The sequence below is a fragment of the Sphingobium sp. LMA1-1-1.1 genome, assembly GCF_040676365.1.
GTDB lineage: Bacteria > Pseudomonadota > Alphaproteobacteria > Sphingomonadales > Sphingomonadaceae > Sphingobium.
This window is the reverse complement of record NZ_JBEGHS010000056.1, coordinates 109801-191481: the sequence shown is the minus strand read 5'-3', so window position 1 is coordinate 191481 and position 81681 is coordinate 109801. Positions and strand designations below refer to the sequence as shown.

The following is an 81681-nucleotide window of genomic DNA, read 5'->3' as shown; positions in this document are numbered from 1 at the left end:
ATCTCAAGTCCGGCAGGCTCATCGCGCTCGACTGCGTCAATGCGGTCAAGGATTATGTCCAGGGCCGAGCCCATGTCATTTCCGGCGCACTGCTCGACCAGGCACAGCTCGCCGACCCCGGCGTCCCGCTCAAAGAAGTGGGTCTCGCCTGACGGAAGCGAAGGTCAGCCGCGAAAGTTGGCCTTCGCTGCCAATTCCCACGGTCCTCCGCGGTAATGCCAGGCCGCAAGCCCGGCGATGGCGAGCGGCCTGGGACGAAAGGATCGTCCCAGTTCGTCCGCCAGCGCTTGCGCTTGCGCCCGATCGACCTTGTTCTGCACGGTGATGTGGAAACGCGGCCGGCCCTGGTCCTGCGGCACCAGCAGTCCGGCAAAGGCGTCCGCCAGTTCGTCGCGCATCGCCATCAATTCCGGGCTTTCCACCCGATAGGCGACACCCCGCCCCAACAACATCACCTCAGCCAGCCTCGCCACTGGCGCCCGCCCCGCGCAAAGGGCCTTCAACCGGCGCGCCACCTCATCCATGGCGGAGGGCGGCAGATGATGGAACAGCGTGATGTGCGCCGGAACCCGATTGCGTTCGGGCGGGAAATGCGCGCGGCGCAGCCCTTCAGCCCAGCCGAAATCCGCCGCGCCCATCAGCGCCGTCACGACGATCGGTGCGATCGGTGCCGTCGAAACCTCATGCGCCAATGCCCTGCCCCTTCATTCGCCAACGCATGACGCAGCGCTCTATGCCGCCGACAACAGTCGCCCCACCGCGTCAAGATCGAACGGCACGGTCTGGTACATTTCATCGATCCAGTTGCCGAACAGCAGGTGCGCATGACTCCGCCAGTGATTTTGCGGCGCCTTCGCCGGATCATCGTCAGGGAAATAATGCGACGGCAACTGCCTCGCCCCATCGCGCGCATATTCCTCGGCCAGGGTCAGCGTGTCATATTCCAGATGGTTGAACATATGCAGGAAACCGAACCCTGGATCACCGATCAGGCATAGGCCCGATTCAGCGCTATCAGTCAATATCTGCAAGCCCCGCCCGTCCGGAATATCCTCCCGCCGCACCTCCGACCAGCGGGACACAGGCACGCTGAAATAATCTGAAAAGCCCCGCATCCAGGGCGATGAAGGCACATGGACCTGATGGCGGAACAGGCCGAAAGCCTTGCGGTCCAGCACATGTTTCCCGACGCCATGGAAATGATGCAGCGCCGCCTGCGCCGCCCAGCAAATGCTGAGCGAGCGATGCACATGGGTTTGCGTCCAATCGAATATCGCGCGCAGTTCGTCCCAATAGCTCACCGCTTCGAAGGGAAGCTGTTCGACCGGCGCTCCGGTGATGATGAAACCATCGAAACGCTGGTCCCGGACATCGCTCCACGGACGATAGAAGGACGCCATATGATCAGCGGATGTGTTGCGGGAAATATGGTCGCTGATCCGCACCAGCGTCAGTTCGACCTGCAAGGGCGTTGCCCCGAGCAGCCGGGCAAGCTGCGTCTCCGTGTTGATCTTGTTGGGCATGAGGTTGAGCAACGCGATGCGGAGCGGGCGGATATCCTGCCGCACGGCATCGGCTTCGCGCATGACGACGACGCCTTCGGCTTCCAATGTCCGGCGGGCGGGCAGCTCGTCAGCTATCTTGATCGGCACGTCACGTCATTCCCTGCTACCGGGCGACGCTTAACGATGTGGCTTGGGTCCGCTTGGTTGCCGGATCGGCCACATCCTCCTTGGGGGAGTGCCACCTTGCCCGGATCGGCAGGTTGGCGTTGGGCGTCGTCCCAACTCTTGATGCTGTGCGCTCAATAGGCCGCTGGCAGGCCTTTGGCAATTGCTGCTTTCACAACGGAAAGGAAAACTTCGAGAGCTATCCCATCAGACCATCCGCGTCCTGTGCGGGAGCATGGGCCAGCGGGGGCTCAGCGTCGCTGAATGCGCCCCTTGCTCCCTCAGGCCGCCAATCGCAGGAACGGCACAGGCTCTGTCGAACGCAGCACGATGGGCTTGCCCTCCGACGCCTCGAACAGTTCGCCGTCCAATATGACGCTGCTATGGTCGCCCTCGATGCGGATGACGTCGCCCTGCTCCAGATGAATGCCCTGCATCTGCGATTTGCCGACCCGCCTGGTGACGCTCGCCCAGAAGAGGCGCAGCAGGGCCGACAGGCTCTGGTCCACCGCCATCAGCTTCATATTGCCGCGCCGGCTGTCCCCCGGCTGCACGCCGAGCAACAATCGTTCCAATGTCGTCACAATCAGCACCGCGAAGCGCCCGGCCAATTGTCCGTCGCGGATCAGCGAAATGCGCACCGGACGGCTGGATTGCGGCAGGAATCGGGCACGAATGCCGAAGACCAGCGACACCAGCACCGCTATCACCGTCAGGAAATGGCTGAGGCCGTTGGACAGGCCCAGCGGATAGATCTGGTTCCGACAATAGAGCATGTAATCGGCCAGCCCCGCTCCGCCCAGGAACATGCCCAGCACCGGCCGGCTTTCCGCCTGCCCGTCCGACAACGCGATCAGCTCGCGCGCCACGACATGGTCGTCGACGCCCGCTTTCGCGATCTGGACGATCCGTTCCAGCGCCTTGATCGGATCCCCGTGGATGCCAAGGTCCAGCGCGATCAGGTTGGTCTTGCCATTGGGCAAAACCGCGATGGGCGGCACGCGGCCCTTGAAATGCTCGCCCTGGTACAGTTCCGTCAGCGCCGCCTGCACCGTGCCGTCCCCGCCGTTGATGACGATGACGGCGGGATCCACGCGGGCAATGGTCTGAAGCGCCCGGCCGATCTGGTCGACATGCTCCACCTCATAATGGAAGATGTCGGGGTTGCTGGCGCAATAGCTGCGCACGCGCGGAAGCGTCTGCCGGTTGCCCGTGGACTTGGGATTGGACAGAAGGGCGACGCGAACCATGTCGGGGGATCACATATATTTGAGGTTGATGGTGATCTTCGTCACGCCCGGACCCGCATAGAAAGCGGCCTTTTCGACGCCCGGCTTGCCCAGGTTGAAGATGTTGATCGACGGATTGTTGGAAAATCCGCCGCCGTCGCGCGAAAAGTCCGTCTTGCCGTTGCCGTCGCGGTCGTGGCGAACGGCAATGCCGTATCGGCCGGCCTGCGGTACGGGCATGCAGAAGCGCATTTGGCCACTCACGGCCTTCACCGGAACGTCGATACGGCCAAGCCATTCGCCCTTGGCCAACCAGGCCGCCCTGGTCGCCGGATAGGACTGCACCCGCACCTTCCCGGTCGAGGCGGCAAAGCCACGCACGTCGACCAGGACCGCCGGCCCCTTGGCATCGGCGGAGCAGCGTTCCAGGTCGTTGCCGATCTCCATACCATGGGCGATCGCCGGGGCGGCGGCGAACAAAGCCCCCACCGACATCAGACCCATTGCAACTTTGAACATGACCATCCAACTCCGTGAAGCTATAGCCGCCCAGTGACACTGGCCAGTGTCACTGGATGGCGAGCCCCTGTTCGCCCCGCAACCTACCTGAATCGCATATGGGCGGGGTTTGCGGCCAAATCATGGTGATGGGACGACCACATAGAGAATGCTGACGGCCACAGACAGATATCTCGCTCGGCTGATCGCCCTGCCCATGTTGAGCACGCTGGTGATCTCGGCCATGCTGCTGGTGCTCGACAAGATGCTGAGCCTGTTCGACTTCGTCGCGGCGGAAGGCGGACCGGTCAGCGTCGTGTGGCGCATGCTGGCGAACATGATGCCCGAATATCTGTCGCTGGGCATTCCGATCGGCCTGATGCTGGGCATATTGCTGGCCTTCCGCAAGCTGGCCCTGTCGTCGGAGCTGGACGTGATGCGGGCGGTCGGCCTGTCCTACGGGCGGCTGCTGCGCGTGCCCTATATGTACGCCGTTGCGCTGGCACTGTTGAATTTCGGCATTGTCGGCTTCGTCCAGCCACTGTCGCGCCATGCCTATGAGGCGCTACGCTTCGAGCTGCGGTCGGGGGCGCTGGGCGCATCGATCAAGGTGGGCGAATTCACCAATCTGAGCAAGCGGATGACGCTAAGGATCGAGCGCAGCCTGGACGAAGGCCGTAACCTTCAGGGCATTTTCGTGCGCGCCACGGGCAAGGACGGCCAGACCGTGGCGGTGACGGCCGCCCAAGGCGAATTTCTGGCGACCGACGATCCCGACACCATCATCTTCCGCCTTCGCGACGGCGTGCTGGTGAACGACGCGCCCAAATATAAATCGCCGCGGATCCTGTCCTTTTCCAGCCACGACCTGCCGATCGACCTGCCGCAGATCGAGAAATTCCGCGGTCGCGACGTAGACCGGGAGAAGACCATTCCCGAACTGGTGATGATCGGCCACGATCCCGGCACGCCCGACAAGTTGCGCAACGAGATACGCGCCAATTTCCATTTCCGCATGGTGGAGGTGGCGATGATGCTGCTGCTGCCGCTGGCCGCACTTGCCTTCGCCATTCCGCCCAAGCGGTCGACTTCGGCGCTGGGCGTATTCCTGTCGATCGTGTTCATCGTGACCTATCACAAGGTCAATGAATATGGACAGGGCGTGGGTTCGCTGGGCAGGATCGATCCGATCATCGCGCTCTGGGGCCCCTTCCTGCTGTTCGCAGGGCTGATCCTCTGGATGTATCATGTGATCGCGCATCGACCCGGAGGCCAGCCGATCGCCGCGCTGGAATTTGCCTTCGCGAAGATCGCCAAGCAGGTCTTCCGCCTGCTGGGCGTCCTCCGGCGGCGGCCAAGGGCGACAACCATGGCGGAAGGAGCCGCCTGACCCATGCATCAATTCAACTTCTTCCCGTCGCGCCAGCTTGGCTGGTACATGGCGCGGCTGTTCCTGACGCGGACCTTCGCAGTGCTGGCGATGCTGGTGGCGGTGCTCCAGACGCTCGACCTGCTGGGCGAATCGGGGGACATCCTGGCTTATGCCGGCAATGGCGACGCGCAGCTGTGGCATTATGTGGCGCTGCGCGCGCCGCAGATCGTGGCCCGGTTCCTGCCCTTTTCGGTGCTGCTCGGCACGCTGATCATGCTCGCCAGCCTCAACCAGAACAGCGAGATCATCTCGATGAAGGCAGCGGGGCTGTCGGCGCACCAGATATTGGCGCCGCTGCTGGCCGCGGCGCTGGGCGTGGCGCTGATCAGCTATGCCTTCAACGAACGGATCGTGGCACGGTCGACAGCCCGCCTTTCCGCCTGGCAAGCCGTGGATTACGGCCCTCTGCCGCCTGACAGAGGAATCAAGGCCAGCCCGTGGGTCCGCGACGGCAACAACCTGGTAACGGCCGCGATCGTCGCCGGACGGGGAAAGGCGGTTCAACTCCGTAAGGTCGAAATCTTCAACCGGATCAACAACACGCTGACGACCATCGTGCAGGCCCCCAGAGGTCATTATGACCCTTCAACCAAAAGCTGGGTGCTGGAAGACGCGCGGCAGTTCGACGTGGCGAGGGGTACGGAGCGCCGTGTCGGGACCGTTCGCTTCGGCCATGACATACGGCCCGATCAGTTCACCCTGGCAAAGGTCGATCCCGACGCCCTCACCTTCAGCCAGTTGCAGGCCGCGATCAGCGACCTCCACGATGCGGGACGTCCCACGGCCGAACTGGAAGGGAGCCTGTGGCACAAGCTGTCCGGCCCGCTTTCCGCGCTGCTGATGCCGATCCTGGGCTCCGTGGCCGCATTCGGGCTGGCGCGCTCGGGGCAGTTGTTCGTGCGCGCGGTGATGGGGATGGCGCTGGGCTTCGCCTATTTCGTTGCGGACAATTTCTCGCTCGCCATGGGAAATCTGGGCGCCTATCCGCCTTTTCTGGCGGCCTGGGCACCCTTCCTGCTGTTCCTGCTGGTGGGCGAGACGGTCCTGTTCCGGACGGAGGAATAGCGGTCGACGCCCCCTCCTCCAAAGGACGCCTCAGCCCCTCGCCATCGTCGACCGCGCGATCTTGCCGACGAGCGGCCACATGCCGGGATAATTCCCCCGATGATAGGGCGAATCGCTCTCCAGCGTCGCCACGAGCCGCTTATGCGCCTCGCCCAGCGCATGATAGGGAACGCTCGGCAGCAGATGGTGCAATGCGTGGTAGCGCAGGCCCACCGGCGCCCAGATCGCCGCAAGAGGCGATGGCGGCGGCACATTCACCGAGTCCAGATATTGCGCGGTAACGGTCATCGCCTCGCCCTCATTTTCCCAGAGATGCGCGACCAGCGTGCGGAGCTGGTTGATGACCGTCATGGCTGAATGCACCGCCATATAGGTCAGCAGCGGCTTCCATCCGAAGGCCAGGACGCTGCCGACCAATGCCAGCGCGAAGAGGCTCGCGCCAGCTTCCTGCCAGGCCCATTGACGAGCGAACTCCCCCTCCGGCGCGCGGCGCCGATAGGCAGGGTTGATGGAAAGCGCGGAAAATTCCGCCACCACCTTGCGCCGCAAGGGCGGGATGATCAGGCTGAGCGGCGTCAGCACGGCGAAACGCAGGATCAGGCCCACCGGCGCCAGCACCGCCACGATGATGAACAGCGGCAGCGACCAGGGCTTCATCAGCGCCAGCGGAAGATATTCCGGATCGTTCGCTGTGCCGTAACGTGTGCGGGCGTGATGCTGCGTATGCACATCTTCATACAGGAATGATGGAATCATCAGCGGAATGCCGACGATGAGGTTCCAGCCAAGGCGGAAGCCGGGCAACGCACCCTTGCGGATATGGGTGAGCTCATGGATGAAGCTTGCCGCGCGATAAAGCGCCAGCACCGCCACCAGACCGAATGCCAGCATGAACGCGCCATTGCCGCTGATGATCGCTCCCGCCAGGGCGGCATAGCCGATGAAAGCCGAAGCCAGCAGATCGGGCCAATAGATGCCAGGCCGCGCCGTCGACAGTTCGCGGGTCAGATCGGCCGCCGCGCGCAGCATCGCCGCATCGTCCGGGATCGCGCTTTTCGTCCGCGAGGCGGCTGCAATAAGGGGATCGTGCACAGTCATGCGGTGGTTCCTAAAGGGTAAATGCGCTGCAATTGGGGCAGCAACATGACGATTTGATCATCATGGGCACATCCGCTCATGTCCCGATTGACATTCCCGGAACAAGCGTCGAACTGCTTTGCCCAAACCTCTCCAGCGAAAGCGTCCTGCGCCGTGGCCCATCAAGAACTGGTGATTTCCCCCGTAACTTCCAAGGCCGATCGCAAGGCTTTCGTCGATCTGCCCTGGCGGCTCTATGCCGATGATCCGAACTGGGTGCCACCACTGAAGGATGAAGTGTACAGCCTGATCACGCCGGGCAAGAACCCCTTTTTCGGGCATGCCGAGGCGCAATATTTCCTGGCGCGCCGGGGAAGCCGGGTGGTGGGGCGCGTGTCCGCACATCTCGATCATCTGGCTCTGACCCAGCCGGCCGAGCAAGGCATGGGGCCGGGCACCGGCAATTTCGGCCTGTTCGAGGCAGAGGATGCCGAAACCGGCGCAGCGTTGATCGCAACGGCGGAGGAGTGGCTGCGAGGCAAGGGCATGACCCGTGCGCTGGGGCCGATCTCGCTGTCGATCTGGGAGGAACCGGGGCTGCTGGTCGAAGGCTTCGACCATCGGCCGACCGTAATGATGGGCCATGCCAAGCCGGAATATCGGGCAATGGTCGAAGGTGCCGGGTATCAGGCGGTCAAGCAGCTCAAGACCTATGAACTGGACATCACGCAGCAATTTCCGCCGCTGATCCAGCGCATTGTCCAGTCAGGCGAGAAGAATGAACGCATCCGCATCCGCAAGGTCGACAAGTCCAGATTCGACAGCGAGGCGGCAATCATCCTCAACATCCTGAACGACGCCTGGGGCAATAATTGGGGGTTCGTGCCGATCACCGACGAGGAGGTCACGCATTTCGGCAAGCAATTGAAGCCCATCGTGTTCAACGACCTCATCATGATCGCGGAGCTGGAGGGAGAACCCGTTGCTTTCATGATGACGCTTCCCGACCTCAACGAGGCGATAGCACCCCTCAACGGTTCGCTTTTTCCCTTCGGCTGGGCGAAGCTGCTCTGGTGGCTGAGAAAGCCCAAGGTCCGCACCATGCGCGTGCCGCTGATGGGTGTGGTCCAGCGGTTGCAATCTTCGCGCATGGCCAGCCAGCTTGCCTTCATGATGATCGAATATATCCGCCGCAGCGCCACTACCAATTATGGCGCGACGCGGGGGGAAATCGGCTGGGTGCTGGACGACAACCAGGGCATGAACGCGATCGCCGATGCCATAGAAAGCCGAGTGAACAAGGTCTATCAGATCTACGAAAAGACGCTCTGAACAGCTGCCCGCAGGTGCAGGGAGGACGGTCAGGGAACCGCCACCTCCACCGCGCCCGCCGCGACCTGAACCGTGACCGGCGTGCTGGCCAGCACTTCGCCGTCGATGGAGATGCGCTGCGGCGGCCGGGTTTCGATCCGGAATGCCTTGCCCCGAAACTCCTCCGTCTGCGCATCGCGATCGCGCAGCTTGAAGAATTTGGCGTACCAGTCCCAGGCAAGCCGGGCATGGCTGCGCCCGACGACCGCCTGTATGACGATGTCCCCGGTGTCCACATCCGCCTGGTCGGACAGTTCCACCCCGCCATGATAGGGGCCGTTGAGGATGCGCACCTCCGTCGCCCACATATTGCGCCGCTTCACGCCGTCGTCCAGCGTCAACCGGAAGGCGCGAAAGCCTATGGAACATTTGATCGCCCATAGAAGATAGCCGACCCGGCCCAGATAGCGCTTCAGCTTGTGCGGCACCGTCTCCCCAATGCGAGGCGACAGGCCGAGCGAGGCTGCATTCACGAAATAGTCGCGGTCGATCATGCCCAGGTCGATGCGCCGCCGCCGGCCGCCGGATATCACCGCCACGGCACCCTCCAGATCGAGCGGAATGCCCAGGGTCCGCGCAAAACTGTTCGCGGTGCCCAGCGGCAACACGCCAAAGACGCAATCCTTGCTCACCAGTTCGTCCACCGTTCCGGAAAGCGACCCATCGCCTCCACCCACGATCACCATAGGCGCACCATCCGCTACGGCGCCGCGTACCGTTTCCTGCAATCGCTCCGGCTCCTTCACCGCATGTGCCGCTATCAGGCGCAGCCCTGCTTCTTCCAGCATGGCCTTGGCGTCCTTGAACAACGCCTCTCCCCGGCGGGAATGCACATTGACGATCAGAACCGCTTCACGCGGCAAATTCCTGGCGGGTGGGGATATCGTTTCCATGCCTCAACAACACGCAACCGCGCCCGGAGGTCCGAAACCATGAAAGGCCTTGCCCGTTGATGAGCAATGGCTCGCATCGCTCATCTGTCGGACATTCATTTCGGCGCGCATGATCCCCGGATCGTGACCGCCGCCGAAGCCTGGCTGCAACAGCAGCAACCGGATCTGGTGGTCATCAGCGGCGATTTTACCCAGCGCGCGCGGCGCGAACAGTTTCGTGAAGCGGCAACCTGGCTCAACCGGCTGCGGGCGGCGGGCATGAAGCTACTGGTTGTCCCGGGCAATCACGACGTTCCGCTCTATGATCTTGCCCGCCGCTTCGGCGCGCCGCTGCGCCGATACAAGCGCTACATCAGCAATGATCCATGCCCTTTCTACCAGGATGAGGCGGTCGCGATACTGGGCCTCAACACCGCGCGATCGCTGACCATCAAGGATGGGCGGATCAACCATGAGCAGATGAACATGCTTCGCGAGAAATTCGCGTCCGTGGCGTCGGACAAGACGCGCATTCTCGTCACCCATCATCCCCTCTTCGCCATGCCGATCGGCAAGGGCGGGGAATTGAGCGAAGCCGTCGGCCGCCATGAGGATGCCGTGCAGGCGGCGACGGAGGCGGGCATTCACATCGCGCTGGCCGGCCATTTCCACCAAACCTATGCAGAGGCGGCGGAGAAGATGGTGGCGCATGCCGGCGGCGCGCTGGTGATCCAGGCGGGAACCGCGACCTCCACCCGCCTTCGCAATGCCGAACCGCAAAGCTTCAACTGGCTGCACGTCCACCGCCATGACGAGATCGAGTTGCAGGTGGTGGCATGGGACGGCGCCAGCTTCCAGCGCGGCCAGCATATCGGCTATTTCAAACAAGGCGGCGCATGGATCAAACGGGATATGTCCGCGCCCTAGGACGGATCGACATTCAGATGATGACGAGCCGAAAATGGTGGTTTTTCGTGACCCGGCGCGCAGCGTACTTCCGGTACGTGAGCACCGGAAGCACGAAAGGCCGACATTTGCAGGCCGTCAGGGCTGAATGTCGATCCGGCCTAGCCGAATGCTGCCTCGGCCAGGGCCGCGCCATGATCCCGGATGGCGTGAGGCCAGTCGGCGGAGGCGCTTTCGAACCCGGCCCTATCCTTCGCATAAAGCGCGCGGATGGCCTCTTCATAGCCGGCCCGGTCGCCCGCCATCACGGTCAGGAAATGATAGGCCGCGTCCATTGCCGCGCGGGGCGAAGGCTTTGCCCCGGCATCCTTGCGCGCCGCCTCGACCAATCGCCGCAGCGTTACGGAAGCGCCGCCGGGTTGCGCCGCCAGCCAATCCCAATGCCGGGGGAGCAGCGTCACTTCACGCGCCTGGACGCCGAGCCGGGGACGCCCGCGGCCACGGGGAAGCTGCGGCGCGGAACCGCGCAGGTCGATATCCACCTGCCGGCCCGTGCTGTCATCGAACAGCAGCAGAGACTGCGCCTCCGTCCCCATGGCATGGAGCGTCGCGCGCACCTCTTCCTCATCGCCCGTCGCAATCCAGAGGTCGCCCGCAAAGGCCGTCAAAGTACGTGTCATGCCGAAATCTCCTTCGGCACGCGATTTATTATCCGGATAAAATAAAGTCAAATAAATTCCGGGTAAAATTATTCCGTCAGTTCTACCCAGGTCGGGGCATGGTCGCTCGCCTTTTCCCGCCCGCGAAAATCCTTGTCGACCTGCGCGTCGATCAGCCGGTCGGCGGCGGCCGGGCTCAGCAACAGATGATCGATCCGGAACCCCGCGTCACGCGGCCACGCGTTCATCTGGTAATCCCAATAGGTCCACACCCCGCCCGCCGGATGCCGGGAAGCGATGGCGTCGGTCCAGCCATCGCCCAGCAGGCGGCGATAGGCAGCGCGGCTTTCAGGCTGCATCAGTGCGTCGTCGGCCATGGCCTTGACCGAATAAACGTCCCTGTCGCGGGGAATGACATTGTAATCGCCCGCCAGGACCGCCGGCACTTCCTCTGCCCAGATCTCCGCGGCGCGGAGGCGCAGACGCTTCATCCAGCGCAGCTTATAGTCGAATTTCGGTCCCGGTTGGGGATTGCCATTGGGCAGATAGATGCTGGCGACGCGCAGCCCCTTCACATCGGCTTCGAGATAGCGGCTATGTTCGTCTTCGACCTCACCCTCCAGCCCGCGCCGCACCTCGACCGGCGTCTCTCCACGGGCCAGTATCGCGACTCCGTTGAACCCCTTTTGCCCGTGCCAGATCGCGCCATAGCCGACATCCTCGATATCCTTCACCGGAAAGGTCTCGTCGGACGTCTTGATTTCCTGAAGGCAGGCGATGTCGGGCCGCGTCTCGTCGAGCCATTCCAGCAGGCGCGGCAGGCGCGCCTTGATCCCGTTGATGTTGAAGGTGGCGATGCGCATGGCCCAAATCTCCTTGCGCGCATCCCTAAAGACTTCATCCGCCCCTCTACAAGAGCGGTGCGGCGATTAAATCGAAAAGCTTGTGCCGCAGCCGCAACCAGCGGTGGCGTTGGGGTTCGTCACCTTGAACGCCTTTCCGCCAAGGTCGGACACGAAATCCACCGCCGATCCGCGAACGAGGTCGATGCTGACATCGTCGACCACCAGCGTGACGCCGTCCCGTTCGACCGCGATATCGTCTGCCTCCACCGCATCGGCCAGGCCGAAGCGATATTGGAAACCCGAACAGCCCCCGCCTTCCACCGCCAGGCGCAGGATCGCGGGCTTGCCCTGCTTGGCCGCGATGGCGGCGACACGGGCAGCGGCCGAGGATGTAAGGTCAATGTCGATCATGGCGCCTAGATAGGATCAAGCAAAAGGCCCGACAAGCTCTCGCCTGCCGGGCCTTGGGAAAGAAAGATTGGCGGGGCTTCAGTCGGCCGCCTTTTCCTGGGCCCTGGTCGGGCCGCCCATGGCGACCGGCGGCTTGGTGTTCATCGCCACCAGATAGTCGGGTCCAGCCACGAAGGGTATGGGATTGATCGCCTGACCATCGACACGCACCTCATAATGCAGGTGGCTGCCGGTGGAACGGCCGGTCGAACCCATGAGGCCGATCAACTGGCCGCGATGGACATAGCTGTTCGCGGCAACCAGCAGCTTCGACATATGGCCGTAGCGCGTTTCCATGCCGCCGCCATGCGAAATCTGCACCAGATTGCCATAACCGCTGGCCCAGCCGGCGCGGCTGACGATGCCGTCGGCTGTCGCGTAGATCTTGGTGCCCAACGGGCCAGGGATGTCGATGCCCTTGTGCATGCGGGCGCCGCCGTTGAAGGGGTCGGAGCGGACACCGAAATTGGAGGTCAGGGAGAGTTTCTCGACCGGACGTCCCGAGGGGATGTAGTTGGCCGACTTGGTCTGGCCGTCCAGCCGCTGGAGGCTGGAGAAGAGATTGGAGAAACCGACATCGGCAGGGCCAAGCGCGCTGGTGTTGATTTCCGACGCATCGCCATAGGGATCGTCTTCGTCGGCCTTGGCCTGGGCCGGTACGGCGGCGCATAGCGCTCCTGCCATACCCATTGCTCCAACCATCTTGAGCGCAGAACGGAACCATCGCGCAGCGCGCGCATTTTCAATCTGAAGAACCAACATGCCGACCCCGACTATCAACCGGAGGCTTGTGCCTCTCGGCTATCCCCACGTTAACCAAAATGCGACTGATGCCGCCACCCGCTGGAGCGAAGAGGACATGTCCCGGCTCATTGTGCAAGCGGAGTGTAAAATTCCCGCGTTAAACCGGCTTGTCGACGCGCCGAGTCGTTGAACGGCGGCTTCAACGCGCCCCGAAAGTGGCGTTTCACAAGGATTTGGTAATGATTTGCGGGGTTCACGCCCAGCCGCTTCGTCGCATGGTCGAACCATTTCGTCCCGGCAAAGACATGGCGAATCTCATCCGTCATGATCCTCTGCAAAATGCGCGCCGACATTTCATCCCCCGCTCCCTGGAAGCGAAGGATGGTGGCGGGGGTGATGTCGAGCGCCCGCGCCTCCAGCACCATCGGAACGATGGCAAGGCGGGCGAGCGCATCATGCGCCGTCTCGCTGGCCGCCTGCCACAGCCCGTCATGCGCCGCCAGAGCGCCATAATGGCTGCCAAGTTGCCGCAACCGCCGGTCTAGCAGCGCGAAATGCATGGCTTCGTCGGCGCCCACGCGCATCCAGTCATCGGTGAAGTCGCGCGGGAATTCCGCCCCGAACCGTCCGATCAGGTCAAAGGCAAGATCGATGGCCACGAATTCGATATGGGCGAGCGCATGAAGCATCGCGATCCGCGCCCGATCCGAACCGATCTTGCCGCGCTTGGGCATCTGGTTGGGCGGCAGCAGTTCGGGCTGGTCCGGGCGCGCCGGACGATCGGGCATGTCCGTTTCGAAGCGATGCGCCAGCCGCCCCATCCGCCAGCCGCGCGCAACCGCTCGCGCCGCCATCAGCTTGGCCAGCGGATCAGGGGTCAGCAGCACATGCGCGCAGGCCGCGCCCACGCTGTCGATGGCGATAGGGAGCGTCAAAGGCCCTTCGCTGCCTCCAGCACTTCGGCGGCGTGGCCCTTGACCTTCACCTTCGGCCAGATGCGCTGGATCTTCCCGTCAGCGCCAACCAGAAAGCTTGCCCGCTCGATCCCCATATATTTGCGGCCATAGAGCGATTTTTCCACCCAGGTGCCGAAAGCCTCGCACATCTCGCCCGGCTCGTCGGAGGCAAGCGTGACGGTCAGCCCATATTTCTCCGCAAATTTCTTGAGCCTGGCCGGCTTGTCCCTGGATATCCCGACCACCGGCATGCCCAATGCAGCGAAATCAGCGGCCAGCGCCGTGAAATCCTTCGCTTCGCTGGTACAGCCGGGCGTGTCCGCCTTGGGATAGAAATAGACGACCAGCGGCTTGCCCCTGTAGCGCGCCAGCGTGAAATCCGCGCCGTCGGCATCCTTCAGCGTCACTTCCGGCACGGCATCGCCCACGTCCAACATCGTCATTCCTCCTTGAAGGGCGCGGCCAGCGCCGCCCACGCGTCAGCCACCCTTTGCCGGGCCTGTGCGTAGCTTTCAAGCAGTGCGTCCCAGCTTTCGACGCCGCAGGCCCGCGCCACCAGAGGACGGGTGGCTTGCGGAGGTTCGGTCGATCGGGGCGAAACCAGGCGGGAAACGATCAGGAAACGGGTGATGAGGTCATGCGCCCCGACCAGTTCGGCCGGCAGGTGGCCGGCCGCGACAAGCTGCTCCAGCGCGGCGCGCAAATCGGGGTCGAACGCCATATTGTGACGGAACTGGGTGATATGGATCAGGAATTCCAGGTCGACCAGCCCGCCCGGCACCAGCTTCACGTCCAGGTCGCCCGCAGGCGGCTTATGCCTGGCGATGTCGCCGCGCATCTTCACCGCCTGACGCGCCAGCTCCTCGAAGTCACGCGGCCGCTCCAGCGTTTCGGTGAGGATCGCCCCCAGCGCCGCCCGCGCCGCACCGGAACCGAAGACCGGGCGGGCACGGGTGAGCGCCAGATGCTCCCAGGTCCAGGCCTCCTCGCGCTGGTAGCGGGCGAAGCTGTCGAGGCTCACCGCCAGCAGGCCCTGCGCGCCGGAGGGGCGAAGCCGGGTGTCGACCTCATAGAGCGGCCCCGCCGCCGTTTGCACCGACAGGGCATTGGTGATGCGCTGGCCCAGGCGATTGAAATATTGCGTTGCGCCCAGCGGCTTCGCGCCATCGGATTCGGTTTCAAAGCTGCCCGTGAAGAGATAGACGAGGTCGAGGTCGGAGGCATGGGTCAGCACCCCGCCGCCCAGCCGCCCGAGCGCCAATATCACCATCTCGCCGCCGGGCACTTTCCCATGGGCGCGCTCGAACTCAGCGACCGTGGCCGCGCTCAGCGCCTCGATGGCAGCTTCGGCAACGCGGGAATAGCCCCGTCCTGCTTCCAGCGGATCGCCGCCACGGATGATCTGCGCGCCCAACGCGAAGCGCCGGTCGTTCACCCGCTGGCGCACCCGGTCAAGCAGCGCCTGATAATCCTCCCCCTCCTCCAGCCGGGCAAACTGGTCAGCCAATATCCCCACGGCGGGCGGCGGGTCGAAGGCGGATGTGTCGATCAGCCCGTCCAGCAGTTCCGCCCGCCGCCCCAGCGCATCGGCCAGCGTCGGCGCATGACTCAGCAGTTCGGCCAGCAGTTCGACAAGGCCGGGCCGGGCCGCCAGCAGCTTGAAGAAGTTGATCGCGCTCGGCAAACGGCCGATCAGGTCGTCCAACCGGTTGAGCGCCCTCGCCGGATCGGGCGCCGTCGCCAGCGTCCGCATCAATCCCGGCAGCAACTCCTCCAGCGCGTCTCGCGACGCGCCGCTGCGCAGCGCGCGGACTGTGCCCGAACGCCAGCGCGCGATCCGTGCCAGCGGTGTTTCCGGATCGTCAAAGCCCAGGTCGACAAGCTGCGCCTTCAGCCGGTCCTCGTCCACCGACAGCGATTCGCTGGGCGCCGCAGGGGTCAGCCGGTCGTAATTGCTGCCCACCCACTGCACATGCGGACGCAGCAGATCAAGCAGCGCGCCGCCATCCTCCAGCCCGTGCAGCCGCGCGACATTGTCCATCGCCTCGGCCGATTTGGGCAATTCATGGGTCTGGCGGTCCTCCACCATCTGCAATCGGTGCTCGACGGTGCGGAAAAGAACATAGGCTTCGTCCAGCTTGGCGGCCACATCGCCCTCGAACACGCCGGCACCCGCCAGAGCGCGCAGCGCCTCCCGCGTATTGCCCGATCGCAGGGACGGATCGCGGCCCCCATGAATGAGCTGGTGCACCTGGGCGAAGAATTCGACCTCCCTTATGCCGCCACGCCCGCGCTTCAGGTCATAGCCGGGCCCGAAGGCCTGCCCCTGCGAATAATGGTCCCGGATCCGGCGCGAAATGTCCGTGATCGCATCGATAGCGCCGAAATCCAGACTGCGGCGCCAGACGAAGGGACGGATCGCCTGCATGAAATAATCGCCGAGCGCGATGTCGCCCGCCGCCGGCCGCGCCCGGATGAACGCCGCCTGCTCCCAGCCGAGCGCGGTCGATTCATAATAGCCGATCGCCGCCTCCACCGGCAGGGCGATCGGCGTTGCCTCCGGGGAAGGTCGCAGGCGCAGGTCGACGCGGAACACATAGCCGTCGCCGTCGCGGGCATTCAGCAGTTCGCTGACCCGCCGGCCGATGCGCACGGCCGCATCCGCCGGGTCTTCCCGCTCGCCATGGGGCAACGTCCTGGGATCGTAGAGCAGGATCGGGTCGATATCGGAGGAATAGTTGAGTTCCCGGCTGCCATGCTTGCCGAGCGCCAGCACCACGAAACCCCGCTTTTCCGCATCCGGATAGCGCTCAGCCATGGCGGCGGCTAGGGCCTCCTCCAGTGCCTGGTCGGCAAAATCCGACAGGGTACGCGTCACCCGGTCCAGTCCCCAGGCGCCCGCCAGATCCGCAGCGGCGGTCACCAGGGCCACCGCCCCGCGCCTGCGCCTCAACGACCGGGCGATACCATCCTCCGGCGCCACCACCTGCTGCGCGGCCGCCCAGGCGCCGTCGAAATTCCCGCGCTCCACCAGATCGGCAATATCCGGAAAACGATCCCATTGCCGAGCGAGGAAGGGCGAATGCGCCCTGATCCTCGTCGCGACCGCCAAACGGTCCGTCACCATAAATCTCCCATAATGGAGCCGATATTGCTTGCCGCTGCGACGAACGCCAGAAACTTTTGCACGACTTGGCAGTTATTTGATCATGGAAATGCAACGTAAACCCTTCGGCCGGTCAGCCCGGATTCAGGAAGGCGCGATCCGCCGCGTCCTGAACGTCGGCGTGCCGCAGCCCTATGAGGGGGTGGGCAATGCGTTGCGATCGACCTTCCGCGCCAGCAGTGGGACGGTGCCGGACGACATGCTCGACCTGCTGGCGAAGCTGGACCAGCATTAGGGTCTCGATCTGATTGATTCAGATCGCTGCTCTGGATTCCTTGTTTCCCGCGATTTCTTGACCAGCGATCGGTTCCGGTCGCCTGGAAATCGCTCTAGCATTTTATTTACTTCGGCGGTTTACGGTAGCGCGCACAATGCAGGACGCGCGCTCATGATCTACAAGGCCTTTGCCGCGGTGACGCTGATCGCCGCCCCGATCGTCGTGCTGACGGTGCAGAGCATCGTGCCGTCAGCCCCGCAGACAGCAGTTCCGTCACCCATGGCGCCAACCCCGGCTCCGGTGATGATGCCGACGCCGGCTCCAGTCGTGACGCCGGCCGCAGCCATGCCGTCTCCGCCGCCACCGCCCGCGCCGGACGCAGGAAATCTCTCCTTCGGCCAGCCCATGCCAGAAGCGGGTAGGCCCCTTCTCGCCCCCGGAGCCGGACTGCCGGCCGCACCCGCATCAAACTCCGCGCCGATCCAAAGCGTTCAGTTGTCGGGCGAGGCGCCGAAATAGCCGAAATAAGGACGGGACTCAGATCTCCGGACCTCAGGCGCCTTTGAATGTGTCGCACTGCGCGGGGTCACCGCTATCCAATCCCTTGCGGAGCCAGGTCATCCGCTGCTCGCTGGTCCCATGGGTGAAGCTCTCCGGAACGGGACGGCGGCCAGCCGCCTTTTGCAGCGTATCGTCGCCGATCGCCTGGGCCGCCTTCATCCCTTCTTCCAGATCGCCCGGTTCCATCAGGCCAGTGCGCTTGGCCCACACGCCCGCATAGCAGTCGGCCTGCAATTCGACCCGCACCTGCAGCGCGTTGCCCTGTGCCTCGCTGACGGCGCGCTGCTTCTGATTCACCTCGCCCAGCGTTCCTTCCAGATCCTGCACATGATGACCCACCTCATGCGCGATCACATAGGCCTGGGCGAAATCGCCGGGCGCGCCGAAGCGCTGCCGCAATTCGGTGAAGAAGTCGGTGTCGAGATACACTTTCCGGTCATTGGGGCAGTAGAAGGGGCCCATGGCGCTCTGCGCCGCGCCGCATCCCGACGAACCGTTCTGGGAATAGAAGGAAAGGACCGTGGGCTGATATTGCTGACCCGCCTGCTGGAACAGCGATCCCCAAACGCGCTCCGTCGATCCCAGCACCTTGAGGGACCAGTGCTGCACGTCGCTGAGCCTGGAGGAATCACGAGAGACCTCGCCACCCTGCGGCATCTGGCCGCCGCCCCCCATCAGGCTCAGGGGATTGACGCCCATGACCGCCATTATGATCAGCACCACGACGATTCCGCCGCAGCCGAACCGGCTGCCGATCAGCGGCAGCAGCAGCCCCAGGCCGCCGCCCAGCCCACCGCCCAGGCCGCCACGCCCGTCCTGGATCTCGAAATTGGTGCTTTCCCGTTCGTCGTCGAGCCGCATCTCGTCCCTCTCTTTCCCTCGCCTGCCTATTCCATTCCGTCACGCGTGGGAACGCCCCCGATGCGGCGCGGGTTGCGCGGGCCATGACGCCCCATGAAGAGATTGTAACGAGACATTCAGTTGGAATGCCGAGCGACTATTCTATATTGCGCTGCGACATGGCCGATACCGAATCCCAGCCGCGCCGGCGCGCCAACACGCCCCTGCCCCTTCCCCGCGAAGTCGCCCTTCTGTTGCAGGGCGGCGGAGCGCTCGGATCCTTCCAGGCCGGGGTTTATCAGCGGCTGGACGAGCTGGGCATCGACATCAGCTGGGTTGCGGGTATTTCGATCGGCGCCGTCAACGCCGCCATCATCGCCGGCAATCCGCCGCATAAACGCCTTGGTCGACTCAAGAAATTCTGGCTGACCGTCTCGGGCGGGATGCCCAATGTCGTCCTGCCGGAGATCGACCATATCCGGGAGGCCGCCCATCTGATGGCGGCCGGGTCGGTCGCGACCTTCGGCGTGCCGGGCATGTTCCGCCCGCGCCTGTGGCCCGCGCCGCTGATGCCGGAGGGTACGCCCGGCGCGATCAGCTTCTACGACAGCGCGCCGCTGAAGGACACGCTGGACGCGTGCGTCGACTGGGACCTGCTGAACGACGGGCCGGTCAGGCTGTCGGTGGGCGCGGTGGACGTGGAAAGCGGCAATTTCGCCTATTGGGACACGCGCGGCCGGGGGGGCAACACCCGCATCGACGCGCGCCACATCATGGCGTCGGGCGCGCTGCCCCCCGGCCTGCCGCCGATCGAGATCGACGGCCGCTGGTATTGGGACGGCGGCATCGTGTCCAACACCCCGCTTGCCCATGTGCTGGACCACCAGAGCGAGGACATGCTGGTGTTCCAGGTCGATCTCTTCCCTGCCGAAGGGCCGATGCCGCGCCAGATGACCGACGTCTATTCCCGCACCAAGGACATTCAATATTCCAGCCGTACCCGTCAGGTGACCGACCAGTATCTGCGGTTGCGCAAGGAGCATAAGGCGATCCGCGCGCTGCTCGAAAAGCTGCCGCCCGAATTGCAGGACGATGCCGATGCCCAACGGTTGCGGCAGTTGCTGGACACCGGATCGGTCAACATCGTCCATCTCATCTATCGCAGTCGCGCCTGGGAAAGCGGCGCGCGCGACTTCGAATTTTCCCGCGCCACCATGCTCGATCACTGGTCCCAGGGCCGCGACGCGGTGGAGGAAGTGATGCACAAGGGTGACCTCATCGCCCGCAACATCGTCAATGGGAAGAGCTCCAGCTTCGACCTCGACGCACCCGACCATCTCAAGGAGAAGCAGGCATGAGCAATTCCCAATCCGGCCAGTTCCTGTCGGGCAAGACTGCCCTCATCACCGGGTCGACCTCCGGCATCGGTCTCGCTTATGCCAAGCTGCTTGCCGGCCAAGGCGCGAATGTCGTCATCAACGGTTTCGGAGACGCGGACGCCATCGAGAAGGAACGCGTCGGGCTGGAGGCGTTGAGCGGAGCAAAGGCGCTCTACAGCGGCCATGACCTCACCGACACCGGGCAGATCGAGGCGATGATGAAGGAAGCCGCCGACACTTTCGGCGGCGTCGATATCCTCATCAACAATGCCGGGATGCAGCATGTCGCGCCGGTCGAGGATTTCCCGGTCGACAAATGGAACCTCATCATCGCGCTCAATCTCAACAGCGCATTCCACACCTCCCGCCTCGCCATTCCCTATATGAAGGAAAAGAAGTGGGGGCGGATCATCCAGACGGCCTCGGCGCATTCGCTTACCGCCTCCCCCTTCAAGAGCGCCTATGTGACGGCGAAGCACGGATTGGCGGGCTTCACCAAGACGCTGGCCCTGGAACTGGCGACCTTCGGCATCACGGCGAACTGCATTTCGCCCGGCTATGTATGGACGCCGCTGGTGGAGAACCAGATTCCCGACACGATGAAGGCGCGCAACATGACGCGGGAGCAGGTGATGAACGACGTGCTGCTGGCGGGGCAGCCGACGAAGCAGTTCGTCACGGTCGATCAGGTGGCATCCATGGCGCTCTATCTGTGCAGCGATGCCGCCGCGAACATCACTGGCGCCAATATGAGCATCGACGGCGGCTGGACCGCGCAGTAGGGCCTAGAGCATCGTGCGCAAAAGTGGGAACCGGTTTTGCGCTTGAAACGATGCGAAAACAAAAAACTGGAGCATGCGTCCTGCATCCGATTTAACGCAGCGTGCTCTACGCGAAAGGAAGGGGCGTCATGCTGTTGCTGTCCATCGCGTTGACGGCATCCACCATCGTGACGCCCGCATCGGCCATGCTGGGCGCCTTCCGCGAATTCTGCCCTGCCGATATTCCCCCTCAGGCCACACTTTCCAGAGCGGATGCGCAAGGCTGGCACAGGATCGCATCGGTCAGGGAAGACGAGCGGCAGCTCGAAGGACCAGCCCCCATGACGCTGCACTCCAGCGACGATGAAAGGGCTGGGGAAAATTGGCGCAGTTGTGGCATCAAGAGCGATGGCAATTCTGGCGATCTGGCAGCGCTTGCCGGGAACGTCAAAGACTGGCTGGGCTTCCCTCCTGCGGTCGATCTGAAAACAACCGTGACCTATTTCCTGCTATGGGATGGCGCGTAATGGCGGGACGGCGCGCATCTCCCAACGGCGGAATTCCAGAAGGCAAAGGCGGCGGGCCACTTCTATTCACTCACGGCGATGAGCGCTGAGGGCGGCTCCAGTCTTTTCTGGCTGCAGAGTCGACCGACGAGATAATCGCTCTTAAAACACCGACAAATTGCCCCTATGGTCCCCCCACCATCAGGGAGACCCATCAATGCGTCATGCGTTGACGGCCATCATGGCCGCCGCCAGCCTTATTTCCATTGCCCATGCCCAGCCTCCCGGCGCACCCGCCGAGGTGGCAACGCCGCCCAATGTCATCGCCGCGACCATCGCGAAGGACATGGACGGGCTGATGACGCTCTATCGTGACCTGCACGCCAATCCCGAACTGTCGGAACAGGAAAGCGCCACCGCCGCCAAGCTCGCCCGGCGGCTGAAAGCGATGAAGTTCGCCGTCACCGAAAAGGTGGGCGGTACAGGCGTAGTCGCGGTGTTGAAGAACGGATCCGGCCCCGTGCTGCTGATCCGCGCCGACATGGACGCCCTGCCCGTTACCGAACAGACGGGTCTGGAGTTCGCCTCCAAGGTCAGGGCCAAGACCGGCGACGGGACCGAGACCGGCGTGATGCACGCCTGCGGCCATGACACGCACATGACCGCCTTCATCGAAACCGCACGGCTGCTCTCCTCCATGAAGGAGGAGTGGAAGGGCACGTTGGTGATGATCCTCCAGCCTGCCGAAGAAGTGGGACGCGGCGCCAGGCTGATGCTGGAGGATGGTCTCTACACCCGTTTCCCGCGCCCGACCCATGCCATCGCCTTTCACGACGCGGCCAATCTGGAGGCAGGGAAGATCGGCTATACGCCGGGCTTTGCGCTCGCCAATGTGGACAGCATCGACCTGCTGGTGCGGGGTTCGGGGGGCCATGGCGCCTATCCGCAGACGACGCGCGATCCGATCGTGCTGGGCGCACGGATCGTTACCTCCCTGCAAACGCTGGTCAGCCGGGAACAGGACCCGTTCGACCCGGCCGTCGTCACCGTCGGCAGCTTCATGGGCGGCACCAAGCATAACATCATCCCCGACGAGGCGAAGATGCTGCTCACCGTGCGCAGCTATTCGGACGAAACGCGGGAAAAGCTGATCCGGGGCATAGAACGCATCGCGAGGGGGGAAGCGATCGCGGCCGGCGTGCCGGACGACAGGATGCCGGTGATCTCCGTGAAGGACGAATTCACCCCTTCCACCTACAATCCCCCCGCTTTCGCCAACCGCATGGCAGATGTGCTGAAGGCCCATTTTCCCGCGGGAACGGTCGGCGAGACCAAGGCCTCCATGGCTGGCGAGGACTTTGGCCGCTATTACCGCGCGGACAAGAGCATCGAGAGCTTCATCTTCTGGGTCGGCGGCGTGCCGGCGGAGCAGATGGAGAAGGCCAGGACCGGCGCGATCAGCCTGCCCTCGCTGCACAGCCCCTATTGGGCGCCCCAGGCTGACAAGGTCATCGCCACCGCGAGCGAGGCCATGACCGTGCTGGCGATGACCATATTGAAGCGGGAGTGACAGCCGCCGTCACGACGCTGCCCGTAGGGAGGGCATTCAGCCCTGGGCTTCCCGCAGCCTTTCATGATGCCGGATCACCTCATCGATGATGAAGCGCAGGAATTTCTCGGTGAAATCGGGATCCAGATTGGCATCGGTGGCCAACTGGCGCAGGCGGGCAATCTGGCGCTCCTCCCGCCCCGGATCGGCGGGGGGCAAATCGTGGGTCGCCTTGTGCTCGCCGACGGCCTGCGTGATCTTGAACCGCTCCGCCAGCATGAAGACGAGCGCCGCGTCGATATTATCGATGCTCTCGCGATAGCGCTTCAGCGTTTCGTCCACTTTCATCCTCCGCAAGGCATCGCCATGGCGGCGGCTTTGCGCCCGAACGATGCATCGATCAAAATATCGGCGCTTTTTGCCGTTTCCAGACGCCCGCGCAAGCTATTCCCGCTTGCCTTTAGCATTTTGCGCCGCCACATGGCCCTTGTCATGACAGCATCCGCCACCGGCAACGTCCACCCCATCGGCCGCGCCAGCAGCGCGCCTTCGCTCGCCTCCATGATGGCGCTTGTCGCCGAGGGCATGAACCAGGTGAACGCCGTCATACTGGACCGGATGCAGTCGCGCATCCCGCTGATCCCGGAACTCGCCGGCCATCTGATCGCCGGCGGGGGCAAGCGGATGCGGCCGATGCTGACGCTCGCCTGCGCCGATCTGGTGGGCTATGCCGGATCGCGCCACTACAAGCTGGCCGCGGCCGTGGAGTTCATCCATACCGCGACGCTGCTGCATGACGACGTGGTCGATGGATCGGGGCTGCGCCGGGGACGCAAGACCGCCAACATCATCTGGGGCAACAGCGCGAGCGTGCTGGTGGGCGACTTTCTCTTCTCCCGCTCCTTCGAACTGATGGTCGAGGCGGAATCGCTGAAGGTACTGAAGATTCTCTCCAACGCGTCCGCCGTGATCGCGGAGGGGGAAGTCAACCAGCTGACCGCCCAGCGCAAGATCGACACCAGCGAAGAGCAATATCTCGACATTATCGGCGCGAAGACCGCCGCCCTGTTCGCCGCCGCCTGCCGCATCTCCGCCGTGGTCGCCGACCGGACGGAGGCGGAGGAGCAGGCCCTGGACGTCTATGGCCGGAATCTTGGCATCGCCTTCCAGCTTATCGACGACGCGATCGACTATGAATCCGACGGTGCGACCATGGGCAAGGATGCGGGCGACGATTTCCGCGACGGCAAGGTGACGCTACCGGTCATCCTCGCCTATGCGCGCGGGTCGGAAGAGGATCGCGCCTTCTGGAAGCAGGCCATCGCCGGCAACCGGGTGAGCGACGAGGATCTGGCGCATGCCACGGCTCTGCTGCGCGGGACAGGCGCGATCGCGGACACGCTGGCGCGGGCGCGGCATTATGGACAACGGGCCATCGACGCGCTCGGCATGTTCGACAATGGCAAGGCAAAGGCCGCGCTGACCGAAGCGGTCGAATTCGCCATCGCGCGGGCTTATTGAGGGTTTGGCAGGCCGGTTCGTTTCGACCATGCTGTTCCTGTGGTGGCAGGAGCACATAGCGCTTCGTTCCGCCAGGACCTGTCGCCCATGATCCTTTCCCCGGAAACCATCGCTTTCCTCATGGCCGCCGCCCTGATGGCGGGGTGCATCGACGCGATGGCGGGCGGCGGCGGGCTGATCGCCCTGCCCGCCTTGCTCGCTGCCGGAATCCCGCCTGTTCCGGCGGTGGCGACCAACAAGCTGCAATCGGCGCTCGGCACTTTCGGCGCCTGCCTCGCTTATGCCCGCGCGGGGCATATGGATCTGAAGGCCTATCGCTGGCCCATATGTGCCGCCTTTGCGGGATCGGCTGGCGGAGCGTGGCTGTTGCAGCGGGTCGATTCCTCGATCCTGGCGGGGCTGATGCCCGCGCTGCTGATCGCGCTCGCCGCCTATTTCACCTTCTCGCCGAAGGTCGGCGAGATGGACCGGCGTCAGCGCGTCGGGCTGGGGCTGCTCAGCCTGCTGATCGGCGTCATCGGCTTTTACGACGGCTTCTTCGGGCCGGGTGCGGGCACTTTCTACACCACGATTTTCATCGTGCTGGGCGGCCTCGGCCTTGTCAGGGCTACTGCGCAGGCCAAGGCGGCCAATCTCGCCAGCAACCTTGCCGGCCTGCTCACCATGATGGCGGGCGGCCATGTCCTCTGGATCGTCGGCCTTGCCATGGCTGTGGGCAGCATTACCGGCGGGCAGATCGGATCGCGGCTCGCCATGCGCTTCGGCAGCCGGCTGATCCGCCCGCTGCTGATCATCATGTCGCTGGCGCTGACGGCAAAGATGCTGATCGATCCAAAAAACCCCATCCACGCGCTGCTGTTCGGCTGATCCTTGCGCTCGGCCCGGAATGACGCGAGAGGGACAGGCATGACCGCCCTGCCCATCCATGCCGTGCTGCCCGACCTGCTCGCCGTCCTGCGCGAAGGCAGCAATGCCGTGCTGGTGGCGCCGCCGGGAGCGGGCAAGACGACCGCGGTCGCCCTGGCCCTGCTGAACGAGCCCTGGTGCACAGGGCAGGTGCTGCTGCTCTCCCCCCGCCGGCTTGCGGCACGCGCAGCGGCGGAGCGGATTGCCGAACTGATCGGCGAGGAGCCTGGCGGCACGGTCGGCTATGCGACACGCATGGACTCGCGGCTTTCCGCCCGAACCCGCCTGCTTGTCCTGACCGAAGGGATTTTCGTGCGGCGGATCCAGGACGATCCGGAGCTTTCGGGCATCTCCGCCGTCCTCTTCGACGAAGTGCATGAGCGCAGCCTGGACAGCGATTTCGGACTGGCACTGGCTCTCGACGCCCAGGGCGCCTTGCGACCCGACCTGCGGATCGTGCCCATGTCCGCTACCCTGGACGGCGCGCGCTTCGCCACGCTGCTGGCCCATGAAGGGAATGACGCGCCGGTGGTGGAAAGCGAGGGCCGCATCCAGCCGCTGGAACTGCGCCATGTCGGACGCGCCGCAGAAAGGCGGATAGAGGATGCGATGGCGGCCACCATTCGCCAGGCGCTCAGCGATGAGGCGGAAGGCGACCTGCTCGCCTTCCTGCCGGGCGTGGCGGAAATCGAACGGACGGCGGAGCGGCTGGAAGGTGCTGGGGCAGAGGTCCACAAGCTGCACGGCTCGCTGGAACCCGCGGCGCAACGGGCTGCGATCCGCCCCTCGCGGGAGGGACGGCGGAAAGTGATCCTGGCCACCTCCATCGCGGAAACCAGCCTGACCATCGAGGGCGTGCGCATCGTGGTCGACAGCGGGCTGGCGCGACGGCCCCGCTACGACCGGGCGGCGGGGGTGACGCGGCTGGTGACGGAGCGGGCGAGTCAGGCGGCCGCAACCCAGCGGGCCGGCCGTGCGGCGCGACAGCGGCCGGGCGTGGCCTATCGCCTCTGGGAAGCAGCAGCGACGGCGGGCATGCCGCCCTTCGACCCGCCGGCGATATTGGAAAGCGACCTGTCGGGCCTGATCCTGGATTGCGCGCTCTGGGGCGTGGACGATCCGGCTCGCCTGCGCTGGCTGGACGTGCCGCCCGCCGCCGCCGTGGCGGAGGCGCGCAAGCGGCTCATGGCGCTGGAGGCGCTGGATGCCGACGGCCGCATCACCGCGCATGGCAAGATGCTCGCCACCCTGCCGCTGGAGCCGCGCATTGGCCATATGCTGGTGCGGGCCGGCGAGATGGGACTGGCAACGGTCGCCGCGGAAATCGCCGTCCTGCTTGGCGAACGGGGCATCGGCGGGCAGGATACAGACCTTTCGCAGCGGCGAATCCGCTGGCGGCGCGAGAGCGGGAAGCGGGCCGACGCCACGCGGGCGATGGCGAAGCGGTGGGCGAAGCTGGCCCCGGCAGACGCAGCCAGGACTTCGCCTCTGGTTGCGGAAGAAGGCCATGAAGCCGGTCTCTGCCTCGCCCTTGCTTTCCCGGACCGGCTTGCCAAACGCCGCTCCGCGGACGGGGCCGATTGGGCAAGCATCGGCGGACGCGGCTTCCGGCTCGACCCGCTCAGCCCGCTGGCAAGGGGGGAATGGCTGGCGGTGGGCGAAGTGCAGGGCAGTGCGGCCGGCGCCCGCATCCTTTCCGCCGCGCCGATCAGCGAGGCGGAAGTGATTGCCCTGTTCGCCGGCCGGATCGCGGAGCATCGCACCGTGCGGTTCCGGCCCGCCAATGGCGGCATAGAGGCGCTGCGTGAAAGGCGGCTGGGCGCGGTGCGGCTTTCCTCCGGCTCCGACGACCGGCCCGATTCCGACGCGGTCATCGCCGCCCTGGTCGAGGGCGTGCGGCAGGGTGGGCTGGAGCTGCTTCCCTGGTCGGACGCCGCGCGGTCGCTCAGGATGCGGGCCGCCTTTGCCGGGGTGGAGGCGCTCTCGGACGCCGCGCTGATGGAGACGCTGGACGACTGGCTCCCGCCGCTGTTGCAGGGCAGGCGGCGGCTCTCCGACATCGACCGATCGCAACTTTCCGGCGTGCTGGAAGGGCTGATCGGCTGGGACGGCAAGCAGCAGGTCGACCGGCTCGCCCCGCCTGAATTCCGTTCCCCCGCCGGCAGCGGCCATGAAATCGACTATGCCGCTGAGGGCGGCCCCCGCGTCGAGCTGCGCGTCCAGGCCCTGTTCGGCCTCGACCAACATCCGGTCGTCGGCAGCGGGCGCATTCCACTGGTCCTTTCCCTCACCTCCCCCGCCGGCCGGCCGATCCAGACGACGCAGGACCTGCCCGGCTTCTGGGCGGGCAGTTGGCGCGCCATCGCCAAGGAAATGCGCGGCCGCTACCCAAAGCATCCCTGGCCGGACGATCCGGCGGCAGCCAGCGCCACGCTGCGCACGAAACGGGCCGATGCCAAGGGGAAGCCTTGACTTGGGTCCATTCGCTGGTGCAACGCAACCCGATCTTCCCTCAGGAGTCTCCATCGCGATGAGCGCGCGCATCTATCAGATCCAGAAGAACGCCCTGCAGTCCGGCAAGGCGCTGACCCGCAAATGGGTGCTGGAATATGTGGCTGCCGAAGCGAAGAAGCCCGACCCCCTGACCGGCTGGGCGGGTTCCGGCGACACCAGGCAGCAGATCAGGCTGACCTTCTCTTCCGAGGAAGCCGCCTGCGCCTATGCAGAGCGGGAGGGGATCGCCTATACGGTCATTCCGACCGCGCCCAAGACGTTGAAGATCCAGGCCTACGCCGATAATTTCCGGTAAGGCGCCGGAAGCAATTTCCAGGCAGCCGGGACCGATCGCTGGCTTCCTTATCGCCATCCCCAGGCCAGGTCGGCCACCAGCGTGGCGAAACTGATCACCACCCCGGCCAGGAACAACCGATAGGCATAGCCCAGCCAGCGATATTTGCGTCGCTGGAGCACCTGACCGTTCTGATACATGTCGCGCAGCATCGCCCGGCACAGCGCGTCGTCATCCGCCACCAGCCGCATCATCCGCGCACTGAACTCGGTTTCGCTGAGGCTGGTGAAGACGCCGAAAAACAGCAGATTGTCATCCTCCGTCACACCGCTGCGCGACCGGCCGACATTCGGCAACACCGCCAGGATCGCACAGGTCGCGGCCAGAAACACGCCGAGCGCCAGCACCACCACCGGCCAGACCAGCGCACCCGACCGCAATTGACCAACGCAGAGGGTGAAGACCACCATCGACGCGCCGATCAGCATGTTCGCCTTCTGATCGGCCATCTGGCTGAGTTGCATGTTGGTCTGGACCGCGGTGCGCAGCAGGTGGATCGCATTGGGCACCGGCGCATCTGTCGCCTGGGTCATCATCCCCTCCCCTTTTTTCGCGACACTCATGCCCGATTGCCGCCTTATTCCCTTGCCAAAGAGCGACGCTTGAGGGCAAAAGCCGCTCTTTCACGGAAAGCACCAGGGATAATGACGGATCGCCAGCAAATTTTCGACAGCGTTCTGGGCCAGATCGCACCTTTCAACAAAAAGGACGTCGCACTGACCGAGGCGACCACCTTCGCGGGGGATCTGGAGTGGGACAGCCTGACGGTGATGGATTTCGTCGCCGCGATCGAGGATGAATTCGACATCATCATCACCATGAACATGCAGGCCGAGATCGAGACGGTGGGCCAGCTTGTGGATGCCGTAGCGAAGCTGAAGGGCTAAAGGCCGCCCTGGAGCGATTTCCGGTCGGATGGCGTCATCCGACGGTCAGGAAATCGCGGTAAAATAAAGGAATAGAGTGGCCGATCTGATCCAATCAGATCAAAAGTCGCTCCAGTGATTATTTGCCGTTCGTGCCGAGTAGCCATCAAGCGTGTCGAAATGGCGGATCGAGGGGCCGGGGAACAGCATGACGGGCTTCGAGAGGGGCTTTGGCTGCGCCCGGTCCGAACTCAGGACGAACGGGTTAAGGGACCACATATGACGACCAATACCCGCGACCTCTTCTCCAAGTTCGATTCCCTGATCGCAGAACGGGAGGCGCTGCTGGCGACCGGCGTGCGCGATCCCTTCGCCATCGTCATGGATGAAGTGAAATCGCCCACCCTGGCCGTGATCAAGGGCAAGGACACGATCCTGCTCGGCACCTATAACTATATGGGCATGACCTTCGACCCGGAGGTGATCGCCGCGGGCAAGAAGGCGCTGGACGATTTCGGCGCGGGCACCACCGGCAGCCGCTTGCTGAACGGCACCTATCAGGGCCACCGGCAGGTCGAGGACGCCCTCCGGGACTTCTACGGCACCAGCGGCGCGATGGTCTTCTCCACCGGCTATCAGGCCAATCTGGGCATGATCTCGACGCTGGCGGGCAAGGGCGACTATGTCGTGCTGGATGCCGACAGCCATGCGTCCATCTATGACGGCTGCTTCCTGGGCGATGCGGAGATCGTCCGCTTCCGCCACAACAGCGTGGAGGATCTGGACAAGCGCCTGGGCCGCCTGCCCGCCGACGCCCTGAAGCTGGTGGTGCTGGAGGGCGTCTATTCGATGCTGGGCGACGTCGCCCCCCTGCCCGACATGGTCGCCGCGGTGCGCAAGCATCCCAATTGCATGATTCTGGTGGACGAAGCCCATGGCATGGGCTTTTTCGGCCCCAATGGCCGGGGCGTCTATGAGGAGCAGGGTGTCGAGAAGGACGTCGATTTCGTGGTCGGCACCTTCTCCAAGTCGGTCGGCACGGTCGGCGGCTTCTGCGTGTCCAACCACCCGAAGTTCGAAGTGCTGCGCCTCGTCTGCCGTCCCTATGTCTTCACCGCATCCCTGCCGCCGAGCGTCGTCGCGACCGCAGCGACATCGATCCGCAAGCTGATGCACGCGAGCGAGAAGCGCGCCCATCTCTGGAAGAACAGCCAGCGGCTGCACAAGGGCCTCTCCGACCTTGGCTTCAAGCTGGGCACGGAAACCCCGCAATCCGCGATCATCGCCGTCATCCTGACCGACCAGACGCAGGCCGTCGCCATGTGGCAGACGCTGCTGGAGCTCGGCCTCTACGTCAACATGGCGCGCCCTCCGGCGACACCTGCTGGAACTTTTCTGCTGCGCTGTTCGCTCTGCGCTGAACATAGCGATGAACAGGTTGGGCAGATCATCGGCATGTTCGAGGCGGCAGGCAAGGCGACCGGGGCGATCGGCTGAACGCGTCCTGTCATCGGCTTTACGACCGGACGGCCGATTAACGAGACGGAATCCGCCGCAAAAACGGAACCTTTCACCTGCGGCATTTCTCGCTTAACATTGTTCATCTAGTGTAACTGTCGATGACGGACGGGTTTTTCATGGATGAACATGCGACCGGTTGGCGAGCGTTCGTGGCACGCTTCCTGCCGCTGGTGCTTGTCATCCTGCTGTTCGGATCGCTCGGCACGCTGCTCTACAGCGCCAGCCATGCCGCGCATGACCATGAGCGCGCGCTGCAGGAACAGCGGCGCAGTTTCGAGATCATCGCCCTCGCCCGCGCGTTCGAGGCGAAGACCGCCCGCGCGGAAGTGACGCTGGCCCGCTATGTCATCAGCCTTGATCCCGATACCGGCCGCCTGTTCCAGGACCAGTGGCGCACCGCCGGGAGCCAGCTCAAGGTGCTCAATTACACCACCCGCCATTCCGACTGGCAGCGCGGCAATGTGATGGCGTTGCAGGCCGCCTTCGACCAGCGCGGCAAGACGCTGAGCGAGATCGGCCTGCGCACCACCTACGACCAGAAGATGGCAGCGCTTGCCCAGTTCCATCAGGCGGGCAAGTCCCGCGACCTGATGCGCATCACGGCATTGCTGGATCGGGTCATCCAGGCGGAAAACGCCCGGCTGCAGGAGCGCAGCGAGGCCGTGTCGCTGGCAGGGGATCGCAACGCCTGGTTCGGAAAGACATCCCAGCTTTTCGGACTGGTGCTGCTGGTCTGCGTGCTGTTCGCGCTCTGGTTCGCCAATGCCGCCTATAGCGAGCGCCGCAATGCGCGCAGGCAGGCGGATGACGAGGCGGAGCGCGCCGACCGGCTGGAGGAGGCCGTCACCGCCCGCACCGCCGAATTGTCGGATGCCTATGAACGGCTCAAGAAGGAGACCGCCGAACGCGCCGTCGCGGAGGAAAATCTGCGCCAGATGCAGAAGATGGATGCCGTGGGCCAGTTGACGGGCGGCATCGCCCATGATTTCAACAACATGCTGGCCGTGGTGGTCGGCGGCCTGGAATTGGCCAAGCGCAAGCTGCGGCTGAAACCGCAGGAGGCGAACCGTCATCTCGACAATGCGATGGAGGGTGCCAATCGCGCCGCCGCGCTGACCCGCCGCCTGTTGGCCTTCGCCCGGTCGGAACCGCTGCTGCCCAACGCCGTCGATCCTGATGCGCTGGTGGCCGGACTGTCCGAATTGATCGATCGGTCCATCGGCGACCAGATCACCATGGCCTTTGAAAATGAGGCGAAGGGCTGGCGGATCTTCGTCGACCAGCATCAGATGGAAAATGCGATATTGAACCTGTGCGTCAACGCCCGCGACGCCATGGACGGACGGGGCCGACTGGTCATCAGGACAGGACAGGCCCAACTGGCGCAGCACGAGATCGGGGAATGCGCCGCCGGCGAATATGTGATGCTCAGCGTCACTGACGACGGGTGCGGCATGACGCCCGAAATCCTGTCGCGCGTGTTCGAACCCTTCTTCACCACCAAGCCGGTCGGCAAGGGCACCGGGCTGGGCCTCAGCCAGATCTTCGGCTTCGTGCACCAGTGCGAGGGCGAGATCCGCATAGAATCGGAGCCCGGCAAGGGCACGAGCGTCCATCTCTACCTGCCCCGCCATGTCGCGGCGGGAGGCGAAGGTGCGATGGACGCGCCTATGCCGGACCGGGAGCCTGTGCTCCATCCCCCGATGCGTATCCTGGTGGTGGAGGATGATCCCCGCGTCCTCAACCAGACGATGGCGGCGCTGGCGGAACTGGGCCACCTGCCGGTCGCCTGCGATCATCCGTCCAGGGCGGCGAAGCTGCTCACCAGCCATCGCGACATCGGCCTGATCGTCAGCGACGTGCTGATGCCGGACATGACCGGGCCAGAGATGATACGCACCCTGCCGCCCCTCTATGCGCATCTGCCAGTGCTGTTCGTCACCGGCTATGCCGGCGATATAGCGGAAAGCACCGATTTCGGGGGCCATGAAGTGTTGCGCAAGCCCTACACTCTGACCGGGCTGGCACAGGCGCTGTCCAATGCGCTCAGCGGATCGCACCACCCCGGAACAGCCGCGGCAGCAGAGTAAGCGCGCCGATCAGCGGCCAGCGGCGCTGCCAGGGCCTGATCTGGATCGTGGTGCCCGCATGGCGATTGATCTTCCACGCCAGATAATCGATGCCGCCAGCATAGGTGAAGCTTGCCTTGGCCAGGCGGATGACGGACAGCCATTTGCCGCGCCTTTGCAACCGCCGCCAGCGGGCAGCCGCCTGCTCCGGCGATGGCGGCAGGCCCTGGTCCAGCGCGGCCTCGCCAAAGCGCGCGTAGCGCTCCGGATCGGCATCGACGATGGAAAGCGATCGCCCCTTCCGTTCGGCCCGCAATTCCGCGCCATAGGTCAGGGTGAAGCCGGTCCTCCACAGCGACAGCGCATCCTGGGCCTGCGCCATTGGGCGAGCAAGCGAGAGCAGCGTCGGGGCAGCGCCGGCAACGGCTGTGATGGCGCGCTGGCGGGCAAGGTCATCCGCCGCCCAGAGCAGCCGCGCGGGCTGGGCAAAGCGGGCCCAGACCGACACATTGTCGGCGGCAGGGCTGTTGAGGCGGGCAAAGTCACCCTCCGACAGCACAGCATATTTGGCGATCAGGCCATTATGTTCGAAGGGAAAGACATTGGGCGGGATCAGCCGGTTGGCGGCCGCAAGCCAGCGCTTTCCATAAGCGGCGCGATAGTCGGAGACGATCAGGTAGAAATCCAGCATCAAGCCGTCGAGATTCTTCTCCCGCAGGCAGGAACCGTAGAAGAGCACCGCCCGCGAGGCATCGGGATATTGCGCAGCCAGCGCGCCCGCCATCGCCGCCGCGCGCGGATCGGCGGGCCCGGCCAGTTCGGCGGTGACGAGGGAGAGGAGAGAATGAGGCATCGGTCCTGCTACGGGTACAGCATGCTCCCGCAAAAACACTCGAACGAGCGGTCAGCAGGAGCGCGGGTCAAACGGCCAAGATCAGGCTCCTCCCTTCGCAGGAGCGCCGCAGTCTTTCAATCCCGCCGCCGGAATATCAACGACAGATTGTTCGCGGGCATTTCGAGCAATCGGCGAAGCACCAGCCCCTCGCCCTCCGCCGCGGCAATCACATCCTCCACCCGGCGCAGCCCCCATTGCGGATCACGAGCCTTGAGGGATGCATCGAAGGCAAGATTGCTCGGCGCTGTTTCGACATTTTCCCGCAGATAGGGCCCGTAGAGGTAGAGCAAGCCGCCCGGCGGCAGTACGGCCCCCGCCCCCTTCATCAACCCCAGCGTCGCTTCCCAGGGGCTGATATGGACCATGTTGACACACAGGATCGCGTCGGCCCTTTCCACCGGCCAGTCGGCGCTCGCGTCGAGCCTGAGCGGCGGTCGCACATTGGGAAGGCCCACCTCCTGCCGCCACGATTCTATGGATACCAGCGCCGCCGGGTCGGGATCGCTCGGTTGCCAGTCGAGAGCAGGCAGGGCGGCGGCGAAATGAACGACATGCTGTCCGCTGCCGCTCGCCACTTCCAGCACGAGACCGGAGGACGGCAGTTCGTCGCGAAGCACCGCCAATATGGCATCGCGGTTCCGTTCCGTCGCGGGCGCATGGCGCTTGCCGGCGGCGGCAGGGCCGGAGCCGGGTTCCCACGGCGCCGGCCTGTCCGTCATTCGGCCACGTCCGCCAGTGCCGGCTCGGTCCAGGCGAGGACCGGCCTGCGCGCAGCCAGCGTTTCGTCCAGGCGGCGGCGCGGCGCGAAATGGGGCGCACCCTTCAATTGCTCATCGCCCGCCTTGGCGCGTTCGGCTACACTGCGCAGCGCCAGGATGAACTGGTCAAGCGCCGCCTTGCTTTCCGTCTCCGTAGGTTCGACCAGCATCGCGCCATGGACGACCAGCGGGAAATACATGGTCATCGGATGGAAGCCCTCGTCGATCAGCCCCTTGGCGATGTCGAGCGTGGTGAAGCCTTCGGCCAGCCCCTTGTCGCTGAACAGCGCCTCATGCATGCACGGGCCGCTGCCGCCAAAGGGGGCATCCAGCACATCGTCCAGGCTGCGCAGGATGTAATTGGCATTCAGCACGGCGTCGCCGGCGACCTGCCGCAGGCCGTCCGCACCATGGCTGAGGATATAGGTCAGGGCGCGGGTGAACATGCCCATCTGACCATGGAAGGCGACCATGCGGCCGAAGGTCCGGCCATGATGGTCTTCCACCGTCTCTTCCTCGACCAGCACGAATTTGTCGCCCTGCTTTTCCACGAAAGGCAGCGGCGCGAACGGGGCAAGCGCCTCCGACAGCACCACCGGGCCGGAGCCGGGACCGCCACCGCCATGCGGCGTCGAGAAAGTCTTGTGCAGGTTGATGTGCATCGCATCGACGCCCAGGTCGCCGGGGCGGACCCGGCCGACAATGGCGTTGAAATTGGCGCCGTCGCAATAGACGAAGGCCCCGGCGGCATGCACCGCGTCGGAGATCGTCCTCATGTCCCGCTCGAACAGGCCGCAGGTATTGGGATTGGTGATCATCACCGCGGCAACATCGGGCCCAAGGCGGCCTTTCAGCGCATCCAGATCGACGCGACCATCCGGGGTCGCCGGAATATCCTCGACCTTGTAACCGCAGAAGGCGGCGGTCGCAGGGTTGGTTCCATGGGCGCTTTCGGGCACCAGGACGACGCTCCGCGCATCGCCGCGCGCTTCCAGCGCCGCCCGGATCGCGAGCAGGCCGCACAGTTCGCCATGGGCGCCCGCCTTGGGACTCATCGCGACCGAATGCATGCCGGTCAGCGTCACCAGCCAGCCGGCCAGTTCATGAATCACTGCCAGCGCGCCCTGCACCGTCGATTGCGGCGCAAGCGGGTGGACATCGGCGAAACCGGGCATCCGCGCCACCTTCTCATTGAGGCGCGGATTATGCTTCATCGTGCAGGAGCCGAGCGGGAACAGGCCAAGGTCGATGGCATAATTCTGGCGGCTGAGACGAGTGTAGTGGCGCACCGTTTCCTGCTCCGACAGGCCGGGCAGGCCAATGCTGTCGGTGCGCGCCAGATTGCCGAGGCGGTCGGCAACATCTGGCGCCTGCGCAAAATCGACGCCGGTGGTCTCGGCCGAGCCGATTTCGAAGATCAGCGCTTCCTCCAGCATCAGCGCGCGGTTGCCGGTGACGGTGGCAGGCACGGGCGCGGCATCGGATTCGGCCAGAGCCTGCGGCGTGGTGGGGCGGCCTTCCTTGAGCATGGTCATGCCAGTTCCTCCTCCAGCGCCTTGGCAAAGGTTTCGATATCCTCCGCCGTCACGGTTTCGGTGACGGCGACGACCAGCCCCTTGCCGATCGCCGGTGCATCCGGGAACAGGCGACCGAGCGAGACGCCGCCCAGAATGCCCTTGTCGGCCAGGTTGCGGACGACCTCGCGGGCATCTTTCGACAGGACCAGGGTGAATTCGTTGAAGAAACTGTCGTTGAGCAACGCTACGCCCGGCACCTGCGCCAGACGGTCGGCCGCCTGGACGGCGAGGCCATGGTTGAGGGCAGCCATCTCCCGCAGCCCCTTTTCGCCCAGCAGCGTCATGTGGATGCTGAATGCCAGCGCGCAGAGGCCGGAATTGGTGCAGATGTTCGACGTCGCCTTTTCACGGCGGATATGCTGCTCGCGCGTCGAAAGCGTCAGCACGAAGCCGCGCTTGCCCGCCGCGTCCATCGTCTGCCCGCAGAGGCGGCCCGGCATCTGGCGGACATATTGCTGTTTGCAGGCGAAAAGGCCGAGATAGGGCCCGCCGAATTGCAGGCCGACGCCGATGGACTGCCCCTCGCCGACGACGATGTCCGCACCCATATGGCCCGGCGCCCTGATCGCGCCCAGCGCAACGGGTTCCGTCACCACCGCGACCAGCAGCGCGCCCGCCGCGTGGGCAGCGTCCGCGAGCGGCGTCAGGTCGGCGATGCGGCCCAATATGTCGGGATATTGAACGACGACGCAGCTCGTATCCTTGTCGATGGCCGCGATCAGCGCATCGATGTCGGTGGCGGCATCCAGTGCCGGCGCCTCATGCACCAGCGCGTCGCCGGTGAATTTCGCCATGGTGTTGGCGACCGAAACATAATGCGGATGCAGGCCGGAAGACAGGACCGCCTTCCCCCGCCTGGTGATGCGGCGGGCCATGCCGATCGCTTCCCAGCAGGCGGTGGATCCGTCATACATGGAGGCATTGGCGACGTCGCAGCCCAGCAGACGGGCCACCTGCGTCTGGAACTCGAACAGCACCTGGAGTGTGCCCTGCGCGATTTCCGGCTGATAGGGGGTATAGGCGGTCAGGAACTCGCCACGCTGGATCAGATGATCGACGCTGGCGGGAACATGATGGCGATATGCGCCCGCGCCCAGGAAGAAGGGCGCCTCCCCTGCCGACAGATTCTTCCGTGCCAGAGCAGCCATGTGACGCTCGACCGCCAGTTCGCTGGCATGGTCCGGCAGGCCCGCGATCTTGCCCGGAAGGCGGGCTTCGGCGGGAACGTCCACGAACAGGTCGTCGACCGACGACGCACCGATGACGGAGAGCATCTCCTGCCGGTCGGCGTCAGTAAGGGGTAGGTAGCGCATTCAACAAATCTCCCCCCTCCCCAAAGCGGGAGGAGCTTTCATGGGATCAAAGGCTCGCCACGAACTTCTTGTAGGCCGCTTCGTTCATCAGGCCTTCCAGTTCGCCGGCATCGGCAACGCGCAGCTTGAAGAACCAGCCGTCCTCTTCGGCATCGCTGTTCACCAGCGCAGGCTCATCCTCCAGCGCGCCGTTGGTTTCGATGACCTCGCCCGAAATCGGGGCATAGACGTCCGAAGCCGCCTTGACCGATTCGACCACGGCAGCGTCGTCGCCCTTTTCGAAGGACGTACCCTCGGCGGGCAGTTCGACGAACACGATGTCGCCCAATTGCTCCTGCGCATAATCAGTGATGCCGACCGTGGCGATTTCGCCCTCGACATCGATCCACTCATGTTCGTCGGTGAAATAACGGCTCATAATTTACTTCCCTCCGAGTGATTTGCTTGAAAATCACGACCAATCAGAAACCAGAAAGGACTCAGGCCTTTCGACGATAACGGTGCGGAACGAACGGCATCGACGCGACCTCAGCCGCGATCCGCTTGCCGCGCACTTCGATTTCGAGCGCGGTGCCGATCGCGCTATGCGGCAGGCTGACCCAGCCCATGGCGATCGGCGCGCCCACCGTGGGCGCGAAACCGCCGGATGTGACCTCACCCACCCGTGCACTGCCGGCATGGATCGTTGCGCCCTCCCGCGCGGGCAAACGACCCTCGATCCTGAGGCCCACGCGCTTCGAACCCGGGCCGTCGGCCAATTCCTTCATCACCCGCGCATGGCCGATGAAGCCGCCTTCCTCCCGCCTGCGTTTCTGGATGGCGAAGCCCAGGTCGGCGCCGATGGCGCTGACGGCGGGCGTCAGGTCATGACCGTAAAGCGGCAGCCCCGCCTCCAGGCGCAGCGAATCGCGCGCGCCAAGACCGACAGGCTTCACCTGCGGCAAGGCGCAGAGCGCGTCGGCGAGAAGCGTCGCCTCGGCGGCGGGGACGCTGATTTCGAAACCATCCTCGCCAGTATAGCCCGACCGGCTGATCCACAGCGGAACGCCGCGCCAGGTAAAAAGGCCGGACTGCATGAAGATCAGATCGGCGGTTTCCGGGATCAGCGTAGCCAGCGCCTTCCCCGCCTCCGGCCCCTGCAAGGCGAGCAGGGCCTGCTCGTCCATACGATTCATCACGACTTCATCGGGCAGATGCTCGATCATCCAGCCCATGTCGTCATATTTGGTCGCGCCGTTGACCACCATGTAGATGTCCGCACCATCGAATGCGCCACCCCCCAGGCGGGAGACCATCAGGTCGTCCAATATGCCGCCCTCTTCGTCGAGCAGCATCGAGTAGCGCTGGCGAAAGGGCTTCAACCCCCTGATGTCGCTCGGCAGCAGGAGTTCCAGCGCGTCGTCCACGCCCTCGCCGGAAAAGCTGAGCTGGCCCATATGGCTGACGTCGAACAGCCCGGCATGTTCGCGGGTCCAGCCATGCTCGGCCATGATGCCTTCATATTGGATCGGCATGTGGTAGCCCGCAAAACCGACCATGCGCGCACCCCTGGCCCGGTGCCAGCCATCCAGCGGCAGGGCCTGCAACGGCAATTCTTCTTCGATATGGGCGATGTCGTCATTGCCGGACATGGGAGGCGGGCCTTTCCGTGCGAGGGTCGTTGGCGACAGACGCGCCGGCCCGGAGTCGGACTGATCGCGTTTGCCACCCCCTCTGTCACGGAACCTGAGAGCTTTGACCACCGGCCGAGCGACCGGATGGCTTACCCCTTCGGTGGGACGGGATGATCCGTCCGCTTTCCAGAGTGCCTGCCCATGATGCGGTCCTTTGGCCTGAGAGATTCCGGGGCGGTTGCTCCTTCGGCGACGGGGTGGCCTGAAAGGCTTCCCATGCTCTCCCGCATCAAGTCCGATGACCGAATCCACGGCACCGGCGACAGTCCCGCATTGCGTGAAACGCGCCGCGCCGTCAATCGCTCAATCCGCGCCTTCCTCTTTTGCCAGCCGTTCGGCCAAAATGCGGGCGGCCTGTCGTCGTTCGATCAGCCGCTGATTGGCCGCCGCATCGCTCAGCACGAGAGCGCCAAGCCCCTCCTCCCCTTCGAACAGGCGCAGGAAGCGTTCGACGCCGGCGAAATTGGAGTCCGCGACCAGATGCCGCACCAGGTCGATCCGTCCCGACCAGAGCCGGTCGTCTTGCGCGCGCAGCAGTTCGGCAAGATCCTCAAGCTGGGCGGCGAGCGCGGCGATCTGCGGATGAAGGGCCATGGCCCAGCCTTAAAGCATCGTGCGCGAAAGTGGGAACCGATTTTGCGCAAAACGATGCGACATCAAAAGCATAAAGCGATTCCCGGGCGATAGGAACCATCATGAGCAGCAGATCGCGGAAAACAGCGAATTGGAAGCGCATGGAGGACAAGGGAAATGCTCAGGCCAGCGCCAGTTCACCGAAAATCTCGGCATGCCGCTTTTCGGCATAGCGATCGGTCATGCCGGCGATGAAGTCCGCTATATGCCGGCTGCGCTGAGGTTCCAGCGTCGCGCAATCATCGCGCCACTCCGGCGGCATCAGCTTCGGATCCGCCTGATAGGCGCGGAACAGATCGGTCACGATCACCCGCGCCCGGTCCGCCGCCGCCAGTTGCGAAGGATGGTGATAAAGCGTCGCATACATGAAACGCTTGAGATCGCGCTCCTGCGCGGCGAGTTCGGGCGAGAAGCCGACCAGCGTGGCACCAGCCCTGCGAACGTCGTCGACCGTCTCCACGCCCGCGGCGGCGATATTGGCGCGAGTGGCCGCGATCAGGTCATTCGCCATCACGCCGATCTGTTCCCGCACCAGTTCGCGCAGCAGGCGATCCTGCGGCACATCGGGATAGCGCGCGCGAACCCGGTCCCAGCAGCCTTTCACCAGCGGCACGCTCAAAAGCTGGTCCAGCGTCAGCAGGCCCGCGCGCAGCCCGTCGTCGATATCGTGATTGTCATAGGCGATGTCGTCCGCAATCGCCGCAAGCTGCGCCTCCAGCGAGGCATGGCTGGCCAGGTCGAGCGGGAACAGCGCATCCACCGCCTGCATGGCCCAGCCGGGCCGCGTGACCGGACCATTGTGCTTTGCCAGCCCCTCCAGCATCTCCCAGCTCAAATTCAGGCCGCGAAACAGCGGATAGGGGCTTTCCAGCAGCATCAGCGTGCGCAGCGTATGCGCATTATGGTCAAAGCCTCCATGCGCATCGAGCGCTGCCTCCAGCGCGTCCTCCCCGGCATGGCCGAAGGGCGGATGACCGATGTCATGCGCCAGACAGAGCGCTTCGGTCAGATCCTCGTTGAGGCCCAGCGTCCGCGCCGTCGTGCGGCCGATCTGCGCCACCTCCAGACTATGGGTCAGGCGGACGCGAAAATGGTCGCCGTCGGGCGACACGAACACCTGCGTCTTGTGGCGCAGGCGACGGAAGGCAATGCTGTGGATGATGCGGTCGCGGTCCCGCTGGAACATGTCGCGCGGCCCCCGCACCTCCCCGCCTGGTTCGGGATGAAGGCGACCGCGGCTCCGGCCGGGATCTGAGGCATAGGATGCAAGCAGCGTCATGCCGCGCCCTTTAAAGTCGTTTTCGGCCCTTGCCGAGTCGTTCGATGTCCCGCCGGATGGGAAATCACTATTTGGCCGGGAGGCGCTCGACCTCTTCCCCGGCGTCACTCTTCCAGGCGAAGGCGTCCGCCCCCGCCGCCTTCAACTTTTCCTCCAGCGTCTTGGCCCGCGTGAAGCTGCTGAACGGCCCGACAAGCAGGCGATTGGTGCGGCCCCAGCTCGCGACCCAGGCGTCCTGTGGTTCGAGCGAGTCGTATTTCTTGCGCAGCCCCTTCATGGTAAAGGCCAGCGCGCCCTTGTTCGCACCCGTGCCGACCTGAAGCCAATTGCGCGCGGGATTGGCGGCAAGGCGCGCCTTTTCCTCGGCCGCCTTCTTCTTTTCCTCGGCCAGTTGCTTGGCCTTGGCGTCCGCTTCGGCCTTCGCCTTGGCGGCAGCGGCCTTCTTCGCCTTTTCCGCGGCGGTGGCGGCAGCAGCGTCCCGCTCGGCACGGCGGGCGGCCTGGATCTGGGCCACCTCCGACAGGTCGACCGCGACGACGCTCGATCGGCGTTCGGATTCCGGCACATCGATGGCGTGAATGATGTCGGCCAGCGAACGGGTGACGGCCGGGTCGATCTGCTGCTGCTGCGTTGCCGGCGACGGTACCGCCGACGGTGCGGGCGATGGTGCGGGCGGCGGAACGGCCGGTTGGGCCGGGGACGCAGCCTGGACCTGTGGCGGGGCCGTCGTCCGGGGCACCGACGCCTGGGCGAGCGTGATCGCGTTGAGCTGGCTCGGGGCCGGATTGGCGGGCGCAGTGTTTTGCGCGGGGACGGATTCGAAGCCGGGCGCCGGCGGACCCTGCACATGGGCAGCGGGCGCGGCCGCCTGCATAGTGCGCTGGGGCGACGGCGCCTGTATTTGCGAAGCGGCCGAGCCCGGAGCGGGCTGGCTCTGCACCGGCGCGCTGCGGGAAGGCGCTTCCACCTGAGCGAGCCGTGTGGCGACATTCGTGCGACGAGAACGGCGGTCCTGCTTCGTGGACCGGGAAGGCGGCATCTGCGTGGCGGGTTGGCTGGCCGGCGGCGCCGCAGGCGTCACCGACGCGAATGCGGGCGCGGTCGGGGTGATGGGTGCGATCGTGGAACCCACATTGGCCGGGAAATGTCCGAAATGCACCGCCGCCGCCTTCTGGGCCGCGGTCAGATAGGGCATTTTCTGCATATAGGGCAGGATGGCCGAGGCAAGCTGCGACGGCATGGTCTGCTCCGCGATCTTTTTCGCGTCCGCCTGTCGGTTGTTCATCGCCAGGATGAACGCCCGGTAGCGCCAGGCCGCCCGGTCACTCTTGTAGAGCAGCGGTTTCAGCACCCGTTCCGCCGCGTCCACCTGACCGGAAATGCCGAGCGACGCAGCATAGCGATGGGCGAGTTCGACATCATCAGGCGTCCGCTGGAGCGCCGCCTGATAGTCGCGCTGCGCCCCCGCCTGATCGCCGGTCATGTCCTTTGCAAGGCCCCGATCGGACAGCAGGGTTGCTTCGGGAAAGCCCAGCCGCGTTGCCTGGTCGAACAGACGCAGCGCTTCGCCCGGATTCTGGTTTTTCAGCATGACGCGGCCCAGGCCCGCCTTCACCTTGCCGTTGTTCGGCGCAAGCATGTCCGCCCGCGCGAAGAAACCCGCCGCCGCCCGCGCATCGTCCATGTCCAGCGCCGCTTCTCCCGCGCCGATGAGCGCCGTCACATCGCGAGGATTGGACGCCAGGCGCGCGAGATTATTGTTGAGGTCTTCGGCGCTCGAGGGACGAATCGCCTGCACCTGGGCAGGCTGCGCCAGAATCGGTTGTGCCAGCGCGGTGCCCGCTAGAAGCAGTCCGCGAACAATCCATATGTCATAACGTCTCACAGACAGCCCTTTAGCGGATGGAGGCGGTGCAAGGGAATATGTCGAAAGAAAAAGCGCGCCCGGTTGCCCATGGCAACCGATGGCGCGCTTGTCCTGATCCGTGCGGGGCGAACCCTGCTGCCTGTTTACTGATTGCTCTGGCGATTGAGGAAACGCGGAATGTCCGGCGTTGGCGTTCCGTCATCGCTCGCGCCGGCGCCCTTGTCGGCACCACGGGTCAGCCCCGCCATACGCTCGAACAACGTGCCTCCGGTGGCGACGCGCGGTGCGGCCTGCGACGCCGGAACGGGCTGAGCCGGCACTGTTTCGGCCGCATCCTCACCCAGCAGCAATTCGTCCTGCGAAGGATCTTCGTCGGAGAACACCGCTGCGGGGCGCGGCGGGCTGAAGGGCGCGGGCTTTGCCGCGGCAGCAGGTGCTGCGGCAGGCGGCGTCAGCGGCGCGGGCGCAGGCGCGGCGGGCACGTCCAGTTCCAGCGTTTCAGGCTCAGCTTCCGGCGCGGGAGCAGGCGCTGCGACCGGAGCCGGAGCGGCCTGCGGCGCGGGCTTGGGCGCGGCGGCGGTCGGCACGGCAACGGCCGGACGGCTCGCGAAGCTGAACGGCTGGGTCAGCGGCGCGGCACTGGCGCTGGCATCGCTGTCGATGCCGGTGGCGACCACGGACACCCGGATCTTGCCGTTCAGATTGTCGTTGAAGGCCGAACCCCAGATGATGTTCGCATCGGGATCGACCAGTTCGCGAATATGGTTGGCGGCCTCGTCCACTTCCATCAGACGCATGTCGTCACCGCCGACGATGGAGACGATGACGCCTTTCGCACCACGCATCGACACGCCGTCGAGCAGCGGATTGGCGATCGCCTTCTCCGCCGCCTGGAGCGCGCGGCCGTCGCCTTCGGCTTCGCCGGTGCCCATCATCGCCTTGCCCATCTCGCCCATCACGGAACGGACGTCCGCGAAGTCGAGGTTGATGAGGCCTGGCATGACCATCAGGTCGGTGATGCCGCGCACGCCCTGCTGCAACACCTCGTCCGCCATCTGGAAGGCTTCCTTGAAGGTGGTGTTCGGGTTGGCGATCAGGAACAGGTTCTGGTTCGGGATGACGATGAGGGTATCGACATGCTTCTGCAGTTCCTCGATCCCTGCCTCCGCCGACTTCATGCGGCGATTGCCCTCGAAGGTGAAGGGCTTCGTCACGACGCCGACGGTCAGGATGCCTCGGTCGCGGGCGGACTTGGCAATGACCGGAGCGGCGCCGGTGCCGGTGCCACCACCCATGCCCGCGGCAATGAAGCACATATGCGCGCCGTCGAGCGCCTGCTCGACCGAGGCGATGGTCTCTTCCGCGGCCGCCTTGCCGATTTCCGGGCGAGAGCCGGCGCCCAGCCCTTCGGTGATCTGCGGGCCAAGCTGGATGCGCCGTTCCGCGGGCGAAGCGTTGAGCGCCTGCGCGTCCGTATTGGCGACAATGAAATCCACACCCTCGACGGAGGCGGCGATCATGTTCGCAATGGCGTTGCCGCCCGCGCCGCCGACGCCGATCACCGCGATGCGTGGCTTCAACTCGTCCACATGCGGCGGGCTGATTTCAATGCTCATAAATTCTAGCTCCCTCCAGCTTCGGTGACGTGAGCGAAACTGTCATCGAAGGTTAATGCAAGATGATGGCGTATTTCACCAGTAAATTTCGTCTGACCGTGTTTATTTCAATAGTTCGTCTTCATCGCCTTCACCATCCTCTGCCACCATGCTGGCGCGCCGATACGGTGAACGGTCTGGGGAGCGGGCGCTATCGTTCTAAGATCAACCGGGTTTGAAGCGCCATAAAGCGCAAGACCGGCCAATGTCGCAAAGGCCGGACCGCTATGTGCCTCCGGCATGGCGGCGAGGCCGCGCGGCCGCCCGATCCGCACCGCGCGGCCCAGCGCACCCTGCGCATAGTCGGCAATGCCCTTCATTTCGGCGCCGCCGCCGGTCAGCACGACCTGCCGCCCCGTGGGGGTGTTGAAGCCCATGCCGGCGAGCGCCGCATTCACCTCCACCATGATCTGGTTCAGCCGCTCGCAGATCACCGCCACCAGAGCGGCGCGGGTAATCTTGCCGCCATCGGCGTTGGGGCCCGCGCTTTGCCCCGGAATGGCGACATCGCCATGCGGCGCCGCGATCTCTATCATGTCCCGGAAATCGCGGCGGTTCTGCATCGCGGATCCGTAGAAGCATTTGATCCGCTCCGCCTGGCTGCGGCGAATGCCAAAGGCCGACGCTATGTCGTCGGTGATGTCGGACGCACCGATGGGAATGCTGTGCAGCCCGACCAGCATGCCACCGGCATAAAGCGAGACATTGGTGACGCCCGCGCCCAGTTCCACCAGCGCGACGCCCAGGTCGCGCTCTTCCTCGGACAAGCAGGCAAGGCCCGTGGCGATGGGAGAAGCGACGATGGAATTGACATTGAGATAGGCGCCGCGCACGCAAAGGTCGAGATTGGCGAGCGGCGCCCCGTCGGCCAGCACGACATGGATATCAACGCCCAGCAGGTCCGCATGCATGCCCAGCGGCTTCTTCACCGGCACACGGCCATTGATGGTGAAACAGGTCGGCTGCGCATGCAGAACCACGCGGCCGTCCGGATCAATCCCCTGCTGGCCTGTGGTCAGAAGGTCATCGATGTCCGCCTGTTCGACGCGATAACCGCCCATGTCGCGCTCGACGGTGACGACATCGCTGACCAGCGAACCGCCCGAAAAGCTGACCCACACATCCTCGATATTCGTGCCCGCGACGCGTTCCGCCTGTTCGACGGTTTCCCGTACGGCGAGTTCGGTCCGCTCCATATCCGCGATGAAGCCGCGCCGAACGCCCCGGCTTTCACGCTGCCCGGTGCCCAGGATCGCCAGTTCGCCATTTTCGGTGCGCCCCGCGATCAGCGCGGACACTTTCCACGATCCGATGTCGATCGCGGTGACGAACTTCTCGACCTTGGGTTGGGCCATGGGGGTTCAGCCTTCCTCGCCCTTGGCAGGCGCTTCGGCGCTCGCGGCGGGCTTGTCGCCGGATTGGCCGCTTCCCTGCCCCTGCGGCAGGCGCAGCACGAAACGATCGGGATCGCGCATGTCGAACTTGACGATACCCCGGCCCAGCAGGCGGTTCACCCCGTCCATCCGCGCGAAATTGACCAACGCCGTGGCCGACGGCTTGTCGCCTTCGGGCAGGGACAGCGTCTCGCCCGATTGAAAGCGCAAGTCCCAGCGCCGGTTCCCGACCCAGGTGGCGCCCGCCAGCATGGGTTTGAGCGCAGGCGCATTTTCCATCAGCCTGTTGAGACCCGCGGTCTGCAGATTGGCGTTGGGGCCAACGACCAGCGGCAGGTCCGGCATCGCCCCTGCCGATACCGATTGCAGCACCACGCCGGCCACGTCGATCAGGTGAAGCTGCCCATCATGCTGCCACACCGCAACCGGATCGCGCTCGACGATGTCGACCACCAGCGTATCGGGCAGGCGACGGGAAATGCGCGCATCCTTGACCCAGCCGAGCTTCAGCATGTCAGCCCGCACCCTGGGCAGGTCGAGCGAGAGCATCGACCGGCTCACCTGGCCAAGGGCGATATTGTAGATGGGCAGTTCGTCCATCCGCTCGACGCCGCGCACTTCGACTTTCTCGACCTCGAAGCCTGCCTTGGCCGCCAGTTCGGACGCCTTCTGCCCGGCCATGGCGGGAAGGCCCGACCAGATGGCGATACCCACCAGCGCCGCCAGCACGATGCCGACGATCGCCCAGCTCGCCATGCGCTGGAGCGTCTCCTCGCTGACCGGCAGCAGGTCGATCAGACCGTCGATCCAGCTCCGCTGCTTGACCGAACGTCCTCGCCCACCGCTGCGGCCGCGCGTGCCGGTCGTGCGCGCCAACCGCGCCGTTCCGCCACGCCGGATGCGTGCTTCAGCCATGCTTCGTCCCCCCTGCGCTCTTCAGCGCGTCCTCGACTATACGCTCCACCAGCTCGGCATAGTCAATGCCCAGCTTCGCCGCCTGTTCAGGCACCAGGCTGAGCGGCGTCATGCCCGGCTGCGTGTTCACTTCCAGCAGGAACAGCCCGTCGATCCCCTGTTCATCGTCCCAGCGGAAATCAGCCCGCGACGCCCCCTTGCAACCCAGCAACTGGTGCGCGCGCAGGGCAATGGCCTTGCAGGCTTCGCTGATCTCCTGGGGAATATCGGCGGGGCACACATGCTCGGTCATCCCGTCCGTATATTTGGCGTCGAAATCGTAGAAACCGCTTTTCGGACGCAATTCCGTGACCAGCAGCGCTTCGTCGCCCAGCACGGCGGTCGTCAATTCCCGCCCGCGAATATAGGGTTCGGCCAGCAACTCTTCGAAATGCAGCCACGGACCCTCGACATCCCGGCCGATCGGCGAACCATGATTGCCGTCCCTGGTCACGATGGCGACGCCGACCGAACTGCCCTCATTGACCGGCTTCACCACATAGGGGCGCGGCAGGGGATCGCCCTCGAACAGGCTTTCGCTGCGGACGATATGCCCGCCGGGCATGGGGATGCCATGGGGCACCAGCGCCTGCTTGGTAAGCTGCTTGTCGATGGCGATGACGGAGGTGGCGAGGCCCGAATGGGTGTAGGTGATGCCCATCAGGTCCATCATCCCCTGCACGGTGCCGTCCTCGCCGGGAACGCCGTGAAGGGCGTTGAACACCACGTCCGGCCTCACCTCCGCAAGGCGCAGCGCGATGTCACGATCCATGTCGATCCGCGTGACCCTGTGGCCGCGCGACTCCAGCGCCTTGGCGACGCCCTCGCCCGACGAAAGCGAAACCGGCCGTTCGGCGGACCACCCCCCCATCAGGACGGCAACATGCCAGGGGCCACGGGTCATCTGTCTTTTCCTTCAACCAGCTGAACGCCCACCCTTTGAATTTCCCATTCGAGGTCGATGCCGCTCTTTTCCTTCACCCGGCGGCGGACCTCCTCGCCCAGCGCCTCGATATCCGCGCTCGTCGCGTCGCCCAGGTTGAGGAGGAAATTGGTGTGCTTTTCCGAAACCTGCGCGCCACCCTGTCGCAGCCCCCTGCACCCGGCCTGATCCACAAGCTGCCAGGCCTTGTGCCCATCGGGATTCTTGAAGGTCGAGCCGCCGGTCTTGCTGCGAAGCGGCTGGCTTTCCTCGCGGGCGGCGGCGATGCGATCCATTTCCGCCTGGATGGCCGCCGGCTCGCCAGGAACGCCCCGGAAAATGGCGCTTACCACGACGGCGCCGTCGGGAAGGGCGCTGTGGCGGTAGGTGTAGCCCAGCGCGTCGATCGGCAGCGTCACCCGTTCGCCCGACCGCAGAACAACATTGCATTCCACAAGGATATCGCACGTCTCACGGCCATAGGCGCCCCCGTTCATCCGCACGAAGCCGCCGACCGTGCCGGGAATGGAGCGCAGGAATTCAAGCCCCGCTATGCCCGCGTCCCGCGCCGCCGAGGAAACAAGGATGCCCGATGCTCCTCCCCCGCAACGCAGGCTGGTCGCATCGACCTGCTCCACCCTGGCGAATGGCTTGCCAAGGCGCACCACCACGCCCGGAACCCCGCCGTCGCGCACGATCATGTTGGACCCCAGGCCCAGCGCCATCACCGGAATCGCAGGGTCAAGCCGCGCCAGAAAATCAGAAAGATCGTCCGCGTCCTTCGGCTCGAACAGCCATTGCGCAACACCGCCCGCCTTGAACCAGACGAGCGGCGCCAGCGGCGCATCGGCCCTGAGCGAGCCGCGAACCGGGGGAAGGGACGTGACCGCCAGCGTCAATCGCGCATCCCCCAGAGCCGCATCCAGCCCTTCATCGCCTTCACACCCGCTTCGCCCGCCCGCCCGGCGGCGGCCCCGGCGTCCACATTGCGCTGCGCTGCGTCGACCATCTGCTGGGCCACTTCGATGCCCTGCATCTGGAGGTCGATCATGCGCTTCTGCATCTCGAGGCCAACATTGAACAGCTCGAACATCAGGCGGCTTCCTTCTCCGCAACGGCGGAGGCAAGGCCCGCCGCCCATTTGGTGATGTCGCCCGCGCCAAGGCAGATGATCATGTCGTCCGCCTGCACATCGGCGGCGATCAGGCGGGCGAGATCGTCCGCACCCTCGACCGTCGCGGCGTTGCGATGGCCCCGGCGCTTCAGCCCCGCGACCAGTTCCGCGCTGTCCACCCCTTCGATCGGCTGCTCGCCGGCCGGATAGACCGGGGCGGCATAGACGATGTCGGCGTCGTTGAAGGCCTGCTGGAACTCATCCATCAGGTCGCGCAGACGGGTGAAGCGATGCGGCTGGACCACGGCGATGACCCGGCCTTTCGCTCCTTCGCGGGCGGCGGCCAGCACAGCCCTGATCTCGACCGGATGATGACCATAATCGTCGATCACCGTCGCGGTACCGCCCCCGACGGCGATTTCCCCGACTTTGGTGAAGCGCCGCTTGACCCCGCCGAACTTGGCGAAGCCGGTCTGGATCGTCGCGTCATCGATGCCCATCTGCAGCGCCACGCCGATCGCCGCCATGGCGTTCAGCACATTGTGGCGGCCCGGCATCGGCATTACGATCCCCTCGATCCGGCGCAGCGATCCGTCACGCTCACGAATCTGCACATCGAAGCGGTTGCCGCCCGGGATCGGCTGAACATTCTCGCCGCGAATATCCGCCTGGGCGGAGAAACCATAGGTGACGATGCGCCGGTCCTGCACGCGCGGCAGGATCGCCTGCACCTCCGGATGGTCGAGGCAGAGCATCGCCGCGCCATAGAAGGGCACATTCTCGACGAACTCGACAAAGGCATCCTTCACCTTGTCGAAGCTGCCATAATGATCGAGATGTTCCGGATCGATATTGGTGACCACCGCCAGCGTACCATCGAGGCGCAGGAAGCTGCCGTCGCTCTCGTCGGCCTCCACGACCATCCACTCGCTGTTGCCCAGCCGGGCATTGGAACCGTAGCTGTTGATGATGCCGCCATTGATCACGGTCGGGTCCACCCCGCCCGCGTCCAGCAGCGCCGCAACCATGGAGGTGGTCGTGGTCTTGCCGTGCGTGCCCGCGACAGCCACGGTGGATTTGAGGCGCATCAGTTCCGCCAGCATTTCCGCGCGACGGATGACGGGCACGCGGCGTTCCAGCGCCAGATCGACCTCGGGATTGCCCTTCTTGATCGCGGTGGAGGTGACGACGACAGCAGCATCGCCCAGATTTTCGGCCTTGTGGCCGATCATCACCGGAATGCCCTTCTTGCGCAGTCCCTCGACCACATAGCCTTCGGCCACGTCGCTGCCCTGAACCTTGTAACCCAGATTGTGCATCACTTCGGCGATGCCGGACATGCCTATGCCGCCAATGCCGATGAAATGGATCGTGCCGATGTCGGTGCCGACACCCTTCATGCGCGGGATTCCTTATTCATGAAACAGGGAGAACCTTTCAGGCCGAGATTGCCGCACTTCACGCGGGAACCCCCTGCAGATTGAGGCTTGCCGGGGTCGGCCCGACCTTCACCGGATCGTTGATGATCGGCGCCGTGCCGATGCTTTCCAGCAGATCCGCCATGTCGCGTGCCGCATCGGGGCGGCCGCAGGCGCGGGCGCGTTTCGCTGCGTTCTGGAGCGCGCCCGGTTCCAGCGCCATCTTCTGCATCTGCTTGGCAAGCTCGACCGCCGTGAAGCGCGCCTGCGCAATGGTGCGCGCGCCGCCGGCCTCGGTCATTTCCCGGGCGTTCGCGGTCTGGTGGTCGTCCATCGCGCTCGGCAGCGGGATCAGGATCGCGGGCCGGCCTGCACAGGTCAGTTCCGCCAATGTGGATGCGCCCGCACGGGCGATCACCAGGTGCGACCAGCCGAGCTTCTCCGGCACATCGTTGAAATAGGTCGCCAGATCCGCCGGGATTTCGAGGTCGGCGTAGAGCTTGCGCACCCGCTCGATATCCTCGGCGCGGCATTGCTGCGTCACCTGCAGGCGGCGGCGGAGGCTGAGCGGCAACATGCCCAGCCCGTCGGGCACGACGCTGGAAAGGATCGTCGCACCCTGGCTGCCGCCGATCACCAGCACGCGGAACACGCTTTCATCAGTCAGCGCGGGGAATTCCTCCTCGCGCAATTGCTTCACTTCCTCGCGCACCGGATTGCCGACCAGATGCACCTTGCCGGCATAGCGGTCCTTGAGCCGCCGGACGTCGGGATATGCGGTCGCGATCGCGTCGACCCGCCCCGCCAGATAGCGGTTCACCCGGCCCAGCACGGCATTCTGTTCATGAATGGCCGTCGGAATGCCGTCGGCCAGCGCGCCCAGCAGCGCGGGCATGGCCGGGTAGCCGCCGAAACCCACCACGGCGGTCGGACGGAAGGTCTCGTTCAAACGCCGCGCCATCGCCCGGCCTGCAAGGATCGCCTTCAACGCGCCCGGCCAGCTCTTCGGATTCCTGGTCATGCGCCCCGCCGGCATGACATGGACCTGCGCCTTGTCGAAAAGGCCGGGAATCTTGGCGCCGCGCTCATCCGTCACCAGCGCGACATGGTGGCCGCGCAGCATCAGTTCCTCGGCGACGGCATGCGCCGGAATCATGTGCCCACCCGTCCCGCCGGCGGCGAGGACGAAGTGTCGGGAAATACTCATCGACCACTCCATTTGACGACCGTGTGCCGACCCATGAAGGGATTGCGCCGCGTGAACGCGAGCAACAGGCCGACGCCGATACAAAGCGCCAGCATAGAGGAGCCGCCATAGCTGATAAAGGGCAGCGTCATGCCCTTGGACGGAAATATCTGCGCATTGACGCCCATGTTGATGATCGCCTGCAGCCCGAATTGCGTGGTGAGGCCCGCCGCGGCGAGGATGGTGAAATTATCATCCTCGTCCAGCATGCGCAGGAAAACGCGCACGACGATCGCCAGATAGACGCAGGCAATGCCGATGCACGCAAGCAGGCCGAACTCCTCCCCGATGACGGAGAAGATATAGTCGGTATGCGCTTCGGGCAGGCGGAACTTGTTCTGTCCCCCGCCCGGACCCACGCCCAGGAAACCGCCATGGGTGATCGTGCGGAAGGCCAGCTCCGTCTGGTCCGGCCCCATATCCTGTGCAACGCCGATCCCCAGGAAGTCGTTGATCCGCTGGCGGCCATTCTCGTAGAACATGTACATCAGCACCAGGCCGCCGAGCCCCACGCCCGCCATCGCGCCGATGAAGCGCATCGAAACGCCCGACAGCAGCAGCAGGCCACCCCAGCAGGCAAGGAAGATGACCGTCTGGCCGAAGTCCGGCTGCTTCATCAGGATCGCCGCGATCAGCAATGTCAGCGCGCCTGTCAGCGGGATCACGGGCAATGTCATGTCCTTGCCGCGCAGCGACAGCAGCCAGGCCATGGTGACGACATAGACAGGCTTCAGGAATTCCGACGGCTGGAACCGGAAACCCGGCAGATCGATCCAGCGCTTGGCGCCGTTCACGACCGAGCCAAGCACCGGCACCAGCAACAACGCCACGGCAAAGACGACGCACAATATGAAGGCCAGCCTGCGCGCCTGCGTCCGGGGCAGCATGGAGATCACCAGCATGATCGGCAGGCCGATGAACACCCACATCAGCTGGCGATAGAAATAGATGAGCGGCGTCACCGAAACCGTGCTGGTCGACCGATCGATCGCCGCCACCGGGGACGCCGCCGCCACCGCCACCAGCCCGATCGCCATCAACGCGACGATCAGCGACAGCAGCACGCGGTCGATTTCCCAGAACCAGATGGCCAGCGCCGTGCGCTCCCGCGGGACGGTACGGTTCCTGAATTCCTTTACAAGATCGCCTGCCCTCGACATGCCCCCAGGTTCCTCCGCTTCCCTTTATTCCAGCGCGGCCACGGCAGCGACGAAGGCATCGCCTCTCGCCTCGAAATCGCGGAACTGGTCGAAACTGGCGCAAGCGGGCGACAGCAGCACCACATCCCCCGGCTGGGCCACCCGCGCCGCCCGGCGAACGGCGGCCGATAGCATCTCGCTATCGTCCACCGCCATATGCGATCGCAGCAGTTCGGCGAACATAGCGCCCGCCTCACCGATGGTATAGGCATGGGCGACATTGCCGAAATAAGGTTCGCACTCGTCCAGATTGTCGGTCTTGGCAAGGCCGCCGACAATCCAGTGCAGGCGCGGCCGCCCATCGATCGGCGGATAGGCGGCGAGCGCAGGGGCGGTCGAGGCAGCGTTGGTCGCCTTGCTGTCATTGACATAGAGGACGCCGTTCAACTCGCGCACCCGCTGCATCCGGTGGGGCAGGCTGGCATAGCTTTGCAGGCCCTTTTCGATCGCCGCTTCATCGATGCCGAGCGCGCGGGCGACGGCAATGGCGACGGCAGCGTTCTGGGCATTGTGCGGGCCTTGCAGCGCGGGCCAGCCGGCTTGGCGGCTGGGATCGATGTCGGCGGCTTTCACCGCCATCACGCGCTCGTCGTCAGCTGCGCGGGAATGACGCACGGACGAGAGGATCGAACGGCTCGGTTCATCCTCAGCGGCGATCACCCCGATATGATCGCCCGCCTGCATTTCAAACAGCCGCGCCTTGGACGCCACATAGCCTTCAAAGCCATTATAGCGATCCAGATGATCGGGCGTGATGTTCAACAGCACCGCCACGTCGCAATCGAGACTGCGCGTCAGGTCGATCTGGTAGCTGGACAGTTCCAGCACATAGACGCCGCCGTCGGGCAGCGGGTCCTGCCCCAATATGGGCAGGCCGATATTGCCGCCCATCCGCGTCGGAATGCCCGCCGTCTCGATGATGTGATGGACCAGGGCCGTCGTGGTGGACTTCCCGTTGGTCCCTGTGATCCCGACCACCCGATGCTTCGGCAGGGTGGGACGGGCAAGCGCGAACAACTCTATGTCCCCAACGACCGGCACGCCCGCGAGCTTCGCATGCATGGCGATGGGATGCCTGTTGAGCGGAACGCCCGGCGAAACCACCACGCCGTCAAAGCCCTTGAGGTCGATTTCGGTGGGGTCGGCCAGTGTCAGGCTGACGTCGCCTTCCATCTCCACCGATAATTTCTGAACCGCATCGACGGCTGCCTCACGCGCCTCGTCCCGGCTGTCCCAGGCGACGACCTGCGCGCCGCTGGCGGCGAGGCATTCGACCGTAGCCAGCCCGGACCGCGCCAGGCCCAGCACCGCATATTTCCTGCCTGCAAAGACGTCCGAAACGATCCCCATGGCGCTCACCGCAACTTCAGCGTGGCAAGGCCGGCCAGCGCCAGCACGAAGGAAATGATCCAGAAGCGGATCACCACGGTCGGCTCAGCCCAGCCAAGCTGCTCGAAATGATGGTGGATCGGGGCCATCTTGAAGACCCGCTTGCCTGTCCGCTTGTAGAAGAAGACCTGGATGATGACCGACATCGCCTCCACCACGAACAGCCCGCCGATCACGCCCAGCACGATCTCATGATGCGCGGTAACGGCGATCACGCCAATGGTGCCGCCCAGCGCCAGGCTGCCGGTATCGCCCATGAAAACGGCGGCAGGCGGCGCGTTGAACCAGAGGAAGGCCAGCCCCGCCCCGATGATCGCTCCGCAAAGAATGGTGAGATTGCCCGCCCCCGGCACATGCGGAATGCCCAGATAATGGGCAAAGTCGGCGCGCCCGACCAGATAGACGATCGCCATGAACGCCATGCAGGCAATGATGACCGGCATGGTCGCAAGCCCGTCCAGGCCGTCGGTCAGGTTGACCGCATTGCCGAACGCCACGATCACGAAGGCGGCGAAGAGGAAATAGAACGGCCCCAGCTCGATTGCCGGACCATTGTAGAAGGGCAGGTAAAGCGCGGTATTGCCATGCTGGTTGACGATCAGCCAGGCGGCGAAACCAGCGATCAGAAATTCGAACGCCAGCCGCATCTTGCCCGAAAGCCCCTTGTGGCTGGCCTTGGTCACCTTGTCATAATCATCGAGGAAACCGATGGCGCCAAAGCCCAGCGTCACGAACAGGCAAGCCCAGACATAGATGGACGACAAATCCATCCACAGCAGCACCGACGACATCACCGACGTCAGGATCATCAGCCCGCCCATGGTCGGCGTGCCCCGCTTGGCCAGATGGGTCTGCGGGCCGTCGTCGCGAATCGGCTGGCCCTTGCCCTGCCGCACGCGCAGCCATCCGATGAAGCGCGGCCCGATCAGCAGGCCGATGATCAGCGCGGTGGCGATCGCCGCGCCGGCGCGAAAGCTCAAATAGCGGATGAGGTTGAACACACCCGCGAAATCCATTGTCTGGGCAAGCCAGTAGAGCATCAGTTCTTCGCTTCCTGTAGCGCAGCCACGAGACGCGACAGGCCGATGCCGTTCGACCCCTTCACCAGGATCGCATCGCCCGCGCGTATTTCATTTCGTACCAGATCGGTTGCCCTGGCGGCGTCGGGGACATGGTCGAAGGGCATGGCGCCTCGCAGCGCCTGGGCCAACGGCTCCATCTCCTCTCCCACCAGGACCGCATAATCCACCTGCCCCGCGGTCAGCGGCTCGACCAGCGAGGCGTGCAATTCGCGGCTGCGGTCGCCCAGTTCGCGCATCCCGCCCAGCACGGCAATGCGCCGGTCCGCCTGCTCGCGGCCCAATTGCTTGAGCGTCGCCGCCATGCTCAACGGATTGGCGTTGTAGCTTTCGTCGATCAGCAACGCCTCGCCACCCTCGACCGGCAGGATGCTCCTCTGCCCCCGCCCCGGCAGGCCCGGCATTTCCGCCAGCGCCAACCCCGCCGCGGCCAGGTCGCCGCCCAGCGCCTCGACCGTCGCCAGCACCGCCAGTGCATTGGAAACCCAATGCTCGCCCGGCGCGCCCACGGTCAGGCAGAGCTCCACGCCCGGCAGCGCCGCCGTGACCAGCGTGCCGCCACCCGCCGCAGGCACGGTTTCACGCGCGCGCACGTCCGCCTGCGGATCGAAGCCGAAGGTCAGGATGCGCGCCGCATGCTTCTCCGCCTTGGCATAGAGGGTCGCGACATGCGGGCTGTCATAGGGGATGACCGCCGTGCCGCCCGGCTCAAGCCCCTCGAAAATCTCCGCCTTGGCCTCCGCGATCTTCTCCTCGGTGCCGAAAAATTCGATATGGGCCGGCGCGATGGCGGTGACGATGGCGACATGCGGCCGCACCTGCCGGGTCAGCGCCGCCAGTTCACCGGCATGGTTCATGCCCATCTCGAATATGCCAAAGGCCGATTCGCGGGGCATGCGCGACAGGCTGAGCGGCACGCCGACATGGTTGTTGTAGCTCTTGATGGACCGGTGAACCGCCCCCGGAAAGGCGCGGTCGAGCGCATGAAACAGCGCTTCCTTGGTGCCGGTCTTGCCCACCGATCCGGTGACCCCGATCACCTTGCCCTGCATCCGCGCGCGCGAGGCGCAGCCAAGCGCCTCCAGCGCCGCCGCGCTGTCGGGCACCAGCACATGGGGCTGGGCGATCGGCTGCCTGACGATGGCGCCCGCCGCACCCTGACCGAAGGCCTTGTCGACGAAGCGATGGCCATCGGTCGCCTCGCCCTTCATCGCCACGAACAGATCGCCGCCTGTTACTTCCCGGCTGTCGAACGCCACGCCAGAAACGGCGAAGGGCGCCGAAGCGACGCCCCCTGTGGCCTGCGCAATCTCTTCCGAGGTCCAGAGTGCGCTCATCCGGCGCATTCCCGCGCCACGGTCACATCGTCGAAGGGCAGCACCCGATCCCCGATGATCTGGCCCTGTTCATGCCCCTTGCCCGCCAGGAGCACGATATCGTCCGCGCCCGCCTGCGCGATGGCGGCGGCGATGGCGGCGCGACGTCCGCCGATCTCCTCCGCCCCCGGCGCGCCCGCCATCACGGCTGCGCGGATGGACGAAGGCTCTTCCGAACGGGGATTGTCGTCAGTGACGATCACATGGTCGGCGAGTTCCGCCGCCACCTTGCCCATTTGCGGCCGCTTGCCCGCGTCGCGATCGCCGCCCGCGCCGAACAGGGCGATCAGCCGGCCCCGCGTATGCGGCCGCAGCGCCTCTATGGCGGCGCGCAGCCCATCGGGCGTATGGGCATAATCGACATAGACCGGCGCCCCCGCGCGGGTGATGACCGCCCGCTCCAGCCGCCCGCGCACGGGCTGCACCCGGCCGAGCAGTTCCAGCACCTTGCCCGCATCCTCGCCGCCCGCGATCACCAGACCCGCGGCGGTGAGCGCATTGGCCGCCTGATAGGCGCCGATCAGCGGCAGGTTCACCTTGCAGGACTTGCCTCCAAGATCCTTGGCCAGCTCGACTTCCAGCGCCTGGCCCAACTGGGTCGGGGTGCGGTTGGCAAGACGCAATGCCTGCCCCTGCACCCCGACGCTCAGCACACGAAGCCCCCGCTTCGTAGCCCGCTGGAGAACCTTGTCCGACCATGCGTCATCGGCCCAGACGACCGCGGTGCCGTCGGGCGCGACGACCTCATCGAACAGGCGCATCTTGGCTTCGAAATAGCTGTCCATGTCGCCATGATAATCCAGATGATCACGCGACAGGTTGGTGAAGGCGGCGGCCGAAACCGGCAGGCCTTCGGTGCGATATTGGGCCAGGCCATGGCTCGACGCTTCGAACGCGGCATGGCTGATGCCCTCGCGCTTCAGGCCCGACATGTTGGCAAGGAAGGTGACGATGTCCGGCGTGGTGAGCCTGGTGGACACCTGATCCACGGATGTCGTGACGCCCAATGTGCCGATGGAGGCGGATTTATGTCCCAGCATCCGCCAGAGCTGCCGGGCCAGTTCGACGGTTGAGGTCTTGCCGTTGGTCCCGGTGACGGCGACGGTCACCTCCGGAAACGGCGCGAAATAGCGGGCGGCAAGCTGGGCGAACAGGCGGCGGGGGTTGTCCGACGCAATATGCATCGCGCCTTCGACCTTGGCCTGCGGCCGGGCGACGACCGCCGCGGCCCCGGACTGCACGGCTGCGGGAATGAAGTCCTCGCCATTGACGCGCGCGCCCTGGAAGGCCCCGAACACCGTGCCCGGCGCCACCTTCCGGTTATCGATTGCGAAGCCCGACACCGGAACGTCCAGGGACGCTCCCATGTCGAGCTTCGCATCCAGCCCCTCGATTAGCGACCCGAGGCGCATTATTCTTTCTCCTTGTCGCCGTGCAGCAGCGGCATGAGATCGGAAATATCGACGTCGCGCCGCTCATCGGGCAACACGCCCAGCATCGGCCCGGTGCGCTCCACCACCCGCTTCACCACCGGCGCCGCTGTCCAGGCGGCCGTGCGCAGGCCATATTGGCCCGTCGCCTCGTCCATGGTGACGAGGACCACATAGCGGGGATTGTCCATAGGGAAGGCAGAAGCGAAGGTCGTCACCAGTGAAGTCTTGTTATACCGGCCTTGCTGAGGTTTTTCGGCCGAACCTGTCTTGCCGCCCACCCGGTATCCCTTGGCGTCGGCGGAGCGACCTGTACCTGCGGCCACGATCATGCGCAACAGCTGGCGCATGCGCGCGCTGGTAGCGGCTGAAAAGACGCGCCGGCCCTCTGGAACCTCGTCCGCCTTCAATTTCCGCAGCGTAGCAGGCCGCCAAAGTCCGCCATTCACCAGGGCGGCATAAGCCGAAGCGAGATGCAAAGGCGTTACGGCGATGCCGTGCCCATAGGAAACGGTGAGCGTCGTGATCCGCCCCCAATTGGCCGGCCAGAGCGTGCCCGCCCGTTCGTTGAGTTCGATCGGCGCGCGCTGGTCGAAATGCAACTCGCGGAAAAGATGCTGCAAAGGCTCCGCACCCATCTGGTCGGCGATCCGGGCGGTCCCGATATTGGAGCTGTGCACCAGGATTTCGGGCACGTTGATCCAGCGGCCCAGCGGATGGTCGTCCTTGATCCGGAAACCCGCAATGGCGAGCGGCGCCGTCGCGTCATAGGTCTTCGACATGGACGTGACGATGCCACGGTCCATCGCCGCGCCGATCGACAGCGGCTTGAACGCCGAGCCCAGTTCATAGCGGGCCTGCACCATATGGTTGCAGAGCGGCGATTCGCTGCAATTCTTGCCCGCATAATCTTGCAGCTTGTTGGGATCGAACACGGGAATCGACGCCATGGCGATCACTTCGCCGGTATTGGCGTCCAGTATCACGCCGCCCGCCCCCTTGGCGCGGGTCTGGACGAGCTGGGCATAGAGTTCGCTCTCCAGCGCGCCCTGCACCCGGCTGTCGATGGACATGGCAAAGGGCTGGCCGCGCATCGCCGGATCGGTCAGCCGGTCGTTGAACGCCGCCTCCACCCCCATGCCACCCTTGCCGTCGGCATTCGGCGCGAACCCCAGTAGATGGGCGGCCAGGGTGCGCTGCGGATAGAGCCGCTCCTTCTCACGCGGAAATTCAATGCCAATCTCGCCCAGCGCGTTCACGGCGGCCACCTCTTCCGGCAGCGCCCGGCGACGCAGATAAGCCCAGCCGCGGCCCGTCAACTTCTTGTAGAAGGCGCTTTCCGGTTCGTCGGGGAAGATCTCATGCAGCTTGCGCGCCAGTTCGGAGGGGTCTCCGATCAGTCGCGACGGCCGCACCGCGATCGAATAGGCGTCCATGGTACGCGCCAGCGGCACGCCGTTGCGGTCCACGATGTCGGCCCGCGCCGGAAGGCCGCCCATCGCGTCGCCGCCACGCCCATTGCCGGCAAAGACCCCCACCCAGGTCAGGCGCAGGATCAATACCGCCGTGATCGCCATGAACAGGATCAGCAGCAGCATCAACCGGTTATGCGCGATCGCCGTCAGGTCAACGCGCTGCTTGCCTGCTCTCGCGCCGCCCGGCTGGACGATGATCGTCGCCATTTAGCGGTCCCCCTTGGCGCGCTCGCGCTTCGCCTTGGCACTGATGTCGCCCAGCGTACTGTCGTCAAGCAGCTTCGCGTCCAGCATCGCCATCCGCTCAGCGTGGCGGACGACGGGATTGGGCTTGGTGGTGTCGGCGTCCTCCTTCGCCTTTTCCCTGGCGGTCTTGACGGCGGGCTTCGCGATCTTGTCGACATTGTCCGCGGCATGCGCCTCCCGGATGACGGCGATATCGCTGCGGATCTGGGTCGGCGCGGGGCTGGCGGGGGCAGCCTGCGGCGCGGACGGCAGGTCGGCGGGCGTCTCCACCATCGCCACCATCACCGGCGGCGCCACATAATCGGGGCCATTGGGCTGCACCCCGTCGAGATGCGCCAACGCCCGCTCGCCCGCCAGATATTGCTGGGCGGTGGGCGTCGCATACATGAAATCGTCCTGGTTCCAGCGCTCAAGCTGCCGCATGTTCGCCCGCGCGCTGAACTCGGTCTCCAGATAGCGGATGTCAGCCTTCGCCCGCGCGATCTGCGTCCGCACCTTCATCAGTTCGTTGCGCTCCGTCGCGACCTTCAGCGACACCATATAGGCGCCCAGCGCGCCCAGCGCGACGAGAAGGATCCAGATCAGGCTCTGCAATCTCTTGACCGCGATCATGAGCGGGAACTCCGGGGGGCCACAGGGGCGGACGTACGAATGGCGCTGCGCAGCGTGGCGGATCGGGAGCGTGGATTGCGCGCCAGTTCCGCCATGCCGGGCCGCACCGCCTTGGCGGGCTTTTCGAAAGTAGGCGCCGACCCCGACTGGCGCTGGGGCAGATGCCGTGATCCGCTCGCCTCGCTGCCGCTGCGGTTGCGCAGGAACTGCTTGACGATGCGGTCCTCCAGGCTGTGGAAGGTGACGACCGCGAGCCGGCCGCCCTCCTCCAGCATCGCTTCGGCCGCCTCCAGCCCCCGCTCCAGTTCCTCCAGCTCGCGATTCACATGGATGCGTATCGCCTGGAAGGTGCGGGTGGCCGGGTCCTTCTTGTCATGCGGCTTGTGGCCGAGCGCCTTGCGCACCACGCCGGCAAGCTGCCCGGTGCGCTCCAGCGGCCGCGCCTCGACGATCGCCTTCGCCACGCGGCGTGAGCGCGGCTCCTCGCCATAGCGATAGAGGATGTCGGCAATCTCCTGCTCAGGGGCATTGTTCAGGAAATCGGCGGCACTCATCCCGCTCTGGCTCATCGTCATGTCGAGCGGGCCGTCACCCTGGAAGGAAAAGCCCCGCTCCGGCCGGTCGAGCTGCATGGAGGACACGCCGATATCCAGCGTGACACCGGAAACGGACGCCACGCCCCGTTCCGCCATCGCTTCTTCCATCCGGGAAAATTCTCCGGCGATCAGGGTGATGCCCTTTTCGTCGGCCAGCGCCCGCCCTTCGCGAATCGCGTCGGGATCGCGGTCGAACGCGAAGACCCGCGCGCCCTTGTCCACCATGGCGGCCGAATAGCCCCCCGCGCCGAACGTGCCGTCGACATGAACCTCGCCGGGGTTGATGGCGAGGGCGCGAAGCACTTCGTCGAGGAGCACCGGAATGTGGCGGTCAGGGTCCTGGGCAAGGCCGGCGGAAACGCTCACTTGCCTCCTCCAGCCGCCCGCTGGTCCAGCCAGCGCCGGACCTTGTTGCGGATCAGTTCGGGCCGGTCCTTGCTGTCGACCAGCGTTTCCGGCTTCCAGATCTGGATGTAGCGGCCCACGCCATAGAAGAAGACGGCGTCGGTGATGCCATATTCGTCCTTGATGTCGGGATGCATGGCAAAGCGGCCTCCTTCGTCGAAGTTCACCTCCTCGATCGTGCCGAGACGGCGCTCCAGCTCCAGGTCGGCATCATAGGGGCGGCCTGCGGCGCGCGCTTCGCGGGCCAGTTCCTCGACTTCGGTGAACAGGTGGCGGCGATGCGATTCGCCAAAGGCCGTGGCGCAGGGGTTGCCGCCATGGACCGACAGGAAAAGTCGCGTTTCATTGCCGCTGGACAGCTTGATCTGCCGGCGCATCTCCAGGGGCAGCACGAAACGGCCCTTGCCGTCCGCGACGCTGAACGCGTTGCCCGTGTAGAGAATGACGTCCGACACTTTTCGACTGCTGCCCCTCTGTTCGCAGGGCGCAGGCCGTCGCCAGCCGAATTCGCGCGGAAGCGAACCGGCTCACAGGACTAGCAAAGCCTGACAAACCCCTATGGCTTTCAAATACCAAGCCACGGGGTTCAAGAAAAGGGATATTTTGGGAAAAGCCGGGAAATCCTGTTTTGTTCTGGTAATTAACCGTCTTTGAGGAGCGTTGGCTGGTCAAACTGTGGTGAAGAAGGGGCGGAAGGAGCCTTCCGATACGGCCTGAAAAGCACCGTTCCCAAGGCTGCCCAGAAAATCCCGACGATCACCGCCCAGCGGACGGCCGTGACCAGGGCGTCGCCCGACCGCACCCAGCGCCGCCCGGCCGGAAGCGTGGCGCCCAGTGCATCCGCGACGAATTGCGGGGTATCAGCGGTCCACTGCTCCGGTTCAAGCGGCGCAGCGGGATCCGCCAGCCAGAGCCGGTCATCGACAAGGTCGGCGTCCGCGACCATGGTCACGCTGCCCTTGCCCACGCCGCAGCGCGCCACCAGTCCACGCCCGATGATGCGGCAGTCGGATCCCGCATCCTTGAAACCGGAGGCCGCATACAAAGTGAGCACCCGGCCGTCTCCCAGGAAATGGCGCTTTTCCCCCGCCTCGGGCGGCATGAGTTTGACGCCCCAATATTCGATCATCGCCCCAAGCAGGGTGATGGCTGGCGGCCGCCGCCGGTCACCCAATGGCAATTCCATCGGCCAATGCAGTTCAGGATCCACCAGCAGCAAGGCCCTGCCGCCCCGGCTGATCCAGGCGTTCAGCGCCACCAGTTCGGCCATTGAAAAAGCCCGCGGCTGGGCCAGCAGGAGCGTCCTGGCCCCGCTGGTTTCGAGCGAAAGCGGAGAATCGAGCGGCCGCACGTCGAACCGCTGGCGAAGGACGGTAATGATGGGAGCATCCACTTTGGCCTCGCCGCGCCAGAAAAGCGGCAGGCCGGTGATCACAGCCATTTTGGGAAGATGGGTCGCTGGCTGAACGGGGGGATCCCTGGCGAGCCAGCACATTGCCACGGCCAGCAAGGCCAGGCCGGCCCCGGCGATCCGCCCTGCCCCGGCCGTTGCAGGAGCCCGCAACATCAATCCTGCAATCACGGCCACCAGCACCACCGCAAGCAACCAAGTCAGCGGCACCAAGGCCGGCACGCGCCAGGCCGCCAGGAACAGGCAGGACAGCACCATCCCAACCGTCCCCAACCCGATCCACCAGACGGCGCCCTCCGTTCGGCGCCTCCCGATCAGAGCCGCCGCCGGGATCAACAGCAATGCCGGAGCCATCCACCCGCGGGGATCGACCTGCCCGGTGCGCAACAGCGATGCCAGCCCGCCAAGCAGCACCAGCAGGCCCGGCGCAAGCAGAAGCAGAAATGTCCGCAGGGCAGCCTTCAAGCCGACGCCGCCGGCTCAGCGCGAAGCCGGCTGAATCTCACGATCCATGGGTTTCTTGAGATTGGGGTCCGGTTGCAGGTCGGGCACGATCGGCGCCTGTTCCGGGGCGGGCTGCACGCCCAGTTCCGCCAGGGGCTCCTTGGGCGACACCGCGTTCACGTCCAGCGTGGGAACGGTCGGCGGCGGCACCGTCGGATCATCGACCCGCGCCTTGTCGATCACGATATTCGCCAGACCCACGAGCAACACCACGCCCGCAAGCCCGGTCAGGCCTATCTGGACACGCTGCAACCCTTCCTGTTGGCGGGGTGTTTCAGCCATGAAGCGCTCTTTTTTCTCGCCGCCGCGACCCTTGTCGGCGCTCAACGAGTGTGCGCGAGCCAGGGGAAGACAGTCAAGCCCTTCGATTCGAGCCACTCGCGGTTGTAAAGCGTTGAAAGGTAACGAAATCCGGTATCGCACAGAATAGTGACGATCCGCTTGCCCGGCCCAAGCTGCTTCGCAAGCGCCACCGCGCCCGCGACATTGATGCCCGACGACAGGCCCAGGCACAGCCCTTCATCGGCCAGCAGACGCCGCACCCAGAGCAGCCCTTCCTCATCGGAAATGCGGAACTGCGTATCGATCGGCGCGCCTTCCAGATTGGCGGTGATGCGCCCCTGCCCAATGCCCTCGGCCACCGAAGACCCCTCGGCCTTCAACTCGCCATGGGCATAATAATTGTAGAGCGCCGCGCCATGAGGATCGCTGAGCGCAATGGTGATATTCTCGTCATGCGCCTTCAGGCCCAGCCCCACGCCGGCGATCGTCCCACCCGTGCCCGCCGCGCAGGTGAAGCCGTCGATCTGCCCGTCCATCTGCGTCCAGATCTCTTCGGCCGTGCCGATGATATGCGCCTTGCGATTGGCGATATTGTCGAACTGGTTGGCCCAGATCGCGCCTTCGGTCTCCTCCGCCAGCCGCCGGGACGTGTGGACGAAATGGCCGGGATTGGAATAGGGCGCGGCCGGCACCGTCACCAGTTCCGCCCCCAGCGCCCGCAGCGTGTCCATCTTTTCGCGGCTCTGCGTCTCGGGCATGACGATGATCGTCCTGTAGCCCTTGGCATTTGCCACCAGCGCCAATCCGATGCCGGTATTCCCCGCCGTACCTTCGACAATCGTACCGCCGGGCTGCAACAGCCCCTTTTCCTCGGCGTCATTGACGATGAACAGCGCCGCGCGATCCTTCACCGAAGCGCCCGGATTGGCGAATTCGCATTTGGCGTAAATGTCGCAACCCGTTTCTTTCGACGGGCCGGCAAGACGCACCAACGGCGTGTTGCCAATCAGGGCGAGACTATCTTTCTGAACCAGCATCGCCTCCGCATAGCGGACCAGACACGCGCTTGCCAAGCAACGGATTGATGACCGCGCGAAAGTCACGATTGTCGGCACCCGCGTTAAGCCTTGCATCATCCATCGTCCCAGAGCGGGACAGGCGCGATTCCGCAGAGGAACTGGCAAGGCTTTTCCCCTATGAGGAGCGCCAGCATGCGGATTTTCAGGGAAAAATGGGGTCTGAAAGGCCTTTGGACGGCGGCAAGGCATGGCGTCGCCGTCATGCTTGTGCTGCTCGCGCTCGCAGCGCCTCGCCTGATCACCGCAGCGCCGCTGGACCTGCTGGCCGCCCGCGAGGCGCAGGATGATCCTGCCGAGAAGCCCGGAGAGAATTTCCCCGGATCAGCCTTCTTCTTCGCCCAGGGCGCCTTCGATCCCGTCCCCGGCGCAGCCACGCTGCAAAGCGAGCATGTGCTGGGGCTTGACGCCGTGCAGGCCGCCCCCGCCATGGCCTTTCGCGGCCTGACGGCGCTCGACAGCTATCGGGCGCTCAACTGCCTGACGTCCGCCATCTATTATGAGGCGGGCAGCGAGCCGGAGGAAGGGCAGCGCGCCGTGGCGCAAGTCGTCCTGAATCGCGTCCGCAATCCCGCCTGGCCCAAAAGCGTCTGCGGCGTCATCTACCAGGGATCTGAACGCACCGATTATCGCTGCCAGTTCACCTTCAGTTGCGATGGTTCCATGATGCGCGTGGCGGATACCGCTGGGTGGGCCCGCGCGCGCCGCATCGCCGCCCAGGCGCTTGCGGGCATGGTCTATCGGCCCGTCGGCCTCGCCACCTATTATCATACCCTGGCCGTGCGACCGGAATGGGCCGGCGCGATGCGGCCCGTAGCCGTGATCGGCGCGCATATCTTCTACCGTCCGCCCGGCGCGGACGGCACAGCCGCCGCCTTCCGCATGGCCTATATGGGGCGGGAGACGCAGTCAGGGCCTGCTCGCTCTGTCTGGAAGGCGGATGCTCCCTTGCCCGCTTCGGCGGTGACAACCATCACGCCTTCACCGCCTGTCAGTGCGATTGCGCCGCCCCTGCCCGTACCGGGAACCAGCCTGCCGCAATCCGGCATCAGGCCCGAATATCGCAACAGCGGGCGTCCATTGATCTGATCGCCGCACCTTTTTTTTGCAAGGCAGTCCGGATTTTTTACGGTTTCCATGGCGAAAACCATTTAAGTATTTGAAATAATTTGAAATAAATTTCCGAACATTTTTCCCGACCTGCGGAACCGAATGCCGCCTCCGATGGTTCTGCACTGCGGATAGCAAATCTTTTGCCCCCCGCTCTTGCTATCCAAAAAAACATGAGCCCGGAACGCATCTCCCCCCCCCGACGCGTTCCGGGCTCAGAACTTTTCGGGCAATCCACGCATATCAGAGATATTTTCGCTTTCGGAACGCTTTGCCGACCGGCGGGTTGTTTCCTGGTCACCGGCATAAGCCCCGGTTGAACCATGTCCTGCCCGCAACGCAGGACAAGGGCTCTCATGAGGAGATGATGATGACCAGGAAGATATTAGCCGCGCTTTTGCTGACAGGTTCATTGATGGTCGCGGCATGCAACACGGTCGAGGGCGCCGGCAAGGACGTGCAAAGCGCCGGCCAGGCAGTCGAAAACGCCGCAAACTGATCATTGGAAAGGCTCGCTTCGCCGCGAGCCTTTTCCCCTTCAGCTTGCTGCGTCGGCTGCTTCACCGGGAGCCATATCCTTCACCCGCTTCCTGTCAGTGAACCAGATGGCGATGATGGTGATTTCGTAAAGCGCCAGCAGCGGCACAGCGAGCATGAGTTGCGAAACGACATCGGGCGGAGTCAGGACCGCGGCAAGCACGAAAGCCGCAACGATCATGTAGCGCCGCAAACCGATCAGTTGCGACCGGCTGACAAAACCGGCCCGGTTGAGCAGCATCAGCAGCACCGGCATCAGGAAACTGATGCCAAAGGCGAGGATGAACTGCATCACCAGCCCCAGATAGCTGTCCGCACTCGGCAGCGCTTCCACCTGCAATCCACTGCTGTTCCCCTGAAATTCGAGGAAGAAGTGGAAAGCCGTGGGCATCACCACGAAATAGGCAAGCGATGCGCCCATGGCGAACAGGAAAGGCGTCGCGATAATAAAGGGCAGCAGCGCCTTTTTTTCCTTCGCGTAGAGCCCCGGTGCGACAAAGGCCCAGAGCTGGTTCGCGATGATCGGGAAGGACAGGCAGAAGGCGCCGAAAACCGCGATCTTCACCTGAACGAAAAAGGCCTCATAGAGCTTGGTATAGACCAGCCGCCCACCACCGTCGCCAAAGGCTTCCTTGAGCGGATGGACGAGGATCGCGAACAGTTGTTCGGAGAAATAGAAGCAGATGGCGCCCGTGATGAACAGCGCATAGACGCATTTGAGCAACCGTCCACGCAGCTCGATCAGATGGTCAAGCAGCGGTGCCTTGCTGTCGTCGATATCCTTCATGCGGCCGCATCACCCTTCCGCGCCGGTTCCTGCGCGACATAGGGCGGACCCTCGGCGGCCGGCCGGGCGATATGGGGCGGCGCTTCACTGGCAGGGGCAGCTTCGGCGACGAAGGGCGGGACGTCCCCGGATGATGTGGATGCGGCCGGCGCCGGCAAGGCTTCGCTTTCGCCGATGCTGTCAGGCCCGGTGATTTCAGAGCCAGTCATTTCAGGCCGCACGGTTTCCGGCGGATGCTCATCCATGATCCGCTTGTTCTGCGCGGCCCATTTCTTTTCCAGCTCCTCCAGCTCGACCTCGCGAACCATCGCGTCGATGCCGGTACGGAAATGGCGCGCCATGGACTGCGCCTTGCCCACGATCTGCCCCACCTTGTAGAGCGCGCGCGGCAGGTCCTTCGGACCGATGACGATCACCGCGATGATGACGATCACCAGAAGTTCAGACGAATCGATACCAAACATGCGTGCCTACAGCCCCGGCAGAAGGAAAGATCAGGCCTTGGTCTTTTCTTCCGTTGCGGTGGGCGCGTCCTGTTCGGGCACGCGATGACCCTCGATGCGCGTGGCGGGCTTGGTCGGGACATCGTCCTCCTCCATGCCCTTCTTGAAGCTCTTGATGCCCTTGGCAACGTCGCCCATCAAGCCGGAGATCCGGCCACCGCCGAACAGCAGCATGACCACCAGGAGAACGATGACCCAGTGCATCAGCGAAAAGGAACCCATTTGAACACACTCCTGAAACTGCGTCTCATCTAGAGTGATTTCGACTGAAATGGAACCATTTCACAGCCTGGAAATCACGGCAAACAAAACCCGCAGATCATGTTTTGGCCCTAATGGACCAAGCATGATCTAGGCGTCTTCCTCATCATTTTCCACAACGGATTGGGCGCCCAGACCCTCAAGCGCCAAATCGACCGGATCCAGGAGGCCGGCGGCTCGCAGATCGTCGATCCCGGGCAGGTCCCGGCGGCTGCCAAGGCCGAAATGCGACAGAAATTCCACCGTCGTGACGTAGATCAGGGGCCGTCCCGGCACCTCCCGGCGCCCGGCGGGCCTGATCCACCCTGCCTCCATCAGCACGTCCAGAGTGCCTTTCGCCACCTGAACGCCGCGAATGCCCTCTATCTCGGCGCGACTGACGGGTTCATGATAGGCGATGATCGCCAGCGTTTCCATGGCGGCACGCGACAGCTTGCGCGTCTCGTCCTTTTCCCGACGAAGAATATGGGAAAGGTCGGCCGCCGTCTGGAAATGCCAGCGTCCGCCCCGTTCGACCAGATTGACGCCGCGCCCGGCATAATGCGCGCTCAAGCTTGCAAGCGCGGCAGGCAGATCGCCTGCCTCTCCCACATGCAGCCTGATCTCCGCCGGGGCCAGCGGCTGTTCCGACACGAACAGCACGGCCTCCACCGCGCGAAGGAAATCATCCTCTTCCTCGATCACAACAGGCGCCCCGCAGTCGATTCCGGCACGGCGGCGCGCAGGAAAATGGGTTCGAAAATCCCTTCCTGCTGGATTTCGAGCCGCCCCTGCCGCGCCAGTTCCAGCGCGGCGACGAAACTGCTGGCCAGCGCCGATCGTGCCATTGGCCCATCCTGCCCGCCTGGCAGGAAGGCTTCAAGCGCGGTCCAGTCGATCGCCGCCCCCACCAAGGTGCCGACACGCTGTATCGCCTCGTCCAGGGTCATGACCGGCCGGACCGCGACCATATGCACCACTGGCTGCGTCCGCGCGCGGACCTGGCCGTAGGACTGGATCAGGTCGAACAGGCTGGCCGCCCATTTCGCCTTGCGGACGAGGCGCAAGCCCTCCGGCTTTTCCCGGACAAACACGTCGCGGCCGACACGGTCGCGCGCCATCAGCCGGGCACCCGCCTCCCGCATCGCCTGAAGCCGCTGGAGCCGCAATTGCAGCCGCAGCGCCAATTCCTCGGGGCCGGGTTCGGGCTGCGCCTCCCTGGGCAGCAGCAGCGAGGATTTGAGATAGGCCAGCCAAGCCGCCATCACCAGATAGTCGGCCGCCAGTTCCAGCTTCAGCTTCCGCGCGCCCTCGATATGGGCAAGATATTGTTCGACCAGCGCAAGGATGGAGATCTCGCGCAGATCGACCTTCTGCGTCCGCGCCAGAGCCAGCAACAGGTCCAGCGGCCCTTCCCAGCTTTCAAAGCTGACGGTCAGCGTGTCCGGCCTGGGCGCTGCGGCGGGGGTGAAGAAATCCTCCATCGTCAAAGCGGCACGTTCCGCCCGTCAGCGCACCGTTTCACGCCGGCACCATGGCCAGCAGCGCGTCGCGAGTGGCGAGCAGTTCGTCCAGCGGCGGACCGTCGGGCGCGGCGCGCCTCGACGCCATCGCACGGTCCAGCCTCGCCCTGGCCTCCACGCCGATCTCCGGCAGCAGGCCTGCAATGCCCACCATGTCGTCCATCCGCCCCCAGCAGTTGAGGGCAAGATCGCAACCCGCCGCCACCGTCGCCGCCGCCAGTTCGGGAATACTGCCCTTCAGCGCCTTCATGTCGAGATCGTCGGACATCAACAGCCCGTCGAAACCGATCCGCCCACGGATGATCGTGTCGATCACGGAAGGCGAAAGGCTGGCCGGCAGATCCGGATCCCAGGCGGTGTAGACGACATGCGCCGTCATTCCGATGGGCGCGTCCTTCAACGCCTGAAAGGGCGCCAGGTCGATCGCCAGCGCATCCTCGTCGGCCGTGACGATGGGCAGTTCATGATGGCTGTCGACCATCGCGCGGCCATGACCCGGCATGTGCTTGATGATGCCGACCACGCCCTCCTCGGCGAGCCCTTCGATCACGGCCCTTCCCAAGGCCGCGACCCGCATCGGCTCTGCGCCCAGGGTACGGTCACCCATGATGTCGCTCGCCCCATCCTGCCGCACGTCGAGCAACGGCAGCGCATCGACCGTGATCCCGACCTCCGCCAGGGTCGCGGCAATGGCCCGTGCATTGGCCCGGGCCGCGGCAATGGCGCTGGACGGCGCTATCTCATAGAGCCTGTCGAACAGCGCGCCGGGAGGGAAGCTGGGCCAGACCGGTGCCTGCATCCGCGCCACCCGGCCGCCTTCCTGATCGATCATGATGAGCAGATCGTCACGACCATGCAGCGCGCGCAGGTCGTCGGTCAGGGCGCGAAGCTGCGCGCGATCCACGATATTGCGCCGGAAGAGAATGTAACCCGCCGGATCGGCCTCCGCGAAAAAGGCGCGTTCGTCGGATGTCAGGGTCTCACCGCAAAGGCCAAAGATAACGGGTTTCATGCGAAGCGATGGTAGCGGGTGAAAGAAGCCCTGTCGAAGGGGTTATTCCGGCCTTGCGGCGTGATTTCCCAATATTGGTTGCGGGATAGGAAGCTCAGTGGCTTCAGGGCCGAACGAAACGGTCGCGATGGGGCCCTTCAAACCAGATCGCCCTTCGCCCCTAATTGACCACCATACAGCTTTCGCCCGCGACCTTGAGCTTGCCGCAAAGCGTACTGGCCTGCCCGCCTGCCGCGGCGCGCAGGCGATAGACCGTGCTGCCGCCCACTTCCGCCTGCTCGATCGACATCGGCAACGGCTCCAGATAGGTAAAACGCTTGGACAAACGCTTCCACGCATCCTTGGCAAACGCCTGGTTCCCATAGGCGCCAAGCTGGATCATGCCGCCGCCTGCGGGCCGCGCCGCCGCTGCCGCCGGCCTGGCGCTGGTCTCATCCGTCACCCGCGCCGTGACGCTTTGCGCCGGCTTGCCCTTCACGGCGGGGCGCGCATTGTCCGCCGATCCGGTCGGCACGATCGGCGCCTCCGGCACGCGGGTGGGGTCGATTCGCCCGTCGCGCGCCACGCCCTCGCTCGCCGCATAGCTGGCATCGCCCTCGCCATCGAATTTCTTGGCGTCGGCTTCCTTGGCGGGAATCTTGTAGTCCCCGGCGGGCGCGGCAATCAGCTTGCCTTCGCCCCTGGCGCCGCCGGTCCGGTTCTGGATCAGCCAGACCCCCGCGACGACAGCGCCGATCAGCACCAGGCCAAAGAGAATGAAGCCCAGCAGCCGCAGCGGCGAGAGCCCCTGCTCCTCCTCATCCTCGATGGCGGGCTCCAGCCAGGGCAGACGCTCTTCATCGTCCAGGTCCAGCCTTCCCCGCGCATAGTCGCCCATCTCGATCAAACTCCGCCGGTCATTGCATCTCGGTCAGGGCCGCAACGCCCATCAGCGCCAACCCGTTACGGATGATCTGCCCGATTCCCCGGCTCAAGAAAAGCCGCGCGGAAGTAGTGGCCGGATCATCCGTCAGGATGACCCGCGCCTGCGGATTGTCGTTGCCGAGATTCCACCAGCTATGGAAGGCAGATGCCAAGTCATTGAGATAAAAGGCAATACGATGCGGCTCACGGGCCAAAGCTGCCCCTTCCACCACGCGCGGGAACTGCGCGGCGAGCTTCACCAGCCCCAATTCCTCCGTCCCAAGGCGGGACAGGTCGGGCGCAGGCAGGGCGATCCCCGCCTCTTCCGCCCGTCGTCCCAGCGAACTGATGCGTGCGTGGGCATATTGCACGTAGAAGACGGGATTGTCCTTCGACGCCTCCACCACCTTGGCAAAGTCGAAGTCCATCTGGGCATCGGCCTTGCGGGTCAGCATGGTGAAGCGGACCACATCCTTGCCGACTTCGCGGACCACATCGGCGAGCGTCACGAAATTGCCGGCCCGCTTGGACATCTTCACCGGCTCGCCGTCGCGCAGCAGGCGCACCATCTGGATCAGCTTGACGTCGAAGCGCGCCTTGCCCTCGGTCAGCGCGGCGACCGCCGCCTGGATGCGCTTCACCGTGCCGCCATGGTCCGCGCCCCAGATGTCGATCAACTGGTCAGCCGTCTGCGCCTTCTGGTAATGATAGGCCATGTCGGCGCCGAAATAGGTCCAGCTACCGTTGGACTTCCTGATCGGGCGATCCTGGTCGTCTCCGAATTTCGTCGAACGGAACAGCGGCAGCTCGACCGGCTCCCAATCCTCGGGCGTCTCGCCCTTGGGCGCTTCCAGCACGCCGTCATAGACCAGGTCATGCGCGCGCAACCATTTTTCGGCCGCTTCGGGCTTGCCCGCTGCCTGCAACTCGGCCTCGGAAGAGAAGATGTCGTGGTGAATGCCCAGCAGCGCCAAGTCGCTGCGGATCATCTCCATCATCGCCGCGACGGCCTGGGTGCGGAACAGCACCAGCCATTCGCCCTCCGGCGCGCCCACATATCTGTCGCCATATTGGGCGGCCAGCGCCTGGCCCACCGGCACCAGATAATCGCCGGGATAAAGGCCTTCGGGAATTTCTCCCACCGCTTCGCCCAATGCCTCGCGGTAGCGCACATGCGCCGACCGGGCGAGCACGTCTACCTGCCCCCCGGCATCGTTGATATAATATTCGCGGATCACCTTGTGCCCGACATGTTCCAGCAACGTGGCGAGCGCGTCGCCCACCACCGCGCCCCGGCAATGGCCCATATGCATGGGGCCGGTCGGATTGGCGGACACATATTCGACGTTGACGGTCACGCCCTCCCCGGTCGAGGAACGGCCATAATCCTCCGCCTCGGCATGGATGGCGGCCAGCTCCGCGCGCCAGGTGGCGTCGGTCAGCTTCAGGTTGATGAAGCCCGGTCCGGCGATGGACGCGCCCTCGACCTCGTCCAGCTTTTCCAGCCCCGCGACGATCTTCTCCGCCAGGCTGCGCGGATTGCTGCCGGCTGGCTTGGCGAGCACCATGGCGGCGTTGGTGGCAAGGTCGCCATGACCCGGATCACGCGGCGGTTCGACCGTCACCGGCTTGCGGTTGAGACCGGCGGGCAGCGTGCCGTCAGCCTCCAGCGCGTCGAGCACGGCGTCGAGATGGGCGGTGAAACGGTTGTAAAGAGACACTGGGGCGAACTTTCTACCAGGACCCGTTCACCCTGAGCCTGTCGAAGGGTCGCCCTCTTTCAGAAGAAACAAGGGCTTCGACAAGCTCGGCCCGAACGGGGAAATGAACTGAGCTTAGCGGGTCGCGTTGTAACGGAGCTGATCCTGGGTCAGGTTGAAACCCACGAGCAGCTCGAAACTGGTTCGCTGCAGGGCCGCCTTGACCTCCGGCTGCGCGAAGGGGTCGATCGCGGCATCGGCATCGCCGGCCTTGCGCTTTTCCGTGATCTTGCGCTGGACGTCGGCAGGCAATGTCGCGGCAGCCTTGTTCACATAGGAACCCGCCTTGGCGGTCGCGGTGGCGCGATATTGCCCGGCCGGGAAATCGAGCACCACCTGGCCCACGCGCTTGGCGACGACCGCGTTGCCGCCCCGCACAACGGCGGAATAATAGGGCAGCGTCACCTGCCGTGCCGCGCTCGCGTCACTGCGGCGGGCGTTCACGGTGAAGGTCGCCTCGGTATAAAGCTGGTCCCCGTCCGAACAGGTCGAGCGCAGATTGGTGATTTCCGCCACCACGTCGATCGCGCGGGCATCCGTGCTGCCCGCCGGGTTGAACAGCGTGACGTCGCCGGTCTGCGCCGGGATCGCCGCGACGGGACAGGCCGAGCGCACGGCCACGATGCCGCCCGTGGGATCGATTTCGCCCCGCTGGGAACAGCCCGCAAGGGCCATGGCGATCATTCCGGTCAGCGCAAATCGAGAAAAGGTCACAGGCAATCCCTTGGGAACAGGCGTTGGGCTTCTTATCCATAGCCCGTCCCCCACGCAACTCAAACTGCACAGCGCCGCAAGTAAGCGGCTTTCCACCAAAGCCGCATTGGTCTAAGCGGCGGGCATGACCGCCCTTCCGCCCATGAAGCTGCTGATCGCCGCCCCGCGGGGCTTTTGCGCCGGTGTCGACCGCGCCATCGTCATCGTCGAAAGGGCGATCGAGAAATATGGCGCACCTGTCTACGTCCGCCATGAGATCGTCCATAACAAATATGTGGTCGACGGGCTGAAGGCGAAAGGTGCGATCTTCGTCGAGGAACTGGACCAGGTTCCCGAAGGCGTACCCGTGGTGTTTTCCGCCCATGGCGTGCCCAAGACGGTCCCGGCCAGGGCGGAGGAACGCGGGCTCGACTATCTCGACGCCACCTGCCCGCTCGTCAGCAAGGTCCATCGCCAGGCCGAACGGCAGGTGGAGGTGGGGCGCCATATCCTCTTCATCGGACACCGGGGCCATCCGGAGGTGATCGGCACCTTCGGCCAGGTCGAGCCGGGCCATATGACCCTCATCGAAACGGTGGAGGATGCCGAAGCCTTCACCCCTGCCGATCCGGACAATCTCGCCTTCCTGACGCAGACGACCCTGTCGGTGGACGACACCGCAGCGATCGTCGCAACGCTCCAGCGCCGCTTCCCGGCGATCCATGCGCCCAAAGGCGAGGATATCTGCTACGCCACCTCCAACCGGCAGGCCGCGGTGAAGGCAATCGCCGCCCGTTGCGACGCCGTGTACGTGATCGGCGCGCCCAACAGTTCCAACTCCCTGCGGCTGGTGGAGGTGGCCGAGCGCGAAGGGGCGCCGGCCCGACTGATCCAGCGCGCCGACGACATCGACTTCGCCTGGCTGGATGGCGTCGGCACGCTGGGCCTTACCGCCGGCGCCTCCGCACCCGAGGTTCTGGTGCGCGAAGTGGTCGACCGGATCAGCGAACGATTCTCCGTGCTGGAGGAACAGGTCGAAACCGCGCGGGAAAGCGTTGCCTTCAAACTCCCCCGCGGACTGGAGGCCGCGTAGATCCATGGCCGTCTATACCCAGGTTCCCGCCGAACAGATCGACGCTTTCCTCACCCGCTACGACGCCGGACACCTCGTCTCCGCCAAGGGTATCGCGGAAGGGGTGGAAAACAGCAATTATCTGCTCGAAACCACCGGCCCGGACGGGCAGGGCCACCGCTATATCCTCACCCTTTATGAAAAGCGGGTGGATGAGGCGGACCTGCCCTTCTTCATGGACCTGCTCGACCATCTGGGCGCACGCGGCTGCCTGGTGCCCCGTTTCATCGCGGATCGGCAGGGGAAGCGACTGCAACAGCTCGCCGGACGCCCGGCCTGCCTGATCGAATTCCTGACCGGCATCTCCGTGACGGAGCCGACCGTGGGCCAGGCCCGGGCGGCAGGCGCTGCGCTGGGCGAGATGCACCGCGCGGCGGAGGGATTCGCCGGCACCCGCCGCAATGCCCTCGACCTCCCCGGCTGGCATGAGCTGGCCGCCAGATGCGGCGCAGACTTCGACCAGATCGCGCCTGGACTGGGCGCGCGCGTGGCGGTGGAACTCGCTTTTCTCGACGCCCATTGGCCGGCAGACCTGCCCCGCTCCGTGATCCATGCCGATCTCTTTCCCGACAATGTGCTGATGCTGGGCGACCAGGTGACGGGCCTCATCGACTTCTATTTCAGCTGCACCGACATCCGCGCCTATGATCTGGCCGTCACGCACAGCGCCTGGGTGTTCAGCAATGACGGCGCGACATGGTTCGGGGATCGGGCAGCGGCGCTCGGTGCCGGCTATCGCGAAACGCACGGCCTGACCGAAGCCGAACGCGACGCTTTCCCTGTTCTCTGTCGCGGCGCGGCGCTCCGCTTCCTGCTGACGCGCGCCTATGACTGGATCAACACGCCGGCCGATGCGCTGGTGACGCGCAAGGATCCGCTCGCCTATCTGCGTCGCCTTGAATTCTACGCCAATGCCGACCCGGCCATGTTGCTCGGCGCATGAGCGCCCTTCCGCAGGTCGAGATCTTCACTGACGGCGCGTGCAAGGGCAATCCCGGCCCCGGCGGCTGGGGCGCGGTACTGCGCTTTGGCGAGACGGAGAAGGAAATTTCCGGCGGTGAAACGCTGACCACCAACAACCGCATGGAGATGATGGCGGCCATGCAGGCCCTGGAAACGCTGAAGCGCCCGTGCCAGGTGACCCTTTACACCGACAGCAAATATGTGATGGACGGCATCACCAAATGGGTCTTCGGCTGGCAGAAGAACGGCTGGAAGACAGCCGACAGGAAGCCGGTCAAAAATGCGGAACTCTGGCAGGAACTGGTCAAGGCCGCTGCCCGCCACAAGGTGACCTGGCAATGGGTGAAGGGCCATGCCGGCCACCCGGAAAATGAACGGGCCGACCAGCTCGCCTGCGCCGCGGCGGAACAGTATCGTCAATAGATAGGCTGGCCTTCGCGAACGGCTGACACCCCCCGGCTGCCCGCGACGGGCGCGATCCGGTCAGGATTGAAGGCCGTCATCCTTGTCCAGGGGATTGCGGCCGAAGACATTGCCCGCCGGATAATAGCGGCAGACCAGATAATCGTAGCTTTGCCCCTCCGCCAGGGCGCAGCCGACCTTGCGCGTGCCGCGCCAGATGATCTGGGTATAATGGCCGACATCCTCCCATCGGCCGGTGACGCTGACATCGGGCAGCTTGCCGCTCCGCCGGAACCAGCGCTTCTCATCAAGGAAGGAGCCGACCATCAGCTGATAATCATAAAGGCCGCGCGACCCCATCCAGAGATTTTCGCCGCTCGGAATGGTACGGCTGGAACGGGCGGAATGGCGGAAAATATTGGTCTGCGCCATTTGCCGCGCATAGCGGGCCGCATCAGCGGCCAGGGCGCTGTCCCAGGCCAATGGCGCAAGCCCCAGCGATTCCCGCTCTTCATTCTGCATGCCCAGCACGACGTCCTGCATCAGGCGGTCGTCCCGGTCCGCTTCCTCCAGCCCGTAATAGGACGCTGGCCTTGCCGGCGGCAATTGCCGCATCCCCGATGACGGCTCCGCATCGCCCTGCGCCGCCGCTGTCGCCAGCAGGCCCAGGAGTGCTAGAGCGGGTTTCGATCTGATTGAATCAGATCGCCGCTTTGAATTCCTTGTTTTCCGCGATTTCTTGACCAGCGATCGGTTCCGATCGCTTGGAAATCGCTCTGGCCGCGCGGGCCAAAGCCGCCTAAGAACGCCTCCAATCATGTCCCCCGCCCTTCTCAGTCCCGACAATGCGGCCGATGAGCCCATAGCCTTATATGTGCATTGGCCATTTTGCGTTTCCAAATGTCCTTATTGCGATTTTAACAGCCATGTCCGGGCCAGCATCGACGGCGATGCCTGGCGTGCGGCGTTGCTGAGCGATCTGGCCCATGAAGCCGCGCTGAACGGCGGCCGCCGGCTTTCTTCCATCTTCTTCGGCGGCGGCACGCCATCGCTGATGCCGCCCGACATTGTCGGCGCGCTGATCGACGCTGCGACCCGCCATTGGCGGCCGACAAGCGACATCGAAATCACGCTGGAGGCCAATCCCAGCTCGGTCGAGGCCGCCCGATTCGCTGACCTGGCGGCGGCTGGCGTAAACCGCGTATCGCTGGGCCTTCAGTCGCTGGAGAATGAGGCGCTGCATTTCCTCGGCCGCGCGCATGACGTGCGGGAGGGGCTGGCGGCATTGGAGGTCGCCCAGTCGACCTTCGGCCGGGTGAATTTCGACCTGATCTATGCCCGTCCCGATCAGAGTCTGGCGGATTGGGAGAGCGAACTGGCGTGCGGACTGTCCTTCGGCACCGACCACCTCTCGCTCTATCAACTCACCATCGAACCGGGCACCCGCTTCGCGACGCTGGTGGCGCAGGGCAAGCTGAACCCGGCCGATCCGGACCATGCCGCCGATCTTTACGAACAGACGCAGGCCATGACGGCCGCCGCTGGCATAAGGGCTTATGAGATCAGCAACCACGCCCGGCCCGGACAGGAAAGCCGGCATAACCTGACCTATTGGCGCTATGGCGATTATGTCGGCGTCGGGCCCGGCGCGCATGGCCGGCGCGACGGACTGGCGACGCTGCGCCACAGGAAGCCGGAAAACTGGATGAGCGCCGTAACGCGCAGCGGCCACGGCCTGCAAGGCGAGGAACCGCTTGATGGCCGCGACCGGGCCAGGGAAGCGCTGCTGATGGGACTGCGCCTTGCCGAAGGCGTGGATCTGGATCGTATCGCGCGCCTGTCGGGATTGCCCATCGACATGCTGGTCGACAGGCACGCAATCGCGCGGATTGCGGGGCATGGCATGATCCGCCAGGACGGGCAGCGGCTTCGCATCGACCCGGCCGGAATGCTGCTGCTCGACGCCATCCTGCCGGAGATTGTGGCGGTCTGAACAACGGATATGGGGCACGCTGCGTCAAATCCGATGCAGGTCGCGCATTCCGCTTCCTGGTTTCGCACCTGCCCCAATCAGGCCCCGCTTCAGTCAGGCCTGACTCACTCCTCCCCGTCCATTTGCGCAATCTCCTTGTCCAGATCGCGCAAGACTTCGGCGCGGATCTTGTCCGACATCCGGGCCGCCGCCGCGATCTGGGCGCGGGCCGCGATCAATCCTGCGCGGGCAGCGCGGTTGGCCTGCCCCTCTATCTGGTCCTGACAAATCCGGACACGGATGTGGCGGCGGCCATCGGCGTCCACCGTCTCCTGCCGACTGACGCTCTTGCCGTTCTCGCAACCATTGGCGATGTCGACATTCGGTATCTTGCGGCGGATTTCCGCTTCGCTCGGCATGGCATGGGACATGACGCGTTCGCCCTCATCGCCCAGGGCGGTGGGAGGCGACGGCGGAACGGGCGGGACCGGCGGCGCCACATCGGCCACGGGCGCAGCCGGAGCGGGAGGAGCGGGAGGAACCGAGGGCAGCGATGCCGTCTCCCCGGCTTGTCCGGCAGGGGATTGCGAGTGGGTTGCGGCAGCGATTTTCGGCGCTTGGGATGGTGCAATCTCGCTGGCGGAAGCAGGCTGGGCAACCAGATCGGCCAGCCTGCCGAAATTCATCGACTCCACCTTGTCGGTGATCGCGGCGACCTGTCGCGCCGCCCGGGTGCCGGACGCAGTCAGGGCCAGGCCCGACGCGGTCACCAGGGCGACCGCCGCCATGCCCCAACTGATGCGGCACAGCGACATTTCATGGGCAGACAGCATTTTCAGCCTCCCTTTCAGCGCGGTTATGCGATTGAGATGGCAGGCGCCGGCGAACCGGCGACCCCCAGCAGCCTTCAGGATGGCGCGCCCATAGGCATGCGCCTGATCCCGGCCATGGAGCGAGAGCACCCGCGCATCGCAAGCCTGCTCCTGATCCGCGCGATAGGCATGATAGGCGACCCAGGCGATCGGATTGCACCAGTGCAGGTCCAGCAGCAGCAATGCGACCATGTTGGCGGCCAGATCCCCGCCCTGATGATGGGCGCGCTCATGGGCGATCGCCATCGCCTGCTCCTGCGGGTCGAACCGCAGCGCGAAATCGGCGGGCAGCGCGATGACAGGACGGATAAGCCCGAAGGCCAGCGGTCCGCCCGCCTTCGGGCTGGTGACGATGCGGATGCGACCCTCCTCGCCGATCAGCGTCGCTCCATTGAGGATGAAATGGCGGAAGCGGACATAGCCGATCGCCTGCACCATCAGGAAAAGGACGAAGCCCAGCAGCCAGAGCGAAACGGCGATCTCCAGCCAGGGAATGCCCGATCCGGACTGAAGGGGCAGCGTCACCGGCGCCGGATCCAGCAGGGTCGGCAAGCCCGCCTGATCGGCCGCCTGCTGCAAGGGCGAAGGGTTGGCGACTCCCCGCGGCAAAGCGGGCAAGGTCATGCGGGCAAGCGGCAGCAGCCAAAGCCAATAGGCCGCCTTTGCACCCAGCCAGCGCGCAACCGGTCGCCGCAGCAGCATGACCAGCGCCATCAACAGGGTAGTCGCGATCAGCGTTTCTGCGATCCAGACGCTCATGATTTCAACCCTTTCAGGATTTCCTCAAGCTCGGCGATATCCTCCGCCGTCAACTGGTCCTGGCTCGCAAGCTGCGCCACCAGAGGCGACACGCGCCCGCCGAACAGCCGGTTCACGAACCGCCCCGACTCGCCTGCAACATACTCCTCCCGCGCGACGAGCGGGCGATATAAAAAGCGGCGGCCATCCTGATCGGCAGCAATGATATCCTTGGACATCAGCCGGGACAGCAGGGTCTTGACGGTCTGGACGCTCCACTCGCGCCCGGCGGCGACCCGCTCGGCCACGTCGGCGGCGGTCTGGGGCGCGCGTGCCCACAGCGCCTCCATCACCACCAGTTCGGCCTCGCTGATCTTCTCGCTCACAGGGTTCATCCGTACCAGAATCGACTACAGATGTAATCGCATTGATTACATCTGTAGTCAAGCCATTCCCCGGACTGTCGCCATATTTTACATTCTATGGATCAGCTTCATGGACATTAACCCTCAGACAGCGCGCTAAGGGCCGATTTCCGCTGGCTGGCACAGGCTTTGCGTTTCCAGCCTCATACCCGATCGTTCGACTACCCGGGAGGATGCGGCACCAGTCTCCGCCGCATCCTCCCACCCGGTTTTCCCAGCCCAACGCCGAACGTCAACCCGCGTCACAAGCATGAAAAAAGCGGCCCGGATGACCGGACCGCCCATTCAGCATGCTAATAAAAGGCGTTCAGTTGGCCGCTGCGACGCCCTGGTCGGTCATCAGCTGCTGCAATTCGCCAGCCTCGTACATCTCCATCATGATGTCGCTGCCGCCGACAAATTCGCCCTTCACATAAAGTTGGGGAATGGTTGGCCAATCGGAAAAGGTCTTGATGCCCTGACGGACCCCTTGGTCCTGCAAGACGTCGACGCTTTCATAAGCGACGCCCAGATGTTCAAGGATCGCGATGGCGCGGCTGGAAAAGCCGCATTGCGGGAACAGCGGGGTGCCCTTCATGAAAAGCACGACATCATTGCCGTTGACGATGTCGGCGATCCGCTGCTGCACGGCGTCGGTCATTATCTGATCCATTCCTGTCAGGCGCCAATCCGGCGCGCTCAATATGATGGCGGTTAATTGGGGACGGCAGTGGTCAGTTGCAAGGCGTGGAGCACACCGCCCATGCGCCCGCCCAACGCGGCATAGACGGCCCGCTGCTGAGCGACGCGGCTCATGCCCCGAAAGCTCTCTGCCACGACCTTCGCCGCATAATGGTCCCCGTCGCCCGCAAGATCGGTGATCTCCACCTGCGCATCGGGGATGGCGGCGCGGATCATGTCGGCAATGTCATCGGCGGCCATCGGCATGGCGAAAGGTTCCTGACGCTTATTGGGCTTCGATGAACATGCGGCGGGCAATGACCTGCTGCTCGTCCAGCGCGGCGCGAACGCCCGCTTCGTCGATGTCGATGCCGGCCTGGGTCATGTCGCCCAGCAGCTTGCGTATAACATCCTCGTCGCCCGCCTCTTCGAAATCAGCCTGCACGACGGCCTTGGCATAGGCGTCCGTTTCTTCGGGCGTCAGGCCCATCTTCGCCGCCGCCCATTCGCCCAGCAGCCGGTTGCGCCGCGCCTGGATGCGGAACTGCATCTCCTGGTCATGCGCAAACATGTTTTCAAAGGCCTTTTCGCGGTCGTCGAAGGTAGTCATGCCTGTACCCTGTAAGAGGTGAAATGGATCATCGATCCGAAATAGGAAGATCGGGACGCTTACGCAACGGCGGGGACGAGCCAGGGGCGCGTGCCGGCGTCCTTTGCCTCGAATGCGCTGATGGTGTCCGCCTGTCCCAGCGTCAGCCCGATTTCGTCCAGACCGCCAAGCAGGCAGTGTTTGCGAAACGGGTCGATCTCGAACTGGAAGCGATCCTGGAACTGCGTCGTGACCGTCTGATGTTCCAGGTCGACATGGATGGGGTCGGTGCGGGCAACATCCATCAACCGGTCGATTGCCTCCTGCGGCAGGACCACCGTCAAAATGCCGTTCTTGAATGCGTTGCCGGAGAAAATATCGGAGAAGCTGGGCGCGATCACGACCTTGATGCCCAGGTCGGCGAGCGCCCAGGCGGCATGTTCGCGGCTGGACCCGCACCCGAAATTGTCGCCCGCGATCAGGATCGGGCTGCCCGCATATTCAGGATCATCGAAGACATTGCCCGGCTCCTTGCGCAACACCTCGAAAGCGCCCCTGCCCAGGCCCGCCCGCGAAATGGTCTTGAGCCAATGCGCCG

General features: G+C 64.8%; 85 protein-coding genes and 2 riboswitches (1 of these 87 only partly in view). Of the genes, 23 read left to right on the top strand and 62 right to left on the bottom strand.

Translation table 11 applies throughout. The annotated features are described in order from the left end of the window. Positions 1-152: oxidoreductase C-terminal domain-containing protein (locus MRBLMA1_RS20035; RefSeq protein WP_363739287.1), on the top strand; the 152-nt coding region annotated here is incomplete at its 5' end. Between the two features lie 12 nt (positions 153-164). On the opposite strand, the gene MRBLMA1_RS20030 is transcribed toward MRBLMA1_RS20035, so the two are convergent. The 4 genes from MRBLMA1_RS20030 to MRBLMA1_RS20015 form a co-directional block, all read right to left on the bottom strand. Then, entirely contained in the window at positions 165-638 is a 474-nt protein-coding gene (locus tag MRBLMA1_RS20030) for a 2'-5' RNA ligase family protein (RefSeq protein ID WP_363739285.1), read from the bottom strand. Positions 639-731: 93 nt separating this feature from the next. Further along, positions 732-1652 (bottom strand): homoserine O-succinyltransferase, encoded by a 921-nt coding sequence (locus tag MRBLMA1_RS20025; RefSeq protein ID WP_363739260.1) that lies wholly within the window; start codon positions 1650-1652, stop codon positions 732-734. Positions 1653-1695: 43 nt separating this feature from the next. Then, a riboswitch (SAM-I-IV-variant riboswitch) is annotated at positions 1696-1802 on the bottom strand. A 149-nt stretch (positions 1803-1951) separates the two neighbouring features. After that, positions 1952-2920, bottom strand: a complete 969-nt coding sequence (locus MRBLMA1_RS20020; protein WP_363739259.1) for a diacylglycerol/lipid kinase family protein — start codon at positions 2918-2920, stop codon at positions 1952-1954. Positions 2921-2929: 9 nt separating this feature from the next. Next, complete coding sequence (locus MRBLMA1_RS20015; RefSeq protein WP_363739257.1) at positions 2930-3424, bottom strand: DUF2141 domain-containing protein; 495 nt, start codon at positions 3422-3424, stop codon at positions 2930-2932. A gap of 142 nt (positions 3425-3566) precedes the next feature. Between MRBLMA1_RS20015 and lptF the strand changes: the two genes are divergently transcribed. After that, entirely contained in the window at positions 3567-4787 is a 1221-nt protein-coding gene (lptF, locus tag MRBLMA1_RS20010; RefSeq protein ID WP_363739256.1) for an LPS export ABC transporter permease LptF, read from the top strand. 3 nt (positions 4788-4790) lie between these two features. Continuing rightward, the gene (lptG, locus tag MRBLMA1_RS20005; protein WP_363739255.1) at positions 4791-5894 is read left to right on the top strand and encodes an LPS export ABC transporter permease LptG; all 1104 of its coding nucleotides are present in this window, start codon (positions 4791-4793) and stop codon (positions 5892-5894) included. Between the two features lie 30 nt (positions 5895-5924). Here lptG and MRBLMA1_RS20000 read toward each other — a convergent pair whose 3' ends face one another. Beyond that, complete coding sequence (locus tag MRBLMA1_RS20000) at positions 5925-6992, bottom strand: fatty acid desaturase family protein (protein WP_363739253.1); 1068 nt, start codon at positions 6990-6992, stop codon at positions 5925-5927. Between the two features lie 153 nt (positions 6993-7145). Between MRBLMA1_RS20000 and MRBLMA1_RS19995 the strand changes: the two genes are divergently transcribed. Then, complete coding sequence (locus MRBLMA1_RS19995) at positions 7146-8303, top strand: N-acetyltransferase (protein ID WP_363739251.1); 1158 nt, start codon at positions 7146-7148, stop codon at positions 8301-8303. Between the two features lie 29 nt (positions 8304-8332). Here MRBLMA1_RS19995 and MRBLMA1_RS19990 read toward each other — a convergent pair whose 3' ends face one another. Beyond that, entirely contained in the window at positions 8333-9235 is a 903-nt protein-coding gene (locus tag MRBLMA1_RS19990) for a diacylglycerol/lipid kinase family protein (RefSeq protein WP_363739249.1), read from the bottom strand. Positions 9236-9301: 66 nt separating this feature from the next. Between MRBLMA1_RS19990 and MRBLMA1_RS19985 the strand changes: the two genes are divergently transcribed. Then, positions 9302-10141 carry a metallophosphoesterase family protein gene (locus MRBLMA1_RS19985; RefSeq protein WP_363739248.1) on the top strand — a complete coding sequence of 280 codons (840 nt, stop codon included), beginning with the start codon at positions 9302-9304 and terminating at the stop codon, positions 10139-10141. 140 nt (positions 10142-10281) lie between these two features. Here the strand turns inward: MRBLMA1_RS19985 and MRBLMA1_RS19980 are convergent, their stop codons facing one another. From MRBLMA1_RS19980 to MRBLMA1_RS19950, 7 genes are all read right to left on the bottom strand, one after another. After that, positions 10282-10800, bottom strand: a complete 519-nt coding sequence (locus tag MRBLMA1_RS19980) for a DUF2239 family protein (protein WP_363739246.1) — start codon at positions 10798-10800, stop codon at positions 10282-10284. A gap of 68 nt (positions 10801-10868) precedes the next feature. Continuing rightward, positions 10869-11642 (bottom strand): exodeoxyribonuclease III, encoded by a 774-nt coding sequence (xth, locus tag MRBLMA1_RS19975; protein WP_133653742.1) that lies wholly within the window; start codon positions 11640-11642, stop codon positions 10869-10871. 66 nt (positions 11643-11708) lie between these two features. Beyond that, a complete protein-coding gene (erpA, locus tag MRBLMA1_RS19970; RefSeq protein ID WP_133653741.1) occupies positions 11709-12035 on the bottom strand; it encodes an iron-sulfur cluster insertion protein ErpA in 327 nt (108 codons plus the stop codon). A 78-nt stretch (positions 12036-12113) separates the two neighbouring features. Further along, positions 12114-12836 (bottom strand): M23 family metallopeptidase, encoded by a 723-nt coding sequence (locus MRBLMA1_RS19965; protein WP_363739244.1) that lies wholly within the window; start codon positions 12834-12836, stop codon positions 12114-12116. 107 nt (positions 12837-12943) lie between these two features. Next, on the bottom strand, positions 12944-13753 hold the full coding sequence (locus MRBLMA1_RS19960) for a ferritin-like domain-containing protein (RefSeq protein WP_363739243.1): 810 nt from the start codon (positions 13751-13753) through the stop codon (positions 12944-12946). Continuing rightward, positions 13750-14211, bottom strand: a complete 462-nt coding sequence (gene bcp / locus MRBLMA1_RS19955; RefSeq protein ID WP_363739283.1) for a thioredoxin-dependent thiol peroxidase — start codon at positions 14209-14211, stop codon at positions 13750-13752. The genes MRBLMA1_RS19960 and bcp overlap by 4 nt, the downstream gene beginning before the upstream one ends. 2 nt (positions 14212-14213) lie before the next feature. Next, on the bottom strand, positions 14214-16901 hold the full coding sequence (locus MRBLMA1_RS19950; protein ID WP_363739241.1) for a bifunctional [glutamine synthetase] adenylyltransferase/[glutamine synthetase]-adenylyl-L-tyrosine phosphorylase: 2688 nt from the start codon (positions 16899-16901) through the stop codon (positions 14214-14216). 82 nt (positions 16902-16983) lie between these two features. Here MRBLMA1_RS19950 and MRBLMA1_RS19945 point away from each other — a divergent pair, with 82 nt between their 5' ends. Further along, a complete protein-coding gene (locus MRBLMA1_RS19945) occupies positions 16984-17175 on the top strand; it encodes a hypothetical protein (RefSeq protein ID WP_363739239.1) in 192 nt (63 codons plus the stop codon). 158 nt (positions 17176-17333) lie between these two features. Here the strand turns inward: MRBLMA1_RS19945 and MRBLMA1_RS19940 are convergent, their stop codons facing one another. Both MRBLMA1_RS19940 and ypfJ read right to left on the bottom strand, forming a co-directional pair. Next, positions 17334-17504 (bottom strand): hypothetical protein, encoded by a 171-nt coding sequence (locus MRBLMA1_RS19940; RefSeq protein WP_363739237.1) that lies wholly within the window; start codon positions 17502-17504, stop codon positions 17334-17336. Between the two features lie 205 nt (positions 17505-17709). Continuing rightward, entirely contained in the window at positions 17710-18579 is an 870-nt protein-coding gene (gene ypfJ, locus MRBLMA1_RS19935; protein WP_363739235.1) for a KPN_02809 family neutral zinc metallopeptidase, read from the bottom strand. A gap of 158 nt (positions 18580-18737) precedes the next feature. On the opposite strand from ypfJ, the gene MRBLMA1_RS19930 reads away from it, so the two are divergent. The 4 genes from MRBLMA1_RS19930 (at position 18738) to MRBLMA1_RS19915 (ending at position 22774) form a co-directional block, all read left to right on the top strand. Next, positions 18738-19916, top strand: a complete 1179-nt coding sequence (locus tag MRBLMA1_RS19930) for a patatin-like phospholipase family protein (RefSeq protein ID WP_363739233.1) — start codon at positions 18738-18740, stop codon at positions 19914-19916. Then, positions 19913-20719, top strand: coding sequence for a 3-hydroxybutyrate dehydrogenase (locus MRBLMA1_RS19925; RefSeq protein WP_133653733.1), 807 nt, complete (start codon positions 19913-19915; stop codon positions 20717-20719). Before MRBLMA1_RS19930 ends, MRBLMA1_RS19925 begins: the two co-directional genes overlap by 4 nt. Positions 20720-20847: 128 nt before the next feature. Further along, positions 20848-21225 (top strand): hypothetical protein, encoded by a 378-nt coding sequence (locus MRBLMA1_RS19920; RefSeq protein ID WP_363739231.1) that lies wholly within the window; start codon positions 20848-20850, stop codon positions 21223-21225. A gap of 196 nt (positions 21226-21421) precedes the next feature. Further along, complete coding sequence (locus MRBLMA1_RS19915; RefSeq protein ID WP_363739229.1) at positions 21422-22774, top strand: amidohydrolase; 1353 nt, start codon at positions 21422-21424, stop codon at positions 22772-22774. A 36-nt stretch (positions 22775-22810) separates the two neighbouring features. On the opposite strand, the gene MRBLMA1_RS19910 is transcribed toward MRBLMA1_RS19915, so the two are convergent. After that, positions 22811-23101 (bottom strand): chorismate mutase, encoded by a 291-nt coding sequence (locus MRBLMA1_RS19910; RefSeq protein WP_363739227.1) that lies wholly within the window; start codon positions 23099-23101, stop codon positions 22811-22813. A 144-nt stretch (positions 23102-23245) separates the two neighbouring features. Between MRBLMA1_RS19910 and MRBLMA1_RS19905 the strand changes: the two genes are divergently transcribed. From MRBLMA1_RS19905 to MRBLMA1_RS19890, 4 genes are all read left to right on the top strand, one after another. Continuing rightward, the gene (locus MRBLMA1_RS19905) at positions 23246-24274 is read left to right on the top strand and encodes a polyprenyl synthetase family protein (protein WP_363739226.1); all 1029 of its coding nucleotides are present in this window, start codon (positions 23246-23248) and stop codon (positions 24272-24274) included. 87 nt (positions 24275-24361) lie between these two features. Beyond that, positions 24362-25141 carry a TSUP family transporter gene (locus MRBLMA1_RS19900; RefSeq protein ID WP_363739225.1) on the top strand — a complete coding sequence of 260 codons (780 nt, stop codon included), beginning with the start codon at positions 24362-24364 and terminating at the stop codon, positions 25139-25141. Between the two features lie 39 nt (positions 25142-25180). Then, positions 25181-27652: an ATP-dependent helicase HrpB gene (hrpB, locus tag MRBLMA1_RS19895; RefSeq protein ID WP_363739224.1), complete on the top strand. Its 2472-nt coding sequence runs from the start codon at positions 25181-25183 to the stop codon at positions 27650-27652. Positions 27653-27710: 58 nt separating this feature from the next. Beyond that, a complete protein-coding gene (locus tag MRBLMA1_RS19890) occupies positions 27711-27989 on the top strand; it encodes an ETC complex I subunit (protein ID WP_363739223.1) in 279 nt (92 codons plus the stop codon). Positions 27990-28036: 47 nt separating this feature from the next. On the opposite strand, the gene MRBLMA1_RS19885 is transcribed toward MRBLMA1_RS19890, so the two are convergent. After that, positions 28037-28591, bottom strand: a complete 555-nt coding sequence (locus tag MRBLMA1_RS19885) for a Pycsar system effector family protein (RefSeq protein WP_363739222.1) — start codon at positions 28589-28591, stop codon at positions 28037-28039. Positions 28592-28672: 81 nt separating this feature from the next. On the opposite strand from MRBLMA1_RS19885, the gene MRBLMA1_RS19880 reads away from it, so the two are divergent. The 3 genes from MRBLMA1_RS19880 to MRBLMA1_RS19870 all read left to right on the top strand — a co-directional run bounded on the left by MRBLMA1_RS19880 (position 28673) and on the right by MRBLMA1_RS19870 (position 32505). Further along, positions 28673-28915 carry an acyl carrier protein gene (locus tag MRBLMA1_RS19880; protein WP_133653724.1) on the top strand — a complete coding sequence of 81 codons (243 nt, stop codon included), beginning with the start codon at positions 28673-28675 and terminating at the stop codon, positions 28913-28915. A 258-nt stretch (positions 28916-29173) separates the two neighbouring features. Continuing rightward, the gene (gene spt, locus MRBLMA1_RS19875; protein ID WP_133653723.1) at positions 29174-30391 is read left to right on the top strand and encodes a serine palmitoyltransferase; all 1218 of its coding nucleotides are present in this window, start codon (positions 29174-29176) and stop codon (positions 30389-30391) included. A gap of 140 nt (positions 30392-30531) precedes the next feature. Continuing rightward, positions 30532-32505, top strand: a complete 1974-nt coding sequence (locus MRBLMA1_RS19870) for an ATP-binding protein (RefSeq protein WP_363739220.1) — start codon at positions 30532-30534, stop codon at positions 32503-32505. Here the strand turns inward: MRBLMA1_RS19870 and MRBLMA1_RS19865 are convergent. From MRBLMA1_RS19865 to MRBLMA1_RS19725, 29 genes are all read right to left on the bottom strand, one after another. Beyond that, positions 32462-33337 (bottom strand): hypothetical protein, encoded by an 876-nt coding sequence (locus tag MRBLMA1_RS19865; protein ID WP_363739219.1) that lies wholly within the window; start codon positions 33335-33337, stop codon positions 32462-32464. The two genes, MRBLMA1_RS19870 and MRBLMA1_RS19865, sit on opposite strands and share 44 nt — an antisense overlap. A 116-nt stretch (positions 33338-33453) precedes the next feature. Then, positions 33454-34098: a DUF938 domain-containing protein gene (locus MRBLMA1_RS19860; protein WP_363739218.1), complete on the bottom strand. Its 645-nt coding sequence runs from the start codon at positions 34096-34098 to the stop codon at positions 33454-33456. Beyond that, a complete protein-coding gene (gene gcvPB / locus MRBLMA1_RS19855) occupies positions 34095-35672 on the bottom strand; it encodes an aminomethyl-transferring glycine dehydrogenase subunit GcvPB (protein ID WP_363739217.1) in 1578 nt (525 codons plus the stop codon). Before gcvPB ends, MRBLMA1_RS19860 begins: the two co-directional genes overlap by 4 nt. Further along, entirely contained in the window at positions 35669-37027 is a 1359-nt protein-coding gene (gcvPA, locus tag MRBLMA1_RS19850; RefSeq protein ID WP_363739216.1) for an aminomethyl-transferring glycine dehydrogenase subunit GcvPA, read from the bottom strand. The genes gcvPB and gcvPA overlap by 4 nt, the downstream gene beginning before the upstream one ends. A gap of 46 nt (positions 37028-37073) precedes the next feature. Next, the gene (gcvH, locus tag MRBLMA1_RS19845; protein ID WP_133653717.1) at positions 37074-37445 is read right to left on the bottom strand and encodes a glycine cleavage system protein GcvH; all 372 of its coding nucleotides are present in this window, start codon (positions 37443-37445) and stop codon (positions 37074-37076) included. Positions 37446-37506: 61 nt separating this feature from the next. After that, entirely contained in the window at positions 37507-38658 is a 1152-nt protein-coding gene (gcvT, locus tag MRBLMA1_RS19840) for a glycine cleavage system aminomethyltransferase GcvT (protein ID WP_363739215.1), read from the bottom strand. A gap of 179 nt (positions 38659-38837) precedes the next feature. Continuing rightward, positions 38838-38937, bottom strand: a riboswitch (glycine riboswitch). A 66-nt stretch (positions 38938-39003) separates the two neighbouring features. Then, on the bottom strand, positions 39004-39294 hold the full coding sequence (locus MRBLMA1_RS19835) for a hypothetical protein (RefSeq protein ID WP_363739213.1): 291 nt from the start codon (positions 39292-39294) through the stop codon (positions 39004-39006). Positions 39295-39454: 160 nt separating this feature from the next. Continuing rightward, complete coding sequence (locus MRBLMA1_RS19830) at positions 39455-40612, bottom strand: deoxyguanosinetriphosphate triphosphohydrolase (RefSeq protein WP_363739212.1); 1158 nt, start codon at positions 40610-40612, stop codon at positions 39455-39457. 67 nt (positions 40613-40679) lie between these two features. Continuing rightward, positions 40680-42497, bottom strand: a complete 1818-nt coding sequence (locus MRBLMA1_RS19825) for an SPOR domain-containing protein (protein WP_363739210.1) — start codon at positions 42495-42497, stop codon at positions 40680-40682. A 125-nt stretch (positions 42498-42622) separates the two neighbouring features. Beyond that, the gene (gene ftsZ / locus MRBLMA1_RS19820; protein WP_363739208.1) at positions 42623-44095 is read right to left on the bottom strand and encodes a cell division protein FtsZ; all 1473 of its coding nucleotides are present in this window, start codon (positions 44093-44095) and stop codon (positions 42623-42625) included. A 107-nt stretch (positions 44096-44202) separates the two neighbouring features. Continuing rightward, a complete protein-coding gene (gene ftsA, locus MRBLMA1_RS19815) occupies positions 44203-45489 on the bottom strand; it encodes a cell division protein FtsA (protein WP_025550635.1) in 1287 nt (428 codons plus the stop codon). 6 nt (positions 45490-45495) lie between these two features. After that, positions 45496-46443, bottom strand: a complete 948-nt coding sequence (locus MRBLMA1_RS19810; protein WP_133653712.1) for a cell division protein FtsQ/DivIB — start codon at positions 46441-46443, stop codon at positions 45496-45498. Further along, on the bottom strand, positions 46436-47386 hold the full coding sequence (locus MRBLMA1_RS19805; RefSeq protein WP_363739206.1) for a D-alanine--D-alanine ligase: 951 nt from the start codon (positions 47384-47386) through the stop codon (positions 46436-46438). Before MRBLMA1_RS19805 ends, MRBLMA1_RS19810 begins: the two co-directional genes overlap by 8 nt. Continuing rightward, positions 47383-48303 (bottom strand): UDP-N-acetylmuramate dehydrogenase, encoded by a 921-nt coding sequence (gene murB, locus MRBLMA1_RS19800; RefSeq protein ID WP_363739204.1) that lies wholly within the window; start codon positions 48301-48303, stop codon positions 47383-47385. The genes MRBLMA1_RS19805 and murB overlap by 4 nt, the downstream gene beginning before the upstream one ends. After that, positions 48300-48497 (bottom strand): hypothetical protein, encoded by a 198-nt coding sequence (locus MRBLMA1_RS19795; protein WP_363739203.1) that lies wholly within the window; start codon positions 48495-48497, stop codon positions 48300-48302. Before MRBLMA1_RS19795 ends, murB begins: the two co-directional genes overlap by 4 nt. Further along, entirely contained in the window at positions 48497-49918 is a 1422-nt protein-coding gene (gene murC, locus MRBLMA1_RS19790; protein WP_363739201.1) for a UDP-N-acetylmuramate--L-alanine ligase, read from the bottom strand. Before murC ends, MRBLMA1_RS19795 begins: the two co-directional genes overlap by 1 nt. Positions 49919-49976: 58 nt before the next feature. After that, positions 49977-51143 carry an undecaprenyldiphospho-muramoylpentapeptide beta-N-acetylglucosaminyltransferase gene (murG, locus tag MRBLMA1_RS19785; protein WP_363739199.1) on the bottom strand — a complete coding sequence of 389 codons (1167 nt, stop codon included), beginning with the start codon at positions 51141-51143 and terminating at the stop codon, positions 49977-49979. Then, a complete protein-coding gene (locus MRBLMA1_RS19780; RefSeq protein WP_363739197.1) occupies positions 51140-52342 on the bottom strand; it encodes an FtsW/RodA/SpoVE family cell cycle protein in 1203 nt (400 codons plus the stop codon). The genes murG and MRBLMA1_RS19780 overlap by 4 nt, the downstream gene beginning before the upstream one ends. A 24-nt stretch (positions 52343-52366) precedes the next feature. After that, positions 52367-53731 carry a UDP-N-acetylmuramoyl-L-alanine--D-glutamate ligase gene (gene murD, locus MRBLMA1_RS19775; RefSeq protein WP_363739195.1) on the bottom strand — a complete coding sequence of 455 codons (1365 nt, stop codon included), beginning with the start codon at positions 53729-53731 and terminating at the stop codon, positions 52367-52369. Positions 53732-53736: 5 nt separating this feature from the next. Next, on the bottom strand, positions 53737-54810 hold the full coding sequence (mraY, locus tag MRBLMA1_RS19770; RefSeq protein ID WP_133653704.1) for a phospho-N-acetylmuramoyl-pentapeptide-transferase: 1074 nt from the start codon (positions 54808-54810) through the stop codon (positions 53737-53739). Further along, positions 54810-56186: a UDP-N-acetylmuramoyl-tripeptide--D-alanyl-D-alanine ligase gene (locus MRBLMA1_RS19765; RefSeq protein ID WP_363739193.1), complete on the bottom strand. Its 1377-nt coding sequence runs from the start codon at positions 56184-56186 to the stop codon at positions 54810-54812. The genes mraY and MRBLMA1_RS19765 overlap by 1 nt, the downstream gene beginning before the upstream one ends. Beyond that, the gene (locus MRBLMA1_RS19760; protein ID WP_363739191.1) at positions 56183-57637 is read right to left on the bottom strand and encodes a UDP-N-acetylmuramoyl-L-alanyl-D-glutamate--2,6-diaminopimelate ligase; all 1455 of its coding nucleotides are present in this window, start codon (positions 57635-57637) and stop codon (positions 56183-56185) included. Before MRBLMA1_RS19760 ends, MRBLMA1_RS19765 begins: the two co-directional genes overlap by 4 nt. Continuing rightward, on the bottom strand, positions 57637-59337 hold the full coding sequence (locus tag MRBLMA1_RS19755) for a peptidoglycan D,D-transpeptidase FtsI family protein (protein WP_363739189.1): 1701 nt from the start codon (positions 59335-59337) through the stop codon (positions 57637-57639). The genes MRBLMA1_RS19760 and MRBLMA1_RS19755 overlap by 1 nt, the downstream gene beginning before the upstream one ends. Continuing rightward, complete coding sequence (locus MRBLMA1_RS19750; protein WP_363739187.1) at positions 59338-59988, bottom strand: colicin transporter; 651 nt, start codon at positions 59986-59988, stop codon at positions 59338-59340. Next, positions 59985-60950 carry a 16S rRNA (cytosine(1402)-N(4))-methyltransferase RsmH gene (rsmH, locus tag MRBLMA1_RS19745; RefSeq protein WP_363739185.1) on the bottom strand — a complete coding sequence of 322 codons (966 nt, stop codon included), beginning with the start codon at positions 60948-60950 and terminating at the stop codon, positions 59985-59987. Before rsmH ends, MRBLMA1_RS19750 begins: the two co-directional genes overlap by 4 nt. Continuing rightward, positions 60947-61444 (bottom strand): division/cell wall cluster transcriptional repressor MraZ, encoded by a 498-nt coding sequence (locus tag MRBLMA1_RS19740; RefSeq protein ID WP_363739183.1) that lies wholly within the window; start codon positions 61442-61444, stop codon positions 60947-60949. Before MRBLMA1_RS19740 ends, rsmH begins: the two co-directional genes overlap by 4 nt. 185 nt (positions 61445-61629) lie before the next feature. Beyond that, positions 61630-62865 (bottom strand): Gldg family protein, encoded by a 1236-nt coding sequence (locus tag MRBLMA1_RS19735; protein WP_363739181.1) that lies wholly within the window; start codon positions 62863-62865, stop codon positions 61630-61632. 15 nt (positions 62866-62880) lie between these two features. After that, positions 62881-63186: a hypothetical protein gene (locus MRBLMA1_RS19730; protein WP_133653697.1), complete on the bottom strand. Its 306-nt coding sequence runs from the start codon at positions 63184-63186 to the stop codon at positions 62881-62883. A gap of 41 nt (positions 63187-63227) precedes the next feature. Beyond that, positions 63228-64223 carry a cysteine synthase A gene (locus MRBLMA1_RS19725; protein WP_363739281.1) on the bottom strand — a complete coding sequence of 332 codons (996 nt, stop codon included), beginning with the start codon at positions 64221-64223 and terminating at the stop codon, positions 63228-63230. A 174-nt stretch (positions 64224-64397) separates the two neighbouring features. Between MRBLMA1_RS19725 and MRBLMA1_RS19720 the strand changes: the two genes are divergently transcribed. Next, positions 64398-65351, top strand: coding sequence for a cell wall hydrolase (locus MRBLMA1_RS19720; RefSeq protein WP_414714780.1), 954 nt, complete (start codon positions 64398-64400; stop codon positions 65349-65351). Between the two features lie 391 nt (positions 65352-65742). Continuing rightward, positions 65743-65871 (top strand): entericidin A/B family lipoprotein, encoded by a 129-nt coding sequence (locus MRBLMA1_RS19715; protein ID WP_025546951.1) that lies wholly within the window; start codon positions 65743-65745, stop codon positions 65869-65871. A gap of 39 nt (positions 65872-65910) precedes the next feature. Here the strand turns inward: MRBLMA1_RS19715 and tatC are convergent, their stop codons facing one another. The 9 genes from tatC to MRBLMA1_RS19670 all read right to left on the bottom strand — a co-directional run bounded on the left by tatC (position 65911) and on the right by MRBLMA1_RS19670 (position 73321). Beyond that, complete coding sequence (tatC, locus tag MRBLMA1_RS19710) at positions 65911-66696, bottom strand: twin-arginine translocase subunit TatC (RefSeq protein ID WP_363739178.1); 786 nt, start codon at positions 66694-66696, stop codon at positions 65911-65913. Beyond that, positions 66693-67160, bottom strand: a complete 468-nt coding sequence (tatB, locus tag MRBLMA1_RS19705) for a Sec-independent protein translocase protein TatB (RefSeq protein WP_363739176.1) — start codon at positions 67158-67160, stop codon at positions 66693-66695. Before tatB ends, tatC begins: the two co-directional genes overlap by 4 nt. Positions 67161-67190: 30 nt before the next feature. Then, the gene (locus tag MRBLMA1_RS19700) at positions 67191-67421 is read right to left on the bottom strand and encodes a twin-arginine translocase TatA/TatE family subunit (protein ID WP_133653693.1); all 231 of its coding nucleotides are present in this window, start codon (positions 67419-67421) and stop codon (positions 67191-67193) included. 129 nt (positions 67422-67550) lie between these two features. After that, positions 67551-68144 (bottom strand): SMC-Scp complex subunit ScpB, encoded by a 594-nt coding sequence (gene scpB / locus MRBLMA1_RS19695; protein WP_363739174.1) that lies wholly within the window; start codon positions 68142-68144, stop codon positions 67551-67553. Further along, a complete protein-coding gene (locus MRBLMA1_RS19690; protein ID WP_363739277.1) occupies positions 68141-68923 on the bottom strand; it encodes a segregation and condensation protein A in 783 nt (260 codons plus the stop codon). The genes scpB and MRBLMA1_RS19690 overlap by 4 nt, the downstream gene beginning before the upstream one ends. A 37-nt stretch (positions 68924-68960) precedes the next feature. Next, a complete protein-coding gene (gene nagZ, locus MRBLMA1_RS19685) occupies positions 68961-69974 on the bottom strand; it encodes a beta-N-acetylhexosaminidase (RefSeq protein ID WP_363739172.1) in 1014 nt (337 codons plus the stop codon). 160 nt (positions 69975-70134) lie between these two features. After that, positions 70135-70851: an SPOR domain-containing protein gene (locus MRBLMA1_RS19680; RefSeq protein ID WP_363739275.1), complete on the bottom strand. Its 717-nt coding sequence runs from the start codon at positions 70849-70851 to the stop codon at positions 70135-70137. 19 nt (positions 70852-70870) lie between these two features. After that, positions 70871-72598 carry an arginine--tRNA ligase gene (argS, locus tag MRBLMA1_RS19675; RefSeq protein WP_133653690.1) on the bottom strand — a complete coding sequence of 576 codons (1728 nt, stop codon included), beginning with the start codon at positions 72596-72598 and terminating at the stop codon, positions 70871-70873. Between the two features lie 114 nt (positions 72599-72712). Further along, on the bottom strand, positions 72713-73321 hold the full coding sequence (locus MRBLMA1_RS19670; RefSeq protein ID WP_363739273.1) for a hypothetical protein: 609 nt from the start codon (positions 73319-73321) through the stop codon (positions 72713-72715). 154 nt (positions 73322-73475) lie between these two features. On the opposite strand from MRBLMA1_RS19670, the gene ispH reads away from it, so the two are divergent. The 3 genes from ispH to rnhA are packed head-to-tail and all read left to right on the top strand — an operon-like array spanning position 73476 to position 75848. Continuing rightward, positions 73476-74423, top strand: coding sequence for a 4-hydroxy-3-methylbut-2-enyl diphosphate reductase (gene ispH, locus MRBLMA1_RS19665; protein ID WP_363739170.1), 948 nt, complete (start codon positions 73476-73478; stop codon positions 74421-74423). Positions 74424-74427: 4 nt separating this feature from the next. Further along, the gene (gene thrB / locus MRBLMA1_RS19660; RefSeq protein WP_363739168.1) at positions 74428-75405 is read left to right on the top strand and encodes a homoserine kinase; all 978 of its coding nucleotides are present in this window, start codon (positions 74428-74430) and stop codon (positions 75403-75405) included. Then, complete coding sequence (gene rnhA / locus MRBLMA1_RS19655; protein ID WP_133653687.1) at positions 75402-75848, top strand: ribonuclease HI; 447 nt, start codon at positions 75402-75404, stop codon at positions 75846-75848. Before thrB ends, rnhA begins: the two co-directional genes overlap by 4 nt. Positions 75849-75908: 60 nt before the next feature. Here rnhA and MRBLMA1_RS19650 read toward each other — a convergent pair whose 3' ends face one another. Further along, on the bottom strand, positions 75909-76442 hold the full coding sequence (locus tag MRBLMA1_RS19650; RefSeq protein ID WP_363739165.1) for a CAP domain-containing protein: 534 nt from the start codon (positions 76440-76442) through the stop codon (positions 75909-75911). Between the two features lie 202 nt (positions 76443-76644). On the opposite strand from MRBLMA1_RS19650, the gene hemW reads away from it, so the two are divergent. Then, positions 76645-77820, top strand: coding sequence for a radical SAM family heme chaperone HemW (gene hemW / locus MRBLMA1_RS19645; protein ID WP_363739163.1), 1176 nt, complete (start codon positions 76645-76647; stop codon positions 77818-77820). Positions 77821-77924: 104 nt separating this feature from the next. Here the strand turns inward: hemW and MRBLMA1_RS19640 are convergent, their stop codons facing one another. The 6 genes from MRBLMA1_RS19640 to leuD form a co-directional block, all read right to left on the bottom strand. Then, positions 77925-79430, bottom strand: a complete 1506-nt coding sequence (locus tag MRBLMA1_RS19640) for a M56 family metallopeptidase (RefSeq protein ID WP_363739161.1) — start codon at positions 79428-79430, stop codon at positions 77925-77927. Next, a complete protein-coding gene (locus MRBLMA1_RS19635; RefSeq protein WP_363739159.1) occupies positions 79427-79804 on the bottom strand; it encodes a BlaI/MecI/CopY family transcriptional regulator in 378 nt (125 codons plus the stop codon). Before MRBLMA1_RS19635 ends, MRBLMA1_RS19640 begins: the two co-directional genes overlap by 4 nt. A gap of 337 nt (positions 79805-80141) precedes the next feature. Next, complete coding sequence (grxD, locus tag MRBLMA1_RS19630) at positions 80142-80474, bottom strand: Grx4 family monothiol glutaredoxin (RefSeq protein WP_363739157.1); 333 nt, start codon at positions 80472-80474, stop codon at positions 80142-80144. 53 nt (positions 80475-80527) lie between these two features. After that, on the bottom strand, positions 80528-80761 hold the full coding sequence (locus tag MRBLMA1_RS19625; RefSeq protein ID WP_056683730.1) for a BolA/IbaG family iron-sulfur metabolism protein: 234 nt from the start codon (positions 80759-80761) through the stop codon (positions 80528-80530). A 19-nt stretch (positions 80762-80780) separates the two neighbouring features. Then, entirely contained in the window at positions 80781-81104 is a 324-nt protein-coding gene (locus tag MRBLMA1_RS19620; RefSeq protein WP_025546988.1) for a DUF1476 domain-containing protein, read from the bottom strand. A 59-nt stretch (positions 81105-81163) separates the two neighbouring features. Continuing rightward, positions 81164-81681, bottom strand: the 3' portion of a protein-coding gene (leuD, locus tag MRBLMA1_RS19615; protein ID WP_363739154.1) for a 3-isopropylmalate dehydratase small subunit. It continues 76 nt past the right edge of the window; only the last 518 of its 594 coding nucleotides appear in the window; its start codon lies beyond the right edge, outside the window — the gene reads right to left on this strand; the stop codon is at positions 81164-81166.

Excerpts from the sequence above, each read along its gene's own strand:
- murD (WP_363739195.1), bottom strand. The coding sequence starts at position 53,731 with ATGGGGATCGTTTCGGACGTCTTTGCAGGCAGGAAATATGCGGTGCTG.
- murC (WP_363739201.1), bottom strand. The coding sequence starts at position 49,918 with ATGAAGGGTGTCGGCACCGACATCGGCACGATCCATTTCATCGGCATT.
- mraY (WP_133653704.1), bottom strand. The coding sequence starts at position 54,810 with ATGCTCTACTGGCTTGCCCAGACAATGGATTTCGCGGGTGTGTTCAAC.
- MRBLMA1_RS19905 (WP_363739226.1), top strand. The coding sequence starts at position 23,246 with ATGACAGCATCCGCCACCGGCAACGTCCACCCCATCGGCCGCGCCAGC.
- thrB (WP_363739168.1), top strand. The coding sequence starts at position 74,428 with ATGGCCGTCTATACCCAGGTTCCCGCCGAACAGATCGACGCTTTCCTC.
- MRBLMA1_RS19865 (WP_363739219.1), bottom strand. The coding sequence starts at position 33,337 with ATGCCTCATTCTCTCCTCTCCCTCGTCACCGCCGAACTGGCCGGGCCC.
- MRBLMA1_RS19925 (WP_133653733.1), top strand. The coding sequence starts at position 19,913 with ATGAGCAATTCCCAATCCGGCCAGTTCCTGTCGGGCAAGACTGCCCTC.
- MRBLMA1_RS19945 (WP_363739239.1), top strand. The coding sequence starts at position 16,984 with ATGGAAATGCAACGTAAACCCTTCGGCCGGTCAGCCCGGATTCAGGAA.
- MRBLMA1_RS19810 (WP_133653712.1), bottom strand. The coding sequence starts at position 46,443 with ATGGCTGAAGCACGCATCCGGCGTGGCGGAACGGCGCGGTTGGCGCGC.
- MRBLMA1_RS19870 (WP_363739220.1), top strand. The coding sequence starts at position 30,532 with ATGGATGAACATGCGACCGGTTGGCGAGCGTTCGTGGCACGCTTCCTG.
- rnhA (WP_133653687.1), top strand. The coding sequence starts at position 75,402 with ATGAGCGCCCTTCCGCAGGTCGAGATCTTCACTGACGGCGCGTGCAAG.
- MRBLMA1_RS19985 (WP_363739248.1), top strand. The coding sequence starts at position 9,302 with ATGGCTCGCATCGCTCATCTGTCGGACATTCATTTCGGCGCGCATGAT.
- MRBLMA1_RS19730 (WP_133653697.1), bottom strand. The coding sequence starts at position 63,186 with ATGGCTGAAACACCCCGCCAACAGGAAGGGTTGCAGCGTGTCCAGATA.
- ftsZ (WP_363739208.1), bottom strand. The coding sequence starts at position 44,095 with ATGAGCATTGAAATCAGCCCGCCGCATGTGGACGAGTTGAAGCCACGC.
- grxD (WP_363739157.1), bottom strand. The coding sequence starts at position 80,474 with ATGACCGACGCCGTGCAGCAGCGGATCGCCGACATCGTCAACGGCAAT.
- MRBLMA1_RS19835 (WP_363739213.1), bottom strand. The coding sequence starts at position 39,294 with ATGGCCCTTCATCCGCAGATCGCCGCGCTCGCCGCCCAGCTTGAGGAT.
- MRBLMA1_RS19765 (WP_363739193.1), bottom strand. The coding sequence starts at position 56,186 with ATGAGCGCACTCTGGACCTCGGAAGAGATTGCGCAGGCCACAGGGGGC.
- MRBLMA1_RS19900 (WP_363739225.1), top strand. The coding sequence starts at position 24,362 with ATGATCCTTTCCCCGGAAACCATCGCTTTCCTCATGGCCGCCGCCCTG.
- nagZ (WP_363739172.1), bottom strand. The coding sequence starts at position 69,974 with ATGAAACCCGTTATCTTTGGCCTTTGCGGTGAGACCCTGACATCCGAC.
- murG (WP_363739199.1), bottom strand. The coding sequence starts at position 51,143 with ATGAGTATTTCCCGACACTTCGTCCTCGCCGCCGGCGGGACGGGTGGG.
- MRBLMA1_RS19700 (WP_133653693.1), bottom strand. The coding sequence starts at position 67,421 with ATGGGTTCCTTTTCGCTGATGCACTGGGTCATCGTTCTCCTGGTGGTC.
- MRBLMA1_RS19780 (WP_363739197.1), bottom strand. The coding sequence starts at position 52,342 with ATGTCGAGGGCAGGCGATCTTGTAAAGGAATTCAGGAACCGTACCGTC.
- MRBLMA1_RS19640 (WP_363739161.1), bottom strand. The coding sequence starts at position 79,430 with ATGAGCGTCTGGATCGCAGAAACGCTGATCGCGACTACCCTGTTGATG.
- lptF (WP_363739256.1), top strand. The coding sequence starts at position 3,567 with ATGCTGACGGCCACAGACAGATATCTCGCTCGGCTGATCGCCCTGCCC.
- MRBLMA1_RS19890 (WP_363739223.1), top strand. The coding sequence starts at position 27,711 with ATGAGCGCGCGCATCTATCAGATCCAGAAGAACGCCCTGCAGTCCGGC.
- gcvH (WP_133653717.1), bottom strand. The coding sequence starts at position 37,445 with ATGAGCCGTTATTTCACCGACGAACATGAGTGGATCGATGTCGAGGGC.
- MRBLMA1_RS19920 (WP_363739231.1), top strand. The coding sequence starts at position 20,848 with ATGCTGTTGCTGTCCATCGCGTTGACGGCATCCACCATCGTGACGCCC.
- MRBLMA1_RS19910 (WP_363739227.1), bottom strand. The coding sequence starts at position 23,101 with ATGAAAGTGGACGAAACGCTGAAGCGCTATCGCGAGAGCATCGATAAT.
- MRBLMA1_RS19720 (WP_414714780.1), top strand. The coding sequence starts at position 64,398 with ATGCGGATTTTCAGGGAAAAATGGGGTCTGAAAGGCCTTTGGACGGCG.
- MRBLMA1_RS20030 (WP_363739285.1), bottom strand. The coding sequence starts at position 638 with ATGGGCGCGGCGGATTTCGGCTGGGCTGAAGGGCTGCGCCGCGCGCAT.
- erpA (WP_133653741.1), bottom strand. The coding sequence starts at position 12,035 with ATGATCGACATTGACCTTACATCCTCGGCCGCTGCCCGTGTCGCCGCC.
- MRBLMA1_RS19635 (WP_363739159.1), bottom strand. The coding sequence starts at position 79,804 with ATGAACCCTGTGAGCGAGAAGATCAGCGAGGCCGAACTGGTGGTGATG.
- xth (WP_133653742.1), bottom strand. The coding sequence starts at position 11,642 with ATGCGCATCGCCACCTTCAACATCAACGGGATCAAGGCGCGCCTGCCG.
- MRBLMA1_RS19650 (WP_363739165.1), bottom strand. The coding sequence starts at position 76,442 with ATGCGGCAATTGCCGCCGGCAAGGCCAGCGTCCTATTACGGGCTGGAG.
- ispH (WP_363739170.1), top strand. The coding sequence starts at position 73,476 with ATGACCGCCCTTCCGCCCATGAAGCTGCTGATCGCCGCCCCGCGGGGC.
- MRBLMA1_RS19725 (WP_363739281.1), bottom strand. The coding sequence starts at position 64,223 with ATGCTGGTTCAGAAAGATAGTCTCGCCCTGATTGGCAACACGCCGTTG.
- gcvPB (WP_363739217.1), bottom strand. The coding sequence starts at position 35,672 with ATGACCATGCTCAAGGAAGGCCGCCCCACCACGCCGCAGGCTCTGGCC.
- MRBLMA1_RS19755 (WP_363739189.1), bottom strand. The coding sequence starts at position 59,337 with ATGGCGACGATCATCGTCCAGCCGGGCGGCGCGAGAGCAGGCAAGCAG.
- MRBLMA1_RS19950 (WP_363739241.1), bottom strand. The coding sequence starts at position 16,901 with ATGGTGACGGACCGTTTGGCGGTCGCGACGAGGATCAGGGCGCATTCG.
- MRBLMA1_RS19680 (WP_363739275.1), bottom strand. The coding sequence starts at position 70,851 with ATGGGCGACTATGCGCGGGGAAGGCTGGACCTGGACGATGAAGAGCGT.
- MRBLMA1_RS19940 (WP_363739237.1), bottom strand. The coding sequence starts at position 17,504 with ATGGCTGCGGCCGGCGTCACGACTGGAGCCGGCGTCGGCATCATCACC.
- MRBLMA1_RS19670 (WP_363739273.1), bottom strand. The coding sequence starts at position 73,321 with ATGATCGCCATGGCCCTTGCGGGCTGTTCCCAGCGGGGCGAAATCGAT.
- MRBLMA1_RS19750 (WP_363739187.1), bottom strand. The coding sequence starts at position 59,988 with ATGATCGCGGTCAAGAGATTGCAGAGCCTGATCTGGATCCTTCTCGTC.
- MRBLMA1_RS19930 (WP_363739233.1), top strand. The coding sequence starts at position 18,738 with ATGGCCGATACCGAATCCCAGCCGCGCCGGCGCGCCAACACGCCCCTG.
- MRBLMA1_RS19760 (WP_363739191.1), bottom strand. The coding sequence starts at position 57,637 with ATGCGCCTCGGGTCGCTAATCGAGGGGCTGGATGCGAAGCTCGACATG.
- MRBLMA1_RS19690 (WP_363739277.1), bottom strand. The coding sequence starts at position 68,923 with ATGGAGGATTTCTTCACCCCCGCCGCAGCGCCCAGGCCGGACACGCTG.
- lptG (WP_363739255.1), top strand. The coding sequence starts at position 4,791 with ATGCATCAATTCAACTTCTTCCCGTCGCGCCAGCTTGGCTGGTACATG.
- hemW (WP_363739163.1), top strand. The coding sequence starts at position 76,645 with ATGTCCCCCGCCCTTCTCAGTCCCGACAATGCGGCCGATGAGCCCATA.
- tatB (WP_363739176.1), bottom strand. The coding sequence starts at position 67,160 with ATGTTTGGTATCGATTCGTCTGAACTTCTGGTGATCGTCATCATCGCG.
- MRBLMA1_RS19715 (WP_025546951.1), top strand. The coding sequence starts at position 65,743 with ATGACCAGGAAGATATTAGCCGCGCTTTTGCTGACAGGTTCATTGATG.
- MRBLMA1_RS19915 (WP_363739229.1), top strand. The coding sequence starts at position 21,422 with ATGCGTCATGCGTTGACGGCCATCATGGCCGCCGCCAGCCTTATTTCC.
- MRBLMA1_RS19625 (WP_056683730.1), bottom strand. The coding sequence starts at position 80,761 with ATGCCGATGGCCGCCGATGACATTGCCGACATGATCCGCGCCGCCATC.
- MRBLMA1_RS19980 (WP_363739246.1), bottom strand. The coding sequence starts at position 10,800 with ATGACACGTACTTTGACGGCCTTTGCGGGCGACCTCTGGATTGCGACG.
- MRBLMA1_RS19620 (WP_025546988.1), bottom strand. The coding sequence starts at position 81,104 with ATGACTACCTTCGACGACCGCGAAAAGGCCTTTGAAAACATGTTTGCG.
- gcvPA (WP_363739216.1), bottom strand. The coding sequence starts at position 37,027 with ATGCGCTACCTACCCCTTACTGACGCCGACCGGCAGGAGATGCTCTCC.
- ypfJ (WP_363739235.1), bottom strand. The coding sequence starts at position 18,579 with ATGCGGCTCGACGACGAACGGGAAAGCACCAATTTCGAGATCCAGGAC.
- spt (WP_133653723.1), top strand. The coding sequence starts at position 29,174 with ATGACGACCAATACCCGCGACCTCTTCTCCAAGTTCGATTCCCTGATC.
- MRBLMA1_RS19860 (WP_363739218.1), bottom strand. The coding sequence starts at position 34,098 with ATGACGGACAGGCCGGCGCCGTGGGAACCCGGCTCCGGCCCTGCCGCC.
- tatC (WP_363739178.1), bottom strand. The coding sequence starts at position 66,696 with ATGAAGGATATCGACGACAGCAAGGCACCGCTGCTTGACCATCTGATC.
- hrpB (WP_363739224.1), top strand. The coding sequence starts at position 25,181 with ATGACCGCCCTGCCCATCCATGCCGTGCTGCCCGACCTGCTCGCCGTC.
- MRBLMA1_RS19880 (WP_133653724.1), top strand. The coding sequence starts at position 28,673 with ATGACGGATCGCCAGCAAATTTTCGACAGCGTTCTGGGCCAGATCGCA.
- bcp (WP_363739283.1), bottom strand. The coding sequence starts at position 14,211 with ATGTTGGACGTGGGCGATGCCGTGCCGGAAGTGACGCTGAAGGATGCC.
- MRBLMA1_RS19885 (WP_363739222.1), bottom strand. The coding sequence starts at position 28,591 with ATGAGTGTCGCGAAAAAAGGGGAGGGGATGATGACCCAGGCGACAGAT.
- MRBLMA1_RS19965 (WP_363739244.1), bottom strand. The coding sequence starts at position 12,836 with ATGTTGGTTCTTCAGATTGAAAATGCGCGCGCTGCGCGATGGTTCCGT.
- MRBLMA1_RS20000 (WP_363739253.1), bottom strand. The coding sequence starts at position 6,992 with ATGACTGTGCACGATCCCCTTATTGCAGCCGCCTCGCGGACGAAAAGC.
- MRBLMA1_RS20015 (WP_363739257.1), bottom strand. The coding sequence starts at position 3,424 with ATGGTCATGTTCAAAGTTGCAATGGGTCTGATGTCGGTGGGGGCTTTG.
- MRBLMA1_RS19830 (WP_363739212.1), bottom strand. The coding sequence starts at position 40,612 with ATGACGCTGCTTGCATCCTATGCCTCAGATCCCGGCCGGAGCCGCGGT.
- MRBLMA1_RS19805 (WP_363739206.1), bottom strand. The coding sequence starts at position 47,386 with ATGACCCGTGGCCCCTGGCATGTTGCCGTCCTGATGGGGGGGTGGTCC.
- MRBLMA1_RS19990 (WP_363739249.1), bottom strand. The coding sequence starts at position 9,235 with ATGGAAACGATATCCCCACCCGCCAGGAATTTGCCGCGTGAAGCGGTT.
- MRBLMA1_RS20020 (WP_363739259.1), bottom strand. The coding sequence starts at position 2,920 with ATGGTTCGCGTCGCCCTTCTGTCCAATCCCAAGTCCACGGGCAACCGG.
- gcvT (WP_363739215.1), bottom strand. The coding sequence starts at position 38,658 with ATGTCCGGCAATGACGACATCGCCCATATCGAAGAAGAATTGCCGTTG.
- MRBLMA1_RS19795 (WP_363739203.1), bottom strand. The coding sequence starts at position 48,497 with ATGTTCGAGCTGTTCAATGTTGGCCTCGAGATGCAGAAGCGCATGATC.
- ftsA (WP_025550635.1), bottom strand. The coding sequence starts at position 45,489 with ATGGCCCAACCCAAGGTCGAGAAGTTCGTCACCGCGATCGACATCGGA.